Raw genomic sequence first — 110,843 nt, forward strand, 5'->3', positions numbered from 1 at the left:
ATATGGGTGGGTGGGTTTTGGGCGCAAGCGTCAGGCTGGGGACGAAGTCCTATCTGGTCCGGACACCGGTTCTGGAGTGCGAAGGCTGCGGCGGCACTGGACAGGTTTTCCAATGCCCGCGCTGGACGAGTTCCAGCGGCCTTTGCTGCCCCGCCGGCACGCATCGCCGCGGCTGTCCCGGCGCCAGCGCGCGCTGCGCCCAATGCAGCGACACCGACAGCACCGGCCCGACCTCTTCATCGGCCTAGGCTGAACTGGCGTTGCTCCGCGATGGAACCAGCATCGCCGATCCGTGTTATGTGTGACCGCGACATATAGGCGTCCGCGCGACCATGCGGCTTACAGAAAGTGAGGCCCGACATGCCTGACGACAAATCCAAGACCAAACAGGACCGCAAGCTGGTCTCGAGCGAGGAAACTTACGAGGTCGCGGCCTTCGCGCGCAAATACGGCATTCCGCAGAGCGAGGCCCAGACCATCATCAAGCGCTACGGACCCTCGCGCAAGAAGCTCGACAACCACATGGCCGCCCGCGGATAGAAGGAGCGGCCGCAAGGCGGCAACCAATTCGCCGGCATGGCGTTGAGGAATGCTGCGGGCCGCGTCAACCGGGCTCGGCGGTACGGTGAACAGGATGTCTTTTTCCCGGTTTCTCATCCTGGCCAACGAAATGGCAGACGAGCATCTGTCCCGCCCGGCCCGCGGCATGCCAAACTGACGGAGCCTGCCACGGATGGAGCAGCCCTATGGCAGGCAAAGCCAGGCTGGCGAAACGGAGGGCGCAACCATGTCCGACACAACACGCAGGACCGGCAGTTGCCTGTGCGGTGGCGTGCATTTCGTCGTCAACGGCCAGCCGTCGCGGGTTGGCCTTTGCCATTGCAAGGATTGCCGCAAGGCGGGTGGTTCGGTCTATTCGGCCTTTGCCATCTGGCCGCGCGATGCGTTCGAGACATCGGGCGAAGTCGCCAGCTACGGCACACGCAGCTTTTGCCCGACCTGCGGCAGCCGCGTCGCCTGGGTCGACGACAACGAGGCCGAGGTGATGCTCGGCAGCCTCGACGTCGCACCGACGGATCTGGCACCGCAATATGAATTGTGGACCGGCCGGCGCGAAACCTGGCTGCATGCCTTGCCCGACGCCGAGCAGTTCGAACATGATCGGCCGCAAGCACAGGATGTCGATCCGCCGGCGCCCAGGCCCTTGTCGGACGCCGTCGCGCGCGACTGAAAGCATGGTTAAAAATTGATTGTCCGGGCTCGGAACCCTCCCCTGACGCCGACGTTATCCGGCGCTTCCTCGGTGCATGTCGGCCGATGTGCATGATCCATGGAGACGACCGTTGAACGACAAGATGTTTCCCCGACCGATCCGCCTGAAATTCGCTCCCGAGCGGGAGCGCGTGGTGCGCAGCGCCTGGGAGGGGCTGGAATGCCTTGGCGACTGGCCGGCCGGACAAGGCCGTCGATACCGCGCGGCACTGCGCAGCTGCCGCGATGCGCTGGACGGCTGGACGCCGGCGGAAAAGGCGATGCGGGCGATGATCGACGCCGCGCGCGAGGCGCGCATCCTGCAATGAGGCCCTGGTAGCGGGCAATGAGGACCCAGTAGCGGGAGAAACCAATGGCCGGTTTGATGCTGTCGACACCGCTGCGGGTCAAGCCCCATGGCTCGGACACGATCCGCGAGGTGGCCACGCTTCAGGACGCCAGTGAAATCCTGATCGACTGGCCACAGGCCAGGCGCGGCCCCTTCTACCAGACCGCGCGCGAAAAGATCGAGTCGGCCCTGGCCAACAATGAGGGCGCGGCACAGGCGCAGGAAGCCTTCACCGCGCTCTGCGATCACGCGGGCCTTCTGGTCAGGTAAGCCAAGGCACCCTGCAAACGAAAAGCAGGCGAACTCGCCTGCTTTCTTGTGCGGAACCGCTTTCGGGTCATTCCACTGGCAGACCGCCGTCCACGATCGGGTGGGTGGCCTCGAAGCCGAAGCTCTTCGGCGCCATCAGCATCAGAACGATGACGATGGCAATAGAGGCAAGCAACGCGGCGGTACTAGCAACATCTCTCACGGCTCCATCCTTTCCAGATCCGGTTTTGCCAGAGAAACGTTTCCTGATCCGCGAAGTTCCTCCGCCGTCATGACAATGCTGCTGAACGATCTCTACTGCTTTGGCGGCTGGGGCGGCACTTCACCCGGCTTGATGACCGGCGTCTTGCCTTCGTCGGGCGCCGGCGCGGCCATGCCCTGATCGCCAGTAGGCGGCGGTTTCAGCACGCCACCGCAATCATTGAGCTTCTCGCTCAGGTCGCCGTTGCCGGGCTGCTGCTTGCCGCCCTGATCCGTTTGTGCCCGGCATTTGTCGGCCTGCTGGTTCGGCGACTGCTGGGCCGTCTGTGCCGCTGCCGGCAATGCCAGGGCCAGCATCGCGGCGCATGACGCAATGACGAGGGATTTCATCTCGGCCTCCTTCGTTGAAGCCGCCCCACGGCGGCCTTCCGTTCACGGGGACAACGTCCGCCGGCCCAAAAGGTTGGCCCAAGGGATTGGGGGAGAGCTTGCGCGGGATCGGCCCGTTGCGGCCGGCGCTTGCGAAGGCGCCGCAACCAATCCCGTTCTCCAGCCGTTGCCTGTGCCGGAGGCCAGCCATGTTCGAGCATTTCCAGCCTATCGACGTCGATATCGAGGACGCCGGCATCTTCGTGCGCCGCGCCGGTGCCGGACCGGCGGTGCTTTTGCTGCACGGCTTTCCGCAAACCCATCTGATGTGGCGCGATATTGCGCCGCTGCTTGCTGATCGTTTCACCGTCATCTGCGCCGACCTGCGTGGCTATGGGCGCAGCGCCTGCCCGGCCTCGAGCGCCGATCATGCTCCCTATGCCAAGCGGGCCATGGCATCGGAGATGGTGGCGATGATGGCCAGGCTCGGCTTTACCAGCTTCATGGTCGCCGGCCATGATCGCGGCGGGCGCGTCGCCTACCGCATGGCGCTCGACCATCCCGGCCGTATCGAAAAACTCGCCGTGCTCGACATCGTCCCCACGGCCGACGCCTGGGATCGGGCCGACGCCCGGCTGGCCCTCGGCTTCTGGCCGTGGTCCTTGCTGGCACAGCCCGAACCCTTGCCGGAAAAGATCCTGGCGGGCGCCGCCGACGCCATCGTCGACAATGCGTTGGGTGGCTGGGGGTCGTCGCCCGATGTCTTTCCGGCCGGCATCCGCCAGGCCTATGTCGAAGCCTTGCGCGACCCCGCCCACCTCCACGCGATCTGCGAGGAATACCGGGCCGCGGCAACGCTGGACCGCGATCACGACCGGGCGGACAAAGCCGCCGGCCGGCGCATCGCCTGCCCGGTGCTGGCCTTGTGGAGCGGGCAAGGCGCGCTCGCCGAATGGTATGCCGGCGAAGGTGGGCCGTTGGCGCTCTGGCGGAACTGGGCCGACGACGTGCGCGGCCGCGCGATCTCGGGCGGACATTTCTTCCCGGAGGAGGCGCCCGCGCAAACGGCAGGTGCGCTGATCGATTTCTTCGGCGGGCTCAAGTCGGATGCCGGTTAGCCACCCGCCACCGGGCACCTCGGATCAGCCGGCTGGTTCCTCCGCTATATCCTCGCCCTCGGGCTCGCCGGGCCGGAAAGGATCGGGCATTCGCGGACATTCCTCGAACCGATGGTCGCGGCCGCCGCAGAAGGAGCAGCACATCGCCTCGCGGCCCTCGTTTCCGGGCCGCCATTGCGGTGTTTCGTAAGGTTTCCTGCCGTCCATGCCCAGCAATGCGCGACGCCTGATTTGGTTGCGCGGCGCGCCAACGCGCGCCCGGCTAGGCCCGTCGCGGAACCAACGGACACGATAGGGGGTTATGTGTGACAATGCATGCGGCCATTCCCCGGCGAATCCGGGCCAGCCGCGTTCGCAATTCCGTCAAACCGAAGAGAACCATCATGTCCGCTGGCGTCCCAACCCTGTTGATGGCCATGGCCGTCGTGCTCGCGGCGACCGGTCTGGCCGATGCCCGGCCCGACAGCCGCTCCATGGGCTGCGCTCAGATCCGGGCCATGATCCAGAACCACCGCGCCGTGGTGCTGACCACTGGCCCCAACACCTACGATCGCTATGTCAGGCAGTTCGGCAACGAGTGCGACTGGCCTGAAGTGCCGATGTCGGCCTATGTCCCGTCCCGCGACGGGGACTGCCCGGTCTATCGTTGCGAAGAGCCGGTCAACAATTTCCCGAATTGACCGCAAGCTGCCTGGGCGCCATAACGTGCCGGCTTTCCCGCTTCGTCTAATGGTAGGACAGCGCCCTTTGAAGGCGTGAATCGTGGTTCGAGCCCATGAGCGGGAACCAGGCAGCTGCAAGCCAACGAGTAGCCGGAACCAGGTCTGGTAGCTCCCGATCCTCTCCGATCAATGATGCCGTGATCCGGGACAGGAACCGGCCGGTATCCGGGCAGGAGGAAGGTGGCTTCCTCCCTGGACCTCCGTCGCGATTGACGGCCAGGTAACGTCACGTTAACTTTAATTTAGCTTAAGCTAAACTAGGGGGATCTAATGAAGATGGTTTTCATTTGCCTGGCGCTTGTCCTCGCCGGCTCAAATGTCGCTGCGGCACACGAAAAGAAGGCGACCGTCACCGCCTCGAAGGCATGCGCTGGTCTGTCGATCAAGGCGGCGGTGGCAGCAAAATTGGACTGCACAGCAACCGGAACAGCAACGTCGACCCCGACCGACGCAGCGAATGCCAAGCCGCGGCTTGGGTACCAAAACCCCTGGACCATGTCCTCGTTTGGCCTTTGATGTTCCCGGAATTCTGGCTGCCCAGAGGCGCGGAGACCGAAGCCGCCGGGCTTTTGATAAGGCGTGAGTGCGCCGTCAGATCTCGCTCCTGGCCTGTTCCCGCACGTCCTGAGCTTCTCGACAATCGGACCAACCGATTGGGATCGCTGCCGTCAGCATGAAACCTTGCGGCGTGTTGGACGTTCATTGTCGGCCAACAGGAGAGTTTCATGGATCCGGCAACCGCGGCGGTGATGATCATGCTGTCGTGCGACGCATCGCTCTGTCAGCCCACGGAGTCGCGCCCGGTCGCCTATTCATCGATGGCGCAGTGCCAAGCGGCGCTTGAAATCAGATTGGCACCCTGGCCGAGCGGCGAAATGGTCGGCCGGTGCAAGCAGGTCGACCGGATGGCGACCGGCTCGATTGCCCCGGAAGGCTATGCCTCGGTTCAAGTCACGCGTGGAATCGGCGGCGATGCGGTCACCACCAACTATTTCGTTCCGAGAGCCGACGACTGAATCAGAGGCCGGACGCCGGGGCTACCGGGCGGTTGATGATTCGCCCGCGGACATCGGCAGGTGTTTGAAGCGAACCTCCTGAAACCATTTCATGGACCCCGCGTTGACGACCCGGGGCACCGCCAGACACTGGAGAGAGTCCATGACCGTCAATTGCCGCATATCCATCGACAACAGGCCTGACGCCACCAATGTTACTTTCCAGGCGGTGCCGCGCATTGGCGAGAGCGTGTCCCTGTCGGTCGACGGAAACCCACAGGATCTGCGGGTCTCGCGCGTCGTGCACGTTCCCAACGGTGGACTGGAAGGCGCCGCGATCATCGTCGAAGTGACGACCAGCATCCTCTAGGGATTGGTTCGCGCGGAGATGCCCGGAAAGCCTCACGCTACAGTGATCGGCGGCGATGAAACCTCATGCCGCCCAACGCGTTCCACGGGCTAAACATGGTCTAGGTTCCAATGCAAACTGCATGGTTCTCCAAGCCCGTCGTCGTTTCCGTAGGCGTTGCCGGAGGCATCCGCAACCTGTCCAACACACAACAGGCGATCGAACTCCTGACGACACATTGGCGCGATGCCGGGAGCCTGAAACATCAGTCCGCGCTGCGCGCCTGCCGCAGGGCAATGAGCAGGTGCAGCCCGACAGGGAATAGGGGCGGCGTCCAGACCGGCGGATCGCCCTAGATGCCGAAACCCGGCGAAACACCATCGGCCTCGCTGCCGGCCTGCGCCACGATGATGGAGGCCAGCGGCGCGCTCAGCTGCCATTTGAGATGGCCGGGCGACCGCTCCAGAATGGCGGAGCCACCGAGCGACTGCGGCGCCACACGCTGCAGCACGACAGTGCCGAACCCCTTGCGCGTGGTCTGATCGCGCCGGTCGCCGGGATGCGGTTCGCAGTTTTCCTCCCAGGTCAGCTGGAATTCCCATTCGCCAGCGGAGCCGGGAGCATGCGCTCCCGAGCCGATGGTCCAGGTAATCTCGACCCGGCCGCCTTCGCTGCCCAGCGCGCCATACTTTGATGAGTTGGTGCCCAGTTCGTGAAAGGCCATGCCGAGGTTCTGCACCGCGTTCGACTGCAGCGTCAGGACCGGGCCGGAGAGCAGGATCTGCTCCTCGAGGCCGAAGGGCTTGAGATGTTCCTGGATAAGGTCGAACAGGCTCGCCCCCGCCCACTCGGAGGTGACGAGCAGATCGTGCGACCGCGACAGTGCCATGATGCGGGCGCGGATCAATTCCTCGAACTCGCCTGGACCATTCGAACGCTTGCTGGTCTCCCTGACCATCGACAGGATGACCGCGAACTGGTTCTTGACCCGATGGTTGACCTCCCGCATCAGCAGCCTGATCCGGCGCTCGCTTTCCTTGGCGGCGGAGATATCGCGGGCGATTTTCGAGGCGCCGATGATTTCGCCATCGCCGTTCTTGATCGGCGAAATCGTCAGTGAGACCGAAATCAGCGCTCCGTCCTTGCGCTTGCGCGTCGTCTCATAGCTCGCCACGCGGTCGCCGCTGCGAATCTTGCTGATGATCTCGGTCTCCTCGCTCTTGAGGTGATCGGGAATGAGCATGAGGACGGATTGGCCGATCGCCTCCTCGGCGGTGTAGCCGAACATGCGTTCCGCCGCCTGGTTCCAGCTTTGGATGACGCTGTTCAGGTCCTTGCTGATGATGGCATCGAAGGAGGAATCGACAATTGCCGCGAGCCGGGCGTCGGCGGTCGCCCCCTGTCTGTCGCTGCCGTCGATGTCGTTCATCGCCACCCGCAATTGCATCTTTCCCGATCAGATAAGGCGCAAACGGATCAAGGCAATCGCCGGCGCGAGAATGGAAGGCTTACCGCGAAGTTTTACTCCGCCTGTTCCGGCGGGGCCTTGCCGTCGCCATTGGGCAGGAGCACGCCGAATTCCTGCGACTTGGCGCCCACCTCGGCCGTCAGGAAGCCATCGGAGGCAAGGCCGCGGCGCAGCAATTCGCGTACCGCCGCCGAGCGGCTGGGCATGCGTTTGTCGAAACGCCAGTTTTCCAGTGCGGCCAGTTCATCCTGGGTCAACATGATCTGCAGTCGTTCCGGGCGTTCCAGGTCAGCCATGTGCGCCTCCAAGCGCAAAGATCAGGCGAGTTAGTAACCGTCTCATTCTACTTACAGTTAGGAATTTCGGCATCCTGCGTCAAGCGCGGTCAGTGGGTGAATGCAGCGTCGTACCAAAGATGATCATCCAACGCAGGTTGCCCATTCGTGTAACTATGCTAACTAGCTGATTTTATTAATTCTTTTTTCACTTTTAACTTGCCATGCGCCGCCATGGGGCGCATCCTGCCAGCTTGAGGAAACCAACTCGCTTTGGGAGGTTTCAATGCGATACGATTATTCCACGCGGCTGCGTGAAGACGTCTATGCGAGCGTCCGCGCAGCGTTCAAGACCGCGGGCATCATCAACGTGTCGGTGGTGGCGGAAAGGATCAGGGTCAGGAACCTGGCCGAGAACGTCGCCCTCGAGGACATTGAACATCTGGTCCTGCAGGCTGCACAACTGGTTGGTGCTGCGATCGAATTCGACGCTTTGGGCAACGGATTGGCCCCGCCTGGAACCGGACTCGTCGAGAACCGTGATGAGAGCTCGATGATCCCTCTCGGTCTGCATCGATCAGGCTCGATGCAATAGCCAGAAGCGCCAGGTGCGACGGCTCCATGCGCCATGGAACCAGTCCGGCCTTCGGAGATTACCGCATCGTCCAGCAGAGGAGGATGTCGTGAAGGCCCTGCGCAGTCTGCTTGCCGAACTGTCGTCGAGCTGGCTCCAGCGCCGCAAGGCGCAAAAGTCATCCGCTGGAAATCCAGTCAAACCCGCGTCCCCCGCCAGGCCGCGACGGTGAGGCCGGTACACAAGCCAAGGTCGCCCTCCTCCCGCGATGTCGCTTCCAATATGTGAACGACCGAGATCGACCCAGTCTCGGAGATCAACCGGCACCCACGGCTAGGTCGAGGCCGCCGAGGCCTTTTGGGAGGTGGCGCGCTGTCGCCGCATCCGGCGTTTGGCGACGAGCTTGAGGGCAATTGGCGGCTCGTTCGACAGCGCGCCGACCACTGCGTCCACCATGCCATGCGCCACGAAATCCGCGTTGATGTCACGGGCGAGCTTCGCGGCCGCTTCCTTGTCCTCATTGGGGCCCTGCGACCAGAACACGATTCCCACCCTCAACGCCGCTTTCGCCCGCTTCAGCCGGCGAACCAGAAACCGGGCATGCTTGACGGAATCCCGGTTCAGGAAGCCGACTACCACGGTATCGATGCCTTCGAGCTCGAGACGGCGGATGTTGGCGGGTTCCATATCGGCAAAGCCGGCCTTCGACACCGTCGTGCCCTGGACTTCCAGCACCTGTGCCAGCATCGCGGCGGCGGCATCGTCCAGTTCACCGCGCCCGCCTGTGCAAAGCACCGACAGATCCGTGCCGTCGGGCAGTTCGGTCTCGTCTTCGCGGGAAGGATCCTTGTCATCCGGCTCCTCTTCGGCCGCCGGCGGGGCATCCTCTTCCTCTGCTTCCTCATGCGCGCTGTCGTCGAGGTTTGCCACCATCACCAGGGCGCTCTCGGCCACCTGACGCCTTTGCTGGTCGCCCATGACACCGCGCGCACGGTCCTGCTCGCCCAGCAGCAGGGCGGGAATGGCCACCTTGTCGTAGAACTCGACCAGATATTTCTCTTCCAGCATCTCCTCGGCGTGATCCGTGGCTTCGTCAGGGTCACCGGCCAGCAGACGCTGGTAGAGGCGTGCATGAGGTTCGAGCACGGGCTCGTTGCCAAACAGGACATCGAGGAACTCAAACTGCGGCACGTGCCTGCCCAGCACCACCAGGCACACGGTGAGCGGCGTTGACAAAACCAGCCCGAGCGGGCCCCACAGCCACGTCCAGAAGATGGCCGCAACGATGATGGCCAGGGACGACAGCCCGGTTCGCGAGCCATAAAGCCAGGGTTCCACGACATTGCCGGTGATCAGTTCCATCACCACGAACAGGGCGGCTGTCCACAGCACCAGCGACCAGCCCGGCGCCACGGCCAGCGCCAGGAACAGCGGCAGCAGCATGCCGATCGCCGGGCCGATATAGGGAACGAAACGCAGGCCAAGGGCCAGCAGCCCCCACAGCAAGGCATTCGGAATGCCCAGGATCCACAGGCCGGCCGCAATTGGTACGGCGTACACGATGTTGACGACCAATTGCATCAGCAGGTACCGGCCAACACGCTTGCCGGCATCCTGAAGCGCCTCGGTGGTACGGTGAAGGTCGCCATACCCGACAAGGCGGATAAAGCGGTCGCGCAAATCCTCCCGCTCCAGCAGCATGAAGATGACGACGACGATGATCAGCCCGGCCGATCCGAGCGGGCTGATCAGCGGCCCGACTATGTTCTGCAGAACCTCCAGGGGTCTTTCGCGCGAGACGATCTCGACCGGCACCGGTTCACGCGGCTTTTCCGGGGTGGCGGCCGGCGGCGACGTCTCCTGCCTGTCGATCTCCTGGCCGACACGTTCGACCACCTTGCTCAACTTGGCAATGATCCCTCCCCCAACGCCAGTCTCCTTGAGCGAGCGGACCTTGGTCAGGATGTTGGCCTGGTAGACCGGGATGTTTTGCGCCAGTTCGCTGACCTGCGTGGCGACGATGAAGCTGAAGAGGGCAAGTGCGGCGAAAGCCCCCAATACGCTGACGATGACGGCGGCAATCCGGGGAATGCCGGCCCGTTTGAGCGCGGACACAAGAGGGGCAAGCGCGAAAGTCAGCAACAGCGCGATCGCTATCGGTAGAAAAACCTCACGCCCGAAATACAGCGCCGCCACCGTGGTGACGATGGTGGCTACATTGGGCAACGCCGTTCGGGGGTGCGGGGCGGCGGGCGAAAGAATATCCTCCAAGCCATGCGCGGGCGACGCCATTCCGTTTCGACGATTGGCCGCCATTCCGTGCCTCCCCTGCCAGCCCCATGATCGGGCATATAGAGCCGGCCAGCAACATTAGCCAGAGGTGGAAAGACACGCCGTCCAAAGGGCGGTTTATCCGATGCGGCGGCCGCTGACTCGGATCAGCGCGCGCCGTGCCGCGCCAGCGCATGCTCGATCAAGATATCGATGACCTCGCTGTAGCCGATGCCGATCGCGGCCAGCGCCTTGGCGTACATCGAGATGTCGGTGAAACCGGGCAGCGTGTTGACCTCGTTGACCAGCAGGGAGCCGTCGGCGCGCAGGAAGAAGTCGACGCGCGCCATCGCCTCGCAGCCGAGCGCCTTGAAGGCTTGCCCAGCCATTTCCCTCGCCCGGTCGATCACTGCTGCCGGCACATCGGCGGGCACTTTGACCACCGCGCCGTCGGCGTCGAGATATTTGGCCTCATAGGTGTAGAAGCCGTGCTTGCCGGCCGGGATGATCTCGCCGGGCAGCGACACCGTGAGCGAGCCGTCGGCCCGTTGCAGCACCGAGCACTCGATCTCGCGGCCTTCGACGAATTCCTCGATCAACGCCTTGCCGTCATAGCGGAAAGCCGTTTCGACGGCCTGATCGAAACCATCCCTGTCGTTCACCTTGCTCACTCCGAACGACGAGCCCTGGCGCGCCGGCTTGGCGAAGAATGGCAGCCCCAGCGCCCCGGCGATCTCCTGGAAGGACCCGACGTCGTTACGATGGACGGTGACCGAGCGGGCGACGGCAAGCCCGGCTCCGTGCATGAGCCGCTTGGCGACATCCTTGTCCATGGCCGCGGCCGAGGCCAGGATGCCGCAGCCGACATAGGCGACGTCGGCAACCTCCGCATAGCCCTGCACCGAGCCGTCCTCCCCGAAAGGCCCATGCAGCACGGGGAAGACGACATCGACCGGCGCCAGGTCAGCCCGCGTTCCCATAGGCGACGCTGAGATCAGCCGGCCCTTGCCGCCGGGCAGCAGGGCTATCTCCACGCCATCCTGCGACACTGGAGCTCCCGCCCGTTCGCCGATGGCCTCGGACGCCGGCTGCAGCAGCCATCTGCCCTCCCTGGAAATGGCTATCGGCACCACCTCGTAGCGCGTCCGGTCGATGGCCTTCAGCATATTGGCGGCCGAAAGCCGCGACACGTCATGCTCGGCCGAGCGCCCGCCATAGAGGATCGCAACCCTGATCTTTCCGGTCATCGAAATCCCTAAACTGTCAAAATCAAATGGCGACGGCAATGCCGCGATTGGCAAAGAAGCGGTCGAAAGCGGCTGGCGCCAACACTGCGTTGGCCTGTGTGGCACTGGTATGGCCGGATGGGTTGTGAAAGCGGAACCCTTCATCCGAGGCGGCGGTGACCAGAACCAAATGTCCGCCCTTCGACGGCGGCTCGCGCTCGGGCCAGCGGATCGAACTGCTGACCGAAGCGATGAAGAACCGCGACCGGCCGAGGATCGACGGAATGTCAGCCGTCGCGACATCGGTCATCACCTCGGCATCGAGGCCGAATTCCGCCTTCACGAAGGTGACGAAGGGCGCATAGATCAGCCCCTTGATCGAGCCTTCATTGACGACATAGCCGCCAAACGGAGTGCATCGCCGGGCCAGTTCGATCGTCGGCACGATCTCGCCGCGCGTCGCCAGGACCATCTTGAGACATGCCATGCCGCAGACATTGGCGGCCCAGGCCGTGTATTCGTCGAGCGTGGCAGCGCCTGATGCCTGCCATAGCGGATCCCGCCGCAACGCGGCTTCGGCGCCGTCGGCGAGCACCGCCAACGTCATGTCAGGCGTCTCCCACTGACTGAAAAACGGCACGGTTTCAGGCAATGGACTCATGCGAACTCCCCGGGTCTTCAACTCGTATACGAGCATACAAGATTGGAGAAAAGCCGCTCGGACCTGTCGAGGCGCGCGGCGTCTACTCGACCTTCGTCCAGCCAAAAACCAGCCAGGCGTATTTCGATTTTTCGTCGGGTTCGGCGGTATAGGTCATCTGGATGTCGCCGCCCTTGGCGTAGATATCAAGCCGGGGTGCCGTGTCCAGCTCCAGCCATAGCGAACTCTTGTTGAAGAACCAGGTTCCGCACCAGATGCAGGAACCTGATGCCGGGTCACCGGGCTGATGGAAATTGTAGCGGCCGTCCGCCGTGATCTCCAGATAATCGAACGCGCCGTAAAACGCGGTCACCGTCTGCTGGAACTCATTGGCGGCCGCTTCCTGTTCCGGCGTTGCCGCATCCTTCATGTCGCGCGGCGGCCGGGTGGTCGCGCCGCTGAGTTGCCATTTGCCGACAAAGTCCTTCTGGGTCGGAAGATATTCCTCCTGAGCCCTTGCCGAAGATATATGAGAAATTGTTAATATGAATGGTGTGGCCATGCCCAAAATCGCAAGCAACGGCGCGGCGACACGGATCGCCCTGGCTGGTTTTTGCATAAAAATTGTTTCTCCACGGTGGGCAAGATATGGTCTGTTCGGGATGTTATTGGAAAGGCCGCGCGCATTGCTTTGAGGTCGATTCCCGTCCGCCGTTTCCCGGTTAGCACCGCAGCCAACAATCTGGCAACGCAAGGCACGGCTCAACAAGGCTGATTGGCGTCAGTCTCCACCGTCTCGTGCCGCTTGCGAATGTGCCGGCGCGAGAAAGCCCGCTTGCGGCTGGCAGCCCTGTCATTGACCGGATGTGCCGGTTGTTTCCCGCCTTCTTTCGAGAGCGAAGAGGTCGGTCGGCGCACCGTGCGGCGTCACCTCGCCTTCGAAGCGAAAAACGTGTTTTTCCAGGACGCGCCGCGAAGGCGGCATCGGCCGTGCGACCAGTCCGATAACCCGCTCGGCATGCAGGTCGAAGGCAAAAGCCAGGCCGCGCCTTTCCAGTCGTGCCGCCGGCTCACTTCGTATTGATCACCGAAGCGGCCCGATAGGTGTCCATGGTCGCGCCGTTGCGGTCCTCGTCGAACAGCGTATCGCTGCCGAAGCTGGCGCGCAGGCCGATGACGACCTTGTTGGCTCTGGTGTCCTGCGTAGACGTTTCGAACTTCCTCCGCTCGAATTCATAGCGTCCGAACACCGCCCATGGCGTTTCGTCGAACCGGTACATGGCCTGCACGGCGGCACCGACCACGTCTTCGTTGGTGCCGTTATAGTCGGTTCGGTTGAAGTCGAGCTCCGCATCGAGGCGAAGGTTCTTCCGGACGAAGTAGCGCGCCACCGCGCGTACGCCCCATTGGTCGCCATGAAAGTCGCTGATGGTGAGCTGGCCGAAACTGGCTTGGCCATAGAGGGTCAGATTGCCGAAATAGAGTTGTGCTTCCGGGCCGACCGCATAGTTGTTTACGGTCACGCCGCTTTCGCCGACAGATGTGTAGGCGGCGAAAATGCCGGCGGCGAAACGGTCGGGATCGCGGTAGAAGCCATGGACCGCACCGCGCGTGTCATCCAGGGGATCGTAATGGCCCCAGATGCGGTCGTAGGTCAGGTCGCCCTGCAAATTCCAGCGCTCGGCAAACGGAATGTTGATGCGCACGGCGCCGCCGCCGGCCCGGGTCGTGTAGTCGTCGCCGACGAAGCGAAGCCCGCCGAGATAGAGTTCGCCGTAGCCCGAAACATGCGGCGTCACCACCGTCTCCGCTGCCAGCGGCTGCTGCGTATCGGCGGCGTAAGCAGAGGTCGCGGCGACCAGCGACGACGCGGCGAAGATTGAAAAGCGATGCATTAGAGCCCTCGAATGCGAATTTCCGGACCAGCGTCCGGCCGTGGAGATCAGAATTTGTACGCCACGCCGATCCGCAGATCCTGTGTCGTCAGTTCGATGGCATCCCGATTGAGGGGAGCGCCATTGGAGAAGGCGTGGCGCACGGAGGTGTGGCGGCCGAAATCGGCGAACCTGTATTCGCCCCGAACCACCCAATTGTCGGTGACGGCGTATTCGCCGCCGGCACCCAGCGTATAACCCGCGACGGTATCTCGGACGTCGGCATAGGGACCGCCCGGAATGTTGGTGGTCGTGTGTTTGTAGCTTGCCACCGCCAGGCCGCCGGTGACGAAAGGAAGCCAGCGATCGATCGCATAACCGGCTCTGAGGCGCACGGTGCCTACCGCCTCAAGCTCGAGCTCGCCACCAAAGGCGGGGTCGTCGACGCCGAGCGCCCGGTAGAGCGTCGTGTCGTTCACGCTTGCAAAGCTGTAGTCTCCCTCGACGCCAACAACCAATCCGCTGTCGAACTGCTTGTTGTAGCCGGCAAACACACCGCCGAAACCGCCGGACGGGCTGTAACCCCAGCCGTAATTGTCGAAGCTGCCCGGCGCGAAAGTCTGTCCGACCCTGGCGTCGCTCCGGGTATATCCGGCCTGTGCTCCGAAATAGCCGCCGGACCAGTTGTAGCTGGCCGCGACCGGCAAGGTCTCGGTGGGGTCGGCGGCCAACGCCATGCCGGCGGGAACGAAAAGAAAGGCAGTGGCGAGAAGAATCGTTTTCATTGCTTGTCTGCTGTCCCCGGGATGCTGCACCACGACCGACATGGTCAGTGGCGGTCAGTCGAAGCTACGGTGTTGCATTGATCGCCGGCGGCGTCTTGGGCTGGACAGCATCGGAATTGTCTTGGAGCGCGCCGCCGCACCCCGCCCGGCCGGTGTGGCCGTTCAGCATCAGCCGCGGCGCAGGCAAAACCCCGGCGCGGACGCCAGGGTTTTGTTCGAACCGGCCTGTCAGAACTTATAGCTGAGGCCGACGCGTAAATCGTGCGTCTTGAGATCGATGTTCGAAACCGTGCCAAGACCAAAAATCGGCACCGAGAGATCCTCTTTGCCAAAGTCGGAATAGCGATATTCGACGCGGGCGATCCATTTGTCGGTGAAAGCGTGCTCGACGCCGGCCCCAACCGTCCAGCCAAGATGGGTTTCGTCGTGGATTGTTACTGTACCGAGGGGACCACTGCTGACCACACTCATTTCATACTTGGCCGCTGCCACGCCGGCACTGATATAAGGCAACGTCCGATCGAACGCATAGCCGGCCCGCAGCCGGGCCGAACCCGACCACTTGAGTTCGCTCGACAACAACGCGCCGGCACCGGCGAAGGTCCCCACCGCATCGACATTGCTGTAGGCAAGGTCAGCTTCGGCGCCGAGCACGAAACGGTTCGCCAATTCCTGATTGACGCCGATATGGATGCCACCAATAAAACCGTCCGGATCGAAGGCAGCATTGACGTCGGTGCCCCCAATGCCGGCGCCGCCGATGAAGAGATTGGATTTCCCGGCTACGTAACCGAAGTGAACGCCGGCATAGAGGCCGGACCAGTCATAGCCGGCAGCAACCGGCAAGGTTTCGTTGACGTCCGCCGCGGACGCCATGCCGGCTGGCGCAAGCACGAGGATGGTGGCGAGAAGAATCGTTTTCACTGTTTGCTACCCCAATGATGTTGCTTTCCCCGGCCGTGGAAAATACTCCGCGGCGACCCGGGTATCGTCGAGGTTTTGCATTGTTCGCGGGCGGCGTCTTGGGCTGAGCCGCATTGGAATTGTCGTGGAGAGCGCTGCGGCACTCGGGCCGATCAGTGTGGCCGTTCGGCATCAGTCGATCGGTTCGAAGACGACTGATCCGACTCGCTTCGAGTCCTTGTCTTTGATATCGCGCTTCCGCCCGGAATTGCGGAAAACAAGGAGTTAGAGCGGCCATCGATTCCGTGAAGCGACGATTCGTTCTAACGGGCGGCGTTCGGCGTTGAGCCGAAGCGGCGGCGGAAACAGCGATTGAAATAGGAGACGTCGGAAAAGCCGCTCAACAGCGCGATCTCGCTGACCCGCATGCGGTCGTTGCGCCGGTCGCGCAGCATGCGGTGGGCTCTCTGCAGACGCAGTTCGAGAATATGCTCGGCGAAACTCGAGCCCGTTTCCTGCAGGAGATCATGGACGTAGCGCGCGGAAAGCCGCAAACGCTGGGCGATATGCTGGGCCGAGATGCCGGGATCGGCGAAATTGTCCCGCATCGTCTGCAGGATGGCTTGCAGCCTTGCCGCGCGCAGGCCTCGCACGCCCGCCAGCTCGGCGATCTCGCCCTTGGCGCCCGTCGCCAATCCGATCAGGTCGACGATCGTTTCGGTGGCATGGGCGACAAGATCGGGCAAGAGCAATGCCGGCCCCGCTTCCAGGAAGCCGCAATAGCGCTTGAGCATGTCGAGCGCTTCATTGTCGACGCCGATGGTCAGCGCCAGGCGGTCCTCGACATGGGCGAAGGCATTTTCCATGATTTCGCGGGGCACCACGACATTGGTCCAGACATTGCGGTCGCCGCCGGTCATTTCCAGCGCTTCCGAAGCCGAGACCAGCGCGCCTTCGCCCCTGCCGATGCTGTAGTCGCGGCCGGTCTGCACACCGCTCAGCCTGGTGTCGCCATCGTTGACCAGCAGCAGATAGCCGTCGCGGCCGTCGTCGGCGATGTTGCGCGTCTTGCGGCTCGCATGCTTGATCGTCCCGGCCATCCGCCCGAGCACCAGCGGCCCGATGGCGGTGGCTTCGATATCCGCCTGAAACGGCACATTGCCGGAGATGGCATATTCGACCGACCAGATCTCGGCGACATGAATGTCCTGCCAGAGCGCGAAGCGCGCGCGGTCGTCGAGATGCGACGGCAGATCGAGCGAAGAGAAGACGTTCTTTTTCAACGAGCAACCGGCCTTTCCCGCGCACGCGTCTTCCCTGAAGCCGCACCGTATGGGACCGATTTGCCTCTTGTCCAGAGACGGCGCCATCCATGCTCCGCAGGACAATTTCAGTGCCGCCCAGGTCAAGAATCCGATCGGATTGGCCGGTGTGGCGTCCGAGTCTCCGAAATACCCCGGAAATGCGGCATCGGAATCACCTCGCCTCGACGCGGTCGATCGATTGCTCCTAGAACGTGATCTTCACCGACGCGGCGCTGCGGTTGGCCGGGCCGTGGTGGACGGCCTCGATGTTGTTGCCGTCCGGGTCGAGCAGGAAGGCGGCATAATAGCCGGGATGATAGGACCGCTCGCCCGGCGCGCCATTGTCCGTGCCGCCGGCTTCGAGCCCGGCCTTGTAGAAGGCATCGACCATGGCGTGATCCCTGGCCTGGAAGGCCAGATGATGACGTCCGGTCAGCTTTCCCAGCGCGGCCCGGCTGTCGGCGCTGGAAATGAACAATTCGTCGGCCCAGAAATAATCCTCGCCGGTGCCGCCGATCGGGACACCAAGGACTTGGAAAACCGCCTCGTAGAAACGCCGGCTGGCGGGGAGATCCCGGACCACGAGCTGGAGGTGGTCGATAAGCCGGCCGCGATGCAATTCCTGGGTGTCCATGAAAGCGCCTCCTCGCAAGGCCCGAATTTAGGCGCGGTCGGCAGGGCGTCAACGCGGGGCGCGTGCCTCTGCTGACAACCAGCGACAATTTTTCGAGGCCGAATGGAACTTTTGGGCCGATGGCAAGTTTGGTGGCGCGGCGGGAGAATGTCGGTTGGATTGTTTACAGAAGCTTGAAGCGCTGGTCGACGGCGCCAATGCCGATGCCATCGAGGAAGCGAACGCATTGCTGCGCCGGTTCAAGGACAGGTCTGAACAGACGACGCGGGCCATCGACGAGTTCATGCTGGACTTCAAGACATTGGTCTTCGTCGTCGAAGCCGGCGAAGAGGGTTTCGAAAAGCCGATCCGCAAGCTCGCCCGCGCCAGGCTTGCAAAGCTCAAGCAGCTGGTGAACGTGCCGGCTTAGGCGCATGCCGCTCTTGCTATTACGCAATTCCTAAGGAAAGCGCTGGGCGCTTTCCCGGGAAAACCATTTGAGACTTTCGTGGAATTTGCTCTAACCCTTGAGCAGCGCCGCCAGCCGGGGAATGCCCTCGCTCACCGCGCTGCGGGTGGCCAGCGTGAACGACAGCCGCAGCGTGTTGCGCCCGGTGCCGTCGGCGTAAAAGGCGTTGCCCGGCACGAAGGCGACCCGCGCCTCCTTCACCGACCGTGCCAGGAGGTCCGTGGCGTCGGTGCCTTCCGGCAGCGTCACCCAGACGAACATGCCGCCTTCCGGACGGCTCCAGGTCACCCCCTCTGGCATGTTGGCTTCAAGCGCGCCGAGCAGGCCGTCTCGGCGCTCGCGGTAGGCGCCGATGAGTTTTTCCACCTGGCCGTCGAACACGGCTTCGGCGACGCGGTGCATCACCATCTGGTTGACGGACGGGCTGTGCAGGTCCGAAGCCTGCTTCATCAGCACCAGCCTTTCCACCACGCGGCGCGGCGCACAAACCCAGCCGACACGCATGCCCGGCGACAGAATTTTCGAGAACGAGCCGCAATAGAGCGTGCGCGCCTTGTCGATGCCGCCGGACCTGATGCAGTCGAGCGCCAGGATCGGCGGCACACCCTCGCCGTCATAGCGCAGCGCCCGGTAGGCGGCATCCTCGATGACGGCGATGTCGAGCTCGCCGGCAAGGTCGAGCACCGCTTCGCGCTGCTTTCGGTCCAGCGTGTTGCCGGTCGGGTTGGCGAAATCGGGCACCAGATAGGCGAATTTCACCTTGCCGCCATTGGCGGCGGCGGCAGTGTGGTAGGCTTCGGGCGTCATGTTGCCGCCCTCGGGCCGCAGCCGGTCATAGCGGGGCTCGTAGGCGTTGAAGGCCTGCAGCGCGCCGAGATAGGTCGGCCATGTCACCAGCGCGGTATCGCCTGGCGACAGGAACAGCTTGCCGAGATAATCCAGCGCCTGCTGCGAGCCGGAGGTGATGAAGATGTTGGCCTCGTCGCAGGCCACGCCGAGCTTGCCCATTTGCCCGGCGAGCCAGCGCCGCAGCGGCAGATAGCCTTCCGAAACCTGGTATTGGAGTGCTGCCCCCGCTTCCGGCCCGCCGAGCACGTCGGCATAGGCATCGCGGATGGCGTCTGCCGGAAACAGCGACGGATCGGGAATGCCGCCGGCGAAAGAGATGATGTCGGGCTGGTCGAGCAGCTTCAACAGCTCGCGGATTTCGGAGGCCTTCATGCGCGATGAGCGCGAGGCCAGAAGGTTCAAAAGGGTCACGACACGCCTCCCCGGACGTTTTTACAATAGGTCAACCTGACTGACCTATATCCGCTTTGCCAGGCGATTTGAATAGTGCCTGAAGGGCTTCCGCTATACGCCAGTCACCGCCAGGCCCGAACCGGCGAGGGTTTCCGCTAAAGGCTCTTCTTGTAACCAATATGGCTGGCACTGAAGCCGAGCCCTTCATAGAAGCGGTGCGCATCCGCTCGTCCCTTGTCGGTGGTGAGCTGCACAAGGCCGCAGCCCCGCGCCCGGCACTCGTCGATCGCCCATTCGAACATCTTCTTGCCGACGCCGTCGGAGCGCCTGTCGCTGACAACGCGAACCGCCTCGATCTGCCCGCGCCAGCCGCCCTTGCGCGAAATACCGGCAAGGAAGCTGATCTGCAGGGTGCCGATTACCTCCGCGCCATCCACGGCCACGGCAAGCAGCTGATTGGGATCGGTATCGATGGCGTTGAAGGCATCGATATAACCCTGCGCCAACGGCGTCTTCGCGGGCGGCACCCAGCGGATCGTCGGCGAGCATGGCGACGATGGCTGGCAGGTCGGAGGCTTGCGCCTTGCGGAATTGGATGTCGGTCATGGACGTGAGATACGGCCGCCCGGCGCTGGCGGCAAGCCGCTGATGGAATGGATCAATGGGCGGCAGGACAATGAGGGGCGGCGCAACCTCTCGAGGTTCAATCCCCGTCGCCCGCGGGCTTCGCCTTGCCGCACTGCGCCAGCACCTTGCCGATTGCCCCACTGGAACCCTTCAGCGCAAAACTGATCGAACCATATTTGGCAGCGCTGACCGACACGTCCCCCTTGGACCGCAACAGGTCGAGCAGCGGGTCCCCCTTCTCCAGATCGACCACGAAATAATTGTACATCGCCTCCAGCTGCAGCGTCTTGGTCACCGTCTTGCCGTCGGCCTTGAAGTCGAACGCGCCGCTGATGCCCGGTTCCAGTTGTTGGCCGCTGGCGCCCAGATCGTAGCTCAGCACCGGTTTGTCGTAGCAATTGAGCATCAGATAGGCGTCGCCCCTGGGCCCGCCGCAGACCGAAGCGGTCAGCACGCTGCCACCCTCGTCTTCCTCCATCTTGGCGCTCCAGCCGCCGCAGGATGCCGCGAAGGCCGATTGCGAGCCAAGCACCGCCGCCAAGGCACCGGCGGCAACGAGATTTCTTCTCATGACGTCCCCCTCCGGGCCATTTGCAGCGCCCGCCGGCAGCATATAGGAAAAGCCGTTGAATAGCGTTGCCTGAATGGCAGGGCCGCGCGCCTCGGAGAGAGCAGTGTTGAGAGCCTGTGTTCGCCTGTATCTTCCGACCGCCGCCCTGGTGGCCTTCCCGCTTGCGGCGCATGCCGAGTGGAAGCCTGTCGAGAAGGTCGAGACCTACGCCATTTCAGGCCAGTCCGGGCTCGAGCTCTACCGGTCGATTGGCGAGAACGGGCCGAATGTCGGCATTACCCGCGCCATTGCTCACACCAATTTCAAGCTGACCTGGACCAGGGATTATCAGCCGCGTGCCGGAGCCTGCGTGCTGGTCTCGGCCAAGCCAAAGCTCATCATCACCTACACCTTGCCCAGCCCCTCCTCGCCGCTGCCGTCCGCCATCCAGAAGAACTGGGAGGTTTTCCTCGCAGGCGTCAGCGCCCACGAAAAGGTGCATGGCGCGACCATTGTCGACATGGCGCGCAAGATCGAGGCGGCGACGGTCGGCCTCACCGTTCCCGACGATCCCAAATGCAGCAAGATCCGGGTCGAGATGACCAAACGCCTGTCCGCCCTTTCGCAGGCGCAGCGGCAGGCAAGCCGCGATTTCGACCGCATCGAACTCGGCCAGGGCGGCAATCTGCAAAAGCTCATTCTTGCCCTGGTCAATGGCGGCTGAGCCACCGCGCCTCGCGGCGCGGTGGCATATTCGCGGTTCGCTCCGCCCTAGCGGCTGAGATTAAGCGCGGCTGACAAATCCCCCATCGGCGGCTCGCCATTGGCGGCCAGCGCCTTGTCGCGGGCGACGATGCCCGTCAGCACCGGCAGATCGTAGCGCGCGGTGATGAAGCGCAGGATCGACGTCGTATCGTATTGCGTGTGGTCGACCGTGCCCATCCTGGCATAGGGCGAGACGATGAAGGCCGGGATGCGGTTGCCCGGGCCCCAGCGGTCGGCCTTGGGCGGCGCGACGTGATCCCAGAAGCCGCCATTCTCGTCATAGGTGATGACGACCAGCATGTGGCTCCATTGCGGGCTCTTCTCCAGATGCGCGACGAGGTCGGCCAGATGCCGGTCGCCCGATGTCACGTCGGCATAGCCTGAGTGCTCGTTGAGATTGCCCTGCGGCTTGTAGAAGGCGACCTGCGGCAGCTTGCCGTCGTCGATCGCCTTGATGAACTCGGCGCCATCCAGGCCGCCATCCCTGAGATGCTCGGTGCGCGCTGCGGTGCCGGGCGTGTAGGCGGCGAAATAGTTGAACGGCTGGTGGTGGAACTGGAAGTTCGGCACCGGCGTGGCGTTCTTGCCGTCGAGCGCCGTCTGCCAGGCGCCGGCGTACCAGGCCCAGTCGACCCCCTTCAGCGACAGGAGATCGCCGATGGTGATGTCGTGCTGCGGCGGCAGTGTGGTGGGAGCGGCCGGATCGGCCAGCGCCTTGTCACCGCCCTCGGCAGGCTTGTTGGCGCTCGGCTGATAGGGCGGCTGCATGGTGTTGACGGCGTAAAAATCGGGCGTGATGGCGCCGTCATTGACGAATTTCGGCACGCCGCCCAGCGCCGACGGCGGCGAATTGTCGGCCACCTTCAAGGTCGTTCCGTCGGCCTCGACCACGGCGATCTGGCCCTTGATCGGACTCGTGTCGGCATGCGGATAGACCGGCGTACAGGCGCAGGCGAGCTGGAAATGGTTGAGGAAGGAGCCGCCAAAGGCGCCCTGGAAGAAATTGTCGGCCAGCACATATTTCTTCGCCACCTGCCACATCGGCAGGCTCGAGCCGTCATAATGGCCCATGACCAGCCCGCCGGAATCGGCCCAGGCGACGAATTTATCGTTCTTGCCGCCGTCGATCTGCATCTGCTCCTGGTAGAAACGGTGCCACAAATCGTGGGTGATGACATTGGTGCCTTCGTTGAAGCCTTTGGGATCGTCGATGGCGAAGGCCGCGTTGGCCAGATGCGCGGTCTGCGCCTCCGTCACCACGGGCGTGACGCCCTTTCCGGTCAGCCCACCCCAGGCCGGGGGCAGTTCGGTCAGCGGCTTGCCGTCGCGATCGAGCTGGCGCGCCTGGTCGGCCGAGACATTGGCCAGCCCATTGGCGCCGGGGAAGCCGCCATAAAGATTATCGAAGCTACGGTTCTCCGCATAGATGACGACGACGGTGTCGATCTTGTCGAAGCCGGGAGGGGCGGCATTGGCGGCCGCAAGGGGAAACAAGGCCGAACCGGCCAGACAAAAGGAAGTGAGGAACTTGGGCCTCGTCATGGAAAGACCTCGTGGCTTGACTGTGGCTATGGGGCTTATGCGGCTATGGCGCGGGAACCATGGGCAGCTAACGTGGATGCCTTGTCACCTTTGTGACATCCGCCGCCGCGGCGAACACGGTTTCCTGAGCACTGGGACCGGTCATCAATCCGTTGCACTGCGTTCTTATTTCCGGGCCAAAGCGGACCGTGCCCCATGATGACGAGACGATGGAGAAGCCTGGTGATCGCGAGTGCCGCGATCTCGGCATTTGGCTTTGCCGCGCCCGCGAATACGGCGGGGCCGGACGGCGTCCATCCCGGTCCGCTGTCGCGTGCGCAAGCCTTCGCACGGGCCGAGGCGCTGACTGCCTTGGGGCGAAAGATGTTCTTCGACCCGGCGCTCTCGGCTTCGGGAAAACAGGCCTGTTCCTCCTGCCACGATCCGCGCCATGCCTTCGGTCCGGCCTCGGCATCTCCCGTCGAGATGGGCGGCCCGAACCTCGACCAGTCCGGCGTGCGCGCGGTGCCGTCGCTGCGCTACCTCGAGGCGGCACCCGCCTTCACCGAGCATTTCCACGATTCCGAGGACGAGGGCGACGAGAGCGTTGACAATGGCCCGACCGGCGGTCTGACCTGGGACGGCCGCGCCGATCACGGTGTGGACCAGGCGAAAATCCCCCTGCTCTCGCCGTTCGAGATGGCAAACAAGGATGCCGTGGCGGTCACCGCCGCCTTGCGCAAGTCAGCCTATGCCGATGAGTTCAAGGCAACCTTCGGCAACGATGTCTTCGACCGCCCGGACGATGCCTTCGACGCCGCCGCCGAGGCGCTTGGCACGTTCGAGCAGAGCGCGGTCGACTTCTACCCCTATTCCAGCCGCTACGACGCCTTCCTCGCCGGCAAGGCGACGCTATCGGCGCGGGAACTGCATGGCCGCGCCCTGTTCGAGGACGAGGCGAAAGGCAATTGCGCCTCCTGCCACCTCAGCGAACCGGCCAATGACGGTGAGCCGCCGCAATTCACCGATTTCGGCCTCATCGCCATCGCCGTGCCGCGCAATCCGGCCATCCCGGCCAACGCCGACCCGGCCTATGTCGATCTCGGCCTGTGCGGTCCCCTGCGCACCGATTTCCGTGGCCGCACCGACTATTGCGGCCTGTTCAAGACACCGAGCCTGCGCAACGTGGCGCTGCGCAAGAGCTTCTTCCACAACGGATATTTCCACACGCTGCGCGAAGCGGTGGCCTTCTACGCCAGCCGCGACACCGACCCCGGCCGCTGGTACCCGAAAAACGCTTACGGTACGGTCGACAAATATGACGATTTACCAAAGGCTTACTGGCCGAACCTGAATCAAGACCCGCCCTTCGACGGCAAGAAACCCGGCGACAAGCCGGCGCTCGACGATGCCGAGATCGACGACATCGTGGCGTTTCTGCAGACGCTGACGGATGCGGATCAGGCGGCGAAGCGGTCGCAGTGAACTGGGAAGCCACGTCGTAAGGGTCGCTAGTTGACGTGGGGATTAGCCGAAGCCCTCCCTCGCTTCGTCATCCTAGGGCGGAGCAAGGAGCGAAGCGACGCGGCGCAGACCCTAGGATCCATGCCGCGACGCTTGCGACGGGTAAAACTGTGCCGAACCTGGCTCCAACCTCCGACGAAACGCCATCAAACCGCGACCAACCTGTTCCGCGAAACAGCTCGAACCATTCCGGATTGGTCTTCTCGATCAGTTCGATCTTCCATTGTCGCGACCAGCGCTTCAGCGATTTCTCGCGTTGAATGGCGTCACGAATGTCGAAATGTTCCTCGTACCAGACCAACCGCTGCACACCGTAGCGCCTGGTGAAGCGCGAACCTTCGCCGGATTTGTGCTCCGGCATGCGGCGACCGAGATCGTTGGTGACACCGATGTAGATGGTGCCGCCCTTCTGGCTCGCGGTCATGTAAACATAGCCGGTCATGCGTTGACGGTAACCGCCAACCCGTCCGGGGACTATCCTCGTTCGCCGTATTTTTTCGGCCCACGTCGCGGCATGGATCCTAGGGTCTGCGCGGCGTCGCTTCGCTCCTTGCTACGCCTAGGATGACGAAGGGAGGGAGGGCTTCGGCTAATCTGAGAGGTATGGGATCGCCGCCAGCCGCCTCTCACAGCGCCCGGATCACACCCCCATCCACGCGGATATTCTGCCCGGTAATATACCCTGCCCCGTCCGACGCCAAAAACGCGATCGTCGCGGCGATCTCCTCTGATGTGCCATAGCGCTGCATCGGCACGTTGTCGCGGCGCTCTTCGGTGGCGGGCAGGCTGTCGATCCAGCCGGGCAGCACGTTGTTCATGCGCACATTGTCGGCCGCGTAGGTGTTGGCGAAAATCTTGGTGTAGGCGGCAAGGCCGGCGCGGAACACGGCCGACGTCGGGAACATCGCGTTCGGTTCTGCTACCCAGGCCGTCGAGATGTTGATGATGGCGCCGCCCTTCTGCTTGACCATCTGCGGCGCCACGATGCGCACCGGCCGGATGACGTTCATCAGGTAGACGTCCATGCCGGTGTGCCACTGCTCGTCCGTGATCTCCAGGATCGGCGCGCGCGGTCCATGGCCGCCGCTGTTGACCAGCACGTCGATGCGGCCATAGCGCTCCAGGGTCAGGTCGGCGAGCCGCTGCAGATCGTCGTTCGACTGGTTGGAGCCGGTGACGCCGAGCCCGCCAAGCTCCTTGGCCAGCGCCTCGCCCTTGCCGGACGAGGACAGGATGGCGACCTTGAAACCATCCGCCGCCAGCCGTTTGGCCGCCGCCGCCCCCATGCCGCTGCCGCCGGCCACGATGACGGCTGTCTTTTCTACACTCATCGGATTTCCTTTTCAGATTGGCGGGAGCTACGGTTTCAGCGGTCCTATAGCCGGTTTCGCCGCGCAGTTCGAACGAGAAAGCCTGAATCGAGCTGCAGAAAACTTGCGCGGTGAGCTGCGCCCTATCCTTCAACCGTCTCCAGCTCGCTCAGCAGCGTGCCTTCCATGTCGGGCTCGTCGCCGGAGCAGACGCACAGCATCTCGGCGTCGCCCTCACCCACCGACAGATAGGCGTGGCCCATGGTGGAATCGATGTAGACGCTCTCGCCCGCTTTCAGCCGCACCGGCGCGTACTGGTCGGTATGCAGTTCGATCTCGCCCTTGAGCACGATCAGGAATTCCTCGCCGGCATGCCTGGTCAGCGGGCCGAATTCTTGCGGCGTGCGGGCGCGCGCATAGGCGTGGATCGGCACCATGCGCTTGCGCACCAGGTCGGTGGCGAGATACCGGTAGTCATAATTTCGGGTCAGCTGGCGCAGCGTGTTGGACTGCGAGGTGACCGAACGGCGGGTGCGCGCTGCCGGCTGCTTGCGGTCGCCGCTGAGCAGTTCCGTCACATGGATGCCGAGCCCCTCGCAGATCTGCAGCAGCTTGTCGTAGGTCAGCGACATCTGGTCGTTCTCGACCTTGGACAGCGTCGACACCGCGACGCCGGTGAGCGCGCTGACCTCCTGCAAGGTCCAGCCATGGGTTTTTCTCAAAGCCCGCAGACAATCACCGAGATTGGGTTGCTCCGACATTGCCAGCTCCAAGGCGCGGGATCGCGCCGCTCCACCCTAGGTAGTCGAACTCCCCGAAGCCATCAACAACACCGAAATTTTCTTATACGCTAAATATTGACTGGATACGAAAATATTTTTACGACTGATGAATGCAGTCAAAGTCCTTCCAAAAGATTGTCGTCATCGGCGGCGGCATTGCCGGCCTCTCACTTGCCGCCGAGGTGGCGGCCTGGGCCGACGTCACCGTCATCGAGCGCGAGCCGCATCTCGGCTACCACGCCAGCGGACGCTCCGCCGCTCTGTTCACCGAGACCTACGGCAACCGCCTCGTGCGCGGGCTGACGCTGGCCAGCCGGCAGGCAATCGTCGAGGGCGGTTTCGTCGCCCACCGGCGTGGCGCGCTGCATGTCGGATGGACCGGTGACGATGCCGCCATCGACAAGCTGGCTCGTGATTTGCAGGCGCTGGTGCCATCAGTGCGCCGCCTCTCGGCGGCCGAGCTCCACGCGCTGGTTCCGGTCATTGCCCAGCAAGCCACATGCGGCGGCGTCTATGAGCCGGACGCGGTGGATGTCGACACGGACAAGATGCTTGCGACCTGCGCGTCCAAGCTCAAAGCCGGCGGCGGCACCATCCGCACCGGCGAGGAGGTCCGCGCCATCTCACGCGACGGCAGCGCTTTTAGGGTTGAAACAAGCGCCGGCGTCTACTCGGCTGACATCATCGTCAACGCCGCCGGCGCCTGGGTCGATGTCGTCGCCGGCATGGTGAGACTCCCGGGCCTCGGCTTCCAGCCGAAACGGCGCACCGCCTTCCTGTTCGATCCGCCCGCCGGGTTGGACATCGCCGGCTGGCCGCTGGTGGTCGACCTGCACGAGCAGTTCTACTTCAAGCCCGATGCCGGCAGATTGATCGGTTCGCTCGCCGACGAGACGGATTCCGAGCCTTGCGATGCGTATCCCGAGGATATCGACGTCGCCATCGCCGTCGACCGCATCGAACAGGCGACGTCTATGCGCATCGGCCGCCCGTCGACGCCGTGGGCGGGCCTGCGTACCTTCGCTCCCGACCGCACGCCGGTCGCCGGCTTCGACCCGCGCCTGCCCGGCTTCTTCTGGCTCGGCGGCCAAGGTGGCTACGGTTTTCAGGTGTCGCTGACGCTGGCCAGGCTGAGCGCGGCGCTGATGCGCGGCGAGCCCCTGCCCGACGACGTCACCGCACTCGGCGTCACCGCTGGGGCGCTGGCGCCCGATCGCTTCCTTACCCCGGCGACGACGCCATGAAGTTCCTTCCCTCAACCCCGAAGTGTCATCAGGAGCGTTTGCGATGAAATCTCTGCGCGCGGTGCTTGCCCCGTCCCTTCTGGCCACGTCCCTCCTGGCCACGTCCGTTCTGGCCTCATCCGTCCTTCTCGGCGGACAGGCCTACGCCAAGACGCTGGTCTATTGCTCGGAAGCCAATCCCGAGACCTTCAACCCGGCGATCGGCATCGCCGATTCCACCATGGACGCCGCCGCCAAGACGATCTTCAACCGGCTGGTCGAGTTCAAGCCGGGCACCACCGAGGTCGGCCCGGCGCTCGCCGAAAGCTGGGATGTCTCGTCGGATGGCAAGGCCTACACTTTCCATCTCAGGCACGGCGTGAAGTTTCAGTCGAACGAGCATTTTTCGCCCACGCGCGACTTCGACGCGGACGACGTGCTCTACACCTTCAACCGCCAGCGCGACGCCAACAATCCCTATCACAAGCTTGGCGGCGGCTCTTACGAGTACTTCAACGCGCTGGGCATGGGCACGCTGATCGACAGAATAGACAAGGTCGACGACTACACCGTGCGCTTCACGCTGACGGCTCCCAACGTCACATTCCTGGCCGGGCTGGCACTCGACTATCTCTCCATCCTGTCGCTGGAGCAGACCGAAAAGATGGTCGCGGCCGGCACGCCGGAGCTGATCGACAGCATGCCGGTCGGCACCGGACCGTTCGTGCTTGAGGCCTATGTGCCCGACAGCCAGGTCCGTTATGCCGCAAACAAGGATTACTGGCGCGGCGCGCCGAAGATCGACACGCTGGTCTTCGCCGTCACGCCCGAGCCGACCACCCGCGTCGAGCGCATCAAGGCCAATGAATGCCAGGTCGCCGCGCCGCCGCCGCCAAGTGCTGTCGCCGACCTGCGCAGCGATCCCGACATCACGGTTCTCGATCTCAAGGGCCAGAACATCGGCATCCTCGGCTTCAATGTCGAGCACCAGCCGCTGGGCGACGTGCGCGTGCGCACGGCACTGGCCAAGGCCGTCGACCGCAAGGCGATCGTCGATGCGGTCTACGCCGGCGCCGGCACGGTGGCCGGCAGCGTCGTGCCGCCGGCGCAGCTCGGCGCCGTCACCGATGCCGGCATCGACTACGATCCCGATGGCGCCAAGAAACTGCTCAAGGACGCGGGCCACGAAAGCGGCCTCAAGATCAGCCTGTGGGCGATGCCGGTGTCGCGCCCCTACAACCCCAACGCCAAGCGCATGGCCGAGATGATCCAGGCCGACTGGGCGAAGATCGGCGTGCACACGGAGATCGTCAGCTTCGAATGGGGCGAATACCTCAAGCGCACCGCGGCGGGCGAACAGGACGCCTTCCTGCTCGGCGGCAGCAGCGACAATGGCGATCCCGACAACATGCTGAGCTATCTGCTCTCCTGCGACGGCGTGAAGGGCGGCTCCAACCGCTCGCGCTGGTGCGACAAGCATTTCGAGAAGCTGCTCGACGAGGGCCGCGTTGCCGCCGACCCGAAGGAGCGCGCCGCGATCTATGGAAAGGCGCAGGCCATCCTGAAGGCCGAGGTGCCTGTGGCGCCGATCGCCCATTCGATGGTGGCGATCCCGATCCGCAAGAGCGTGCTGAATTACGTGCTCGACCCCTTCGGCCGGCAGAATTTCGCCGCCGTCGATATTGCGGAGTGAGGCTTGTCACGCTGGGTGTCCCCCTCATCCGGCCCCGACGCGGCCGATTTTGCGAAGATCCCGCGATCCACAAAGCGAGACCACCATGCCAAAAGACCTGAACGCTCTTCTCGCCACCTACATCGCCGATGGCGCGGTGGGTGCGTCGCTCGCCTATGCCAGGGGTGACACCACACCAACCGCGCTCACATCAGGCCTCGCCGATCGCGCGCAGGGCACGCCCGTCACGTCGGACCAGCTGTTCAAGATCGGCAGCTGCACCAAGACCTTCGTCGCCGCGGCCCTGGTCAAGCTCGCCGAGACCGGCAAGCTCGACCTTGGCGCGCCGATCGCCTCCTGGTTCCCGGACCTGCCTGGCGCCAAAACCATTTCGGTACGCCAGCTGGTCAACCATCGCAGCGGCCTGCCGGAATTCGAATATTACATTCCAATGGACCCGAGCCGGCAATGGACGCCGCAACAGCTGGTCGACATCGCCTTCGCCTCCGACAAACAGAAGCCACCGGGCGGACCGGCCGTCTACAACAACACCGGCTATGTCCTGGCCGGCATGGTGATCGAGGCCGTCACCGGCCAGAAGCTGGGCGCCTATGTCAGAAGCGCGGTCCTTGAGCCACTCGGCCTGAACAACACCTGGTCGCCGGCGACCGAGGCCTTCCCCGATAAATCGATGGTGCGCGGCTATTACCACCGGCCGCCGCCAGCGCCGAACGCGCCCACCGATATCGCCTCGGGCGGCGAGATGTGGCGCATGGACGGCGTGCTGCCTTACTCCAATGAACTGCAGGATTCCTCCGACTCCTTCCCCTTCGGCGCCGCCTATGGTTGCGGCGACATGGTGTCGACGCCGTCAGACATGGTGGGCTTCATGCGCGGCCTGTTCTCCGGCGGACTGTTGTCACCGCCCTTCTTCGCCGAGATGTTCGAACACCGCGTGCCGGCGAGTTTCCCCGGCACCCGCATGCGCGAGACGGGCGCGGGCATGTTCCAGAGCACCTATGCGGACCGCGCCTTCTACGGGCACCAGGGCAGCATTCCGGGCTATGTCGCCGTCATGCTGCACGATCCCGAGACGGACCTCACCATCGCCATGACCAGCAATGTCGGCTCCGGCAATCGCCTCTCCTTCCAGGCGAGCGGCCTGCACCCGGTCGTCGATCGGGCGATCCGCATCATTCTCGACTGACCGCGTTCAGCCGCCCTGCCGCGACGATGGATCGGGCAGGCCCGGCAGCATCTGGCTCAGCACCCGGTCGCGAAGGAAGAAATGGTGGAAGATGGCGGCGGCCGCGTGCAGGCCGGCGATCCACATCATGACGTCGCCGAGCGTGCCATGAATCTCCGCCAGCGGCGCGCCCCAGTTGCCGGAAAACGGACCGATCGCTCCCAGCCCATAGACAGTGACCGGGTGGCCGCCGAACAAGGCGCCGACCATGGCTGTCGCCGGAACGGCGAACAGCAGCGCATAAAGCGCCCAATGCGTTGCCTTCGAGGCGATCTCCATCCAGGCCGGCATGGCCGGGGCATCGGGAATGCGGTCGAACCGGCGCCAGATCAGGCGAACGATCAGCAAGCAGAAAACGGTGAAGCCGAGCGACTCGTGCAGCAGCAGCGTCGACGCCCTGGCCGCTGAATAGACCCGCTCCGGCGGACCGCCCGCCGAGACCAGGAAGGCAATGAGCACCAGCAATGCCGTCAGCCAATGCAATGCCTGGGCGAGGCGCCCATAGCGGGTTGTCGTGCCGGACAGCGACATGCGAGAGCTCCGAAACGGTTGGACATCTCCCCTCGCCCGCAAATGTGGCCTTATTTCAGCTGTTCCTCAATCGCCTTGCCCGAGCGAATGGCATCGCCGAGTTCGCCGGCGCGCGGCCCGACAAGGTTCAGCTCATACTCGTGGAGTGAAATTCGCGGCAGTCGCGGCCACGATCTCGGCATTGTCCCTCGCCACCGTTCCATCGGCGAGTGTTTTGCCGTCCTCCAGCCCGACCCGTGTCGACCAGCGCTTTTGCCGCGCAAGGTCCACGAACGGCCAGACCGTGCCGTCGACGCCGTGCAGCAGGATCTGCCGCCGCACGCCTGCGCGTTCGAGAATGGCGGCGATGCCGTGCGCCTCGTCGAGGGCTGCAGGCAGGTCCGGTATGTCGATCTCGATCAGGATGCGCAGTACGCGGCCGTGATCGGCGAGCGCCACGAAGCGCTCGGCATCTTCCGTCGTGGCCAGCCCCGCCTCGATGCCGATGCCCTGCTTGCGCAACAACTCCATCACGGCGGGCGCGTCGGTTTCTGAAAGATTGACCGAGGCATAGTCGGGCAGTTCCCGCCAGGCGGCGATCGCCGCGCGGGTGCGCGCCACATCGTTCTCGATCCAGGCGCCGGTCGACACGCCGATCAATGTGCCCGGACAGGCCTGGCGCACGGCAAGGACCGTCGCATCCACCGCCGCCAGGCTTTCGCGCCCGCCGGCGCCGCGCGGATGGATGTGCAGTTCGGCGGCACCCGCGGCGACGCAGGAAGCCGCATCGCCGGCCATTGCCTGTGCCGTCAGCGGTAGCCTGGGATGGAAATCGCGCGAACGCGCGCCGTTGATGCAGGCTTGGACGATCATCGATTTCACCTCGGGCAAAAGAGCGCAGTCTAGACAAGCCGCCAAACCGCGCAAAGCCGGCAGGGCCGTCACACCTGACACGATGGCGCCGCCAGCAGCACGGCGTTCGCCGGCATTTGAATAAAAGGCGCCTGTGGATATTTACCCCACCTTGCGCCAGGCAGGCCAATATCCATCAGGGCGGGATCATGGAGGGAACCATTGACCAGCGATTTTTCAGCCGCCCGTCTCCATCTCGAACGCGCCTACCACTATCTGCGCGGCAATGACGAGACGAGCCGCGCCACATGCGAGGCCCTCGACCTGTTGATCGAGATGGTAGCGGAAGCACAACACAGGAAGCCGGAACCCGGGGTGCTGGAATTTCCGCGAGCATCGGTGCGCCGACTCGGCTGAACAGCACGCGTGGCGTTGTTCAGCCCGCGCGGATCAAATCTTCGTCTTGACGCATGTCGCTCCGGGCCGCTTTTGGAGCGACATGCATTTGATCTCTCAGGACGCCTTGCGTCTCGACGCGGCACCGGCCATTCGCGCCGATTGCGCCACGACCCGCTCCAGCGGTTCGGGCCGGTGCAGCAGAAAACCCTGACCGAACTCGACGCCCATATCGGCCAGCATGGCTACCGTGTCCTGCCGCTCGATCTTCTCGCCCACCACGGCGCAGCCGAGGCTGCGGGCAATGCTGGTGATGGCCAGCACGATCTCGCGGTCGAAGCGGCTTTCGGTGACGTGCTCGATGAAGGAGCCGTCGATCTTGATGGCGTCGACCGGAAAGCGCCTGAGATATTCGAACGAACTCATGCCGGCGCCGAAATCGTCGAGGCTGACCCGGCAGCGCCGCTCGCGCGCCTTGCGCACGAATGCCTCGGCGGCGTCGAAATTGGTGACGGCGGCGGTTTCGGTGATCTCGAAGCCGATGCCGGAATGCGGCGTCCCGGTTTCCTCGATGACCCGGTCGACAAAGTCCCATAGTCCCGGATCGCTCAGCGTCTGCGCCGACAGGTTGAAGCCGAGCGTGATCGCGCCGGACTTCATCGCCGCGCCGTGCCGAGACAGGGCGGTGCGGATGATCCAGCGGTCGAGCCGCGCGGCAACGCCGAAGCGCTCCGCCGCCGGAATGAACTCGCCGGGCGGGATCAACCGGCCGCCCTGTCCGGCAAGCCGCGCCAGCACCTCGACATGGCGGCTCTCTTCCCAGGGCCTGCCCAGCCGGTGAATCTGTTGGCCGAACAATTTCAGCCTGCCGTCATCCATGGCGTCGACCGTGTCGGCGGCGAGCCGCGCCGCGTTGAGGCCGGCCGAACCGGAGACGGCATCGGTCGAAAACAGCGCGAAGCGATCGCGCCCGGCGGCCTTGGCCGCGTAGCAGGCATCGTCGGCGCAGGCCAGCGCGTCGGCAACCGTGGTGGCACGGTCGCGGACGACGGTGATGCCGATGCTGGCCGCCAGCCGGCGCGACGTCGCGGCAAGGCCGAGATCGGCGTCGCGCACGGCCGCCAGGATGGCGCCGGCCAGACCTTCGGCTTGCACGGCGTCGCAATCGGGCACCATCAGGGCGAACTCGTCGCCGCCGAGCCGCGCCGCATGCGCCGATGGCGGCAGGCAGCGGCCGATACCCGCCGCGACGCTCTTCAGCGCCAGATCGCCCGCGGCATGGCCGGCGAAATCGTTGAGGGCCTTGAAGTAGTCGAGGTCGACATAGAACACCGCCAGCGGCACGGCCGTGGCGATATGGTGGGCGAGCAGACGGTCGAAGGCGGCGCGGTTCCAAAGGCCGGTCAGCGCGTCGTGGCGGGCGGCGAAGGCAAGCTCCTGTTCGCGCAGCTTGTCCTCGGTGATGTCGCGCACGGTCCCCAGCACCTGGCCGGTGGCACCGGCGGCGGCGATGAAGCGCAGCAGCGATTCGACATGGCGGATCTGGCCGTCGCGCTTGATAATGCGGTACTGCGCGGCGATGACGCCGTCGGTTCCCAATGGCACCCTGTGGGCGCGTTCGGCGGCGTCCTTATCGTCGGGATGCAGGTAGCTGTGCCAGAGATCGGCCGTCACCTCGTCGGTCACTGCGACGAGGCCGAATATCTCTCTTGTGCGCGCGTCCCAATAGCTCTTGTTGGTAGCGATGTCGTAGTGCCAGATGCCGGTGCCGCTGGCGGCGAGCGCCAGGCGAAAGCGGATATTGACCTGTTCGAGCGCGGCTTCGGCCGCCTTCTGCTTGGAGATGTCGGTCTGCACGCCCATCAGCCTGAGCGGCTTCCCGTCGGCGTCGCTCTCGACGATGCCGCCTCGGTCGAGCACCCAAACCCAGTGGCCCTGCTTGTGCTTGAGCCTGAGTTCGGTCTCGATGGCGTCGGTCAGCCCGGCAATGTGGCGGTCGCCGCTGGCCTGCGCCCGTTCCCGGTCGTCGGGATGGGTAAGCTGCAGCCACAGGTCACTGGTATTGGCGAGTTCGCCGTCCTCGTAACCCAGCATCCGGGCCCAGGTCGCCGAATAGAAGCAGTCCCCCGTGCTGAGATCCCAGTCCCAGACGCCAAGATGGGCGCGCTCCAAGGCCTTGGCCCAGAACGCTCCGCTGCGACTTTTCTTATCCTGACCCGCCATTCGTCCGTTTTGCCCGCTCCACCCGCGGCAATCTGCGGCAAAACCAGAAAAGAAACCGTTACCGGGCCGCGGAGGGGGGATGTCCACGCTCCTAGCGACAGTCTTGGCATCAGCCTTTCGATTGGCCGGCAAGAACCGGAGTTTGGCCCGGCTCGATTGGTCATAGGAATGGGCGTGTTCACCAGCCAGTCCGGTGATCACGAAGCAAGACAGGAAAAGGACCTCCCAATGACCAAGCAGGAAGACAACAAGGCCGTCGTCATCAGATGGTTCACCGACTTCTGGGGTGAAACCTGCGACCTCTCCGTCGTCGACGCCGTCGCGGCCCCCGATATGCTGCTCAAATACTCGCTGCACGAGCCGCGCCGCGGGCGCGACGACATCAAGGCCTTCATGACCGATTTTCGCGCAGCCTTCCCGGATCTCAACTTCTGGGCCACCGCCGATCTCATCGCCGAGGGCGACTATGTCGTCGGCCAATGGGAGGGCGGCGGCACGCATACCGGCCCGGCCTTCGGCGATTTTCTCATCGGTTCGCTGCCCGCCGCCACCGGCCGCACGATGCGCTTCACCGGCACCACGGTGCTCAAGGTGATCGACGGCAGGATCGTCGAGGAAATCGGTCTCGACGACGGCGTCACCGCCCTTACCCAGCTCGGCCTCATCAAGCCCGCCTGAGAAATCTCACGCAGAACCGAGGTGGGGGCCAGGCGGCATTGCCGCCGCCTGGCTATGCCGCTTACTGGCTCGGCGCCATCGCGTGTTCGCACGACACTTTCGGGTTCATGTCGGCGAACGTGCCGGTCGGGTTGCCTTTCCAGGCCCAGACATGCAGTTCGTAGAACTCACCCAGGCCATAGCGGTTGGGCGCGCTGTTGAAGTTGAACAGCTGTCCCTCGAGCGACGCCGGCCCCTTCGAGGTGATGTATTCGACCGCCACCAGCGTCAGGGTGCCGTCGGTCATCGGCTCGTACATCACCGCTTCGGGACGGGCGATGTCGATCTTGTCGTCCTTCAGGTACCCGCCATTGACATAGTGGATGCCCATGGCGCCGCCGGTGATGCCGCTGGCGCAGGGAATGGGCGCATAGCCTTCCGCCGTCGCGGCGTTGACATCGAGAAACCGGCTGTTGGCGGCCCGCACCTTTTCGGCCAGCGGATTGGCACCGGACGTGGTTTCAGCCGCCTCCTGATGCGCCTGGGCAAAGGTGGTGCAGGCGGCCAGAATGGCCCCTGCCACGAAAAGCCCGTTGCGAAAATCGCGTATCATGTTTGTTCCATTCTTCTTGAAAAAGCACAGCGGGCCGGCCGCCGAAAATACGGAGGCCCGGCAGGCAAGCGCCGTGGCTGTTGTTGCTTGGTGATCCCGGATACGGTGCAAGGAATGCCGGGAGAGATCATCCCTTCGGCAGATACGGGATCGTTCCGGCCAGATCGGTGTCGTCGATCAGCTGGAAACGGCTGTCGCTGCCGCCCTGGCGGGCCGAAACGAAGGGCGCGTAGGCCGGATCGGTGGTGAAGGCGCGCGCCGCTGCTTCCGACGGGAACGCCATCAGGGCGATCAGCGTGGTGTCGAGCGGCTTGCCTTCGAGCGTCTTCACATTGCCGCTGCGCGACAGATATTTGCCGCCATGCTTGTGGACGAGGTCGTGCACCGAGGCGGCATAGGCCGGCACCCATTTCGGGTCCTTCGTCTTGATGTCGGCGATAACGTAAGCAGTCATTGTCGTCTCCTGGTTGCGGCGCACAGGGATATCCCGTGCAACCGTCCAGAGGGCTCGCATGGCGGGACCCGAGCCGACCAGTCCGCGATCTGTACTAGGCCGGTACAGTTTCTGTACTCGCCGCTTCAATCACGAAGGACTAATGTTGCCCGCAGGTTCTAGGGAGAGGCACGGTCATGACCCAACACGGATACAAACAGTTCTGCCCGCTATCGATGGCCGCCGAGGTGCTGTGCACCCGCTGGACGATGGTGCTGATGCGTGAGCTTGTGGCCGGTTCGACCCGTTTCAACGACTTGCGCCGCGGCGTGCCCAAAATGTCGCCGACCCTTCTGTCGCAACGGCTTAAGGAGCTCGAGCTGGCGGGGATCGTCGAGCGCAAGGAGGTCCCGGGAGAAAAAGGAATTTTCGACTATCGGCTGACGGAAGCCGGCCGCGATTTGCGCCCGGTCGTCGAGGCGATGGGCTTCTGGGGGCAGAAATGGGTCGAGTCCCGCCTGTCCCTCAAGAACCTCGATCCGTCGCTGCTGATGTGGGACATGCGGCGCAATTTGAACCCCTCGCCGCTGCCGGAAGGACGAACGGTGATACAATTTCTGTATCAGGAACTCCCCGCCTCCAAACGCTCCTGGTGGCTGATCGTCGAAAAGCACGGCGAAGTCGATCTGTGCTGGTATGATCCGGGCTTCGACGTCGACCTCTATGTCTCGACCGACCTGCACACGATGACGGCGATCTGGATGGGAGTGCTCACCGTCGAGAAGGCCGGCCCGAAGGTCGTCCTGACCGGCGACCAGGCCATCGGCAGGAAGATGCAGGCCTGGCTGGGGCTCAGCCCGTTCGCGGTGGAACCCAAACGCGCGGCGTAGCAGCCGGTCCCGTCTGTGCAGGCGTCTCGGCTGCGCTCACATGCAACATCCCGGTTCCAATCACGCGTGCGCCTCCTGACAGTTGGCAGGAAACGGGTGGCGGGGCTGGCTTCTGGCGGCTTCAATGCCAGCCATGTTCATCGCTCTGGCCAAACATCTGCAACCCGCGCCGCTGCTGGCCGACGATCCACGCTGGGCGCGCATTGTCGCCCGCGACAAGTCGGCCGACGGCGCATTCTGGTATTCGGTGGCGACGACGGGGGTTTATTGCCGGCCCTCCTGTCCGTCGCGGCGCGCCAACCCAGCCAATGTCCAGTTGCACGACACTTTACAGGCGGCGAGGGCGACAGGCTTTCGCCCATGCCGGCGCTGCAATCCGGAAGGCCCTTCGCTCGAGGCCGCCAACGCCGCGATGATCGCCGACGCCTGCCGCAGGATTGAGCAGAGCGAGGTTGAACCGTCGCTGATCGAACTGGCCGATGCCGCCGGCCGCAGCCCCGGCTATTTCCACCGCGTTTTCAAGGCGGTCACCGGGCTGACGCCGAAGGATTATGCAGCGGCCCGGCGTGCCGCCCGGGTCCGCCAGGGCCTGGAAGACGGCGTCAGCGTGACATCGGCGATCTACGATGCGGGCTTCAATTCGAGCGGGCGCTTCTACGAGAAATCGACCGGCATGCTCGGCATGACGCCGACGCGCTATCGCGCCGGCGGCGCCAACGAAGAGATCCGCTTCGCCGTCGGCGAAACCTCGCTCGGCACCATCCTGGTCGCATCGAGCCGGAAAGGCGTCGCCTCGATCCTGCTCGGCCAGGACCCCGACGCGCTGGTGCGCGACCTGCAGGACCGTTTCCCCAAGGCGCGGCTGGTCGGTGGCGACAGCGACTACGAGGCGCTGGTGGCCCGCGTCGTTGGCCTCGTCGAGGCGCCGGCGCTCGGTCTCGACCTGCCGCTCGACGTGCGCGGCACCGCGTTCCAGCAGCGCGTCTGGCAGGCCTTGCGGGACATCCCGGCTGGCCGCACGGTTTCCTATGCCGAGATCGCCGGCCGTATCGGCGCGCCGAACGCAACCCGCGCCGTCGCCGCCGCCTGTGCCGCCAACGCCCTTGCGGTCGCCATCCCTTGCCACCGTGTGATCAGGAAGGATGGCGCCCTGTCGGGCTATGCCTGGGGCGCCCAGCGCAAACGCGCGCTGCTCGACCGCGAGGCCGGCGATGCTGCGGAGAAGGCCTCGCGGTCCTCGCGGGCCTGACGGCAATGCGCGCGATGGCCAGTTCTTCCACCACCGGTGCGAACGGTCAGGTCGCCAACGGCGCCGCCGTCAGCCTGGAGGACGCGAAGGCGCTGGTGTTGGCCGTCATCGGCACGCTTGTCGAGGATGGCAAGGCCGAGTGGAGCCGCACGACGACCGGCGAGTTCGAGCTGCGGCTGATATCAGGCGAAGTTTTTTTGCTGGACGAGGTCGGCGTCACCCGTGTCGCTTGAGGCGGTCCAAACCGCACTTGCTTTCGCCGTTCAGCCTCCTGGATTGAATTTGAAAGCAAGCATCGGAGTGAGCGGCACCGGCCAGTTCGTTAGGGTTAAGGCATAGACAGGAGTGAAGGCAATGAACCACATTCAAACCGATATGCAGGCGACAACCACCAGCGTCCTTGACACCATCAGCTACGCCATCGGCCAGTCCGCGCTTGGAAACACCCTGGCGGCGCGCGGCCCCATCGGCGTCTGCGCCATCCTCATCGGCTCCGACGCCGGCACGTTGCGGCAGGACCTCGCCAACCGCTTCCCCGGCAGGGTGCTGCTCGAAGACGCGGCCGGCCTGCGCGATGATCTCGCGGCGATAGCGCGCTTCATCGAAACGCCCGGCGCCGGTCTCGACCTGCCGCTCGACATGCGCAACGGCACGCCCTTCCAGCAGCGCGTGTGGGAGGCGCTGCGCGCCATCCCATGCGGTGCCACCGTCACTTACACCGCCCTAGCCCGGCGCCTCGGCATGCCGGACGGCGCCCGCGCCGTGGCGACGGCCTGTGCCGCCAACGTCATCGCGCTCGGCATTCCTTGCCACCGGGTGTTGCGCGCCGACGGCTCGCTGTCCGGCTACCGCTGGGGCATCGAGCGCAAGCGCGCCTTGCTGGAAAGGGAGGCCGCGATATGAACGCCGACGCCAGGGTCGCGCCATCGCTGGTCGCAGCCGCCGAGACACGCATCGCCGCCTATGACTGGCCGGCGCTCGCCACCGAGCTCGACAGCTTCGGCTGCGCGGTGATGGAAAAGCTGCTCTCGGCCGATGAGTGCCGGCAACTCGCCGGCCTCTATCCCCAGGAGCAACATTTCCGCAGCCACATCCACATGGCCAGGCACGGTTTCGGCAAGGGCGAATACCGTTATTTCCGCTATCCCTTGCCCGATCTGGTCGGCGGCCTGCGCGGCGCGCTCTATCCCAGGCTGGCCGCGGTCGCCAACCGCTGGAACGAGCGCATGGGGATCGCCATGCGCTACCCCGCGACGCATAGCGCGTTTCTCGACCAGTGCCATGCCGCCGGTCAGGTCAGGCCGACGCCGCTTTTGCTGCAGTATGTGCCCGGCGACTTCAACTGCCTGCACCAGGACCTCTATGGCGACCTCGCCTTCCCGCTGCAGGTGGCGATCCTGCTTTCCGAGCCGGGCGAAGATTTCACCGGCGGCGAATTCGCGCTGACCGAACAGCGGCCGCGCATGCAGAGCCGGGTCGAGGTGGTGCCCTTGCGCCAGGGCGATGCGGTGGCTTTCGCGGTTCACAACCGGCCGGTGCAGGGCACGAAGGGCAATTACCGCGTCAACCTGCGCCACGGCGTCAGCCGCCTGCGCTCCGGCATGCGCCACACGGTCGGCATCATTTTTCACGATGCGAAGTGAGCGCCGGCCCATGCTCCCAATAGGGCGGATCGCCGAAAGCGTTGCGCAGCCATGCGGTAAGTGCGCGCAGTTTGGCGGATCCGCGCCGATCCTCGGGACAAGCGATATAGATGGTGGCTCCTTCAGGCTCCGCACCCACATCGACTACCGTCAATCGCTTGTCGGCGATCTCGGTGCGGATGAAGTAGGCGGGGAGCAGCGCCAGGCCCAGGCCGGCAAGCGCGGCGTCGCGCATCAAAATCCCATTGTTGACGCGCAGCGCGGTTTCCGGGCGGATCGTCACCAGCCGCCGCGAAATTTTGAACCGCCAGTCGGCGGCACCTCGGATGGAATAGATGATGCCCTTATGGCGCTTCAGGTCATCGGTGGTCACGGGCAACCCGAATTGCTCGGTATAATCCGGCGAGGCCACCAGGAAGCGACGGCTGGAAGCTAGCTTCTTGACGATGACAGGTCCATCTTCGACGACCGGCCCATGACGCACAATGGCATCGTAGCCATCGGCCACCATGCTGGCGAAACGATCCTCAAGATCGAGCGTCAGTTCAATTCCCGGGTGCTTGGCCAGGAAGCCATATAGCGCCGGGCCGAGATGGAGGATGCCGAAACTGGTCGGCGCCGATATCCTGAGCGGCCCGGCGAGTTCGCCGCGGCGCTCGGCGATTTCGGCGCGGGCATCGGCCACCTCCTGCATGATGCGCTTGGCGCGCTCGTAAAAACCTCGTCCCGCCTCGGTGATGGAGAGTTTGCGGGTAGTGCGGTCCAGCAGCTTTGTGCCGAGGCCGCGCTCCAGTTCCGACAGTCGCTCGCTGATGACGGATTTCGACAGGCTCATGCGCCTGGCCGCTTCGCTGATCGAACCGGATTCCGCTACGGCGACAAACGCGGCGGCCGATTCGAGCTTCAGCATTGTTCGGCTTTCCCGAATTCACCGTCAGGCGACAGCCACCTAACGAAATCAAGGACATGGTGCCATAATTGTGCAGGTCGCGATACCGCGATCACAGAACAAAAGCTCGGAGAGTGCAGCATGTTTCGTCCGTTGGTTGTCGTCCTTGGTCTGCTGGCCATGAGTGTTCCGGCCTCTGCGCGCGTTGTCGCGTTTCCGGCCGGCTTCAAGACGCAGACGATCGAGACCAACGGCACCAGCCTGAACGTCCGTGTCGGCGGGCAAGGGCCGGCGGTCGTGCTGCTGCATGGTTTCGCCGACACCGGCGACATGTGGGCGCCGGCTGCGATAGCGTTGATGATGGACCACACCGTGATCGTGCCGGACCTGCGCGGCATGGGCCTTTCGGCGCATCCCGACGGCGGCTACACGAAGAAGAACCAAGCCGTCGACATCGCCGGCGTGATGGACGCGCTGAAGATCGACAAGGCCGACCTGGTCACCCATGACATCGGCAACATGGTCGGCTATGCGCTGGCCGCGCAGTATCCGAAGCGCATCACCAAATGGGTTGTCATCGACGCGCCGCTGCCGGGCATAGGCGACTGGGACAAGATCAAGCAGAGCCCGCTGCTATGGCATTTCAACTTCCGCGGCCCCGACATGGAACGGCTGGTGGCGGGCCGCGAGCGCATCTACCTCGATCGCTTCTACAACGAACTGTCGGCCGACCCCAAGAAGATCGACGAGGCGACGCGCGTCCACTACGCCAAGCTTTACGCCCGGCCACATGCCATGCACGACGCCTTCGAGCAGTTCAAGGCATTCGACCAGGATGCGATCGACAATCAGGCGATGCTCACCACGGGCGGCAAGCTGACCATGCCAGTGCTCGCGGCGGGTGCGGAAAAATCGGCCGGCACGACGCAGGCCGACATCTTGCGGTTGGTCGCCAGTGACGTGACCGGAGCCATCGTGCCTGCATCGGGCCATTGGATCATGGAGGAAAACCCGGACGCCACCGTCACGCTGATTACAGATTTCCTCGCCAAGTAACAGCACGGCTTCAGCGACCACCGCGGGCTCTGCCAGGGCCGACCTTTGTAACGATGAAGCCGAACGGGATCGCGCCCAGCAATGGTGCGGCCCGTCGCGACAATGGGAGACATTCTATGCCGTTAACGCATTTCCTGACTCTGGGAACCGCCGTTCTCCTGACGGCGACAGCACCGGCGTCAGCCGCCGATGTCCCGAAGAAAACGGTCGTCCTGGTGCACGGCGCGTTCGCCGACGGATCGAGCTGGAGCAAGGTCATTCCCTTGCTGCAGGCCAAGGGGCTCAATGTGGTGGCCGTGCAAAATCCTTTGAGCTCGCTTGCCGCCGATGTCGACGCAACCATGCGCGTCATTGATGCCCAGCCGGGTCCGGTCATTCTCGTCGGTCACTCCTGGGCCGGCGTCGTCATCAGCCAGGCCGGCGTGAACGACAAGGTCAAGGCGCTGGTCTACGTCGCCGCATTCGCGCCGCCAAAGGGCGTGTCGATCAACGAGCTTGGCAAGGGTCAGCCGCCGCCGCCCTGGGCAAGCGCGCTGCAACCCGACAGCGGCGGCTATCTCAGGTTGAGCGCCGAGGGTGTCGCCAAATATTTCGCGCAAGACCTGCCGCCGGCGGAAATCGGGGTGATCGCCGCCACCCAGGGACCAGCCTTCTCCGGTATCTTCGACGAAAAGCTCACCGCGGCCGCGTATGAGACAAAGCCGAGCTGGTACATCGTCGCCAGGCACGACGGAATGATCCCGCCGGCGGCCGAGGCCGCGATGGCGAAGGCGATCGGCGCCAAGGTCACCGAGTTGCCGACCAGCCACGTCGCCATGCTCGCCAAGCCCCGCGAAGTCGCCGATGTTATCCTGGCGGCGGTGGACTCGGTGAAGTAGGCAGGGAAACGATACCGGCGAGGAGGCCAGGATAGATCCCCTCCACGTTTGCCATCTCCAGGATCCACGGGCAGGCATAATAGTCGCTGATGCTGTCGATCACCCCGCCCGTGGCGCCGATCCGGACCAGATATGCCTGCCGCCAGACCTCGCCATATTGCCTGTCGACGACCAGCACCATCTCCCCTTCGAACGCGCCTGGCCGCACGCGCCAGGGCAGTTCGCTGCGCTCATATTCGACGAAGTAGGGCGAACCCGACAGCAAGCCGCTGTAGCAGTCCGACACCTGGAGGCGTGCATCGGCGCTGGTCAGTGCCCGCACGCCGTCCCAGTCCCTGGCGTTGAAGAGCGCGACATAGCGATCAAGCAGCCGCTTCAGTTCGGGATCGTGTGGCGGCGCCGCGGCCGGTTGCGCGGGTAGAGCGGCGAGCTTGGCGCGGCCGCGATTGAGCGCCGATTTGACGCCGCCCGGTGTCGAGCCGACCAGCTCGGCGATCTCCTCCAGCGAATGGTCGAAGACATCCTTGAGCAGCACGCAGGCGCGCTCCTTCGGTGGCAGATGCACCACCAACCGCTCGATGGCGCGGCCGGCGCCCGGACCGGCCGGCTCGACCGGCTGCACCACGTCGTCGTCGGCATAGAAGGCCTCTGCCGCGTGCCGCGTGCGGCGATTGCGGATGAAATCGATGCACCTGTTATGCGCGATGCGGAAAAGCCACGGCCGCAGCGCCTGCGCATCGTCGAGCAGCTCGATCTTGCGATAGGCCTCGAACAGTGCCTCCTGCATGATGTCCTCGCCATCCAGCGCCGAGCCGGTCATGCGGGCGCAATAGCGATGCAGCCTGGCGCGCAGATGCGAAACCGTCTCCAGGAACGCGGCATAGCGCAGGTCGAACACGCGGTCGGGCTCAGGCCAGGCCCGCATGCCTCGTGCCGTGTCGGGGGATTTGCGGATCTGCTGGTTCATCGCGGCACATAGGTCAGGGTCACCACGCCATTGGCAAAACGGTTGATGTCGACCAGTTCGAGATCGATCGGCCCGACGTCGTCGAAGGCGCGCTTGCCCTGCCCGACCCATGTCGGCACGATCGACAGATGATACTCGTCCACCAGCCCAGTGGAAAGCAAGGTGCGGTCGAGCTGCGACACGCCATATTTCAGGATGTCGCCCCCCGGCTGGCGTTTCAGCGCCGCGAGCGCCTCGGCGACGTCGCCCTCGATCAGCGCGGCATTCCACGACACCGTCTTCAGCGTCGTCGAGGCGACCAGCTTCTTCAGGCCGTTGATGCGGTCCATGTACGGACCCTTGGTCCCGAGCCAGCGCGCGAAGAACATCTCGTAGGTGGCGCGGCCAAGCAGGAAGAACTCGACGTTCGAAAGCGCCAGCAAGGCATGGTCCACATTCTCTCCGACGAAAAATGGCGACGCCCACGTCATCGGCGCCTCGATGACGCCATCCAGCGAGACGAAACTCGACACGATCAGCCGCCGCATGCTCACGCCGCCTTTTCGCTGGTCTTCTCACCGGGAGCCGGCAGCCCCAGTCTCGGCCGCACCCAGGCGGCGAAGCGGGCAATGGCGTCATCGGCCTCCGGCGCCCGCCCTGCCATCATCTGGAAGGAGTGGAGCATGCCGTCAAAGACGTCGAGCCGCGTCTCGACCCCCGCCTGCCTCGCCCGCTCGGCGAACATGCGGCTTTCGTCGACCAGCGTCTCGTCGGCGCCGGCCTGCAGGAAGACGGGTGGAAAGCCGGAGAGGTCGGCGTAGAGCGGGCTGACTTCGGGATCGCGCCGATCGGCATCGCCGATGAAATTGGCCGCCAGCCAGTCGACGGCTTCCCTGGCGAAGGCCGGGTCCTTGTCGCGGTTGGTCTCGTAGCTGGCGCCGGTCAACGCCATGTCGAACCAGCCGGAGATGATCAGCGTGGCGACCGGCAGTGGCCGCCTTTGCGCGCGCAGCCGCTGCAGGACGCCATAGGTCGGCACCGCGCCGCAGGAGTCGCCGGCGATCACGATCCGCTTGGGGTCGAAGCCTTGGTCGACGAGCCAGTCCCAGCCCGATGTCGCGGCCTCGATCTGGGCCGGATGCTTCGCTTGGTGCGCCAGCGGATAGTCGTAGAGCAGCGCCCGGCAGCCGATGGCCTTGGCGAGATGACCGACCAGCTTGCGGTGCGTGTAGATCGAGCCGCCGATGAAGCCGCCGCCATGCGCGTAAAACAGCACCCGCTGCTCGTCGGCGCCCTTCGGCACGATCCACATCGCCGGCACGCTGCCGGCATCGACCTCGATATAATCGACGCCGCCCGGTTCGCCGGTCAGCGCCGTCCAATTGACGTCGTTGTAGTCGATGACCGCCTGAGGGCTGGTCAACTTGCCCGCATTGGCCGCGAGCGCGGCGTAGTGGTTCCTGTTTGCCTGACTTTGCATGCTCGCCATGACCGTTTCTCCGTGGTGGCCGATCGCGGTCCGGCGCGACCTTCAGGTAAGAGACGGACGGGCAGGCAAAAAGGATACGTGCCGGCCCGCGTTTTTTCGGCGGCCTACGCCCCGCCCCGCAACATTGCCGCGTGGCGTTGGGCGAATTCGACGAACGGCGTTGCGCGCACGCCGAACATCTCGTGGGTGGCCAGATGCACCCGCGATTTCGGCCGCCGCAGGCGCTCGGCCAACTGCTCGTCCAGCGCATCGGCGAAGTCGGCGGGGACGCCGGCGGCCAGCAGCTTGCGCCGCCGCTCTTGCGGGCTGATGTTGACGTAGCGGACCGGCTTGCCGATCGCCTGCGAAATCCGCGCCGCGATGTCGCTCATCGTCAGCGCCTCCGGTCCGGTCATGTCGAGGCTCTCGCCTTCATGGCCGCCATCGCGCAGCAGACGGACGGCGACCTTGGCGATGTCCTCGACATCGACCGGCGACAGTTCGGTGCCGCCAAGCGCCAGATAGAAGGCGCCCTCGGCGGCAATGGTCGGCGCGTCGCGCAGATAGACCTGCATGAACTGGCTGGGGCGCAGATGCGTCCACGCCATGCCGGCTCCTTCGAGATAGCGCTCGACCTCCTCATGCATGCGCGTGAAGCGGAACTTCGTCGCGTCATAGCCGATGTTGGATTCGGCACCGGAAAACTTCACCACATGCGCGACGCCGGCCTGCTTGCAGGCGTCGATAAAACGGCACTGCGTCTCGACCATGTCTTGCGCGGCGGTCGAAATCATCAGCACGCGATCGACACCATCGAGAGCCGCGCCAAGCGTCTCCGCCCGGCGCATGTCGCCGTCGACCAGCTCGACGCCGGCAAGTCCGCCGAGCCCTGCCGCGGATGCCCGGTTAAGATCGCGAACCAGCGCCCTCACTTGATGCTTCTGCCGCGCGAACTCGCGCACGATTGCCTTGCCGTTCAGGCCGGTGGCGCCTGTCACCAGGATCATCTGTCTCTCCATTCAGCGTTGATGCGGCCGCCCTTCCGGCGACCCACCTTGAAGACGAAGAGAAGCGGGCAAAGGATTCCGGCCAAACGTCTTTTTACCGGCGTGCGGCCTGCGCGCCGGCGATCAGCCCGCCGGCGCGTAGCGGCTGACCACCATGCCGCAGGCATAAGCCTTCGAACCAAGCAGAAGCAGGTTTCGGAACCCGCCCTCATCGAAGATCCGGCGGCCGGCGCCCAGCACGGCCGGATTGACGAACAGCTGGAACTCGTCGACCAACCCGGCCGCGATCAGCGCCGACGCAAAGCCCGCCCCGCCAAAGACGGCCATGTCGCCGCCCTCACCCGCCTTCAATGCGTTGACCTCGCGCGGCAGGTCGCCGCTCACCACCGTCGTGCGCTCCCATCGCGAGGTCTCGAGCCTGTCGCTCGGCACCACCTTGCGCGCTTCGACGATACGCTGGGCGAAGGCATAGAACGGATCGGCCGGATATTTCCGCGCCGCGTTGCCCCAATGGGTGAGGTAACCTTCCTCAGCCATCTTGCGGCTGAGCAGGATGGTGTCGATGCCGGCAAACACCGCGTTGAAATCACGCTTCAGCTCCTCGTCCCAGCCGATGTCGTCGCCCCATCCCCAGAGTTGCCAGGGATGGTCGGCATCGCCGCCGACGAAACCGTCGACCGACATCTGCATCTGAAGGATCAGCTTTTTCATGGGGTTCTCCTCGTTTCCGGATTCCAGGCAGGAAGGATCACGCCGCGCTTTGCGCACGGGCAAAGGCTTGTGCCCAGCTCTCGAAAGTGGTCGGCGTGGCGTTGCGGATTGACGGTGCCTCAAGCGCCCAGCGTTCACCCTTGTTGAAACTCGCCGCCGTTTCGCCGAGCGCATCGGCAAAGCTCGGTGACAGGCCGTTGGCGATCATCCCGGCGCGCGCCTCAGTGAATGGAGCCGCCTTGTAAGTGACCTGCCTCCCCATCGCGCTGCCCAGGATCGCGGTGGCCTGCTCGAAGGTATAATAGCCTCCGCCATGCAATTCGATAACCCGCTCGCTTGGAAAGCGCGTGGCGTCCAGCAGGGCGGCGGCGCGCTGGCCGACATCGCTGGCAGCAATCAAAGGCATCGGCAGATCGCCACGGAACGGCGTCATGAAGATGCCGGAAGCGGCCTGCTGGACAAAGCCCATGCCCTTGGCGAAGTTCTCCATGAAGAATGAGGCGCGCAAAAACACCAGCTCGTCGAGGCCGAGCGCCGCCAGCCGGTCCTCCATCAAGGCGGCGCCAAGCGAAGTTCCCATCCTGAGATGGGCGTTGAGGCCGCTGAGCAGCACGACGCGGCGCACGCCTGACTTCGCGATCGCCGCCGCCAGCCGCGCGCCGACTTCATCTTCGAAGCGATGAACATCCGGCGCCGTGACGTCGAACGGAATCATTACATAGGCGCTGTCGGCACCGAAAAAGGCGGAGGCGAGCGCGTCGCTATCGTCAAGCGCGACACCCAGGCTGCGCGCCACGCCGCGCACAATATGCCCCCGCCCGGTCAGGACCTGGGCGACTGCCTTGCCAACCTCGTTGGTGGCCCCGATGACCACGACGGTTCTCGGTGTGCTGATTCCCCCGACGGCCTGGCTCATGACGTCCTCCTGCTGGCCAAGTTGCGATCTAACGATTTACTTTTGGAAGCACTTGACTGATGGAAAGAACGATGTCAATAGTAAAGTGATTTAAAAATGGAACCATAGAGATGTCAACGCGTGAAAGATCCGGCTGCCCGATCAGCCTGTCGCTGGAACTGCTCGGCGATCGCTGGACGCTGCTCATCATCCGCGACCTGGTCTTCGCCGGCAAAAAGCATTTTCGCGAGTTCCTGCAATCCGATGAAGGCATCTCCTCGCGCACATTGGCCGAGCGGCTGCAGACGCTGCAGGACGAAGGCATCCTCACCCGCAGCGACGACCCTAGCCACGGGCTGAAGGCGATCTACCGGCTGACCGAAGCCGGGATCGATCTCCTGCCTGTGCTGGCCACGCTCGGCGCCTGGGGCAGCAAGCACCGCAAGTCCGACGACAAGCTCGCCCGTATCGCCGACGAACTGTCGGCCGGCGGCGAGCCGGCGCTGGAACGGATGAAGGCGGCACTGCGGGCGGAGCATGTCGTCTAGGAAGTGGCGCTGCCTCCTTCTCCCCCGTGGGAAAAGGAGGCACTTTACGCGCCTCGGTTACGCCCAACGGACACCGATGCACCAAGGACCCAATTGACAACGATCTCTGTTTGTTCACTATAGGTTCCTGTCTATCAGCAATCGCGGATGAGCGGAACAGGATGGAAACGACGGCCACCATCCTGCATGCCGATCTCGACGCCTTCTATGCCTCGGTCGAGCAACTGCTCGACCCGTCGCTGCGCGGCAAGCCGATCGCGGTTGGCGGCGGCGTGGTACTCGCCGCCTCTTACGAAGCGCGCGCCTTTGGCGTGCGCGGCGGCATGCCTGGACGCAAGGCGCGCGAGCTTTGCCCGCAATTGATCTTCGTCGGCGGCAATTTCAGCCACTACCAGCGGCTGGGCGACGCGGCGATCAAGGTGCTCGACGATTTCACGCCGGTGGTCGAACGCATCTCCATCGACGAGGCCTTCGCCGATGTCGCCGGCTGCACACATCTGTTCGGCTCCCCGCGGGAAATCGCGACGGCGATCCGCGGCCGTGTGCGGGCCGAACTAGGCCTGCCGATCTCGATCGGCGTGGCTCGCACCAAGCATCTGGCCAAGATCGCCTCGCAAGTCGCCAAGCCAGACGGGCTGGTGGTGGTCGAGCCCGGCACCGAGCTTGCCTTTCTGCACGATTTGCCGGTCTCGCTGATGTGGGGCGTCGGCCCGGCAACCAGGGCGCGCTTGGCCGAGATCGGCGTCGAGACCATCGGCGAGCTGGCCCGGACCCACAGCGGCGCCCTGACCCGGCTGCTAGGCCCCGCGGCCGGCGAAAAGCTCGCGGCGCTGTCGTGGAACCGCGATCCGCGCAAGCTGGAGACGAAGCGCCGGGCGCACTCGGCCGGCGCGCAATCGGCGCTCGGGCAAAAGCCGGCCGTGGCGCGAGTGATCGTGCCCACACTGCTGCATCTGGCCGATCGCGTCGCCAGCCGGCTGCGCGCCAAGAACCGCCCCGGCCGCACGGTGACCGTGCGCGTGCGCTTTGCCGATCTCAGCGCCGTTACGCGCTCGATCACGCTGGAACAGCCGATCTCGGCGACCGCCATGCTGGCCGAGATCGCAGGGGATTTGGTGCGCGGCGTGCTCGCCGAGCATCCCCGGGAGAAAACGATCTCGCTGCTGGCGATCTCGGTCTCGCACCTGGAGGAGAGCGCCGAACTGCAGCTCGACCTGCCGCTCGGCCTCGCCGACGAGAAGCGCCGCCCGGGCAGCCAAAAAGGCCTCGCGCGCTTCGGCGCCGACCGCGCCATCGACAAGATCCGCCAGCGTTTCGGCAAACAGGCGGTCGGCTACGGTACGGTGGCCCTGGAAGCGGCCCGCTCGGTGCCCGACGCATTCAGGGAACTGGCGGAAAAGGAGCTTTGAATGGAAAAAGGGACTGTCCCCGACGGCGCGCCAACCGACACCATGGCGCGCTTCGCTACTGTCGGGCCGACGCTGCACCGACCCCATAGAGTTGCCCGCCTCCCGGCACGGCGCCTGTTTCCGTCCCGCCGCGCTCTGTAAACACAAGGCCGGAGCCCGGCACGAGATCGCGGATTGTGCGCGACGTAACGATCTCGCCCGGCAAGGCTTGGTCGAGCATCAGCACTGTTTGGTCGATGGCGGTGCCGGTTAAATCACCGTCTTGCTTTTCGCACTCGCCAATATGCACCGCGGCACGGACGCCGAGGCCAGATGGCTTCAAACCGTCGCGGATCGCCATGACGCATTGGATCGCCCGCGTCGGACGCTGGAAGGCAGCGAGGAGGCCATTCGCGTTGCGCCGTATCTCCCTGCCCTGGGCCAGTTGCACTTGATCGCAGATCGCGTCGACATATCCCCGCCTCAAATCCCGGCCATCGGGGGACGCAGATGGCGAGGTGATGTCCACGCAGAGAATGGTGACCAGCACACGCTCGCCGGGTGCCGCCGGCAAGGTGCCGCTGACAAACGACTGGATCTCATCGATCAGGCGATCGGAGCCTTCCCCCCAGATGACATGGTCGTTGCCCGCGAGCTCGATGTAGCTCGCTCCCGGTATGTGTCTCGCCAGGTAGCGCCCCTCCTCGGCCTTGACCCAGCGATCGCCCGTTCTCTGAACGATTAGCGTTGGAACGTGGATGGCTCCCAGTATCTCCCGAACGTCGATTTCGGTGCTCCAGTACCACAGCGAGATCGCATCGGCGGGCGAAGCTGAATTGCGCAGGAAGGCCGCGAACCATTCGCGCTCGAATGCATCGTTCATCAGGCTGGGCGCGGCATTGCTGAGGTCGGCCGGCTCTCCCCATTCGCGCTCGATGGCGACGAGTTCTCTTTCCACCTGCGCCTTGGTTTTGGCCCAGGGGTAGTCCGGCGCCCATACACCTCGGGCATAGGTCCCGTTCAAGATGAGGGCTGCCGTGCGTTCAGGATAGGTCGCGGCAAACAGCATGCACATGCTGCCGCCCTCGGAGCTGCCGAACAGGACGGTACGCTTCGAACCGACCGCGTCCAGGACCGCGCGCACGTCTTCCATACGCTCTTCGAGCGTCGGCAGGCCGACATTGCGATCCGACAGTCCGGTGCCACGCTTGTCCATCCGGATCAGCCGGCAAAAAGAGCCGAGACGGTGCAGGACATGCGCCAGCCTGGGCGATGCCCAGGCAAGGTCGAGATTGGAAACCCAGCCTGGCACATAAATGAGGTCTACGGGGCCGTTGCCCGTTACCTGATACGCGATGTTGCTGCCAGCCGATTTGACATAGTGGGTCGGCGGCGATGCAGCCTGAGCACCGGGCGCAACCGGCCCGGCGGCTGCTGGAGCAGCCGACGCCGTGCGTCGGGCCCGAAGCTGTTCATAGAGCTGCCTCGTTTCCGGTTCCGGCTGAACACGTAGCTGGCGCTGCAAGGCGTCGCGGCAGAGCTCATATTGTTTCAGCGCCAAATTGACGCGGCCCTGGGCCGCACAGGCCCGCATCAAGGCCCGGTGGACGTCTTCACGCAGCGGCTCCCAGGCTAGCAAGCGTGTCGCCGCCTGCACGCAGGACGCCAGATCGTTCTGCGCGAAGTAATGCGCGACGAGCTTTTCCAGCACCAAGACGGCCGTGGCCCGCAGCCGTGCGCGTTCGATCCGCAGCCAGTCCTCGAAGGGTTCCTCCTTCAGGCTGAAGCCATCGAGGAGATCGCCTCGATAGAGGCTGATGGCCTGCTCAAGCTGCTCGGGTGCCGCCTCGGCGGCCAGCACCTCGAACCGGGCGACGTCGAAATCGAGATCATCCAGCGCCAGCATGATGCTGTCGCCATCGGTCAGGAAGCGAACGCCATGGGCCGAGGGCATAGCCTTCCTCACGACAGAAAGAGCCTGCCGAAGGTTCATGCGTGCCTGCGGCTCGCCGGTGTCGCCCCACAGCAGGGCGGCAAGCTTTTCGCGCGAGAGGGAATGCCCCGAATGGATCGCAAGATAGGCGACCATGGCGCGCGCCTTGCGGGTGAAGGACGGGGCCACGGCACCGCCAGTGAAATCGAACCCACCCAACAGTGAGAGGCGCGCCATCGGATCCACCACAGCTTCAGCGGCAATCCTTTACCGGTGCCGATACTAATTCAACCGGCTTTCTGCGTCGCGCGACGCTTTTCACGATTTCGTCACGCTGGCGCGAACGCGATTCCGACGGGTGTGACGCACGGTGCTGCTGACAACTGTCATGGAGAATACCATGTTGCTCCCGCACCCAACAGACTGGCCGCTCCTGTTCTACGGCGATCCCTGGCTTACGTCGCGGTCTCCGGACCGGGTCGCGCCGCAGCGCCACGACCTGGCGCTGGCGGGGTACCTGGAGAAACAGGCGGCCAACCGGGAGGCGATGAATCGCCGGCCAGGCCTCCTCGGCCGCCTTATCGACAAGATCCGTCAGCGTTTCGGCAAACAGGCGGTCGGCTACGGTACGGTGGCCCTGGAAGCGGCCCGCTCGCTGCCCGACGCATTCAGGAACTAGCGGAGAAGGAATTGTGAGCGGAGGAGCCCTCCCCGTCGCTCACGCTTTGCGGATCGACGTCCCGAACCAGGCGGCGCGGTGGTCGTCACCAGCGCCGGCTTTCAATAGGTCTTCTTCACGGCACGCCCGTTGGGCGGCGGAGTCAGTTTGCGGATCGTCGACATCGCTGCAATGATCGAGGGAAAGAGCGGAGGCGCCCGATGTTCGGGGCCTTCTAAAGAGAGTTGCCGGGTGACTGTCCTCGACAAGGCAAAGCAATGGGCGAGAGCCATCAAGCGCGATGTGATGGCCCTATGGCTGGCCGCCCGCGATCCTCGCGTTCCCTGGTACGCCAAACTTGCCGCCGGCATCGTCGCCGCCTACGCGCTCAGTCCCATCGATCTGATACCCGATTTCATTCCCGTACTCGGATATCTGGACGATCTGATCATCGTACCGCTTGGCATCCTGCTCGCGGTGAAGTTGATCCCCGCCGATCTGATGGCGGAGTTTCGCGCGGAGGCCATTCGCCGATCGAGGCCGACCAGCCGCGGCGGTCTCGCATTCATTGTCGGACTTTGGGTTTTGATGGCCGCCGCGCTCATCTGGCTATTCTGGCCAGATCGCTCGGCCTGATATGGATTTCAGGCTGGGCGTTCACCCGGCAGACCACGAATGAAGTTGGTCGCCTGGTCGAAAGGTTCCCCTGTCAAAGCCTAGCGGTGCCGAAAATCCGGTCCCAGAATATCGAGGTCACGCCGAAATTGGCGTTGTCGTCGATATGGTGGTGCACCGCGTGGCGGCGCTTGAGCGTGTAGAGATAGCTCGGATGGGGCGGATGCCAGTGATGGATCATGTGGTGGACGCTGATGTACCAGAGATAGCCCAGCATCAACCCGCAACTCACCGCGCTGGCGGTCGCGAAGTCGGAGACCATCCAGACGGGCAGGAACGCCACCAGCGCATGCACGCCCAGGCTGAGCCAGGTGGGCGTGCCCACCGGACTGCGCTCCTCGACATGGTGACGGTCGTGCAGGTCTCGGATCCAGGGGACGTGGTGCAGCACGAAACGGTGCAGCACATATTCGATCAGCGTCCACAGGCCAAGGCAGATCAGCATCGTGCCGACCCAGTCCGGCGCGCTTTCTTCTCCGGCCTCGATCAGTCCGGCCACCCCCAATATCGCGATCACCAGGGGATAGACCACGAAGTCGCTGTAGTAGCCGATCAGACCCAGCTGCATTCGGACGCCTCACCTGATTTTCGACGCCGCCCCAGAAACGATGCTATCAGTTTGCCGGACTCGCGTATGAGGTGCAATGCGGATGCATCTGACATAGCGTCGCAATTTCCAGGTGCAAGATCGGCAGCCATGATCGCTCAGAATCGGCCGGCTTCGCACCGGTGCCGCAAACGGACATGCAAACATGGCAAAACGCAGCGCGGGTCTGCTGATCTATCGCCGGAGTGATGACGGTATCGAGGTGCTTCTGGTTCATCCCGGCGGCCCGTTCTGGGCAAAGAAGGACGATGGCGCCTGGTCGATCCCGAAGGGCCTCGTCGACGAGGATGAGGACGAATTGGCGGCGGCACGACGCGAAACCGAGGAAGAGCTCGGCATCAAGGTCGGCGGCCCTTTCGCGCGCCTCGGCGACTACAGGCAGCCGGGCGGCAAGATCGTCATCGCCTGGTCCGTCGAGGCCGACATCGATGTGGCCGCCATCAAGAGCAACACCTTCACCATGGAATGGCCGCCGCGGTCGGGATCGATGAAGGAATTCCCGGAGGTCGACAGGGCCGGCTGGTTCACCTTGGCCGAAGCCGGGGTCAAGATTCTGCAGGGTCAGCGCCCTATGCTGTCGGATTTGGCGGAACAGTTGGGTATCGAATAATTACCGACGGCAAAAGCTGCCGATCTCCCCCCCGGAGGTCGGCTGTTCATCCCGCAAACCTGGCCGCGGTCCAAGCCCCGCCAGCCGCGTTCGACTCCACCGCGGCGGCGACGAACTTCACGCCGCGCGCGCCGTCGATCACGTCGGGCACCCGCGCCGCGCGAGCCGGGTCGACCGCGCCGCCCGAGCGGTGGGCTCGGATGATGTCGGCGGCGTCGCGGTAGAAATTGGCGAAGGCCTCGATATGGCCTTCGGGATGCGCCGCCGGCATGCGCGACACGCGGCGGGATTCCTCCGTCGAGCCATGGCCGCCGCGCACCAGCGTGCGGGTTTCCTCGCCATATCTGGAAAAGCGCAGTTCCTCCGGCCGGCCGCCCGACCATTCGAGCCCGGCCCTGTCGCCATAGATGCACACGGAGAGGTCGTTGTAGTGGCCGGGCGACGTCTGGCTGGCCAGGATCGTGCCGCGTGCGCCATCGGTCCAGCGCACCAGCACATGGGCATTGTCGTCGAGCCGGCGTCCGGGCACCGCGGTGAACAGATCGGCCGACACCCTCTCGGCCTCGCGGCCCGAAATGAAGCCTGCCAGGTTGAAGGCATGCACGCCGATATCGGCCAGCACCGCCGACTGCCCCGCCCTCGCCGGATCGGTGCGCCATTCCGCCTGCTTCTGGCCGTCGGCGTCGATCGGCTTGGTCAGCCAGTCCTGGATGTAGGCGCCATGCACAGACACGATCCGGCCAAGCTCGCCCGCCATCACCATCTCGCGCGCCTGGCGCACCATGGCGTAGCCGGTGTTGTTGAGCGTGACGACGAAGCGGCGGTTTTTCGCCCTCGCGAGTGCAACCAGTGCCTCGGCGTCGGCCAGCGTCGTCGACAGCGGCTTGTCGCAGATCACGTCGATGCCGGCCTCGAGGAAGGCGGTGGCGATCGGCGCGTGCAGATGGTTGGGCGTGACGATGACGACCGCCTCGATGCCATCCGGCCGCGCGGCCTCCGCTTTGGCCATGGCGCGGTAATCGGCATAGCTGCGCTCCGGCGCGATACCGATCTCGGCGGCCGAGGCAGCGGCATTGTCCGGGTCGGACGACAGCGCGCCGGCAACCAGCGCGATCTGGTCGTCGAGGCGCATGGCCAGCCGATGCACGGCGCCGATGAAGGCATTGCGGCCGCCGCCGACCATGCCGACCCGCAGACGCTGGCGCGTCGATCCATCCGATGTTGCGTAGACCATGTTTTCTCCTCGGGCTGATCACTAGCGGGGTCGTCATCCCAGGGCATAGCAAGGAGCGAAGCGGCGTTGCGGAGACCCCAGGATCCATGCCGGGACTCCGGTGCGTTGCCACGGTCAAGAATTCTGCTCCGCTGCACTCTACAACCAAGGTCGCGGCATGGACCCCAGGGTCTCCGCAACGCCGCTGCTTCGCCCTGCGATGACGAAATCGCCGAGCCCTCGCCTATGCCCATCGAACACCATTTCCAAAATCCATATTGTAAAACGATCGTATCGCGCTAGCCTGAATTCATGAGCGGGGCGAGAAAACCATCCGGACGATCCAGTGCCGACGAGGCAGCGACGCGCAAACGCGGCCGTTCGCTGGCGGCACTTGGCTATATACAGCCGCGAACCTATGAGGAGCTGCGCGCGGTGCTGTCTTCCGGCACCGTGCATTTCCCCAAGCGCCTGCGCCAGGTAGCGATCTTCCTATGGCAGCACCCGAGCGAGGTGGCGCTCGGCACTATTGCCCAGGTGGCGGCACAGGCCGGCGTGCAGCCCTCGACGCTGGTGCGCTTCGCCCAGATCTTCGGCTATTCCGGCTTTTCCGACTTCCAGGGCCTGTTCAAGGACCACGTCAAGGGATCTTGGCCGGAAGGCCGCGGCGAGCAGCGCGCCGAGGCCGAGCCCAATGCCGCCACGCATTTCCTGCGCGGCATGGTCGGCGCCTCGCAGGCCTCGCTCGGCCGCATCGAAAGCGGCTTCGATATCGAAAGCTTCGAGAAGATGGTGGCGACGCTGGCCAAGGCGGACCTGATCTACGTCATCGGCTCCAAGCGCGCCTTCCCCGTCACCACCTATCTTTCGCTGACGCTTTCGCAGCAAGGCGTGCGCAATGTGCTGGTCGACAATGTCGGCTCGACCGCGCTCGATCAGGTCGGCTGCATTGGCGCACGCGACGCCGTGCTGGCGGTGTCCTTCAGCCCCTACAATTCGATCACGCCAGACCTGGTGGCCGTCGCGCATGAGCGCAAGGCGCGCATCGTCACCATCACCGACAGCACCTTCTCGCCGCTGATCCGGCTGTCGGACAGCTGGCTGGAAGTGGTGGAATCCGACTTCGCCGGCTTCCGCTCGCTGGCGGCGTCGCTGGCGGTGGGCATGGCGCTGGTCCAAGGCGTCGCGGCGCGCCGCGGCACATGAGGCGCCGCTGGTACAATTGACTATCGGGAATCAACATTCCATATTTCAATAAATAGAAACTTTGTTCCGGGAGGAGGAATGGAGATCAGGCTCGAAGGCAAGGTGGCGCTGGTCACCGGGTCGACGCAAGGCATCGGCCGTGCCATTGCCGAGACGCTGGCGCGCTCCGGCGCTGCCGGCCTGCTGATCACCGGGCGCGACAGCAAGCGCGGCGAGGCCGTGGCTGCGGAACTGTCGGCCCTGGGTACGCCGACGCTCTTCGTCGCCGCCGACCTTGGAGACACGGAAACTCCCGCCCTCTTGGCGCAGGCCTGCATCGACCGCTTCGGCCGCATCGACGGCCTCGTCAACGCCGCCGGCCTGACCGACCGCGCCTCCTTCCTCGACGCCACGCCGGACGACTGGTCGGCGCTGTTTGCCGTCAACGCCCGTGCGCCCTTCTTCCTGATGCAGGCCGTGATCGCCGACATGAAGAAGCGTGGCCACGGCGGCGCCATCGTCAACATCCTCTCGATAAACGCCCATTGCGGCTCGCCGGAACTCGCCGTCTATTCCGCCACCAAGGGCGCGCTGGCGACGCTGACCAAGAATGCCGCCAACGCCCACCGCTTCGACCGCATCCGCGTCAACGGCATCAATGTCGGCTGGACCGACACGCCGGCCGAACGCATCATGCAGGCGCAGACGCTGGGCAATGGCCCGGGATGGCTCGACGCCGCCAATGCCGCGCAGCCCTTCGGTCGGCTGCTCAAGCCGGACGATATCGCCAATCTCGCCGTGTTCCTGCTTTCCGACGCAGCCGGGCCGATGACCGGCGCGGTGATCGACCAGGAGCAGGCGGTGATCGGGGCGAACCGGTGAACTCCATCGAAAGGCTCGGGCCCAGACTGCTGGAGCGGCTGCCCGCAGCCGTGCAAAAGCCGTCATACGACCGCGCGGCGCTCTCACCAGGCATGGCGCATCTGGGCGTCGGCGCCTTCCATCGCTGTCACCAGGCCGAATACACCGACGACCTGCTTTCGCGCCGGTTCGACCGCTGGGGCATCGTCGGCATCAACATTCGCCCGCCCGCCCTGACCAAGACGCTTGGCCGGCAAGACGGCCTCTACACGAGGCTGATCCGCGAGAACGATCATGTCGAGGCACGCGTCATCGGCAGCATCGTGAAGGTGGTCGACAGCCAGGACAGCGCCGCACCGGCGCTCGAGGTGCTCGTCTCCGCCGACATCGAGCTGGTGACGATGACGGTGACCGAAAAAGGCTATTGCCATGTGCCCTCGACTGGCGCGCTCGACCTCGATCATCCCGACATCGTCCACGACCTCGCCAACCCAGAAGCGCCCCGCAGCGTGCCCGGCATCCTCACGCGGGCGCTGGAGCGACGCAGGGCCACGCATGGCCGGAAGCTGACGCTGCTCTCCTGCGACAACATTCCGACCAACGGCGTCATCCTGGAAAATGTCGTGCGGAGCTTTGCCGAACGGCGCGGCAATGGCCTGGCCGACTGGATCGCGGCCAATGCCGCCTTCCCCTCGGCCATGGTCGACCGCATCGCTCCGGCGGTGACACAGGACGATCTCGACAGCGTCGAGCGACGGTTCGGCTATCGCGACGCCGCCGTCGCCGTCGGCGAACCCTTCCGGCAATGGGTGATCGAGAAAAAGTTCGCCGGCCGCATGCCGCGCTGGGACCTGGCCGGCGCGACCTTTGTCGACGACGTCACCCCGTTCGAGCATCTCAAGATGCGGGTGCTCAACGGCGCCCAGACGACACTCGCCACGCTCGGCGTACTGGCCGGCCTCGAACACACGTCGGATGCCATCGCCGACCCGCTGCTTTCGGTCTTTGTCAGGCGCATGCTGGTCGAGCAAACCCTGCCGACACTGATGCCGGTGGCTGGCATGAATCCATCTGCTTATGTCGAGCAGAGCCTTGGCCGGTTGAAGAACACCGCGATCCGCCATCGCAACCACCAGATCGCCACCGACGGCTCGCAAAAAATCGTGCAGCGCCTGCTCAACCCGATCCGCGACCGCCTGAACCTGGGGGCCAGCATCGGCCTGCTGTCGGTGCCGGTCGCCGGCTGGATGGCTTATCTGATCCTGGCCTCGGCGCGCTTCGGCAAGCGCTGGCCGGTGTCGGATCCCTATGCCGGCAAGGTCGCCGCGATTGCGGACGAAACCGGCCACGATGCGCGGGCGCTGGCTTCCGCCATCCTGGCCATCGACACGATATTCGACCCGGGCCTTGCCGCGGACGAGACGTTCCGGCGGGCCGTCACGTCAGCGCTTGGCGAACTGCTTTCGGGCGATCCGATGGCGGCAGTCCGTCACAGTCTCGAACAAGATGAGGTCGCGAGGTTGAAGCGATCCAAACAATCGGCATTATAGGCATCGATCGCGGGTTCGCGGTCAGGGGAGGCATGATGAAACTTGGACTGCTCACCGCACCGTTCGCGGACACGCCGCTTGGCGAGGTCGCCGGCTGGGCAAGCTCTGTCGGCTTCGAAGCACTGGAAATCGCCTGCTGGCCGAAAACCTCCGGCGCGACCCGCCGCTATGCCGGCACCAACCATATCGATGCTGATGGCACTTCGGCCTCGCGGGCGAAAGAAATCGTTGCATCGCTGGCGGAAAAGAACCTCACGGTCTCCGGTCTCGGTTATTACCCCAACCCGCTGCACCCGGATGCCGCCCATCGCGAGGCGGTCATCGGCCACCTGAAGAAGGTCATCGTGCTTGCCGCCAACATGGGCGTTCCTCTGGTCAACACCTTCTGCGGCGGCGATGCCTCCAAGACAGTCGACGTCAACTGGCAGGACGCGCTGAAAGTCTGGCCGGAAATCGTTGCCCATGCGCGCGACCATGGGGTAAAACTCGCCTTCGAAAACTGCCCGATGATCTTCAGCCATGACGAATGGCCGGGCGGGCACAACATCGCCTATTCGCCGCAGGTCTGGCGTCGCATTCTCGAAGCCTGGGGCGGCGAGGTCGGCATGAATTTCGACCCCTCGCATCTGGTCTGGCAGATGATCGACCAGACCCGCTTCATCCGGGAATTCGGCCCCTATATGCTGCATGTCCACGCCAAGGACCTGATGATTGATCATGATGGTTTGTACGAGCGCGGAATTCTATCGGCGGGCATAGGCTGGCAGGTGCCGCGCATGCCGGGGCTGGGCGATGTCGACTGGAGCGGCTTCTTCTCGGGCCTCTACCGCGCCGGCTATGACGGATCGGTCATCATCGAACACGAGGACAGGCGATTTGAAGGCAGCGACGAGCAGGTGAAGCGGGGTTTTCTGCTCGCCCGCGACGTGCTGCGTCCCTTCGTCAAGTAACGGCAAAGCGAGCCACTTGACTCTGATTGTGAGTGGCGCGGCCCAACAGGTTAAAACTGAACTGAAAAACAATGTGGAGGAAGACTGAAATGAAGAACTATCTGACCATGGTCCCGCTGCTTGCCAGCGCGGCGCTGCTGGCCTCGGTGGGCGTGTCGTCCGCCGCCGGCAAATACACGATCGGCATTTCCAACACCGTGCAGGGCAATGGCTGGCGCGAGGAAATGGTTTGCGCCATGAAGGCGCAGGCGCTCGCCTCCGGCGAAGTGACCAAGCTCAACATCGCCCACCGCAACACCGATGCCGCCGGCCAGTTGGAAGACATCCGCAACCTGATCAGCGCCAAGGTCGACGCCATCGTCGTCAACCCCGCCGACCCGGCCGGCATCAAGGCCGGCCTGGAAGAAGCCACCAAGGCCGGCATCGTCGTCGTCGCCGTCGACCAGGCGGTCACCGAGCCGTCGGCCTACATCATTTCCAACAACCAGGAGCAGTATGCGTATCTCGGTGCCAAATGGCTGTTCCAGCAGATGGGCGGCAAGGGCGAGGTGTTTTACATGCGCGGCGCGGCGGGCGCTTCGGCCGATAGCGATCGCGACAAAGGCTTCAAGAAGGCACTGGCCGAATTCCCCGACGTGAAGGTGGCGCAGGAGGTCTTCACCGGCTGGCAGCAGGACCAGGCCAAGCAGCAGATGCTGTCCTTCCTGGCCACCGGCACGCCGTTCAACGGCGTGTGGACGTCGGGCATCGATAACGTCATCGTCGACGCGCTGGTCGAATCGCAGGCGCCGCTGGTGCCCGTGGTCGGCGCCGACAATGCCGGCTTCGTCGGCCAGCTGAGCTCGGTCAAGGGCCTCGTGGGTGCCGCCGTCACCAACCCCGGCTCGATCGGTGGTGCCGGCGTGACGCTGGCGCTGCAGATCCTCGACGGCAAGAAGCCGGCCCAGCAGACCGTGCTGGTCGACCCGCAGCTGTGGGAGAATGCCACCGAGGAAGGCAAGGCCAAGCTGAAAGCCGCCGCCGACCCGTCGCTGAGCCCTGAATGGCCGGTCTCGATCATGATCCCCGACTGGACGACGTATACCAAGGACCAGATCGTGGCCTGCAAGGGCCCGGGCGAGTAAGCAGCGGCTTTGCTGACCATGGTCGGCGCCGCCCCTCACTGTCCTGCCGGACATCTCTCCCGGTAAAACGGGGCGAGAGAAGCTGGCCGCAACGCCGGAGGCAAGCCCTCTCCCCGTCTCTATACGGGGAGAGGATGCCGGCAGGCAGGTGAGGGGCGGCGCTGACATTCGCGGTTATTAGGCACATAAATCGAGACCCAAATCATTTGACCACCAGTCCCCTCCTCGACGCGTCAGGCGTCGCCAAGAACTACGGCGCGGTCGCGGCTCTCCGCGATGCGTCGCTCTCCGTGCTGCCGGGCGAGGTGCATGCGCTGATGGGTGCCAATGGCGCCGGCAAGTCGACGCTGGTGAAGATCCTGACCGGCGCGATATCAGCCAATGCCGGACGCATCCTGATCCGTGGCGAGGCGCGCGACATACGCTCGCCGGCCGCCGCGCGCCGGGCCGGGCTGCTGCCCGTCTATCAGGAGCCGTCGCTGATCCCCGATCTCGATGTGCTGTCCAATCTGCGGCTGACCGGCACGCCGGTCGAGCCGTTCCGCGCCTGGGTACGCGAACTCGGCATACCTGACCTCGACCTGCGCGACACCGCGCGCGACATCCCGCTCGCCATCCTGCGCGTGCTCGACCTGGCCCGCGCGCTGGCCGTCGAGCCCGACGTGCTGCTGCTCGACGAGATGACGGCCGCACTCCCCGCCAACCTTGCCGAAAAGGTGCTGGAAGTGGTGCGCCGGCAGGGCGACGCCGGCCGCGCCGTGATCTTCATCTCCCACCGCTTCGTCGAAATCTCGGCCCTTTGCGACCGCGCCACGGTGCTGCGCGACGGCGCGACCGTCGGCGTCGTCGACATCGTGCCGGGCGTCGAGGAAAAGATCGTCGAGCTGATGCTCGGCACTCGCATCGTCAAGACCCATGTCGCCGCCCGCGGCGCCAGCGAAGAGGCCCGCCCCCCTGCCCGCCCGCGCATCGCCGTGCGAAACCTGCGCGTCGGGACCAAGCTCAGCGACGTCTCCTTCGATCTCCGCGATGGCGAGGTGGCCGGCGTCGTGGCGCTGGAAGGCCAGGGCCAGGACGAACTGTTCGCCGCCCTTGCCGGCTCGATCAAACCATCGGGCGGCACGATCGAAGTCGACGGCAGCCCGGTGAAATTCGCCCACCCGATCGACGCCATCCGATCGGGGATCGCCTATGTGCCGGGCGACCGTTCCGAGGCGCTCGCCATGCAGCGCTCGGTGCGCGAGAACATTGCGCTCCCCTTCAGTGCCGCCTTGCGCAACTGGGGGCCTATTCGTATGCGCAAGGAGCGCGCCACCGTGGCGAGCGCCATCCAGCGCCTGCAGATCGACACCCGCGCTCAAGGCGAGGTGCAGCGCCTGTCCGGCGGCAACCAGCAAAAGGTCACCATCGCTCGCTGGATCGCGGCCGACGCGCGCACCATCCTGTGTTTCGACCCGACGCGCGGCATCGATGTCGGCACCAAGCAGGAGATCTATCGTCTGCTGCGCGAGCTCGCCGGCAACGGCAAGTCGGTTCTTTTCTACACCTCCGAACTGGAAGAAGTGCAGCGCGTCTGCGACCGCGTCATCGTCATCTTCGGCGGCCGCCTGGTCGATATTTTCCCTGTCGAGGAGGCCGACGAGCCGACGCTGATGCGCGCCGCCTACGGCCTGCCGCGCGGCGTCAAGGCGGATATCGGTATTTTGGCCGCACCCACGGCGAATGCTTCCGATGCGCCGGAGGCAACGCCATGAGCCATTTCCTGCGCCGGCAAGGCTGGGTAACAGGCCTGTTCGCCCTCCTCGTCATCCTGTTCATCGCCACCAAGATCATCCAGCCCGGCTATGGCAGCGGCGATTTCGGCTCGCTGGCGCGGGCCGTGCTGCCCTACGCCTTTGCCGTCGCCGCGCAGACGGTCGTCGTCATCGCCGGCGGCATCGATCTCTCGGTCGCCGCCATGATGGCGTTGACCAGCGTCACCGCCGCCTCGATGATGGCGGGCGCGAGCGAGGAATACGCGCTGTTCGTGGTGCCTTTCGTGCTCGCCATGGGGTTCGTGCTGGGCGCCGTCAACGGGATGCTGATCGTCGTCACCCGCGTGCCGGACATCGTCGTCACGCTGGCCATGCTGTTCGTGCTGCAGGGCGCGGCCCTTCTGGTGCTCGGCGCCCCGGGCGGCGCGGCGGCCGAATGGCTGAAGGCGCTGATCTCGGGCACCGTGCCGATCCCGGGCCTGCCCGACGCCGTCGACGCGTGGCTGCCCAAGGCGCTGCTGGTGCTGATTGTCTGCCTCTGCATCGTCTGGATACCGCTTCGGCGGTCGCGCCTCGGCCTTTCCATCTACGCCATCGGCTCCAGCGAACTGGCGGCGTTCCGCAGCGGCGTGCCTGTCGCCCGCACCAGGGTCATCGCCTACGCGCTCTCGGGCCTGTTCGCGGCCATGGGCGGGTTGGCGCTGACCATGAGCACAGGCATCGGCGCGCCGATCCCCGGCCCCTATCTCCTGGCCAGCGTCGCCGCGGTCGTGCTGGGCGGCGTGGCGCTCGGCGGCGGCAAGGGCGGCCTGCTCGGCCCCATCGTCGCGGTCTTCGTGCTGCGGCTGGTGCGCACGGATCTCACCTTGCTCGCCATCGACCCCAACGTCACCGCCATCATCGAAGGCCTGATCATGGTCGCCGTGGTGATGTTCGGCGCCTTCATCACGATGCGAGGGCGGCAATCATGAAATTCACCCGCAGCGCTGTACGGCGCCGTAGAGCACCATCCCTCCAGAACACCACCACCAAGCCCCCCTCCTCGCGAACGGGAGCCACCCCATGAGCACCACCGCGATCACGCCCGCGCCGGTCTCCTTCGGCCGCCGCATAAAACGCTTCATGGCCGACCGTCCCCTCATCCCGCTGATCATCCTGCTGGTCATCCTGGTGGTGATCCTGCAGATCCTGCGCCCCGGCATCGTCAACGAGCGCTGGATCGCCAACACCATCAAATTCGCCATTCCGCTGGCGATCCTCGCCGGCTGCCAGACCATGACCATGCTGACCGGCGGCATCGACCTTTCGGTCGGCACGGTGGCGACGATGAGCGCCTTCATCATGGCAACGCAGATCGTCAGCCAGAACCCGGCTGTGGCCTTCCTCCTGGCGATGATGCCGGCGGTGCTGATCGGCCTCGTGAACGGCATCGGCGTCGGTGTCTTCCGCGTCCATCCGCTGATCATGACGCTGGGCACCAGCCTGATCGGCACCGGCTGCCTGCAGGTCTACCAGCGCACGGTGATCGCGTCCGGCGCCAAGATCCCCGACTTTCTTGCCTGGCTGGGTACCGGCGTCACCCCCGTACTCGGCTTTGCCTTCCCCAACGCCCTGCTGCTGTTCGTGCCGCTGGCGGCCCTCATCGTCTTCACGCTTGCCCGCACCGGCTTCGGCCGCCTGCTCTACGCCGTCGGCGACAATGAGCGCGCGACGCGCCTGTCGGGCGTGCAATACTGGCAGGTCATCACGGCGCTCTACGTCACCTCCAGCGTGCTCGCCGGCGTCACCGGCCTGCTCTATATCGGCTTGATCAAGGCGCCATCGCTGTCGCTCGCCGAACCGCTGGTGCTGCCCTCGGTGGCGGCGGCCGTCATCGGCGGCACCTCCATCTTCGGCGGCCGCGGCGGCTACACCGGCACCATCATCGGCGCGCTGATCCTGACGGTGCTGACGACGCTACTGACGATTTTGCAGATGCCGGAGGGAGCAAGGCGCATCCTGTTCGGGTTGATCGTCCTGTTCGTGACCGCGGCCTATCTGCGCATTGTCGAGGACAAGTAGGCGCGGGCCGGGACTATTGGCACGGGGCAGCCGCCCCGCCGACAAGGGAGACGAAGTCATGGAAAAGATCATCCTGGACTGCGATCCGGGGCACGACGACGCCATCGCCATCCTGCTTGCGGCGGGAAACCCGAATATCGACCTTCTCGGCATCACGACGGTTTCGGGAAACCACAATGTCGAGAACACCACGCGCAATGCTCTGGCCGTATGCACGGCCTACGGCATCAAGGTGCCGGTGGCGAAGGGCTCACCCGGCCCGCTCATCGGCGAGCAGGTGCTGGCCGTCGAAATCCATGGCGATACCGGGCTCGACGGCCCCGTCCTGCCGCCCGCCTCGTTCGAACTCGACAAGCGGCATGCCGTCGACTTCATCATCGACACGGTCATGGCACACGAGCCGAAAACCATCACGATGGTGCCGGTCGGTCCCTACACCAACATCGCGCTCGCCATCCGCAAGGACCCACGCATCATCGATCGGGTGAAGGGCGTCGTCGCGATGGGCGGAGCCTACACGCGCGGCAACATCACGCCAGCGGCGGAGTTCAATGTCTATGGCGACCCGGAGGCCGCCGACGTCGTGTTCCGCGCCGATTGGGATGTCACCATGGTCGGCCTCGACCTCACGCACCAGGCGCTGGCCACTCCGGACCTGCAAAACAGGGTGCGCGCCGTCGGCGGCCCGATCGCCAAGTTCATCCTCGATATCTGGGAGTTCATAGCGACCACGCATGGCGGCCTCCTGCAGATCGAGTATCCAGCCGTCCACGACGCGTGCTGCGTCGCGGCCATGATCGACCCGACCGTCTTCACCACCGAGAAGGCCGATATCCGCGTCGAAATCGCCGGGCGGTGGACCAAGGGCATGACGGTCTGCAATTTCGAGAAGATGGGCGGGATGCACCATTTTGGCGGCACGGCGAGCGAGCAGGTCGACTTCCGCCATACCGTGGCGATGAAACTCGACCATCCGAAATTCTGCGGCCTGATCGTCGATGCGCTGGAGCGGTTAACCCACGCCAAGGCCTGACGGGTGAAGGTTTCGGCGATGTTCACAGGGATTAAGTGGCTCCGTATAGAAAGCCCGCCGCGCCATTTTTGCGGCACGGCGGGCCGCCCCCGTTGGCCAGGGACGAACTACCGGCATCACTCGATGATCTGCACGACCCTGCGTGTATCGGGGTCAACCAGAACCGCATGATCGCCGACAACAGTGTATTTGTATCTGACGTCGGGGACGTCGATTGTATGAAGCTCGACTGTGTCAGGGAGAGCGGAGCCGACGTTGAGTTCGACGCCGAGCAGGCTGACTGACGCGAGTTTTTGCTTGTGGATGTATTCGCGGACGACCGTCTGCTGCTCGGGCTTGAGAATTACGACGTCTCCCGCGAAGGAAGCACCAATTCCAGCCATAAGCGCGAGGGCCGCGACAGCGCCGACAAGATATCTTTTCATGACAAGTCCTTTTGTGAACTAAGAAACATTTTCAGAGGCCAGAATTATTCTGGCCTCTGCCGCAGCCAATCAGCCACCATTGGCAGGTGCCGCGGGCTTCGCGGGCGCTGAAGTGGCCGGAGCTTCCACCTTTGGCGCCTCAACCTTCACGTTGATGTCCTTCCCGCCGCCGCCACCAATGTTGATGACACCGGTAAATATCAGCAGGACAACGATGGCGATTATCGCAAGAACAATAGCGACCGCAGTGCCGCCACCACCTCCAGAATTAACAACAGTTGGACCGTCAGCCATGACTTTCTCCTCTCCTATTCTTTGAGTTGTCACCGGTCACCAACGGCTCCCGCTGCATTGCGTTCCCGGGCAAGGCTTAGGTCTAAGAATTGGCAAGACTGAAGTCGTATGCGGCAACCCATGTCTTGCCGATACGTTGGGTTCGCGCCGGAGCAACGCAGCCAATCACCCATCATCGCGGAATCCAGCTCGACCGCCGGATATTCTGAGAGCGAGGCAAGCAGTGACATCAGCCCAGAGACCGAGCACCCAGGACGACAATCGCCCCGCAAATGACAATGATGTTCAGGCCCCGGAAATCCCGTCGGGCCCGCCCGTCTGTCTGAGTGAGGACGCCAACATGGTCGATCTTGTCAGGCGAACCGAGCGCTTGGCTATCGCCGTTGTCGTGGGAATGGCGATCTGCCTGACGCTTATCCCGGCGATCTATGTTGCCCTCACCTACGGAATGTAGACGGTATATCAGCCGTCTGTCCGCTCCGAGGCAGGCGCAATCTCTTCACCACCTGCTCTCTCCAGGCTTTGCTCCCATTGCGCCTGGCATGCCGGACATGTTCCCGCGCGCCATCAATCCCGAGAATCTCAGACAAAAAGGAACCCGCCCCGGCGTCAACCGAAGGCGGGCTCTCTCCGTTTTCCAGTCCGTTGATAAAGCATTCGACGGCTATCAACCTCCAATGCCCGAGAGCGTTCCACCGGAGTGATGAACTATGCTTCGATCTGTCCGTCGATCGTTCCGAGGCAGGGCTTGCGCCGGCAAGCTTTGCTCTCTTTCGCCTTCGGCGAACTCAATCTTTCTCCCACGCCGCCAGCAGCGGGCCCTTGCTTCCATAGACGGGGTCCTTGCGCGGACGGCCGACCTTGGGGATCGTCACCACCGCCTTGGCGTGATCGGCGGTGGTCGTGCATTCGTCATAGGTGCCGGACGGCGGATAGGCGCCAACGACGAGAAAGTCGTCCGAAGCGGAGATGCGCTGGTGCCCCGTGCCGGCCGGAAGAACCGCGACATCGCCGGCCTTCAGCGCCAGCGTTCGGCCCTTCTTGCCGCCAAACCGGACCTTCGTCGTGCCACGCGCCACGCCGAGCACTTCGTGGATGCGCGAATGGTAGTGAACATAATCGTAGATGCCGTTGCGCCAGCTGTCTCCCCAGCCATTGGCCGAGAAAAGCGCCTCTAACACGGCCGCGGGATCGAAGTCTTCCGGCAATCTCACTGCGCCGTGATAGACGACCAGCGGCCAGGACGGATGATTGGGCACCAGGCCATCATCGCCAAACCTGAACTCGTTCGCTTTGCGCGGCCTGACAAGGTCGGCCGCCTGACGGCTGTCCGGTCTTGCGGCACCGGTCACCTGTTCGGCCACTTTCTTGATGCTTTGCAGGATGCTCATTACGTCGCCTCGCCTCGGGGAACCAACACTGATTCAACCCGATGGCCATCGCTTGGTTCCCCGCGGGCTCGCGCCCGCCACCGCCGCGAGGCGGACCGCTGAAGATCAGACGGACCTGCCGCCTCGCCCCGCCTGCAGCGCATTGTCCATCGCAGCGGCCGGCGAAACCATATCCGGCAGCAATATGTCGTTGCGACGTGCGAAGGTGACCAGCGTCGCGCGCACCGTCTCCGGGTCGATCTCACCGGCGATGCCCGCCTTGCAGGCATTGAGGGCGACGGCATGAGCGCCGTTGCGGCTGGCGGCCGGCCAGTCCTGCAACAGCGCGTAGGCTTCCATCACGCTTTCGATCTTCCTCGGAAAGCCCATTCCGACCAGAATGGTCACCGGTTCTTCAAACTGCCAGCGATTCATGGCTTGTGCCTCCTCTCGATTGTGCGGACCCGCGGCGGGCCGAACACCGGAAGGCGCGGCCCGCCGCGTAAGGTTCATGGGACTGCCCGTAAGGTTCATGGGACTGCCCGTAAGTTTATGGGACTGAATGTCAGCGCTCAGCCGCCGGCCGAGGCCTCGGACGCCTCCGACACCTGTTGCGCGGCCAGGAACATCAGCGTCGCGGCAACGGTCCGCCGCTTCCAGCCGGCGGCTTCGGCCCTGTCGAGCAGTTCCGCCAGCAGCGGCTTCAACGCACCGCGGCATTCGCTTTCATAGGCCAGGAACTCCTTTGCCTGATGTGTCGGCGCGGGCACGGGCCCAAGGTCAGCAAGCGCATCCATATCTCTCTCCCTTCAACCGATGCCCGCTCCCTATCGAGGGAGCGGGCGGACTGGTCGGACCTCAGAAGTCCATGCCGGCGCCGGCCGGCATTGCCGGGCTGGCGGCTTCCTTCTTCGGCTTCTCGGCCACCATTGCCTCGGTGGTCACCAGCAGGCCGGCGACCGACGCCGCATCCTGCAGCGCGGTGCGCACCACCTTGGCCGGGTCGATCACGCCCTGGCCATAGAGATCGCCGAACTCGTTGGTCTGAGCGTTCCAGCCCCAGCCGAATTCGCCCTTCTCGCGCAGCTTGCCTACGATGATCGAGCCTTCAGCACCGGCATTTTCCGCGATCTGGCGGACCGGCGTCTCGATGGCGCGGCGCACGATCTCGACACCGGTCTTCTGGTCGGCATTGTCCGTCTGGACAGCATCGAGCGCCTTGGCGGCCCGAAGCAGCGCGACGCCGCCGCCGGGCAGCACGCCTTCCTCGACAGCCGCGCGGGTCGCGTGCAAGGCATCGTCGACGCGGTCCTTGCGCTCCTTGACCTCAACCTCGGTCGAGCCGCCGACGCGGATCACCGCGACACCTCCGGCAAGCTTGGCCAGCCGCTCCTGCAGCTTCTCGCGGTCATAGTCGGAGGTGGTCTCCTCGATCTGGGCCTTGATCTGCGCGACGCGGCCCTGGATTTCTTCCTTGCGCCCGACGCCGTCGACGATGGTGGTGTTTTCCTTTTCGATCACCACCTTCTTGGCGCGGCCCAGCATCTCCAGCGTCACATTCTCGAGCTTGATGCCGAGATCCTCGGAGATCGCGGTGCCGCCGGTGAGGATCGCGATGTCTTCCAGCATGGCCTTGCGGCGGTCGCCGAAGCCCGGCGCCTTGACGGCCGCGACCTTGAGGCCGCCGCGCAGCTTGTTGACGACCAGCGTCGCCAGCGCCTCGCCCTCGACATCCTCGGCGATGATCAGCAGCGGCTTGCCCGACTGGACCACCGCTTCCAGCACCGGAAGCAGCGCCTGCAGGTTGGCGAGCTTCTTTTCGTGGATCAGCACGTAGGGCTCGTCAAGTTCGACGCGCATCTTGTCCTGGTTGGTGACGAAATAGGGCGAGAGATAGCCACGGTCGAACTGCATGCCTTCGACGACTTCCAACTCGGTCTCGGCGGTCTTGGCTTCCTCCACCGTAATGACGCCTTCATTGCCGACCTTCTCCATCGCTTCGGCGAGGAAGCGGCCGATCTCGGCGTCGCCATTGGCAGAGATGGTGCCGACCTGCGCGATCTCGTCGTTGCGGGTCACCTTGCGGGCGTTGGCCTTCAGCTCGGCGACGACGGCGTCCACCGCCTTGTCGATGCCGCGCTTCAGGTCCATCGGGTTCATGCCCGAGGCAACGGCCTTGGCGCCCTCCTTGACGATGGCCTGGGCCAGCACGGTCGCGGTGGTGGTGCCGTCGCCGGCAAGGTCATTGGTCTTGGAGGCGACTTCGCGCACCATCTGCGCGCCCATGTTCTCGAACTTGTCCTCAAGCTCGATTTCCTTGGCGACGGTGACGCCATCCTTGGTAATGCGCGGCGCACCGAACGACTTTTCAATGACGACATTGCGCCCCTTGGGGCCGAGCGTCACCTTCACCGCATTGGCCAGGATATCGACGCCGCGCAGCATCTTCTCGCGCGCTTCGGTATGGAATTTTACCTCTTTGGCAGCCATTGGATCACTCCTCTATATCTAGGCAGCATTCGTTGACTGGTGGATTTTCTAAGAAGCCGTCAGGCGGCCTTCTTCACTTGCGCGGTCTGTTCGATCACGCCCATCACGTCACTTTCCTTCATGATGAGCAGGTCCTCGCCATTGAGCTTGATCTCGGTGCCGGACCATTTGCCGAAAAGGATACGGTCACCCACCCTGACATCCAGCTCGGTCAGTTTGCCGCTGTCGTCGCGCGCGCCGGGACCGACGGCGATGACTTCGCCTTCCTGCGGTTTTTCCTTGGCGGTATCGGGAATGATGATGCCGCCGGAGGTCTTTTCCTCGGCCTCGATGCGGCGGACCAGGATACGGTCATGCAATGGACGGAACGCCATGTCGTTCTCCTCTTGGGACAAACAGGTTTTCAGCTTCCTCCACACCGGACCGGCAATTCGGGCCGATGCGGAATGCGGCGACCCTTTGTCAGGCATCGCGCGCGCATATCGAGCTAGTTTTCCCTTTTTCGGTTTCAAGAGGCCGGCCAGAAAATTTTAGCACTCACGCCGTCGGAGTGCCAACTCACTGTTATAGCGGTCTTATTCGCTCTGCGTCGGGAGCCGCCCCTTGAATTTACGCCTAGATCCGGCAAAATTATCCGAGCCGGTACCATCGCCGGCGCCGGAACCGCTCACCCTCTGAAGGAGTTGTTTACCGACGGCGCACATTGATGGGCCGAGAGACTTTTTCGCCGTTGCGGCCACCGCTGCCGCCGAAAGGAGACACGAATGATCGCAAGCGTCAGCAAGGAGTTCCGCCTCCAGATGGAAGGCTATGGCCTGACCACCGCACAAATCCATTACCGTCTGCCTGACCATCGGAGCCTGCTGCAGCTTTATGTCTGGCAGGACTACGACCTGGCGCCGGAGTTCCCCGAACTCAAGGGCTTTCTCTCCTATTGGGAGCGCGAATTGGACGGGCCGCTTCACTCCGTCCACATCGCCCACCACCGGCTCATCACCCCATCGGAATGGCGGGCGGTCGACGGTGTCATCACGGTCCAGTAAGGGCGGCGTCATCGCGCGGTGCTGACCTTACCAGAAGCCGACCAGCGACCTCACCATCGCCTTCGCACCCGCCGTCTGCAAGCAAGCTTCAGATACGATGATTGACCAGCGCCACGCCGAGCCCGGCAAGGATCGAGCCGCAGGTTCCCGGCACCAGCCACCTTGCGCCGCTTGCCGGGGACCGCGCAAGGGCCAGCGAGGCGATGCCGGCCGCCGCCAGGTCCGCCATCGAGAACCAGCGGATCAGCGTTCGTCGATGAGCTCGCAGTGCCGCCACGGCCACGTTGGATGCCCTCACAAAGCCAGGCTTCCCTGCTCCGCCCCCTCGGCATTGGGATCGCCGGGCGCCGTTGCCCAGGCGAGTTCGACCAGCGTCACGGTGCGCTTCCCCGTGCCGTCGACCTGGCAGACGATGAGGCCCTGCTCCTCGATATAGGTGAGCAGCCGCCGGGCGCGGCGCATGGAATGCGAGCCGTAGGCGCGGGCGATCGCGCCATCGCTCGGGCACGGCCAGCCCTCCTTCGCCGCGCGCGCGATCATCATGAACACGCCTTGCATGTCCTCCGGCAGCAGCGAAGCGCGCACCGAGACGTCGCGCCACACATCGTCCTCGCTGGCTTCGGCCCCCAGTCCGGCACGGGCGCGCGTCAACATGCGGCGGAAGGTGGGCAGGTCAGGCACGACCGAGGCGAGGCCCTCGATGCGGCAGCGCACGACAAACTCCTGGTAGAGCACCCCGATCACGCGGAAGCCCGCGTCAGGTTGTGCAAGAATGGCGCGCAGCACGCGGTCCACCCGCTCGCGCCGCTCCGCCAGATCCTCGGCGCTGACTTGCGGCTCCGCCGGTTCGGGGCGGATTTCCAGCGCAGCCGACTTCGCCGCCATCAACTGGTCGAGCAGGTCCGGCGACGCCACCCGGCGCGGCGCACGCATCGTCTCGGGCGGCGGGGCGGCCAGGATGATGGCGCGGGCATCCTCGAGCGCCGCCTCCGGCAGCGGCATCAGCTTGGGCGTGCCGTTGCGCGGGCTGGTGTCGGTCGGGCCGATGCGCAGGCCGAGCGGCCGGCGCGACAGTGCCGGCCCCAGCGCCATGAACTGGCCGCGCTCCAGATCGCGGAACGCCTCCGCCTGCCGCCGCTCCATGCCTAGGAGATCGGCCGCGCGCGCCATGTCGATATCGAGGAAGGTGCGGCCCATCAGGAAATTGGAGGCTTCCGCCGCGACGTTCTTGGCGAGCTTGGCCAGCCGCTGCGTGGCGATGATGCCGGCAAGCCCGCGCTTGCGGCCCCGGCACATCAGGTTGGTCATGGCGCCGAGCGAAAGCTTGCGCGCCTCGTCCGACACCTCGCCGGCCACCGCCGGCGCGAAAAGCTGAGCTTCGTCGACCACCACCAGCATCGGGTACCAGTGGTCGCGCGCGACCTCGAACAGCCCGCCGAGAAAAGCGGCGGCGCGCCGCATCTGGTTCTCGGCATCGAGGCCTTCGAGGTTGAGCACGGTCGAGACCCGGTGGATGCGCGCCCGCTCGCCGGCCGCCTGCAGGCCGCGCTCGGTGTGCTCCTCGGCATCGATCACCAGATGGCCGTAGCGTTCGCCCAGGGATACGAAGTCGCCTTCCGGATCAATGATGGTCTGCTGCACCCAAGGCGCGCTCTGTTCCAGGAGACGCCGCAAGAGGTGCGACTTGCCGGAGCCCGAATTGCCCTGCACCAGAAGGCGGGTCGCCAGCAACTCCTCGAGATCGAGTTTCGCCGGCGCGCCCGCTGTCGTGTGTCCCATCTCGATCGCAACGGTCATGCCAGACTCATCAGCTCCTTCGCGGACGGGCTTAGCAATCCGATCGCGGCCCGTCGAGCAGGGCATGGCTGCCGATTCGCGTTGCGCACAGCCGAGACAATGACGATCTGGCCGCGATGGACGGCCGCAATCCGGCGGGCCTGCCGTTTACGGCCCTGACCTGTGGATAGTAACCACCTGTTCACCATGGGCCGGCGTTTCGATTGCGGCGGCCGGCCATCCGCTTAGCCTGGCCTCTGCATCGCCCCCCAAAGCGATGCACCCCAACGCCCCCAAATGGCGGCCGGCGTTTTCAAGTTTCTCTCCAAACGTATACGCCGGTCGCCACCCCTTTCGACTACAGCCTCGGCGCCTCATGCGGCTCGACCTGTCCTGGGACTGGCGGCAATCGGGGCGCGTCCAGACCCTCGAAGGGATCACGCCAGGCGTTGATCGCTTCAAGCCGCCGATACCAGCGATCGACCAGTCGATAGTCGCCGAGCGGCAGGCCCGCGACATCGTTGAAAGGCAGGAAGGTCGCCATGCGGAAGTCGGCATAAGAAACTTCGTCTCCGACCAGCCATTGCCGGCCCGCAAGCGCGGTCTCCAGGATCGCCGCCGTCGTGTGAAACAGTTTCAGCCCATCCTCGACCAGTTGGTGATCGATTGGCCCGATGTGATAACGCTGCTTGGTGCCGCGCTCGAAATGCACCATGTCGCAGGCCCGCATGAAATTCTCCTTGCCCCAACTCAGCCAGCGGATCATCTCGGGCTCATCGTCGCCGCTGCGCCAGAAATCGGACCCCATGTCGCGCGACAACCGGCAGGCTATGGCGTCGGCCTCCCACAGGCTTCCCCCGGGCCAGGCCAGTATGGGCAGGGAAAGGTTGGGATTGAGCGGCCGGAATCGCTCCGCTTGCCCCGGCGCGAACGGCGACGCGAATTCGAAGGTCACCCTCGCCCCGAGATGACGCGCCACCGCGACCCCCAGGCGCGGATTGGGGTTGCGGCTGAAGTACAGTTTTGTTTCCACCCCAGCCGGCATCGGCTCGACTTCGTCACTCATGAATGCCACTCCTTGTCTCGGCGACCGTCGCCAGATCAAGGACGGATGCGGCTGGTGCAATCCGACAAATCATCCACTCCCCGCGCGCCGGGCGGAACGAGCAGCCTATCGAAACAGGATGGGTTGCGCAAAGTTTGGGTTGACCGTCTCCGACGACGAGGCGACACTTCATCCCACAGCAAGGCAGGAGGAAATGCGATGGACGAGCCCGACCGCTGGCGCCACATGTCGAGCGCGCCAAAAGACGGCAGCCGGATCCTCGTGACGGTCCGCCCATCCGAGCAGGGGCCGGCGGAAGTCGACCTCGCCTACTGGTCACGCGCCGATCAGTTCGGTGACGAGGGCTGGCGCGCCTCCGATTCCTCGCCCGGCCGCGTCGTCGAATATGCCGAGCCGGAGCTGAAGTGCTGGATGCCGATGCCCTCGGCCAATCTCAGCCGGGGCGCCTCGATGCCGGCGCCGTGGGAAGGCGACGACGCGCAACAGCTGGACGGCTCGGGGATTTAGCGCGCCGACCGCTTCGTCCTGTCAGAACAGAAACGCCGCCGTCACCGGATTCGGACCGTTACGGCCGTCAGCCGAATCCATGCCGGCGATCGTCTCCAGGTCCTGTGCGTCCAGTTCGAAATCGAAGACATCGAAATTGGCCGCGATGCGGTCCTGGCGCACCGACTTCGGGATGACGATCAGCCCTTGCTGGAGATGCCAGCGGATCATTGTCTGCGCGGTGGACTTGCCGTGTTTGCGGGCAATGCCTGATATGGTCGGGTCGCTCAGCAACCGGCCGCTGCCCAGCGGACTCCAGCTTTCCGTATGGATGTCGTGCCGGGCGTGAAATTCCCTCAGATCGCGCTGCTGGAAGCGCGGGTGCAGCTCGATCTGGTTGACGACGGGCGTCACGCCCGTCTCGCCGATGATGCGCTCCAGATGATCCCTGTTGAAATTCGAAACGCCGATCGACTTGATGCGGCCGGCCTGCTGCAGCTCGACGAGCGTCTTCCACGCCTCGACATATTTGTCCTGGCTGGGCACCGGCCAATGGATCAGGAACAGGTCGAGCTGCTCGACGCCGAGCTTCTTCATCGTGTCGTCGAAGGCCCGAAGCGCCGCATCGCGCTGGTGCGCGCCGTTGCGCAGCTTCGAGGTGATGAACAGCTCTGCCGCCGGCACGCCGGCGGCGCGGATCGCCTCGCCGACCCCTTCCTCGTTCCGGTAGCCCTCGGCGGTGTCGATCAGCCGGTAACCGGCCTGGATCGCCCAGCCCACCACCTGCGCCGTGATGTCGTGATCGACCTGCCAGACGCCAAGGCCAAGCTGGGGAATGGCGGTGCCGTCGTTCAACGTGATCTGTTCGCGCATGGGAGAATCCTTTTGTGGGGGGATGGTCCAGCCTATCTAGGTTTGGCATCGCACAACGGCCAGTCGATTGGGGAAAATTCGCGGACCCTTATTTCGGCCGGCGCACCGCCCTCACCACGCCGGCGTTTCCGCTGCCGCAGAACAGTCGGTCGGCGCCATCGGATTCCAGCCCCGAGACGCCCATGCCGGCAGGCATGTCGAGCTTCTCCAGAACCTTGCCCGTCCGCGGGTCGACGCGGCGCAGATCGCTTTCGTCGCCCTCCCAGGTGGCGTGCCACAATTCGCCGTCGACCCAGGTCACCCCCGTGACGAACCGGTTGGATTCGATGGTGCGCAGGATCGCGCCGGTCTCGGGGTCGATCTGGTGGATCTTGCGCTCCCGGTGCTGGCCGACCCATAGCGTGCCTTCGGCCCAGGTCAGCCCGGAATCGCCGCCATTGCCGGGGGCTGGAATGGTGGAAAGCACCTCGCCCGTGTCGGGATCGATCTTCTGGATGCGGTCCTTGGCGAGTTGGAAGAAATGCCGGCCGTCATAGGCGGTGCCGGCATGTGCCGCGACATCGATCGAGCGCAGGGCCTGCCCGCTCTCCGGATCGAAGGCGTTCAGCCTGTCGCCCGAGGCGAACCAGACATTCTTGCCGTCAAAGCTTACCCCGGCCACCGTATTGGCCCCGGGAAAGGGCCCGTATTCCCTCAAGATTTCGGCTGCCGAATGTTTCATGTCCTGTCCCTCGATGGTGGTCGTCGTCACTTTCTAGCCATTGGGAAGCGGCGCGGGGAGTAACAAGGTGGTCGTGAAACCCGCCACCGGCGGCGTCATCCAGCGGCGCGCCCGGCCATGGCCGAAGGATTGTACCTTGCCGGCCTCGGCAAGCGGCTCAAGCGCCCGCTGCACGCTGCGCTGGCCGGTTCCAAGTGCCAGCGCCAGGGCCGAGCTCGACCAGGCCTCGCCGTCGGCCAGCAAGGCAAGCACGGCCGCGTGCCGTTCCTCGATCGGCCGCGCCAGCACCACCACCGCATGGGCCTGGCGCGGCACCAGCGTGAAGCCATGCCTGGTGGCGCTGATGCCGGCCAATGCGCGAAGCTCGGCACGCAGCCGCCCGATCTCGACGCGCAGGCGCGCGCGATGCGATTCATCGGCATGCTTGCCGCCGAAGGCCCGCGCCACGAGTTCCCCCCGCGAAACATCACCGGGCCAGGCTTCGGCGAGCGTCCGCGCCAAGGCGAACAGCACAGGCCGGCTCGCCAGCGAAACCGTGGTCCGCCCAACGCGCACGGCGTAGCGGAAAGCATCGACGACCAGCGCCGGCGATCCCTGCAATGCCTCGACCTCTTCGAGCAGCAGCGGCTGCTCCCTGCCCTGCGCGATCAGCCGCGCCGCGGGTGTCTCCAGTGCCAGCCACGCGCTGTCGACCTCCGCGATGAGGCCGGGAATGCCGGCCTTGCGAGCGGCATGGCGCGCCCACTCCAGCGCCGCGCGCGCCGGCCTGGTCCGCAGGCGCCGCATGGCGATGCCGGCGACGGCGAGTTCGTGCGCGGCTCTTGCCGCCGGCGGCAGCGGCGCCGGGTCGAGCCCGGCGAGCACCTGCTCGGCCTCGTCGAGGCGGCCGATCAAGAGCAGGCGCCGTACCTTGAGGTGACCGGCATGCGCTGCGTTCAACCGGTCGCCATGCTTTTCCAGCGCCGTGCGGGCCGCGTCGAGCGCCTTGGCCGGCCAGCCCAAATCGCGCGAAACCAGCGCGATCTCGGCCTCGGCGACGACGCATCTGGCGCGCGCCACCGCCTCTTTCGGACTGAAGGCACGCGCGGCCCGCCGCAACAAGAGCTTGGCGCGATCGAAGTCGCCGAGCTGCGCCATGGCAATGCCGCGAAGCGCCAGCGCCGGCGCATCCTCGCGCAGGGCAACGCGGTCGAGCGCGCCGAGCGGATCGCCGGCCGCCAGCGCCAGCGCTGCCGCGGTGATCAGCGAGTCCATTCAAATCCCGTCACACTTGTAACTCCCACCTCGGCGCAGCGCCGCCTAACTTACGTCAGTACCGTCAACCAGCAAGACGTGCCGGCAATGACGGCAGCAAGGGAGAACCAGAAATGCCTGCCTCCACCGACCTCGACCTCGACGCGGCCAATGATACGGCCAAGCACGCCGCACGCCACCCCTGCTGCGCCGGGCCGGATCTTTCGGATTTCGCCGCGCCTGCGGCTCCCCCACACGCCCAGGCAACACCACATCGCAACGACGCCACGACTGGCAAAGGAGAAGACCAATGACCATGACCATGAACACCCCACCGATCGTCTCACAGCAGGATTGGAACGCCGCGCACGAAAAGATGCTGGTGAAGGAGAAGGCGACGATGCGCGCCAGGGACGCGCTGTCGGCCGAACGCCGGCGCATGCCGTGGACGGAAGTGGACAAGGCCTATGTCTTCGAGGGCCCTGACGGCAAGGTGAGCCTGCTGGACCTGTTCGAAGGCCGCCGCCAGCTCATCGTCTACCGCGCCTTCTTCGAGCCCGGCGTCTATGGCTGGCCCGATCATGCCTGCCGCGGCTGCTCGCTCGGCGCCGACCAGGTCGGCCACCTCGCCCATCTCAACGCCCGCGACACCACCCTCGCCTACGCCTCTCGCGCCCCGCAGGAAGACATCGAGCGGCTGAAGACACGGATGGGTTGGGAGATGCCCTGGTATACGATCACCGATAGCTTCGACAAGGACTTCGGCGTCGACGAATGGCACGGCCACAACGTGTTCATCCATGATGGCGACCGCATCTTCCGCACCTATTTCATCAACAACCGCGGCGACGAGGCTTTGGGCACCGTCTGGAGCTATCTCGACATCACGCCGCTCGGCCGCCAGGAAGTGTGGGAAGACTCGCCCGAAGGCTACCCGCAGACGCCACTCTACAGCTGGTGGAACTGGCACGACAATTACGATGCCGGGGCCGACAAGAAATGGGCCGAAGTGTCAGCTGCCGGCGAGGCTGCGTTCCGCGACAAGGGCAACCAGTAAGCTGGCGCAAGCCCGTCCAGCCCGGGTTCCTCTCCCCGCCTCCGGCAGGGCCGAGGACCCCAGGTCATGACGGGCCGCAACCATCAAGGGAATAAGATCATGAGCGATATCCCTTCCGGCATTGGCAGCGTGACCCCCGAAAATGTCGTCCCCCATGGCATAGCCGACTGGCTATGCCTCGCCGCGGCGCCGACCTTCGCGGTGATGGCGCTGCTTTCCCGTCTTCACGGCGGCGACGGGACCATGCTGTGCATGGGCGCCTCGCCGCTGGCCGGCTCGATCCTGACCGGCATGCCGGCCATGTATCTGCTGATGAGCGCTTTCCATCTGGCGCCGTGGCTGAGGGTGATGTCCCGCCGCTAGGCGCTGAGAAGGCATGGCTCTGCCCGACTCCGGCGCCCGACCTCACGTCGCGATGTCATTGACCGGCAGCAATGGCTTGGGAAGATCGCTCTCGCCGAGCCCGGCGCGCATCTCGATCTCGATGTCGCGGCAGATTTGCGAGATCGGCACGTCGTTGGCGTTGCCCTCGAAAGGGTTGGCGCTGCTCTCGCCGACCTGGTCGAGGGACATGTAGGCCCAGCCCAGCAGCGTGCTGAACGGGATCGTCAGCCAGATGCCGATCGAGCCGAGCATTCCCCCCAGCTTGCCCATGTCGGCGAACACCGGAACCACGCCGAACGGCAGCAGCGTGCAGAAGATCATGACGAACATGGAACTGACGATGGCGTATTGCCGGGGATAGGGATTGTTCTTGATGCGGTCGCAGCGCGCCTGCTGGTCGTGGAAGTCGCGGATCAGCTTCGTCAGTTCGCCATGGATCTGCGGCGGGACCTTGGCGTCCTTGAACAGTGCATTGACCTGGACGGACTGCAATTCGAGCAGGGCTATCGCCGGACGAGGCGATTTCAGGACATCCGCGGTCTGGTCGCCCAGCAGCGGGCGTAATTCGTCGGCGATCGAACCCTTGTCCTCCTGAATGTGGTAACGCCGTCGGTATTCGATATTGGCGGCCTTCCCCATGGATTCCCACGGCATCGGCCGCCGCAGCGCGTATCGCAGCGCCGTCATCCAGGCGATATGCCGGTAGATGAGCTGCCTGGCCGTCGGCGCATCGAGGAAATCCCGACAGAAATTCGACCATACGCGGCTGCTGGCCGTGATCTGCGTGAAGGCCTGCAGCGCCTCACTGCTGCGGGTGAACACCTGCGAGTTCTTGAAGCCGGCGACCAGCGACACCGTGGTGCCGAGCACCAGCACCACCGACCATGGCACGGAGAACCCGGCAATGCCCGGAAAGCGGTAGGCAGCCACGGCCAGCCCACTCACCACCACCATGTAGAGGACGCTGCGCCGTGACCACAGTGCGAAATCGACCACCTTGTAGGAACGGCCTACATACATTGAAATGCCCCTCAATCACGAACGGGCGGCAATCGGACCACCGGTAGCCTGACGCCTATCATATCGTTTGCACAGGGCGAAGAGCCGTCGACCGCGGTGTGCGCAGGACGCCGCCATGGACACGGGATCTCGCCCGCGCCCGTGATCGTTCCCCCTATCTCAATTGCACTTCGGCTTGGCGAGTTGCAGGCGTCCGCCAGCTCCGCCCGGCGAGTGGTTGTGGAAGACCGTCTTGAAGGATTCCAGCAGCACCGGACTGCACCGCGGCAAGGCCTGGACTCCGATCGACGCCGGCGTGGGTTCGCCAATAAGCGCCTTCATCATGGCAAGCGCCTCGGCGACGCCCTTGTCATCGGGACGCCACGAGCCGGTAGCCTTTGGCGATCTCGATTGCCGAGCGCAGGCCGAGATCGACCGTGGTGATCGGAATGTCGATGCCTTGCGCGCGCATCGAGGACAGCGTGTCGAGCGCCAGCTGGTCTCATGCCACCGTCTCGTAGCGGGCGCGGCTCAGGCTGACCAGGCAGGCGATGGCCGCGCAGACGCCGGCCAGGACCAGCGCGAGGCTGGGTGCGCCTGTCAGCGGCACGGTCGCGAAGATGATCGACATCGAAATGGCGCCAAGCGTTTGTCCCAACAGCCGTGCCGTGCCCTGCATGGCTCCCGCCGCACCGCTGCGCGCCTTGGGTGCGGAGAGAAGCAGGATGCGGTTGTTCGGCGTCTGGAAAAGACCAAAACCCGTGCCCGCGACGACGGTTCCGACCAGGAAGGCAATCGCCCTTGGACCGGGCGGTGTCAGGCCCGCGATCAAAAGGCCGATCGCCAGCAACCCGCCGCCGGCGGCGCACAGCCACGCCGTCTTGAAACGATCGGCCAGCCGCCCCGAAATCGGCGCGATGATGATCGTCGCGATGGGCCATGGCATCATGTAGAGGCCCGCCTGGACTGGGCTCATGTGCAAGGTGTGCTGCAGGTAGAATGGCAGCGCCACGTAGCTGAGCATCTGCCCGGTGAAGCACGAGATCGAAGCGATGACGGCTACCCGGAAGGCTGGATCGGCCAAGAGGTCGGTCGGCACGATCGGTGCGGCACTCCTGCGTTCGAGAGACAACAAGATGACGAGGCACAGGACGGAACAGCCGATCAGGATCGACCCGCTGACCGGCGCACCGGCGATGCGGTCGGCGCCCGTGAAGAACAGGATGAACATCAGTGTGTTGGCCAGCAATGCCACGAGGTTGAGGTGACGCTTCACGCCATCCAGATGCGCAAGCAACCCGCCAGACAACAGGACGATGATGCCGATCGGGATGTTGACGGCGAAAAGCCACGGCCAGCTGGAAACGGAGAGGATCGCGCCGGCGACACCAGGGCCGGCGGCCGCGGAAATCGCAATCGTCATCGCGTTGAAGCCGATCACTGTTCCGAGCAGCCGCTGCGGCACCGAAACGCGCAGGTTCATCGGCCCGGTCGCCATGATGGCGCCCGCCCCCAGCCCCTGGATGGACCGGGCAGCCACAAGAACAGGCAGGCTGCCGGCGAAGGCACAGGCCGCCGAAGCCACCGTGAACAGCGCGACACCCAGAAGAAAGACACGCCGGGGGCCGTGGATCTCGCCCAGCGCGCCGCAAGGCAAAAGAGCCACAAGGACCGCAAGCTGGTAGCTCGACACCACCCACACGGTGCTGCTGGCACTGGCATTGAGCGAGGCCGCGATGGATGGCAGCGCGACATTGGCGATGGCGCCGTCCAGCACGACGAGCACCAGCGTCATCAGCAGGACGGCGATGGCCAGGTAGCGGCGTGGCGACGGCAGGCCGTCATGGGCGGGATTGATCGTTGCGGCTATGGACATCGGAGGCTCCGCTTCGTTGGTTGTCGCCGCATCGATACCGCTCACCCCATAATTGCACCAGACGCAACGGAGTAAATTGACCGTTGCGTCAAACGCCTCACCTCGTTAGGCTCTCTCATGCTCGATCTCGACCTGAACCTTCTGGTGGCGCTTGACGCCTTGCTGCGGGAGCGCAGCGTCTCGGGCGCCGCCAAGAAACTTGGCCTCAGCACGTCCGCGATGAGCCGCACACTGTCGAGATTGCGGCTGGCGCTGGGCGATCCCATCCTGGTGTCGGCGGGACGCGCCATGGTGGCGACGCCTCATGCCGAAGCGATTGCCGAACAGGTGCACACGCTGACGTCGGAGGTCCGGTCCGTGCTCAGCCCCTCGCCGGAGATCGACATCAGCCAGGTGCGGCGCGATTTCACCATCCGGGCCAATGAAGCCTTCGTGCTGCTCTACGCCGCGCGTCTCCATGCCCTTGTCACCAGTGCCGCGCCCGGCATAAGGCTGCGCTTCGCGCCCCGGCCGGACAAGCGCATCGAACTGCTGAGAGAAGCCACGATCGACCTCGATATTGGCGTGCTTTCGGGTGATGGTGCCGAATTGCGTGGTCAGGCGTTGTTCGATGACCGTTTTGTCGGTGTGGCGAGAACGGGGCATCCGCTTCTGGAGACCGAAATAACCGCTGAGCGTTACGCCGCGTGCCGGCACGTGGTCTCATCCCGGCGAGGCCATTTCATCGAACCGATCGATGAAGCACTCGCCGAACTCGGCCTTTCGCGAAATGTCGATCTGGTGGTGCCGAGCTATCCGGCGGTCGTCGCGGTCGCAGCCGCATCCGATCTCGTTGGACTGGTGCCGCGCTCGTACCATCTGGGTGCGACAGGCCGTACCCAGATGTTTGATCTGCCGGTGGCAATCCCAGGCTTCACCATCACCCAGGCATGGCACCCCCGCATGGATGCCGATCCCGTGCATCGCTGGCTGCGATCGTTGATCTTCAAGGAGTTTCCGAGCGCGGTTCGCCGGCTCGAGCAGCCGGCGACGGCAGGAAGTCTGGTGGCCGATCGACGGCGGGCCGACTGATCCTGTTCCTGGACCCGGAGCAGTCGCCGAGCTGCCATGCCGGAGCCAAATTCAGCCGCCCCCAAACACGATCGCACGATCAGCGTTTGTCATCGCTCGCCTCATGCCGGGGCAAGCGGCGTTCGCCCTCTCATCCAGCCTTCCTCGCCCCGAACCGCAACCCGTCCATCAGGAGCTTGACCAGGCGGCGCGAGCGGTCGCGCCACTCGGGCGTATCTGGTGCCGAGTAGATGCCGCCCAGCGCATGCAGCACGTCGGAGGCATCGACATCGCCGCGGATGGTGCCGTCGGCCACCGCCGCCTCGACCAGCTGCCGCAGCGCTTGCGACACCCGTCCCGACGTGTCGGAAAACAGCGTCGAATTGGTGGTGAACAGGATGCGCAGGCTGGTCGCCAGGCCGCGCTTGGTGGCGATGTAGTCGACGAAGCGGCGCATCCATTCTTCCAGCGCCACATCGGAGGGATATCTTGCAGCGAGCTCGCCGGCCGCCGCGCACAACCCCTCCGCTTCGCGGCGGTAGACCACCTCGACCAAGTGCTCGCGTGTCGGAAAATGCCGGTAGAGCGTGCCGATGCCGACGCCGGCGCGCCGAGCGATCTCCTCCAGCGAGCCGTCGATGCCGCGCTCGGCAAAGACCGCAGCCGCCACCTCGACCAGCCGGTCGCGATTGCGCCGTGCATCGGCACGCAACGGCTTGTCGGCGGCGGCGGTTTTTTGGTCAGCGGTCGTGACGGGCGCAAAAGCCAATTTTTTTCTCCACCAGGGATATGGGGGCTTGAACCACGCCTGGCCAGCCCCCACGTAAATAAACGGAGGCACCTCCGCTTTTAGTGGAGAACCCTCATCATATAATCAGGGGAACCGGTATGTCACGTCTTTCCAAGCCGCAACCCGCCACTTTCCCAACCCGCGGGAGATTGGCCGTTGCCTGACCTTGCCCTTCCCCGCCCCTACCCCAATTCATTCCCCTCAGCGTCAAGCAACTGGAGCCAGACGCCCATGACCAGCCTTCCCATCTCGCTTACCGTCAACGGACATCGACACGAACTGAAGGTCGACCCACGCGTCACCTTGCTTGACCTGCTGCGCGAGCGGCTTGAGTTCACCGGCACGAAAAAGGGCTGCGACCGCGGCCAGTGTGGCGCCTGCACGGTGCTGGTCGACGGCAAGCGCATAAACTCCTGCCTGGCGCTGGCGGTCAGCCATGACGGCGCCGAAGTGCTGACCATCGAAGGTATCGCTCACGGTGAAGAACTGCACCCTGTGCAGGCCGCCTTCATCGCCCATGACGGTTTCCAGTGCGGTTTCTGCACGCCCGGCCAGATCATGAGCACGCTCGGCCTGATCGCCGAAGGACAGGCTGGCGACGATCCCGAGCGCATCCGCGAGGGGCTGAGCGGCAACATCTGCCGCTGCGCGGCCTATGGCGGCATCGTCGAGGCCGTCCTGGAAGCCCAAAAAAACATGGAAGCCCAGAAAAACATGGCAGACACCGCCGCCACCGAGGCACGCAGGAGGACCGCGGCATGAGAGACTTCGATTTTATCAGGCCGGCCACCGTCTCCGACGCCATAGCGGCGGCGGCCGAACCGGGTTCGGCCTATCTCGCCGGCGGCACCAATTTGCTCGATCTGATGAAGGGCGGCATCACCAGCCCCGAACGGATCGTCGACATTACCCGCCTGCCGGAACTCAATCGCATCGAAACGCTCGATGATGGCGGCCTGCGCATCGGCGCGCTGGTCCGCAATGCCGATCTCGCACATGATCCGGCCTTCGCCAGAGCCTATCCGGCGGTGGCCGAAGCGCTGCTTTCGGGCGCCTCTGCGCAGCTTCGCAACGCCGCCACTGTCGGCGGCAATCTGTTGCAGCGCACGCGGTGCAGTTACTTCTACGACACCGCCAGCGCCTGCAACAGGCGCGAACCCGGTTCCGGCTGCTCGGCGCTTGGCGGCGAGAACCGCCTGCATGCGGTGCTTGGCTGGAGCGACGCCTGCATCGCCACCCATCCCTCCGATTTCTGTGTGCCGCTGGTGGCGCTGGACGCCGTCGTCGAGATCGAGGGCAAGGGAGGCCGGCGCCACGTGACCTTGGAGGAATTCCACCGGCTTCCAGGCGACACGCCGCAGCGCGAAACCGTGCTGCAGCCAGGCGACCTGATCGTTGCGGTGCGCCTGCCGGCGGAAGCAGCGTCCTTCGCCGCCCACGCCCGCTACCTGAAGCTACGCGAACGCACCTCCTATGCCTTCGCCGTCGTTTCGGCTGCCGCGGCCCTGACCGTTGCCGACGGCAAGATCCGCGCCGCGCGGCTGGCGCTCGGCGGTGTCGCGGCCAAGCCATGGCGGGCGCGCTCGGCGGAAGCGGTGCTGCTCGGCGCCGATGCCAATGAAGCGAGCTTCGTTCGGGCCGCGGATGCGGCTCTGGTCGACGCCAGCCCCTCCGGCGACAATGCGTTCAAGATCGAGCTTGCCCGCCGCATTGTCGTCAGGGCGCTGATGTCCGCACAGGCGGGAACGCCCGCTCTGATGCCCGCTTTGCCTGCTTCCCCTTTTTCCTCCCTTCCCGGAGTGCGTCATGACGCTTAAACTCGGCCTCAACCAACAGCCTGCCCATACGCGCCAGGGCTCCAGCATCGGCCAGCCGCTGACACGTCGCGACGGATTTTTGAAAGTCACCGGGGCCGCGCGCTTTGCCGCCGATAACAATCCGCCCGGCATGCTCTATGCCGTGCTTGCCGTCTCCAGCATCGCACGCGGCCGGGTTGTCTCGCTGGATGTCGAGGCGGCCAAGGCGCATGCGGGCGTGGTCGAGGTGATGACGCCACTGAACCGGCCGGCGCTCGCCGTCGATCCGGATGCCAAGGACCATCCCTTCATGTTCCGGCTCGACCTGCTGCAGAACGATGGGGTTCGCTACCCCAACCAGAGCATTGCCGTGGTGATCGCGCGGACGCTGGAAGCGGCGACCGAAGGGGCGGCGCTGTTGTCGCCGCGCTATGAGGAGTTGCCGGCGCGCGTTGGTCTGGACGGCGCCAAAAGCTTCGTGCCGCGCGGCGTTGGCGTCGGCAATCCGGCTGTGCAGGAGAAGGGCGATGTCGAGGCCGGCCTCAAATCGGCAAGGACGCGGATCGAGGCGACCTACGAGACGCCGGCCCAGTACCACAACGCCATGGAGCCCCACGCGATCGTCGCTGCCTGGGATGGCGACCGGCTGTCGATCGACACGCCGAGCCAGGGCCTGGCCATGGCGCAGGGCCGCATCGCCGGCCTGTTCGGCATCGCGCCGCAAAACGTCCATATCCGCAGCCCTTTCCTGGGCGGCGGCTTCGGCTCCAAGGGCATGATTTCCGGACCGCAAGTGCTCGGCATCCTGGCGGCGCGTCTCGTCGGCCGCCCGGTCAAGCTGGTGCTCCGGCGCGAGCAGATGTACGGCCCGGTCGGTCACCGCGCCCCGACCCGCCAGACATTGCGCATGGGCATGGATGGCGAAGGGCTGCTGACCGCGATCTCCCATCACGCCAGGACCACGTCGAGCACGTTCGACGATTTCTTCGAACCGGCGGCGGACGCCTCGCACACGCTCTATGCCAGTCCGGCCATCGCCACCTCGCACGATGCCGTGCGGCTCGACACCGGCACGCCGCTGTTCATGCGGGCGCCAGGCGAGGCCACCGGATCGATCGCGCTTGAGAGCACCATCGACGAGGCGGCCCATGCCTGCGGCATGGACCCGCTGGAATTCCGGCTCAGGAATTACGCCGAGGTCGAACCGATGACCGGCAAGCCGTTCTCCTCCAAGGCGCTGCGCGAATGTTACGAACAGGCCGCCGAGGCGTTCGGCTGGGCGAGCCGCCCGCTGCAGCCGCGGCGGATGCGCGACGCCGACGGTTTCCTCACCGGCTGGGGCATGGGCACGGCGACGTTCCCTGCACTCATGTTCCAGGCAGAGGCACGCGCGGTGCTGAGGGCCGACGGCACCGGCTTGATGGAGACCGGCGCCCAGGACATGGGCCAAGGCGCCTGGACGGCTTTTGCCCAGATCGCAGCAGACGGGCTGGGGCTCGACATCGACCAGGTCGATTTCAGGGCCGGCAGTTCCGACCTGCCCAATGCGGGTATCGCCGGCGGTTCGGGTCACACGGCGACGGCCGGCATGGCCATCCACAATGCGGGTGCGGCCGTCATCGCCAACCTTGCCGATCTCGCCACCGGCGACGAAGCCTCGCCGCTGTTCGGCGCCGGCAATGAAGGCGTTGTTGCACGCGGCGGACGCCTTTACCGGCGCGATGACGAAAGCCGCGGCGAAAGCTATGCCGAGATCCTCGTCCGCGCGGGCCTGACCGAAATCGAGGGCCGGGGCAAAGGCGCTCCGGACCCGGCCTCCCAGGAGACTTACGCCAAGCACGCGCATGGGGCCGTCTTCGCCGAGGTGAAGGTCGACCCGGATCTCGGCCAGATCCGCGTCACCCGGCTGGTCGGCGCATTCGCCGCCGGACGGGTCATCAATCCGCGGCTGGTGCGAAGCCAGTATTATGGCGGGATGATCTGGGGCGTTTCCTTCGCGCTGCATGAGGAAGCCGTCACCGACCGGCGTTCCGGCCGCATCCAGAATGCCAACCTGGCGGACTATCATGTCCCGGTGAATGCCGACGTGCCCTCGGTCGAGGCGCTGCTGGTTCACGAGGACGACCCTTACGTGAACGCCCTCGGCATCAAGGGCGTTGGCGAAATCGGCATCACCGGGACTGCCGGCGCCGTCGCGAATGCGGTCTGGCACGCGACCGGCGTGCGCCCGCGGCGCTTTCCGATCCGGATCGAGGACCTGATGGGATGACGAGCGGTCCGCCTGAAACGACAGGCCTGCGCCAGAGCATGATGCCGAAAAGTGGGAACCGGTTTTCGGACGACATCATGCTCTATCTATTTTGATTTAGAGGCGGATTCAGATTTCAGGTCGATTCGACCTGAAATCATCCGGCTCTAGGGCAGGCAAACAGTCGGTTGGACCGCCCTGCCCCATTCCAATTCATTCCCCCAGCGTCAAGCAACTGGAGCCAGACGCCCATGACGAGCAAGACCACAATTCCCGTCCATCTCGATATCAACGGCCAGCATCACACGCTGGAACTCGAGCCGCGTGTCACGCTGCTCGACGCCTTACGTGACAGGCTCGGCCTGACCGGCACCAAGAAGGGCTGCGACCACGGCCAGTGCGGCGCCTGCACCGTGCATGTCGACGGCGAGCGCGTGCTGGCCTGCCTGACGCTGGCCGTGCAAGCCGAGGGCCGCGCCATCACCACCATAGAGGGACTTGCACGGGAGGGCGAACTGCATCCCGTGCAGGCTGCCTTCCTCGAACAGGACGCCTTCCAGTGCGGCTATTGCACGCCAGGCCAGATCATGTCGGCGGTGGCCTGCATCCGCGAGGGCCACGCCGGATCGGACGAGGAAATCCGCGAATACATGGCCGGCAATCTCTGCCGCTGCGGCGCCTATCCGCACATTGTCGCCGCCGTGCGCCAGGCAGCGCTGGAGGCCGCGTCATGAGGGACTTTTCCTATTTTCGCGCCACCTCGGCTGACGCCGCCCGCCAGGCGGCCACGCTCCCCGGCGCCATGCTTCTGGCAGGCGGCACCACGCTGATCGACCTCGCCAAATGCGGTGTCGCCGAGCCTGACACGCTGGTCGATATCACCCATCTCGAGGGGTTCGACCAGATCGAGATCGACGAGCGCGGCGCCGTCATCGGCGCGCTCGCCAGGATGGGCCATGTCGCCGACCATGACGACATCAAGAGCCGCTTCCCCGCCATCTCCGAAGCGCTCTGGCAGGCAGCCTCGGCGCAGATCCGCAACATGGCGACGATCGGCGGCAATCTGATGCAACGCACGCGCTGCCCCTATTTCCGCGATCCCTCGAACTTTGCCGCCTGCAACAAGCGCGAACCAGGCAGCGGCTGTTCGGCGATCGGCGGCGTTACCAGGGGCCATGCCGTGCTTGGCACCAGCGAGGCCTGCATCGCCATGTATCCCGGAGACCTCGCCACCGCGCTCGTCGCCTTCGACGCAACGGTCCATCTCGGCGAACGGCGCGTGCCGGTGGAGGACTTTTTCCTGCTGCCAGGCACGACGCCCGACAGGGAACACGCGATCGAGCCGGGCGAGATCATCACCGCCATCGAAATCCCTTCTTCCGCCGTCGCCCGCCGTTCGACCTATCTGAAGATCCGCGACCGGCAGTCCTATGAGTTCGCCGCGGCCAGTGCCGCTGTCGGGCTCGAACTGGAGGCCGACGGGCGCACCATCCGCGACCTGCGCGTGGCGCTCGGTGGCGTCGCGACCAAACCCTGGCGGGCGCGAGCCGTGGAAGCCGCGCTGAAAGGCAAGGTGCTGGAGCCGGACGCTGTTCGCACGGCCAGCCTGCTCGCCGTCGAAGGCGCCGTCGACCACGGCGCCAACCGCTACAAGATCGAACTCGCGCCGCGCGTCGTCGCACGCGCCATCCTCAAATTGGGAGAAGCGGCATGACTGTTCACATCGCAAGCACTGTTTACGTCGGAAGACATGGCGACGCGTCCGACGGCGCGCAGGTGGAGGCCGTCGGCGGCCGGCTGTCGCGCGTCGACGGCCCGGCCAAGATCACGGGTGCGGCGAAATACGCCGTCGAGCAGCAGCTCGAAGGGCTCGCCTATGCCGTGCTGGTCGAAAGCACCATCGCATCCGGCAAGGTGCGCGCCATCGAGACGGCGGAGGCCGAGACTGCGCCGGGCGTCCTCAAGGTGTTGACACCAGACACGATCATCAGCCTGAAAACCGCCTCGGACTGGTTCGGCACGCCACCGCCGGACAAACCCTATTGTCCGCTGGCGCGCGACGTCACCTTCTCGGGCCAGCACGTCGCCGCCGTGGTCGCCGAGACCTTCGAGCAGGCCGTGGCCGCCGCGACGATGGTCAAGGTCAGCTATGATGAGGCTCCGGCCATCGTCGACCTCAGCGACGGCAAGGCCGGTGACGGCGTCCCGGTCGACGCCATGACCAAGGAATGGGGCGACGCGGCCGCCGCCTTCGCCTCCGCCCCGGTGCGCGTCTGCGCCGCCTACAACACGCCGCGCGAATACCAGGCGCCGATGGAGCCGCATGGCCTGATCGCCCGCTGGGAGGGCGACCGTCTCACCGTGTGGGAGCCGAGCCAATGGCTGGACGGCATGGCGCGCACCTATGCCGAATGGTTCGGCGTGCCGTTCGAGAATGTGCGGCTGGTATCGCCCTATGTCGGCGGCGGCTTTGGCTCCAAGGCGCTGGCGCTCAGCCATGGCGCGATTGCCGCAAGTGCGGCAAAAATGCTCGGCCGGCCGGTGCGGCTGGTCATGACGCGGCCGCAGACCTTCACCGGCTATGGCGGTCGCGCCGCGACGCGGCAGACGGTGACGATCGGCGCCGACCATGACGGAAGAATCCAGTCGATCGTGCATCGCGGCGTCAACGAAACCTCCATCGACGGCATGTGGGTCGAGCCGCTGGGCTCGGTCACCTCGATCATGTACGCGACGCCGAACTTCTCTTCGAAACAGAATGTCGTGCGGGTGAATTCGGTGGTACCGGGCGCCATGCGCGCACCGGGTGAAAACCCGTCCGCCTTCGGCATCGAAAGCGCCATCGACGAGCTCGCCTACGAGGTCGGCATCGATCCGCTGGAAATCCGGCTGCGCAACTACGCCGAACAGGATCCGCACGCGAAAAAAGCCTGGTCGACCAGGCAGTTGCGCGAGGCTTTTGCAGCGGGTGCCGAACGCTTCGGCTGGGCCAGGCGCACGCCTGAGCCACGCTCGATGCGCGACGGCAACCATCTGGTCGGCTGGGGCGTGGCCGCCGGCACCTATCCGGTGCGGCGCGCCTATGGCGAGGCGATCGTGCGCATCCTGGCCGACGGCTCGGTCGAGGTCGAAAGCTCCTCCATCGACATGGGCCAGGGCACCTACACCATCCTGGCGCAGACGGCCGCCGAAACGGTCGGCGTTGCGGCCGACGACGTGGTGGTGAAGCTCGGCGATTCGCGCTTCCCCCGCGCCGGCGTCGCCGGCGGCTCGCGGCTGGCCGGCGTGATGACGGGCGCCGTCCACAAGGCCGCGACCTCGGCGCTCGACCAGCTGGTCGGCCTGGCGATCAGCGATCCGCGCTCGCCCTTCCATGCGCTGCAGGCCAACACGCTGGTCGTCGTCAATGGCCGCATCACCGCGCCGCGGGGCGACGGCCCCGACGTCTCGATCGCCGAACTGCTCAAAAGCGTTGGCCGCGACCGCATCGAGGCGACGGGCGACACCATGCCGGCCAATTCGAGCGTCGAGGATCGCTACAAGAACTACACCACCATCGCCATGGCGCTGCCACACACGGAGGGTGACTATTCGCGCCATTCCTGGTGCGCGCATTTCGTCGAGGTGCGCGTCGACGAGGATTTCGGCACGGTGCGTGTGTCGCGCGTCGTGTCGGCGCTGGATTCGGGCCGCCTCTACAATCCGAAACTCGCCGAGAGCCAGTGGAAGGGCGGCATCATCATGGGCATCGGCCAGGCGCTGCTCGAAGAAGGCATCGTCGATCGCCGCCACGGCCGCATCGTCAACAACAACCTCGCCGACTATCTCATCCCGACCAATGCCGACATCCCCGACATCGAGGTGATCTCGGTGGGGATTCCCGACCCGCACTCCTCGGTGCTCGGCGGCAAGGGCGTCGGCGAGCTGGCGATCGTCGGCATGGCGCCGGCCATTGCCAACGCGGTGTTCCATGCCACAGGCAAGCGCGTGCGGGATCTGCCGATCACGCTGGAGAAGCTGATCTGACGGTGAGGCTGCCAATCTTCCCCCTCGTGGGGGAGATTGGATGTCGCGGCGGTTCCGCCAATTTTCAACATTGAAGAAAAAGCGCCTGCTCACCACTCCAGCCCGAACACCAGCTTGCCGAAGTGCAGGCCGCCGGCGGCCATGTGGGCGTAGGCTTCGGCCGCTTCGTCGGGCGAAAACACCTTGTCGACCACCGGCTCGATCCGGGCCGCGCCGACGGCGCGGGCGGCGTCGCTGAGATCGGACACCGATCCGGTGTTGTTGCCGACCACTTTCAGCGCCTTGATGATGATCGGCAGCAGATTGATCGTGGCTTCGGCACCGGTGACGAAGCCGATGGTGAACAGCGTACCGCCGGGCGCGGTGGCGTTGACGGCGCGGGCGAAGGTGGCGCTGCCTCCGGTCTCGACGACAAGGTCGGCGCCGAGGCCGCCGGTCAGCTCCAGCACCTTGCCATCCCACTCGGGCGTCGCGCGGTAGTTGATGAGATGATCGGCGCCGAGCGCCTTCGCCCGCTCCAGCTTTTCGTCCGACGACGAGGTGATGATGACGGTCGCGCCGGCGGCTTTGGCGAGCTGCAGGGTGAAGATGGAGACGCCGCCAGTGCCAAGCAGCACGACGACCGAGCCCGGCCCGACATCGGCGGCGCGGATGGCGTTCCAGGCGGTGGTGCCGGCGATGGGCAGCGTCGACGCCGCCTCGGAGGAAAGATGCGCCGGCACCGGCACCAGCGAATTGGCCGGCAACGCGACATATTCGGCCAGTGACCCCGGCAGCGAAATGCCGCGCATCTGCGTCATTTCGTAAGGCCGCGGCGGCCCACCGATCCAGCGCGGCTTGGCATGGGCGATGACGCGATCGCCGATGGCGAATCTCGCAACGTCCTCGCCCAGCGCGACGATCTCGCCGGCGCCGTCGGCTACGGGGATGAGCGGAAAGCTCGGTCCGGGATAATTGCCGCTTGCCACCGCCACATCGACGAAATTGAGGCTCGCCGCACGCTGGCGGATCAGCACCTCTCCGCGCTGCGGTTCGGGGGTTGCAACGGTGGCGGCGCGGAAGGCGTCCAGCCTGGGCTGGCTGAGTTCGATGGCTTTCATGGTTTCACTCCGGTGGACGATTGGTGGTTGAGTGAACCTATTTGCTGCGTTATCTCTGGATAATCCTCGTTTCGCGAAATTGAGAACTGTGAATGATGCAGCAATCTCACGAACCCGCTGCCCTTGCCGAGATGGCTGCGTTCGCGGCCATCGCCGAGGCGCGCTCCTTCACCAAAGCGGCGGCGCGGGTCGGGCGCGACGCGACCATTCTGTCGCGGCGCCTGCAATCGCTGGAAACGCGGCTGGGGGTGAGATTGCTCTCGCGCACGACGCGCAGCGTCTCGCTGACCGAAGCGGGCGCCGAATTCCTGATGCGCGTGCGCGCCATCCTTGCATCCGTCGACGAGGCCGAGGCCGTCGCGTCCGCGCATGCCGGAGGCCGCCCGCGCGGCGTGCTCAGGCTGGCGCTGCCCGGCACGTTCGGGCGCATGTGGATCGGGCAGCTGCTGCCTCAATTCCTTGCCGAATTTCCCGATGTCCGCATCGAGGCCGAATTCTCCAACCGCTTCACCGATCTGGTCGCCGAGAATTTCGACGTCGCCGTGCGGCTGGGCAGCCTGGAGGATTCGCGCCTGGTGGCACGCAAGGTGGCGACGCGACGCAGGCTGCTCTGCGCGGCTCCCTCCTATCTCGCCCGCAGGGGCACGCCGGAGACGCCGCAGGCGCTGCTCGATCATTCCTGCCTGGGCTTCTCGGGCTTCCAGACCTTTCCGGCCTGGGAGATGACCGACCGCGAGGGCCGGCGCGCGCGCGTCGAGGTTTCCGGGCCGTTGGTCAGCGACGATGCCGAGGTGCTGGTCGAGGCCGCCGTGCAGGGGCTCGGCCTGATGATGAGCACCGACTGGCTGGTCGGGCGCGAGCTTGCCGATGGACGGCTGGTGCCTGTGCTGGAGGAGTGGACCTTGGCGGATGAAGGCGCCGTCTATGTCGTCACGCCCTCGGCCAAGGGAAAAGCCGCCAAGACCCGCGCCTTCACCGACTGGATCGGCAAGCGCTTCGCGCCGGAACCGCCCTGGCGGTAAAGCCGCTGACCCGCTCGCGGTAGAGACTGCGCGCTTCAGGGCCCATGAGCCGCCAGCGGCATGCCGATGTCCGACACGAGTTTGACGAGGTCGGCTTGGCGTCTCGTGCCGGTTTTGGCAAAGATTCGGTTGAGGTGGGTCTTCAAGGTGTTTTCGCCAATGCCGAGCGCCAACGCGCTCTTGGACGCTGACAATCCGCTGCCGATCCGCAGCAGCACCCGCGCCTCCGAGGGCGTAAGATCGAACAGCGTGGTCAGAACGGCCTCCGGGAGGGGAGAAGCCGATGTCGTCGTCGATATGAACACAGCCGCGCATGCCGGCCGGAAAACCGCGCGCGCCGTTCCTTCAGTCAACGGCAACACATAGGCAACGGCGGGCGGCTGGCCTTGGGCCGAAACCGGCAGCCCTATGCCGCGCGCGCCAAGCGAGGCATCCGCGCTCGCCGTGCTGGCGATCGCGTCGAGCAGGGCGCGGGCCACGACCCGATTCTGTGCCTGGAGCAGGCCGTTCCTGGAGAGAATGGGCCCCTGCACCGAAAACATCTGTTCGGCGGCCGCATTCGCATGGAGGATTGCTCCATTGGCGTGGGTAAGCACGACAGGCACAGCCAAATGATCGAGCGCCTGACGATAAAGATCGATGGTGATGCGGCCCTGGTCGAGCAGATCGCCGATCAGCGAAGCACGGCGCAGATGCGGCGAGAGCAATGCCAGGAAATGCTGCTCTTCGATCGAGATGCCTCCCCTGCTGGCTCGCGTGGTGCAGCCCAGAAGCCCGATTCGGTCCGGCGTATGAACGAATTTGGTGATGCAAGCCTCGCGCAGTCCCTGCGGTTTGGCCCAGTTCTGAAAAAACGGCGTCAGTTGGAGTTCGCTTTCGCTCATGAGCGACAGCGTCGCAACGGGCCGGTCGACATCGCCGACGACCGCTGCCTTCAGCCCGGGAATTCCATCAAAGTCATAGTCTTCTTCGAGGGCCCGCATCCGTACGGGATCCAAGGGCGACTGAGCCGCGAAACGGCCACTATTATGGGCGGTGCCGGCAAGCGCGATGGTGGTATAGGCCGCGTCGACAGCTTTCGTGACGCGGGTCATGACTCCGGCCCAGCCTTCCGGGTTCAAAACGCAATCGTAGATATCGCCGATAATTGAACTCAGGACTTCGCTGCTCAGCCTTTCCATCACACCTCCAGGCACGCCCCGATCTCGCCTCGGAGGAATTTGTGACATCATACTTTTGGATGACGCAAGTCGCGGCCGCTCTCGACTATGGGTTGAACTTGGTCGCTTGAACGCCGGGCCGCCACTGTTGCCGGTTATTGTCGCAATGGAAAGCATCGCGTTCGATATTTTTTAAGCCGTGGACAGTTGTCGAGGTTCCCCATTGTCGCGAAAGACGGTGCTTTCATCGGCTCGGTTGCCACCGCATCTTGATGAACGAGAACGATTTTCCCCGTGGCAAGACATCCCTGTCGCGGAAATACGGTCGGCCGAATACGACAGTCCGGCAAACCTGCACTTCGAAGCCATCGAAGCCACGGCCGTCGGTTCAGCGGTTCTCGGCCAGATGTCCGGACCCGTCAAGCATGCCACACGCAAAGCGAGCAACATCGCCAATGACGACAAGGACGGCTATCTGCTGATGATCAACAAGGCCGACACCATGCTGTCAGGGGTACATGCCGGCCGCGAATATGCCGTCGGCCGGGGAGAGGCCGTGCTTGTCACCGCATCGGAAGCTCTGAAAATGAACGGTGCCGACAGCAATGTCTGGACGAATGTGGTGGTCCCACGCGCGATCCTCCTGCGCGCCTTCCCGCAGATCGATGACAGGCTGGGGCTGAAGATCGGCGCCGACAGCCAAGCCCTCGAGCTTCTCAAACGCTATTGCCTGCTTCTTGAAAGCGGCAGCCCGCTTGCCTCCGCGGATCTGATCACGCACGCGACGGACACGATCGTGGATCTGATCGGCCTGGCGACCGGCGCAAAAGGTCGGGCTGCCGAACTGGCCGGGCTTCGGGGCCTGCGCGCTGCCAGGCTGGAGGCCGTCCTCGCAAGGATCGCCGAGGATTTTATCGACCCCGGCATCTCCGCCCAAAGTGTCGCTCTACAACTCGGCCTGTCGGTGCGCTACGTCCACGACCTCCTTCAGGAGACGGGAATGAGCTTCTCCGAACGCGTTCTCGAACTGCGTCTGCAGAGCTCCCACAGGATGCTCTCGCACAAACACAGCGACATGCGGGTCAGTGACATCGCCCTGACAAGCGGATTCAGCGACGTATCGTACTTCAACCGCTGCTTTCGTCGCCGTTTCGGCTATACGCCGACAAGCGCCAGATAAGTTTGCAGCCTTCGCCAGCAGTCCGGTACCGCCCGTGCGAGGCCGTTCCGCAGCGGCTTGCGCCACCGATGACGCCGAACTGCCACAATGCGCGCAAAACACGCTGCTTTTCACTCCAGTCCAATTCCGGTGCGGCCCTGCCCAAGACAAGGCCGGGCTCCAATGACATGTCAGCCTCAGGGTGAAACGACTGTCATGTCAGGGGATCGAATGCCGCGGAATGCATTTGGAGGCCGCAAGGCCAACGCATTGAAAAACCTGGCGCTGGCGTCGACGGCACTGGTCTGCCTTGGCCTGCCGATCCCCGCATCGGCAGCCGAGATCTGGACCGGCGCCGCCTCCACGGATTGGTTTACCGCCGGAAACTGGAACCCCGCCGCTGTTCCGAAATCGAGCGACGATGTTATGCTCGATCCGGTGTTCCCGCACCCGACCGTGGTCAATGCGGCGAATGCGGCCGCTCATTATCTGTTTGTCGGCACCATTTCGAGTTACTCGGGCTCGCTGACGATCACCAATGGCGGCACCCTCTCCGACACTGCCGGCTATCTCGGCTACGCTTCGGACGCGAGCGGCACCGTGAGCGTCACTGGAGCAGGCTCCGTCTGGAGCAACAGTTCGGACCTTTTCCTTGCCTTGGGTACGAACAGCAACGGCACCTTGACGATCTCCAGCGGCGGCGCTGTGAGCGACAAAGTGGGTCATGTCGGCTACGGCCCGGGCACCGGCACCGTAACGGTGGACGGCCCGGGCTCGACATGGACCAACAGCGGAGATCTTTATATCGCCGAATTTGGCACAGGCACGCTGGACATCACCAATGGCGGCGTGGTCAGCAATGCCATGGGCACCATCGGTTGGCATGTAGGCTCCACCGGCACGGTGACGGTCGACGGAGCGGGTTCGACCTGGACAAACTCCTCCCACCTATACGTCGGCGATCAGGGCACCGGTGCGCTGAAAATCTCGAACGGCGGCAAGGTCAGCAATCTGAGCGGTATCCTGGGCAACCTGGCGGGCTCCAGTGGCACGGCAACTGTCGACGGTGCTGGCTCGACCTGGGTGAACGCGGCCCTTGCGGTTGGGAACGCGGGCTTCGGCGCGCTGACGGTCACGAATGGCGGCGCGGTCACCAGTTCGGTGGGCTATGCCGGCTATGCCGCGGGCTCCAAGGGCCTGGTGGCGGTCGACGGCGTCGGCTCGGCCTGGACCAACACTTCGGACCTCTTCATCGGCTTCCAGGGCCAGGGTACGCTGACGGTCTCGAATAGCGGCGCGGTCAGCAACACCATCGGTATGATCGGCGCGCAGACGGGCTCGACCGGCATCGCGTTCGTCGATGGCGCCGGCTCGATCTGGACAAACAGCTCCAACCTGATTGTGGGCAATTTGGGTAACGGCGCACTGGGGATCACTCACGGCGGCGTGGTCAGCAACACCTGGGCCGCTGTCGGCGCGAAGACGGGCTCCATCGGCATGGCGTTCGTCGACGGCACCGGCTCGACCTGGACCAACAGCGGAAACCTGAGTATTGGCGATTTCGGCGCCGGCACTTTGGCGATAAGCAATGGCGGCGCCGTCACCAACGCCTGGGGCTTTGTCGGCAACTCGGCGGGCTCGGCTGGCGAAGTGTTCGTCGACGGCGCGGGATCAAAGTGGACAAATAGCGGGAATCTCTACCTCGGGGGTCTCAGCACGGGCACGCTGACGATCTCGAACGGCGGCGCGGTCAGCGACACTGTAGGCGCTGTGGGCACCATGGCGGGCTCGACGGGCTTTGCCACTATCACCGGTGCGGGCTCGACCTGGACAAGCAGTTCCGACTTCTATGTCGGCGATGGAGGCACTGGCACGCTGAAAATCCTGAACGGTGGCGCAGTCAGCAATGCCATGGGCTACGTTGGCTTCGAGGCGGCCTCGACGGGCACGGCAATGGTCGACGGTGCAGGCTCGACCTGGACCAACAGCGGAAACCTCAAGGTTGGGGTTGCGGGCACGGGCACGCTAGTTGTCACGAACGGTGGCGGCGTGAGCAACCTTGCTGGCTATCTCGGATATGCCGCGGGCTCGACCGGGACGGCGACGGTGGACGGCACCGGCTCAACCTGGGCGAATACGGGCGAACTCATTGTTGGCCAATCAGGAACCGGCACGCTCGACATCACCAATGGCGGCGCCGTTAGCAACCAGACTGGCTCTGCGGGCTACGACGTCGGGTCCATGGGCACCGTCACGGTCGATGGACCGGGTTCGAGCTGGACGAATTCCGGCGACCTGTTCCTCGGTTTCAAGGGCGCCGGCACGCTCCAGGTGGCAGATGGCGGCCATGTCCTCAACCAGGCCGCGCTCCTCGCAGTGTTTGAAACCGCAACCGCCACCGTGACGGTGGACGGGGCGGGATCCTCCTGGAGCACCGATGACAATCTTATCCTGGGAAGCGCCGGTCACGCGGCACTTTCCATCTCCAGCGGCGGTTCAGCGGATGCAGATTCCGTCTTTGTCGGCCAGGCGGCGACAGCCACCGGTGCGGTTACCGTCGACGGCGTGGGCTCGAAATGGACCAACAAGAACGGCATGTACCTTGGCGGTCTGGGAATCGGCACTCTTGCCGTCACCAATGGCGGCGTCGCATCCGGCGGCGGCACCTACATGGCGTTCGCCGCCGGTGCCACCGGCCAGGCAACCGTTGATGGCCCGGCCTCACTGTGGGAGATGCACGGCGACCTGGATATCGGGTTCGGCGGCACTGCTTCGGTGACGCTCTCCAACGGCGGCACCGCTCTGGTGGACGGCTCTACCGTGATCGCCAGCCAGGCCGGCTCTGTCGGCGCGCTTAACATCGGCGGCGCGGCGGGCTCCGCGGCGGCGGGCGCCGGCGTCCTCGATTCGGCAACGTTGCAGTTCGGCTCCGGCACCGGCACGCTCAATTTCAACCATACCAGCGCGAACAATGGCTTCGCTTCGGCGATCAGCGGACTGGGGACGATCAACCAGATCGCCGGCAACACCAAGTTGACCAGTAATTCCTCCGGCTTCACCGGGACGACGAACGTTCTCGGCGGCGGCCTCTATGTCAACGGCTCGCTCGGCGGCGCGATAAATGTCACCGGCGGCCTGCTTGGCGGGTCGGGCACGGTAGGCATTGTGACCATTGCTTCGGGCGGCACCTTTGCACCGGGCAATTCGATCGGCACGATCAATGTTAGCAACACAGCCTTCTCGGCCGGTTCGACTTACGCAGTTGAAGTCGAAATCGGCGGCACATCCGATCGGATCAGCGCCACCGGTACGGTGACGATCGGCGGCGGCACGGTCGACGTCATCCCCTATCCGGATTATGCGACCGGCACGACCTATACGATCGTCACGGCGGCGGGCGGTGTCACCGGCACCTTCGACAAGGCCAGTCTCGAAGGCGGCTCGATCTTCATTGCGCCGACGCTCACCTATGACGCGAACAATGTCTATCTCAACCTGGCCAAGGCAAGCTTTGCCAGTGTAGGCCTGACGCCGAACCAGATCGCCACCGGCGGCGGCGCCGAAAGCCTTGGCGCCGGCAATCCGCTCTTCGATGCCATCTTTGCCTTGCCGAGCGAGGCAGCCGCCCAGGACGCTTTCGACCAGCTTTCCGGCGAAATCCATGCCTCGGCCAAGGGCCTGCTGATCGAGGACTCCCGCTTCATCCGCGACGCCGCCAACAGCCGCATCGCCGCCTTCGGCGATGCCGGCGCGGCGGCGGCACTTCCGGTCATGGCCTATGGTGAGGGCGGCCCCGAAATGGTCGCCGCCGATACCGATCGCTTCGCCGTCTGGGGCCAGGCGTTCGGTTCCAGGGGCAGTAGCGACAGCGACGGCAACGCCGCCACCTTCGACCGCTCGACCGGCGGCCTACTGGCCGGCGCCGACACTTTGGTCGGCGGCTGGCGCGTCGGTGTTCTCGGCGGCTACAGCCATTCCTCCTTCAACGCCGCCGATCGCAATTCCTCCGGCAAGAGCGACAGCTACCATCTCGGCCTCTATGGCGGCACCAATTGGGGCGCCATCGCCTTCCGCACCGGTGCTGCCTACAGCTGGAGCAGCCTCTCGACCAAGCGCTCCGTCGCCTTCACCGGTTTTGCCGATCAGCTCTCGGCCGACTACGATGCGGGCACCGCGCAGATGTTCGGCGAACTCGCCTACAAGGCCGAGACCGGCGGGAGCTTCAAGTTCGAACCCTTCGCTAACCTCGCTTATGTCAGCCTGCACACTGACGGCTTCAGCGAAACCGGCGGTGCGGCGGCCTTGACCAGCGCCGGCGCGAGCAGCAACGTCACCTTCGCCACGCTCGGCTTGCGCGGCTCGACCGATTTTGGGCTTGGCGGCGTCAATGCCACCGCGCGCGGCATGCTTGGCTGGCGCCACGCTTTCGGCGACGTCACGCCGACCTCAAGTTTCGCCTTCGCCGGCGGCGACGCCTTCACCATCGCCGGCGTGCCGATCGCCAGGGACGCGGCGGTTATCGAAGCTGGCATCGACATGAAAGTGTCGCCCAATGCCACGCTCGGCCTGTCCTATTCCGGGCAGTTCGGTGGTGGCGCCTTCGACAACGGCGCCAAGGCAAACCTCAGCGTCAAGTTCTGACGACAACAGGCCGCCGGCTCGCGCCAAATTGACGTCGCCGGGCGGTCCTGGCGTCCGCCCCCTACTCCGGCGACGGCACCGGCGGCTTCGAGGTCAGCGCGGTGCCGGCAGCGGCCACGATCACGGCGGCGATGCCGGCCAATTGCGGCGTGGTCAGGCTTTCCCGCAGGAACAGGAACCCGGCCAGCGCGCCAAGCCCCGGCTCGAGGCAGGTCAGCGTGCCATAGATGCGCGCCGGCATGCGGGTCAGCGCCACCATCTCCAGGAAGAACGGCAGCGCGCTCGAGAACAGGCCGACGAGCAGCGCGCTGACCAGGATCGACGGCGCGAGCAGGCCGCTTCCCGCCTCGGCAATGCCAAAGGGCAGCACCAGCACAGCGGCGATCGCCATGCCATAGGCGGTGATGCGGGTGCCGAGTTCCGCGCCCGCCTTCTGCGCCAGAACGATATAGAGTGCCCAGAACCCGCCGGCCGCCAGCGCCAGCATCACGCCAATCGGGTCGAGCGGCTTTAGCGAGTGGATGAAGGGCGACAACAGCACGATGCCGGCGACCGCAAGTGCGATCCAGGCAAAGTCGCTGGCCCGCCGAGAGGTCAGTGTCGCCACCAGCAGCGGACCGGAAAACTCCAGCGCCACCGCGACGCCAAGCGGGATCCTGGCAAGTGCCGCGTAGAACAGAAGGTTGAGCGCGCACAGCGTCACCCCATAGGCGATGAGCCACGGCATGGTGGCGCGCGAGGGCCGTACCTGCCAGGGCCGCAGCACCGCGATCAGCATCAGCGCGCCGATGACCAGCCTGAGCGTCGTCGTGCCTTGCGCGCCGATCACCGGAAACAGCGTCTTGGCGAAGGTGGCGCCGATCTGGATCGACACCATGGCCCCCATCAGCGCCGCGACCGGCAAGGGTGCGGCTTCGCGGCTGGCAAGCGGCATTGATGTCACTTGTGCTTCATCCTCCATGCCGCGAGGCGAAAACCTGCCCGGCAGCATGCAATAGGATGAACCGGCCCGGCTGTCGTGAGACAGCGCGGATGCCTCAATAGGGGCACGGCCAGAGGCGGCCGATGCCGTAGGGCGATTCCGCCACCGACAGGGCATCGGGCACCGGCGCGACACCGATGGCCGCCGGCCCACGGACGCGTCGCTGGCGGCGGCCTGGTTGAGTTCGACGACGGTCCCTGCCCTGAGCAGATGCGCCGTAGTCGGTCAGCGTGGTGGGCGAAAGCGCCGTGCGCCGCGCCAGTTCGGCACGACTGCGGACCGTCGTCGCGCAGCATGCGCAGGATCGCCGCTCCAGACTGGATTTGGCAGAACGCCGAACCCGCCCTAACCAGTTGGTTTCCTGGAATTGCCCTAGGCCGCGGCGGCGGAGCGCTTGAACACGATCGTGACCCGCGTGCCTTCGTCGGCGCTGGAAGTCACGTCGAACTCAGCCTTGGCGTTCTCTGTCAGCGATTGTGCGATGAGCGCGCCGAGCTTGCCTTGCTTGGGCCAGCTCTCGCCTTCCGGCAACCCGATCCCGTCATCGGCGACGACGACGCGGCAGCCATCCCCGTTCACGACGCTGTGCAACGTGATCGTGCCGCTGTCACGCCCGCGAAATGCATGCTTGAGCGCATTGGTCAGCAATTCGTTGACCACCAGGCCGGTGGGCATGGCAACGTTGATCGAAACCGGGTAGGTGTCCACCTTCATGTCGAGGCGAATGCCCTCGACAGCATGCGAACTCATCACGGCTGACGCGATCTGGCTCAGATAGACGCCGAGATCGACCTCCTCCTTGTGCTCCTCGCCCGATAGCGTTTGATAGAGGATGGCCAAGGCGTCGACGCGGCCGGCCAGTCTTTCGAAGCGTTTCCGGTCCGGCTCGGTCGCATTGCGCGTTTCGAGGCGGATCAGGGCGGTGATCATCTGCAGATTGTTCTTCACCCGGTGCTGCAACTCCCGCAGCAGCGTGTCTTTCTCGCGGACGCGCTCCTCGATCGAGCGCGCATCTTCGGTCTCGCCATGGGCCGAGACGTCGACCAGTGCCACCAGCCGGAAGCAGGCCTTGCCGTTGTCATCCTCGATGACGTTGGAATAGACGTCGACGATCGCAGGCTTGTCCTCGGCCCGCTCGAGCCGGAACGTGCCGACGAAATCGGTCCCGTCGACCACCGCATCAGACAGCGCGCTGTCCTTCTGCTGGTGCAGGCCAATGCCGGAAAGTGCCGCCCAATGCTTCTGGGCGAGGCTGGCCGCCTTCAGGCCCGACAGTTTCTCGAACTCCGGATTGGCATAGACGACACGTTCCTGCCCGCCGAGGTCCGAAACGGCGATGGCAATCGGCACCTGGTCGAGGAACTTCTTGAACTGTTCGCTTTCCAGCGCGCTGGCAAGGTCGGGCGTTTCCAGCAACTGCTCGACCGTTTCCGCCTTATCTGAATTCGATATCATCTCTTGCATCCAGGAATTTTCTGGACGCCACCAATATCAGCGAAGCGATGCGCGAGCTATCGCCAAAAGTGCCACTTTCACCGGCATCAGGACTAGGCCCGCGCCGGCCTGGTCCCGCGCAACGGCAGCGCCATGGTGAAATCCAGGCCGTCGCCAAGATAATTCACCTTGATGATGGCATCGCATTGCAAGCGTTCCCCAGCCTGGAACCCCTGCAGGAACCCGAACCGGTCAACTCTGGCCGGCCACCTTCGCCAGCCGCGGACCGGTCTTGCCGTCGACGATTTCGGGCCTGGCGCTGTCGACCGCGCCGTCCCAGCCGCCGCAGAGCGCCTTGTTGAGGGCGATGTAGTCGGTCGCCAGAAGGACGCGGCTCTGCAACAGCGAATCCTCGGCCGAGTAGAGCGAGCGCTGGGCCTCGCGGCCACCGAGCCACGTTCAAAACCTCTCATGTGAAGAACCCTTACTGCTGGTTGGCCGTCACCGGCGTTTCGCCCTTATCCTGCCCGGGATCTGGTTTGGCCACCCTGCCCTTGAAGATGCGCCGCACCGTGACGAACAGCAGCGGCACCAGGAACACACCGATCACGGTCGCGGCGATCATGCCGCCCATCACGCCGATGCCGACGGAGTTCTGCGCGCCCGAGCCGGCGCCGCTGGCGATCGCAAGCGGCGTGACGCCGAGGATGAAGGCCAGCGACGTCATCAGGATCGGCCGCAACCGCTGTCGCGCCGCCTCGAGCGTTGCCTCCACCAGCCCCATGCCGGCCGCCTGCCGTTCAATGGCGAACTCGACGATCAGGATGGCGTTCTTGGCGGCGAGGCCGATCGTGGTCAGCAGGCCGACCTTGAAATAGACGTCGTTGGTCTGGCCGAACAGGCTTGCCGCCAGCAGCGCGCCGAAGATGCCGATCGGTACCGACAGCATCACCGCGAACGGGATCGACCAGCTCTCATAGAGCGCGGCCAGGCACAGGAACACGACCAAGGCCGAGATCGCATAGAGCGACATCGCCTGGTTGCCCGAAAGCCGCTCCTGATGCGACAGCCCGGTCCATTCATGCGAATAGCCGGCCGGCAGTTGCGCGACGAGTTTGTCGATCTCGTCCATCGCCGCACCCGAGCTCACGCCCGCTGCCGCCGCGCCCTGGATCTCGACCGCGGCCGAACCATTATAGCGTTCGAGCCGGGGCGAACCGAATGTCCAGTGGCTGGAGGCAAAGGCCGAGAACGGCACCATGGCGCCGCTTGAATTGCGGACCTGCCATTTGTCGAGATCCTCCGGCTGCATGCGGAAATTCGCGTCCGATTGCATGTAGACCGGCTTCACCCGTCCGCGATCGATGAAGTCGTTGACGTAATCGCTGCCCCAGGCGCTGGACAACGTGTTGTTGATGTCGGCAAGGCTGACGCCCAGCGCGCTCGCCTTCTCCTGGTCGATGTCGACCGAGAATTGCGGCTGGTCCTCCTGGCCGTTGGGACGCGTGTTTGCGAGCACCTTGCTCTGCCCAGCCAAGGCCAGAAGCTGGTTGCGCGTCTGGATCAGCGCGTCATGGCCGGCGCCGTTGACGTCCTGCAGGTAGAAATCGAAGCCGTTGGTGTTGCCGAAGCCCTGGATGGCCGGGGGCGCCAGCGCGAAGACCTGCGCATCCCTGATCTTGGAGAACGCGCCCATGGCGCGGCCGGCGATCGCCTGCGCGGCCATTGCGGGCGACTTGCGCTGGGCGAAATCCTTCAGCCGCACGAAGCCGATGCCGACATTCTGCCCGGCTCCGCCGAAGCCGAAGCCCGACGCGGTGAAGACCCCGTCGACGGCGTCCTTTTCGTCGTTGAGATAGTGGTCGGTGACTTGCTTCAGCACGCGCTCCGTGCGGTCCTGTGTGGCGCCGACCGGCAATTGCACGCTGGTGATCAGGATGCCCTGGTCCTCTTCCGGCAGGAACGAGCTCGGCAACCGCGCAAACATCCAGCCCATGGCGACGACAATGGCGAGGAAGATGGCAAGAAATCGCCACGACCGGTTGATGATGCCGTGCGAGCCGTCGCGATAGGCCGTCGTGCCGCGATCGAACATCCTGTTGAACCAGCCGAACGGACCGGTCTGCGTGGCATGGTCCTTCGGCCGCCGCAGGATCGTGGCGCACAGTGCCGGCGTCAGCACCAGCGCCACCAGCACGGACAGCACCATGGCCGAGACGATGGTCACCGAGAACTGCCGGTAGATGATGCCGGTCGAGCCGCCGAAGAAGGCCATCGGCACGAACACCGCCGACAGCACGGTGGCGATGCCGACCAGCGCGCCGGTGATCTCGTTCATCGATTTTCGCGTCGCTTCTTTCGGCGACAGATCTTCCTCCTGCATGACGCGTTCGACATTCTCGACCACGACGATGGCGTCGTCGACGAGCAGGCCGATGGCCAGCACCATGGCGAACATGGTCAGCGTGTTGACCGAATAGCCGAACAGCGACAGCACGCCGAACGTGCCCAGCAGCACCACCGGCACCGCGATTGTCGGGATGATCGTCGCCCGCAAATTCTGCAGGAAGATGAACATCACCAGGAACACCAGCACGATCGCCTCGGCCAGCGTCTTGACCACCTCCTCGATCGACAGCCGCACGAAGGGCGAGGTGTCGTAGGGATAGACGACCTCGACGCCTTGCGGGAAGGTCGAGCTCAGCCGGTTTATCGTCGAGCGCACCGCTTCGGCGGTGCTGATCGCGTTGGCACCGGTCGCCAGGTTGACGGCGACGCCCGCCGCCGGCTTGCCGTTGTAGTTGGCTTGCGTTGTATAGCTTTCGGCGCCGAGTTCGACGGTGGCGACGTCGTTGAGGCGGACCAGCGAGCCGTCCGTCTGGCTCTTCAGGATGATATTGCGGAACTGTTCGGCGGTTTGCAGCCGGCTCTTGGCGGTCACCGTGGCGTTGAGCTGCTGGCCCTTGCGCGCCGGCAGACCACCGAGCTGGCCGGCCGAAACCTGCGTGTTCTGCGCCTCGATGGCACTCGCCACGTCGCTTGGCATCAGCGCGTATTTGGCCAGCTTGTCGGGGTCGAGCCAGATCCGCATCGCATAGCCCGAGCCGAAGAGCTGCGTCGAGCCCACGCCTTCGACGCGCTTCAGCGTGTCGTTGACGGTGGCGTCGACATAGTCGGCGAGGTCGGTCGAGTTCATCTTGCCGTCGCTGGAGACGAAGCCGATGACCATCAGGAAGCCGGTCGAGGATTTGGAGACGGTGATGCCGTTGCTCTGCACTACCTGCGGCAGTTGCGACTGCACCAGCTGCAGCTTGTTCTGCGTCTGCACCTGGGCGGTGTCGGGGTCGGCCGAACTGGTGAAGGTCAGCGTGATCGACGCAGAACCGGTCGAGGTCGACGTCGCCGTCATGTAATCGAGGTTGTCGATGCCGGTCATGCCTTGCTCGATGACCTTGGTCACCGAGTTCTCGACCGTCTGGGCGTCCGCGCCCGGATAGGTGGCGCTGATATTGACCGTGGTCGGCGCGATCTGCGGATATTGCGAGATCGGCAGCGTGGTGAGTGCGAGCAGACCGCCCAGCATGATCACGATGGCGATCACCCAGGCGAAGATCGGCCGGTTGATGAAAAATGCTGACATCGTCTCAGTTCCCGGTCGACGCGGCGGGTTGCTGGCCGGTGCTGGCCACCTTGGATGGGGCCGGCAAGGCGGAGGTCTGGCCGCGATCCTTGATCTCACCGGTCGCCTCGTCGATCGTCACTTCGACGCCGGTCGCATCGCCGCCGGGGCGCACGAGCTGCAGGCCCTCGACGATGACACGGTCACCATCGCCCACGCCGCTGTCGACCAGCCAGCTGTTGCCGACGGTGTTGCGCACGGCGAGCACGCGCGTCTCGACCTTGCCCTGCGCATTGATGACCATGGCCGTCGCCTCACCCTTCGTATTGCGGGTGACGGCGCGCTGCGGCACGAGAAAACTGTTCTGGGCAACGCCCTCCTCGACCAGCGCCCGCACATACATGCCCGGCAGAAGCAGGCGGTCGGGATTGGGAAACTCGGCCCTGAGCGCGAACGTGCCGGTGGTCTGGTCGACATTGGCGCCGGCGAATTCCAGCTTGCCGGTCTGCGCGTAGATGGTGCCGTTCTCGAGCTTCAGCTTAACGCTGACATTGGGGCCGCTGAACTTCAGCCGCCCTTCCGAGATCGCCTGGCGCAGGTTGAGCAAATTGGTGCTCGACTGCGTGACGTCGACATTGATCGGATCGAGCGAGCGGATCGTGGTCAGCACCGTCTCCTGGTTGGCGGTCACCAGCGCGCCCGGTGTCAGCGTGGACTTGTCGATGCGGCCTGCGATCGGCGCGGTGATCGAGGTGCGGTCGAGGCTGATGCGCGCGGTTTCGGCGCTCGCCTTGGCGGAAGCCACATCCGCCTGGGCCTGCGCAAGCGTGGCGGCGGCGTCATCATAATCCTGTTTGGAAACAACGTTCTGCTTCAACAGGCCGGCGTATCTGTCGAACTTGGCCTGCGCGGTAGGCACCGCCGCCGCCGCCTTCTGCTGCGCCGCGACCGCGCTGTCATAAGCCGCCTTGTAGCTCGCCGGGTCGATGAGGTAGAGCGGCTGTCCCGCCGCCACCTCGCTGCCTTCCTTGAACAGTCGTTGCTGGATGATGCCGTTCACTTGTGGACGCACCTCGGCGATCAGCGAGGCCGCCGTGCGCCCCGACAGTTCGGCTGTGATCGCCACCGATTGCGGATGCAGCGTGACGACGCCGACTTCCGGTTTGCCGACGCCGCCCATGCCTGCGGGAGCCTTGCCGCCCTCTTGTGAGCAGGCCGCCAGGAGAAGAGCCGCGGCAAGCGCCGTCCAGGACGCGAGCCGGCGAACTGGCGGGGAGGACTGCCTAGACTGCATGGACATGGCTGAATGATCTTTCGCTGGAGGTGCGGTGACCGCCTGGGCTTTGGCCAGGCGGTGACCGCCTGGGCTTTGGCCAATGCAAAGCGAGGCCGAACGCCGGCGGTCGCAGGTGAGGCTTGAGGCGGACGATGTCGTGACGAGGGGTCGCGCCCACTTGCGGGCGGCGTCGAGCGGTGCTTCGAAGCGGCTCATGTCGCGCTCCTTCTTCCTGGCTGGAGCGCACCCGAGGATCGGATGGCTGGCCGCGATGCCCTCCGCGCCATTATGCCGATCAGCACCGACATGCCAAGCGCCTTGCCAGGTCTCACGCGATCTTGCGGTCATGATTTCCGTGGCCATCGGCGTGCCGCGAGATCGGCAGCGACAGGCGCCAGGCGGCGAATTCCAGCCGGATCGCGCCTTGCAGCGTGTCGACCGGCAAGGCCGGCGGCGTTGCGGCATGATCGATGCGCCGGCCGAACGAATATTTCGGGCTGGCCGATGCGATCAGCCGCAGCAGCATCAGGGCTTCCCACATTGTCGTGCCTTGTTGCATGGGGTGAATCCGGGAAGGCGCGATCCGCCATCCCGGAGAAGGAAACCCGGCCGGCCCGGGAACGGGTTGGGTACCGGGGCCGGCCGGCGCAGCCGGTCGGTTGTCAGCCGTTCCCGGGCGGGGGCGGCGGCATCGGGCCATCATTGGGCGGGCCTGCCGGACCGACTGCGTCATTCGGCGGGCCGCCCCATGGACCGGGGGGTGGTCCATGGGGGCGTTCCGCCGAAACGAGGATTTCGAGCTGTTCAGGCGTGAGCTTGGCGCGCAGCTCGGCGATCGCGTCCTTCAGCTTGGCGGCCGAAGCCGCACGCGCCGTGACGTCGTCTGCCATCCTTTCCTGGAAGGCGAACGGATCGGGCTTGCCGGCCGGCCCTGCATCGGGGCCTTTCGCCTGCGGCCCGCCATCCGGCCCTCCAGGCCCGCCAGTGCCACCCGGACCACGGTCCGGCCGCGGTGGCGAAAGCACCGCCTGCAGCGCGCTGGTGTAGTCGCGCCAGGCGTCGAGCTGTTCGCTGCGGATGCCGACGCGTGTTTCGAGCGCGGCGAGCCGGGCGGCCAGCATGAATTCCGGCGGCGGCCCCACGCGGCGGGGGCCGAAGCCTTGCGGGCCGAAACTGTGCGGGCCAAAACCTTGCGGACCCCATCCTTGCGAAGGATGCGGCATCGAGCCATGGTCCGTTCCATCCTGCATTGCCATGGCAGGCGGCGGCCCGCCTGGCGCCGCGCCCGGGTCGGGCTGCGCCGCCAGCGCGGGGTGGATGGCGGCGGCGGAAAACAGGCCGAGCGCAAGAAGTCTGCTTCGCATACGGTATTCCTTTCCATGCTTTGGACGTCAGGAGGATAGGAAGCGTGTTTGTCTGCTTCGCGTCGGCATGTTGCCGAAGGTTTCCGCAAAAGGGCAATTTGTTTCCGAATGTTGCCATCCCCCGGCCAGAAACATTGGGTTGCAATTTTCCATGCCGCTTGCACGCGCGCTCCCTATAATCAGGACAAGCCCGGGATCATGGGCAAGGGCACGATAATGCAGTCACAACCCCATATCCTCGTCGTCGACGACGACCGCGAAATCCGCACACTGCTCGGACGCTATCTCGATGGCCAGGGTTTTCGCGTCTCGGTGGCGGCCGACAGGCGCGAATGCGAGCAGAAGCTGGCCACTGGCCAGTTCGACCTGGCCGTGCTCGACGTCATGCTGCCGGATGGTTCGGGGCTCGACATCTGCCGGGCCTTGCGCGACCGCAAGCCGCATATTCCCGTCATCCTGCTGACGGCGCTGAAGGAGGATGTCGACCGCATCATCGGGCTGGAACTCGGCGCCGACGACTATCTCGGCAAGCCGTTCAACCCGCGCGAGCTCATCGCCCGCATCCGCGCCGTGCTCAGGCGCTCGACGCCGGAAGAAGCGGCGCCCGCGCCTCCGCCCCGCGCCTACCGCTTCGCCAGCTACAGGCTGGAGCCAGACACCCGCAAGGTGACGGATGCGCAGGGCGCGGCCGTCGATCTCACCGGCGCCGAATTCGACCTGTTGCAGGTGTTCCTCGACCGCCCCGGCCGGCTGCTGTCGCGCGACCAGCTGCTTGATCTCACACAAGGCCGCGAACGCGACCCGCTCGAACGCTCGGTCGACGTGCTGATGAGCCGGCTGCGCCGCAAATTCACCGACACCGGCGACGGGCCGCTGTTCAAGACGGTGCGCAATGGCGGCTACCAGCTAACCGCGCGCGTCGAGACGGTGGAGGCGCAGGCGTGAACTCGCTGCGCCGCCGCCTCATCCTTTTGCTGGTCGCCTCCATCGTCGGTGTCGTCGGCCTGGCGACGGCGGCGGTCCTCAGCGTGCGCGGCGGCGGGCCGCCGCCGGAACTCGTCGTGCCATGGGTTGCCCAGCAGATGGAACTCGTGGTGCGGCTGCTGCCGGGGCCGATACCGGATGTGCT

Annotated in this window: 115 protein-coding genes, 1 tRNA gene and 3 pseudogenes (1 of these 119 running past the window's edge); 58 read left to right on the forward strand and 61 right to left on the reverse strand. The window is 65.0% G+C overall.

Features of this window, described 5'->3' with window-relative positions:
• Positions 1-360: 360 nt before the first annotated feature.
• From LB554_RS06640 to LB554_RS06655, 4 genes are all read left to right on the forward strand, one after another.
• Positions 361-540 (forward strand): DUF3606 domain-containing protein, encoded by a 180-nt coding sequence (locus LB554_RS06640; protein ID WP_015317039.1) that lies wholly within the window; start codon positions 361-363, stop codon positions 538-540.
• Positions 541-787: 247 nt separating this feature from the next.
• On the forward strand, positions 788-1,231 hold the full coding sequence (locus tag LB554_RS06645) for a GFA family protein (protein WP_015317038.1): 444 nt from the start codon (positions 788-790) through the stop codon (positions 1,229-1,231).
• Between the two features lie 112 nt (positions 1,232-1,343).
• Positions 1,344-1,580 (forward strand): DUF982 domain-containing protein, encoded by a 237-nt coding sequence (locus LB554_RS06650; RefSeq protein WP_023782817.1) that lies wholly within the window; start codon positions 1,344-1,346, stop codon positions 1,578-1,580.
• A 44-nt stretch (positions 1,581-1,624) separates the two neighbouring features.
• Positions 1,625-1,870, forward strand: a complete 246-nt coding sequence (locus LB554_RS06655; protein WP_015317036.1) for a DUF982 domain-containing protein — start codon at positions 1,625-1,627, stop codon at positions 1,868-1,870.
• 67 nt (positions 1,871-1,937) lie between these two features.
• On the opposite strand, the gene LB554_RS29415 is transcribed toward LB554_RS06655, so the two are convergent.
• Positions 1,938-2,072, reverse strand: coding sequence for a hypothetical protein (locus LB554_RS29415; RefSeq protein ID WP_263485764.1), 135 nt, complete (start codon positions 2,070-2,072; stop codon positions 1,938-1,940).
• A gap of 92 nt (positions 2,073-2,164) precedes the next feature.
• Positions 2,165-2,461 carry a hypothetical protein gene (locus tag LB554_RS06660; RefSeq protein WP_015317034.1) on the reverse strand — a complete coding sequence of 99 codons (297 nt, stop codon included), beginning with the start codon at positions 2,459-2,461 and terminating at the stop codon, positions 2,165-2,167.
• A 188-nt stretch (positions 2,462-2,649) separates the two neighbouring features.
• Here LB554_RS06660 and LB554_RS06665 point away from each other — a divergent pair, with 188 nt between their 5' ends.
• The 7 genes from LB554_RS06665 (at position 2,650) to LB554_RS06695 (ending at position 5,980) form a co-directional block, all read left to right on the forward strand.
• Positions 2,650-3,558 (forward strand): alpha/beta fold hydrolase, encoded by a 909-nt coding sequence (locus tag LB554_RS06665; RefSeq protein WP_140618061.1) that lies wholly within the window; start codon positions 2,650-2,652, stop codon positions 3,556-3,558.
• A gap of 383 nt (positions 3,559-3,941) precedes the next feature.
• Entirely contained in the window at positions 3,942-4,238 is a 297-nt protein-coding gene (locus LB554_RS06670) for a hypothetical protein (RefSeq protein WP_224583691.1), read from the forward strand.
• 35 nt (positions 4,239-4,273) lie between these two features.
• Positions 4,274-4,347: transfer RNA gene (locus tag LB554_RS06675), tRNA-Gln, on the forward strand.
• 203 nt (positions 4,348-4,550) lie between these two features.
• Positions 4,551-4,796 (forward strand): hypothetical protein, encoded by a 246-nt coding sequence (locus LB554_RS06680; RefSeq protein ID WP_140716216.1) that lies wholly within the window; start codon positions 4,551-4,553, stop codon positions 4,794-4,796.
• Between the two features lie 209 nt (positions 4,797-5,005).
• Positions 5,006-5,296, forward strand: coding sequence for a hypothetical protein (locus tag LB554_RS06685; RefSeq protein ID WP_224583693.1), 291 nt, complete (start codon positions 5,006-5,008; stop codon positions 5,294-5,296).
• Between the two features lie 142 nt (positions 5,297-5,438).
• On the forward strand, positions 5,439-5,645 hold the full coding sequence (locus tag LB554_RS06690; RefSeq protein ID WP_015317029.1) for a hypothetical protein: 207 nt from the start codon (positions 5,439-5,441) through the stop codon (positions 5,643-5,645).
• Positions 5,646-5,755: 110 nt separating this feature from the next.
• Entirely contained in the window at positions 5,756-5,980 is a 225-nt protein-coding gene (locus tag LB554_RS06695) for a DUF982 domain-containing protein (protein ID WP_224583695.1), read from the forward strand.
• Here the strand turns inward: LB554_RS06695 and LB554_RS06700 are convergent.
• On the reverse strand, positions 5,977-7,053 hold the full coding sequence (locus LB554_RS06700) for a sensor histidine kinase (RefSeq protein WP_224583697.1): 1,077 nt from the start codon (positions 7,051-7,053) through the stop codon (positions 5,977-5,979). The genes LB554_RS06695 and LB554_RS06700 overlap by 4 nt on opposite strands.
• Before the next feature lie 92 nt (positions 7,054-7,145).
• On the reverse strand, positions 7,146-7,388 hold the full coding sequence (locus LB554_RS06705; protein WP_015317026.1) for a hypothetical protein: 243 nt from the start codon (positions 7,386-7,388) through the stop codon (positions 7,146-7,148).
• Positions 7,389-7,653: 265 nt separating this feature from the next.
• On the opposite strand from LB554_RS06705, the gene LB554_RS06710 reads away from it, so the two are divergent.
• Complete coding sequence (locus tag LB554_RS06710) at positions 7,654-7,962, forward strand: hypothetical protein (protein WP_140791360.1); 309 nt, start codon at positions 7,654-7,656, stop codon at positions 7,960-7,962.
• Between the two features lie 312 nt (positions 7,963-8,274).
• On the opposite strand, the gene LB554_RS06715 is transcribed toward LB554_RS06710, so the two are convergent.
• The 4 genes from LB554_RS06715 to LB554_RS06730 all read right to left on the reverse strand — a co-directional run bounded on the left by LB554_RS06715 (position 8,275) and on the right by LB554_RS06730 (position 12,697).
• Positions 8,275-10,257 (reverse strand): AI-2E family transporter, encoded by a 1,983-nt coding sequence (locus tag LB554_RS06715; RefSeq protein WP_224583699.1) that lies wholly within the window; start codon positions 10,255-10,257, stop codon positions 8,275-8,277.
• A gap of 122 nt (positions 10,258-10,379) precedes the next feature.
• The gene (locus LB554_RS06720; RefSeq protein WP_224583701.1) at positions 10,380-11,459 is read right to left on the reverse strand and encodes a D-alanine--D-alanine ligase family protein; all 1,080 of its coding nucleotides are present in this window, start codon (positions 11,457-11,459) and stop codon (positions 10,380-10,382) included.
• 22 nt (positions 11,460-11,481) lie between these two features.
• Positions 11,482-12,099 carry a C39 family peptidase gene (locus LB554_RS06725; protein ID WP_224583703.1) on the reverse strand — a complete coding sequence of 206 codons (618 nt, stop codon included), beginning with the start codon at positions 12,097-12,099 and terminating at the stop codon, positions 11,482-11,484.
• Positions 12,100-12,181: 82 nt separating this feature from the next.
• Positions 12,182-12,697, reverse strand: a complete 516-nt coding sequence (locus tag LB554_RS06730) for a hypothetical protein (protein ID WP_224584033.1) — start codon at positions 12,695-12,697, stop codon at positions 12,182-12,184.
• Between the two features lie 216 nt (positions 12,698-12,913).
• Here LB554_RS06730 and LB554_RS06735 point away from each other — a divergent pair, with 216 nt between their 5' ends.
• Entirely contained in the window at positions 12,914-13,162 is a 249-nt protein-coding gene (locus LB554_RS06735; protein WP_224583705.1) for a hypothetical protein, read from the forward strand.
• Here the strand turns inward: LB554_RS06735 and LB554_RS06740 are convergent.
• The 5 genes from LB554_RS06740 to LB554_RS06760 all read right to left on the reverse strand — a co-directional run bounded on the left by LB554_RS06740 (position 13,149) and on the right by LB554_RS06760 (position 17,578).
• The gene (locus tag LB554_RS06740; RefSeq protein WP_224583707.1) at positions 13,149-13,973 is read right to left on the reverse strand and encodes an outer membrane beta-barrel protein; all 825 of its coding nucleotides are present in this window, start codon (positions 13,971-13,973) and stop codon (positions 13,149-13,151) included. The two genes, LB554_RS06735 and LB554_RS06740, sit on opposite strands and share 14 nt — an antisense overlap.
• 47 nt (positions 13,974-14,020) lie before the next feature.
• Complete coding sequence (locus LB554_RS06745; protein WP_224583709.1) at positions 14,021-14,737, reverse strand: outer membrane protein; 717 nt, start codon at positions 14,735-14,737, stop codon at positions 14,021-14,023.
• Positions 14,738-14,965: 228 nt separating this feature from the next.
• Positions 14,966-15,613 (reverse strand): outer membrane protein, encoded by a 648-nt coding sequence (locus tag LB554_RS06750; protein ID WP_224583711.1) that lies wholly within the window; start codon positions 15,611-15,613, stop codon positions 14,966-14,968.
• A 350-nt stretch (positions 15,614-15,963) separates the two neighbouring features.
• A complete protein-coding gene (locus LB554_RS06755) occupies positions 15,964-16,923 on the reverse strand; it encodes an AraC family transcriptional regulator (protein ID WP_041163409.1) in 960 nt (319 codons plus the stop codon).
• A 226-nt stretch (positions 16,924-17,149) separates the two neighbouring features.
• On the reverse strand, positions 17,150-17,578 hold the full coding sequence (locus tag LB554_RS06760; protein WP_140716239.1) for a VOC family protein: 429 nt from the start codon (positions 17,576-17,578) through the stop codon (positions 17,150-17,152).
• 154 nt (positions 17,579-17,732) lie between these two features.
• Between LB554_RS06760 and LB554_RS06765 the strand changes: the two genes are divergently transcribed.
• On the forward strand, positions 17,733-17,987 hold the full coding sequence (locus LB554_RS06765) for a hypothetical protein (protein WP_224583713.1): 255 nt from the start codon (positions 17,733-17,735) through the stop codon (positions 17,985-17,987).
• Between the two features lie 90 nt (positions 17,988-18,077).
• Here the strand turns inward: LB554_RS06765 and LB554_RS06770 are convergent, their stop codons facing one another.
• From LB554_RS06770 to LB554_RS06780, 3 genes and pseudogenes are all read right to left on the reverse strand, one after another.
• Positions 18,078-19,247 carry a PLP-dependent aminotransferase family protein gene (locus LB554_RS06770; RefSeq protein ID WP_224584034.1) on the reverse strand — a complete coding sequence of 390 codons (1,170 nt, stop codon included), beginning with the start codon at positions 19,245-19,247 and terminating at the stop codon, positions 18,078-18,080.
• Positions 19,248-19,423: 176 nt separating this feature from the next.
• Positions 19,424-19,874 (reverse strand): annotated as a pseudogene (locus LB554_RS06775) (N-acetyltransferase family protein).
• Between the two features lie 97 nt (positions 19,875-19,971).
• On the reverse strand, positions 19,972-20,466 hold the full coding sequence (locus LB554_RS06780; protein ID WP_224583715.1) for a hypothetical protein: 495 nt from the start codon (positions 20,464-20,466) through the stop codon (positions 19,972-19,974).
• 106 nt (positions 20,467-20,572) lie between these two features.
• Here LB554_RS06780 and LB554_RS06785 point away from each other — a divergent pair, with 106 nt between their 5' ends.
• Positions 20,573-21,169, forward strand: coding sequence for a DUF922 domain-containing Zn-dependent protease (locus LB554_RS06785; protein WP_041163408.1), 597 nt, complete (start codon positions 20,573-20,575; stop codon positions 21,167-21,169).
• A 47-nt stretch (positions 21,170-21,216) separates the two neighbouring features.
• Here the strand turns inward: LB554_RS06785 and LB554_RS06790 are convergent, their stop codons facing one another.
• Complete coding sequence (locus LB554_RS06790) at positions 21,217-22,752, reverse strand: acid phosphatase (protein WP_224583717.1); 1,536 nt, start codon at positions 22,750-22,752, stop codon at positions 21,217-21,219.
• A 195-nt stretch (positions 22,753-22,947) separates the two neighbouring features.
• Here LB554_RS06790 and LB554_RS06795 point away from each other — a divergent pair, with 195 nt between their 5' ends.
• Complete coding sequence (locus LB554_RS06795; RefSeq protein ID WP_224583719.1) at positions 22,948-24,216, forward strand: cytochrome-c peroxidase; 1,269 nt, start codon at positions 22,948-22,950, stop codon at positions 24,214-24,216.
• A gap of 196 nt (positions 24,217-24,412) precedes the next feature.
• On the opposite strand, the pseudogene LB554_RS06800 reads toward LB554_RS06795, so the two are convergent.
• The 3 genes and pseudogenes from LB554_RS06800 to LB554_RS06810 all read right to left on the reverse strand — a co-directional run.
• Positions 24,413-24,697, reverse strand: a pseudogene (locus LB554_RS06800) (GIY-YIG nuclease family protein); the annotation flags it as partial.
• Between the two features lie 184 nt (positions 24,698-24,881).
• Positions 24,882-25,586, reverse strand: coding sequence for an SDR family oxidoreductase (locus LB554_RS06805; protein WP_141906984.1), 705 nt, complete (start codon positions 25,584-25,586; stop codon positions 24,882-24,884).
• 122 nt (positions 25,587-25,708) lie between these two features.
• Entirely contained in the window at positions 25,709-26,326 is a 618-nt protein-coding gene (locus tag LB554_RS06810) for a helix-turn-helix domain-containing protein (RefSeq protein ID WP_015317007.1), read from the reverse strand.
• A 131-nt stretch (positions 26,327-26,457) separates the two neighbouring features.
• Between LB554_RS06810 and LB554_RS06815 the strand changes: the two genes are divergently transcribed.
• The 3 genes from LB554_RS06815 to LB554_RS06825 all read left to right on the forward strand — a co-directional run bounded on the left by LB554_RS06815 (position 26,458) and on the right by LB554_RS06825 (position 30,449).
• On the forward strand, positions 26,458-27,591 hold the full coding sequence (locus tag LB554_RS06815) for an NAD(P)/FAD-dependent oxidoreductase (RefSeq protein WP_224583721.1): 1,134 nt from the start codon (positions 26,458-26,460) through the stop codon (positions 27,589-27,591).
• Between the two features lie 43 nt (positions 27,592-27,634).
• Positions 27,635-29,263, forward strand: coding sequence for an ABC transporter substrate-binding protein (locus LB554_RS06820; protein ID WP_224583723.1), 1,629 nt, complete (start codon positions 27,635-27,637; stop codon positions 29,261-29,263).
• An 85-nt stretch (positions 29,264-29,348) separates the two neighbouring features.
• Positions 29,349-30,449: a serine hydrolase domain-containing protein gene (locus LB554_RS06825; protein ID WP_224583725.1), complete on the forward strand. Its 1,101-nt coding sequence runs from the start codon at positions 29,349-29,351 to the stop codon at positions 30,447-30,449.
• 6 nt (positions 30,450-30,455) lie between these two features.
• On the opposite strand, the gene LB554_RS06830 is transcribed toward LB554_RS06825, so the two are convergent.
• Positions 30,456-31,019: a cytochrome b gene (locus LB554_RS06830; RefSeq protein ID WP_224583726.1), complete on the reverse strand. Its 564-nt coding sequence runs from the start codon at positions 31,017-31,019 to the stop codon at positions 30,456-30,458.
• Between the two features lie 132 nt (positions 31,020-31,151).
• A complete protein-coding gene (locus LB554_RS06835) occupies positions 31,152-31,871 on the reverse strand; it encodes a 3-keto-5-aminohexanoate cleavage protein (RefSeq protein WP_224583728.1) in 720 nt (239 codons plus the stop codon).
• A 201-nt stretch (positions 31,872-32,072) separates the two neighbouring features.
• Between LB554_RS06835 and LB554_RS06840 the strand changes: the two genes are divergently transcribed.
• Positions 32,073-32,267: a hypothetical protein gene (locus LB554_RS06840; RefSeq protein WP_181173006.1), complete on the forward strand. Its 195-nt coding sequence runs from the start codon at positions 32,073-32,075 to the stop codon at positions 32,265-32,267.
• 96 nt (positions 32,268-32,363) lie between these two features.
• On the opposite strand, the gene LB554_RS06845 is transcribed toward LB554_RS06840, so the two are convergent.
• On the reverse strand, positions 32,364-34,469 hold the full coding sequence (locus LB554_RS06845; RefSeq protein ID WP_224583737.1) for an EAL domain-containing protein: 2,106 nt from the start codon (positions 34,467-34,469) through the stop codon (positions 32,364-32,366).
• Positions 34,470-34,697: 228 nt separating this feature from the next.
• Here LB554_RS06845 and LB554_RS06850 point away from each other — a divergent pair, with 228 nt between their 5' ends.
• The gene (locus tag LB554_RS06850) at positions 34,698-35,147 is read left to right on the forward strand and encodes an ester cyclase (RefSeq protein ID WP_140618033.1); all 450 of its coding nucleotides are present in this window, start codon (positions 34,698-34,700) and stop codon (positions 35,145-35,147) included.
• A 61-nt stretch (positions 35,148-35,208) separates the two neighbouring features.
• Here LB554_RS06850 and LB554_RS06855 read toward each other — a convergent pair whose 3' ends face one another.
• Together LB554_RS06855 and LB554_RS06860 are read right to left on the reverse strand one after the other, a co-directional pair.
• Positions 35,209-35,739 carry a hypothetical protein gene (locus LB554_RS06855; RefSeq protein ID WP_015316998.1) on the reverse strand — a complete coding sequence of 177 codons (531 nt, stop codon included), beginning with the start codon at positions 35,737-35,739 and terminating at the stop codon, positions 35,209-35,211.
• A 127-nt stretch (positions 35,740-35,866) separates the two neighbouring features.
• Positions 35,867-36,193 (reverse strand): DUF1330 domain-containing protein, encoded by a 327-nt coding sequence (locus tag LB554_RS06860; RefSeq protein ID WP_224583739.1) that lies wholly within the window; start codon positions 36,191-36,193, stop codon positions 35,867-35,869.
• A gap of 176 nt (positions 36,194-36,369) precedes the next feature.
• Here LB554_RS06860 and LB554_RS06865 point away from each other — a divergent pair, with 176 nt between their 5' ends.
• The 5 genes from LB554_RS06865 to LB554_RS06885 all read left to right on the forward strand — a co-directional run bounded on the left by LB554_RS06865 (position 36,370) and on the right by LB554_RS06885 (position 39,954).
• Positions 36,370-37,062, forward strand: a complete 693-nt coding sequence (locus LB554_RS06865) for a winged helix-turn-helix transcriptional regulator (RefSeq protein WP_224583741.1) — start codon at positions 36,370-36,372, stop codon at positions 37,060-37,062.
• A 133-nt stretch (positions 37,063-37,195) separates the two neighbouring features.
• Positions 37,196-38,311, forward strand: coding sequence for a bifunctional DNA-binding transcriptional regulator/O6-methylguanine-DNA methyltransferase Ada (gene ada, locus LB554_RS06870; RefSeq protein ID WP_224584036.1), 1,116 nt, complete (start codon positions 37,196-37,198; stop codon positions 38,309-38,311).
• Positions 38,312-38,325: 14 nt separating this feature from the next.
• Positions 38,326-38,544 (forward strand): hypothetical protein, encoded by a 219-nt coding sequence (locus tag LB554_RS06875; protein WP_224526894.1) that lies wholly within the window; start codon positions 38,326-38,328, stop codon positions 38,542-38,544.
• Between the two features lie 121 nt (positions 38,545-38,665).
• On the forward strand, positions 38,666-39,214 hold the full coding sequence (locus LB554_RS06880; protein ID WP_224583742.1) for a methylated-DNA--[protein]-cysteine S-methyltransferase: 549 nt from the start codon (positions 38,666-38,668) through the stop codon (positions 39,212-39,214).
• On the forward strand, positions 39,211-39,954 hold the full coding sequence (locus tag LB554_RS06885; RefSeq protein WP_224526900.1) for a 2OG-Fe(II) oxygenase: 744 nt from the start codon (positions 39,211-39,213) through the stop codon (positions 39,952-39,954). The genes LB554_RS06880 and LB554_RS06885 overlap by 4 nt, the downstream gene beginning before the upstream one ends.
• Here the strand turns inward: LB554_RS06885 and LB554_RS06890 are convergent.
• A complete protein-coding gene (locus LB554_RS06890; protein WP_224583744.1) occupies positions 39,932-40,864 on the reverse strand; it encodes a LysR family transcriptional regulator in 933 nt (310 codons plus the stop codon). The two genes, LB554_RS06885 and LB554_RS06890, sit on opposite strands and share 23 nt — an antisense overlap.
• A gap of 120 nt (positions 40,865-40,984) precedes the next feature.
• On the opposite strand from LB554_RS06890, the gene LB554_RS06895 reads away from it, so the two are divergent.
• The gene (locus tag LB554_RS06895; RefSeq protein ID WP_141906980.1) at positions 40,985-41,899 is read left to right on the forward strand and encodes an alpha/beta fold hydrolase; all 915 of its coding nucleotides are present in this window, start codon (positions 40,985-40,987) and stop codon (positions 41,897-41,899) included.
• Between the two features lie 116 nt (positions 41,900-42,015).
• Positions 42,016-42,777 (forward strand): alpha/beta fold hydrolase, encoded by a 762-nt coding sequence (locus LB554_RS06900; protein ID WP_140791318.1) that lies wholly within the window; start codon positions 42,016-42,018, stop codon positions 42,775-42,777.
• Here LB554_RS06900 and LB554_RS06905 read toward each other — a convergent pair.
• The 6 genes from LB554_RS06905 to LB554_RS06930 form a co-directional block, all read right to left on the reverse strand.
• Positions 42,746-43,744: a sigma-70 family RNA polymerase sigma factor gene (locus LB554_RS06905; protein WP_140791316.1), complete on the reverse strand. Its 999-nt coding sequence runs from the start codon at positions 43,742-43,744 to the stop codon at positions 42,746-42,748. The two genes, LB554_RS06900 and LB554_RS06905, sit on opposite strands and share 32 nt — an antisense overlap.
• On the reverse strand, positions 43,741-44,271 hold the full coding sequence (locus LB554_RS06910) for a dihydrofolate reductase family protein (RefSeq protein WP_224583746.1): 531 nt from the start codon (positions 44,269-44,271) through the stop codon (positions 43,741-43,743). Before LB554_RS06910 ends, LB554_RS06905 begins: the two co-directional genes overlap by 4 nt.
• Positions 44,272-44,273: 2 nt before the next feature.
• Positions 44,274-45,212, reverse strand: coding sequence for an alpha/beta hydrolase (locus tag LB554_RS06915; RefSeq protein WP_224583747.1), 939 nt, complete (start codon positions 45,210-45,212; stop codon positions 44,274-44,276).
• A 104-nt stretch (positions 45,213-45,316) separates the two neighbouring features.
• Complete coding sequence (locus LB554_RS06920; protein WP_224583749.1) at positions 45,317-46,198, reverse strand: SDR family oxidoreductase; 882 nt, start codon at positions 46,196-46,198, stop codon at positions 45,317-45,319.
• Positions 46,199-46,321: 123 nt separating this feature from the next.
• Positions 46,322-46,909 (reverse strand): dihydrofolate reductase family protein, encoded by a 588-nt coding sequence (locus tag LB554_RS06925; protein WP_140618023.1) that lies wholly within the window; start codon positions 46,907-46,909, stop codon positions 46,322-46,324.
• Positions 46,910-46,946: 37 nt separating this feature from the next.
• The gene (locus tag LB554_RS06930; protein WP_224583774.1) at positions 46,947-47,825 is read right to left on the reverse strand and encodes an NmrA family NAD(P)-binding protein; all 879 of its coding nucleotides are present in this window, start codon (positions 47,823-47,825) and stop codon (positions 46,947-46,949) included.
• Between the two features lie 110 nt (positions 47,826-47,935).
• On the opposite strand from LB554_RS06930, the gene LB554_RS06935 reads away from it, so the two are divergent.
• On the forward strand, positions 47,936-48,352 hold the full coding sequence (locus tag LB554_RS06935; protein ID WP_023782851.1) for a winged helix-turn-helix transcriptional regulator: 417 nt from the start codon (positions 47,936-47,938) through the stop codon (positions 48,350-48,352).
• Positions 48,353-48,513: 161 nt separating this feature from the next.
• Positions 48,514-49,761: a DNA polymerase IV gene (gene dinB / locus LB554_RS06940; protein ID WP_224526936.1), complete on the forward strand. Its 1,248-nt coding sequence runs from the start codon at positions 48,514-48,516 to the stop codon at positions 49,759-49,761.
• A gap of 55 nt (positions 49,762-49,816) precedes the next feature.
• Here dinB and LB554_RS06945 read toward each other — a convergent pair whose 3' ends face one another.
• A complete protein-coding gene (locus LB554_RS06945; protein ID WP_224583777.1) occupies positions 49,817-51,646 on the reverse strand; it encodes an alpha/beta fold hydrolase in 1,830 nt (609 codons plus the stop codon).
• Positions 51,647-52,073: 427 nt separating this feature from the next.
• Between LB554_RS06945 and LB554_RS06950 the strand changes: the two genes are divergently transcribed.
• Both LB554_RS06950 and LB554_RS06955 read left to right on the forward strand, forming a co-directional pair.
• Positions 52,074-52,352, forward strand: coding sequence for a hypothetical protein (locus tag LB554_RS06950; protein ID WP_140824089.1), 279 nt, complete (start codon positions 52,074-52,076; stop codon positions 52,350-52,352).
• A 231-nt stretch (positions 52,353-52,583) separates the two neighbouring features.
• Positions 52,584-52,967 carry a YkvA family protein gene (locus tag LB554_RS06955; protein WP_140824154.1) on the forward strand — a complete coding sequence of 128 codons (384 nt, stop codon included), beginning with the start codon at positions 52,584-52,586 and terminating at the stop codon, positions 52,965-52,967.
• Positions 52,968-53,040: 73 nt separating this feature from the next.
• Here LB554_RS06955 and LB554_RS06960 read toward each other — a convergent pair whose 3' ends face one another.
• On the reverse strand, positions 53,041-53,574 hold the full coding sequence (locus tag LB554_RS06960; RefSeq protein ID WP_140824088.1) for a sterol desaturase family protein: 534 nt from the start codon (positions 53,572-53,574) through the stop codon (positions 53,041-53,043).
• A 184-nt stretch (positions 53,575-53,758) separates the two neighbouring features.
• On the opposite strand from LB554_RS06960, the gene LB554_RS06965 reads away from it, so the two are divergent.
• Positions 53,759-54,223, forward strand: coding sequence for an NUDIX domain-containing protein (locus LB554_RS06965; RefSeq protein ID WP_224583780.1), 465 nt, complete (start codon positions 53,759-53,761; stop codon positions 54,221-54,223).
• A 46-nt stretch (positions 54,224-54,269) separates the two neighbouring features.
• Here the strand turns inward: LB554_RS06965 and LB554_RS06970 are convergent, their stop codons facing one another.
• The gene (locus LB554_RS06970; RefSeq protein WP_224583782.1) at positions 54,270-55,457 is read right to left on the reverse strand and encodes a Gfo/Idh/MocA family protein; all 1,188 of its coding nucleotides are present in this window, start codon (positions 55,455-55,457) and stop codon (positions 54,270-54,272) included.
• A 291-nt stretch (positions 55,458-55,748) separates the two neighbouring features.
• Between LB554_RS06970 and LB554_RS06975 the strand changes: the two genes are divergently transcribed.
• The 9 genes from LB554_RS06975 to LB554_RS07015 all read left to right on the forward strand — a co-directional run bounded on the left by LB554_RS06975 (position 55,749) and on the right by LB554_RS07015 (position 65,954).
• Positions 55,749-56,642: a MurR/RpiR family transcriptional regulator gene (locus LB554_RS06975; protein WP_224526967.1), complete on the forward strand. Its 894-nt coding sequence runs from the start codon at positions 55,749-55,751 to the stop codon at positions 56,640-56,642.
• A 78-nt stretch (positions 56,643-56,720) separates the two neighbouring features.
• The gene (locus tag LB554_RS06980) at positions 56,721-57,503 is read left to right on the forward strand and encodes an SDR family oxidoreductase (protein ID WP_140618016.1); all 783 of its coding nucleotides are present in this window, start codon (positions 56,721-56,723) and stop codon (positions 57,501-57,503) included.
• Positions 57,500-59,032 carry a mannitol dehydrogenase family protein gene (locus tag LB554_RS06985; protein WP_224583784.1) on the forward strand — a complete coding sequence of 511 codons (1,533 nt, stop codon included), beginning with the start codon at positions 57,500-57,502 and terminating at the stop codon, positions 59,030-59,032. The genes LB554_RS06980 and LB554_RS06985 overlap by 4 nt, the downstream gene beginning before the upstream one ends.
• 35 nt (positions 59,033-59,067) lie before the next feature.
• Positions 59,068-59,982, forward strand: a complete 915-nt coding sequence (locus LB554_RS06990; RefSeq protein WP_224583788.1) for a sugar phosphate isomerase/epimerase family protein — start codon at positions 59,068-59,070, stop codon at positions 59,980-59,982.
• Positions 59,983-60,071: 89 nt separating this feature from the next.
• Positions 60,072-61,106, forward strand: coding sequence for an ABC transporter substrate-binding protein (locus tag LB554_RS06995; protein WP_015316972.1), 1,035 nt, complete (start codon positions 60,072-60,074; stop codon positions 61,104-61,106).
• A gap of 206 nt (positions 61,107-61,312) precedes the next feature.
• The gene (locus LB554_RS07000; protein WP_015316971.1) at positions 61,313-62,860 is read left to right on the forward strand and encodes a sugar ABC transporter ATP-binding protein; all 1,548 of its coding nucleotides are present in this window, start codon (positions 61,313-61,315) and stop codon (positions 62,858-62,860) included.
• Positions 62,857-63,831 (forward strand): ABC transporter permease, encoded by a 975-nt coding sequence (locus LB554_RS07005; protein ID WP_015316970.1) that lies wholly within the window; start codon positions 62,857-62,859, stop codon positions 63,829-63,831. The genes LB554_RS07000 and LB554_RS07005 overlap by 4 nt, the downstream gene beginning before the upstream one ends.
• 91 nt (positions 63,832-63,922) lie before the next feature.
• Positions 63,923-64,921, forward strand: a complete 999-nt coding sequence (locus tag LB554_RS07010; protein ID WP_224583789.1) for an ABC transporter permease — start codon at positions 63,923-63,925, stop codon at positions 64,919-64,921.
• Positions 64,922-64,979: 58 nt separating this feature from the next.
• Positions 64,980-65,954, forward strand: coding sequence for a nucleoside hydrolase (locus tag LB554_RS07015; protein ID WP_224583792.1), 975 nt, complete (start codon positions 64,980-64,982; stop codon positions 65,952-65,954).
• 116 nt (positions 65,955-66,070) lie between these two features.
• Here the strand turns inward: LB554_RS07015 and LB554_RS07020 are convergent, their stop codons facing one another.
• The 7 genes from LB554_RS07020 to LB554_RS07050 form a co-directional block, all read right to left on the reverse strand.
• Positions 66,071-66,379 (reverse strand): DUF1236 domain-containing protein, encoded by a 309-nt coding sequence (locus LB554_RS07020; RefSeq protein ID WP_015316968.1) that lies wholly within the window; start codon positions 66,377-66,379, stop codon positions 66,071-66,073.
• 69 nt (positions 66,380-66,448) lie between these two features.
• Positions 66,449-66,673 (reverse strand): hypothetical protein, encoded by a 225-nt coding sequence (locus LB554_RS07025; RefSeq protein ID WP_023782864.1) that lies wholly within the window; start codon positions 66,671-66,673, stop codon positions 66,449-66,451.
• 788 nt (positions 66,674-67,461) lie between these two features.
• On the reverse strand, positions 67,462-68,064 hold the full coding sequence (locus LB554_RS07030) for a cupin (protein WP_224583794.1): 603 nt from the start codon (positions 68,062-68,064) through the stop codon (positions 67,462-67,464).
• A 105-nt stretch (positions 68,065-68,169) separates the two neighbouring features.
• Positions 68,170-68,478, reverse strand: coding sequence for a DUF982 domain-containing protein (locus LB554_RS07035; protein WP_140663343.1), 309 nt, complete (start codon positions 68,476-68,478; stop codon positions 68,170-68,172).
• 137 nt (positions 68,479-68,615) lie between these two features.
• Complete coding sequence (locus LB554_RS07040; RefSeq protein WP_015316964.1) at positions 68,616-68,840, reverse strand: hypothetical protein; 225 nt, start codon at positions 68,838-68,840, stop codon at positions 68,616-68,618.
• Positions 68,841-68,901: 61 nt separating this feature from the next.
• Positions 68,902-70,533 carry a chaperonin GroEL gene (gene groL, locus LB554_RS07045; protein ID WP_140791289.1) on the reverse strand — a complete coding sequence of 544 codons (1,632 nt, stop codon included), beginning with the start codon at positions 70,531-70,533 and terminating at the stop codon, positions 68,902-68,904.
• Positions 70,534-70,592: 59 nt separating this feature from the next.
• Positions 70,593-70,907 carry a co-chaperone GroES gene (locus LB554_RS07050; protein ID WP_015316962.1) on the reverse strand — a complete coding sequence of 105 codons (315 nt, stop codon included), beginning with the start codon at positions 70,905-70,907 and terminating at the stop codon, positions 70,593-70,595.
• 390 nt (positions 70,908-71,297) lie between these two features.
• Here LB554_RS07050 and LB554_RS07055 point away from each other — a divergent pair, with 390 nt between their 5' ends.
• Positions 71,298-71,576, forward strand: coding sequence for an usg protein (locus LB554_RS07055; protein ID WP_015316961.1), 279 nt, complete (start codon positions 71,298-71,300; stop codon positions 71,574-71,576).
• Between the two features lie 88 nt (positions 71,577-71,664).
• Here the strand turns inward: LB554_RS07055 and LB554_RS07060 are convergent, their stop codons facing one another.
• The 3 genes from LB554_RS07060 to LB554_RS07070 form a co-directional block, all read right to left on the reverse strand.
• Positions 71,665-71,874, reverse strand: a complete 210-nt coding sequence (locus LB554_RS07060; protein ID WP_181166453.1) for a hypothetical protein — start codon at positions 71,872-71,874, stop codon at positions 71,665-71,667.
• Positions 71,871-73,373: an ATP-binding protein gene (locus LB554_RS07065; RefSeq protein WP_140791283.1), complete on the reverse strand. Its 1,503-nt coding sequence runs from the start codon at positions 73,371-73,373 to the stop codon at positions 71,871-71,873. The genes LB554_RS07060 and LB554_RS07065 overlap by 4 nt, the downstream gene beginning before the upstream one ends.
• 337 nt (positions 73,374-73,710) lie before the next feature.
• Entirely contained in the window at positions 73,711-74,418 is a 708-nt protein-coding gene (locus LB554_RS07070) for a glutathione S-transferase family protein (RefSeq protein WP_224583796.1), read from the reverse strand.
• A gap of 198 nt (positions 74,419-74,616) precedes the next feature.
• Here LB554_RS07070 and LB554_RS07075 point away from each other — a divergent pair, with 198 nt between their 5' ends.
• Positions 74,617-74,925, forward strand: a complete 309-nt coding sequence (locus tag LB554_RS07075; protein ID WP_015316958.1) for a hypothetical protein — start codon at positions 74,617-74,619, stop codon at positions 74,923-74,925.
• Positions 74,926-74,946: 21 nt separating this feature from the next.
• Here LB554_RS07075 and LB554_RS07080 read toward each other — a convergent pair whose 3' ends face one another.
• From LB554_RS07080 to LB554_RS07090, 3 genes are all read right to left on the reverse strand, one after another.
• Positions 74,947-75,777 (reverse strand): aldo/keto reductase, encoded by an 831-nt coding sequence (locus tag LB554_RS07080; protein ID WP_140791280.1) that lies wholly within the window; start codon positions 75,775-75,777, stop codon positions 74,947-74,949.
• Positions 75,778-75,865: 88 nt separating this feature from the next.
• Positions 75,866-76,498, reverse strand: coding sequence for a DUF5074 domain-containing protein (locus LB554_RS07085; protein WP_023775517.1), 633 nt, complete (start codon positions 76,496-76,498; stop codon positions 75,866-75,868).
• A gap of 33 nt (positions 76,499-76,531) precedes the next feature.
• Entirely contained in the window at positions 76,532-77,752 is a 1,221-nt protein-coding gene (locus LB554_RS07090; protein ID WP_140791276.1) for a helix-turn-helix domain-containing protein, read from the reverse strand.
• Positions 77,753-78,041: 289 nt separating this feature from the next.
• Here LB554_RS07090 and LB554_RS07095 point away from each other — a divergent pair, with 289 nt between their 5' ends.
• Both LB554_RS07095 and LB554_RS07100 read left to right on the forward strand, forming a co-directional pair.
• Positions 78,042-78,788: a DUF899 domain-containing protein gene (locus tag LB554_RS07095; RefSeq protein WP_224583799.1), complete on the forward strand. Its 747-nt coding sequence runs from the start codon at positions 78,042-78,044 to the stop codon at positions 78,786-78,788.
• A gap of 99 nt (positions 78,789-78,887) precedes the next feature.
• The gene (locus LB554_RS07100; protein WP_140663353.1) at positions 78,888-79,151 is read left to right on the forward strand and encodes a hypothetical protein; all 264 of its coding nucleotides are present in this window, start codon (positions 78,888-78,890) and stop codon (positions 79,149-79,151) included.
• A gap of 42 nt (positions 79,152-79,193) precedes the next feature.
• Here LB554_RS07100 and LB554_RS07105 read toward each other — a convergent pair whose 3' ends face one another.
• The 3 genes from LB554_RS07105 to LB554_RS07115 all read right to left on the reverse strand — a co-directional run bounded on the left by LB554_RS07105 (position 79,194) and on the right by LB554_RS07115 (position 81,966).
• A complete protein-coding gene (locus LB554_RS07105; protein WP_140663355.1) occupies positions 79,194-80,192 on the reverse strand; it encodes a bestrophin family protein in 999 nt (332 codons plus the stop codon).
• 159 nt (positions 80,193-80,351) lie between these two features.
• The gene (locus LB554_RS07110) at positions 80,352-80,516 is read right to left on the reverse strand and encodes a hypothetical protein (RefSeq protein WP_224583801.1); all 165 of its coding nucleotides are present in this window, start codon (positions 80,514-80,516) and stop codon (positions 80,352-80,354) included.
• 157 nt (positions 80,517-80,673) lie between these two features.
• On the reverse strand, positions 80,674-81,966 hold the full coding sequence (locus LB554_RS07115; protein WP_411962616.1) for an MFS transporter: 1,293 nt from the start codon (positions 81,964-81,966) through the stop codon (positions 80,674-80,676).
• A 198-nt stretch (positions 81,967-82,164) separates the two neighbouring features.
• On the opposite strand from LB554_RS07115, the gene LB554_RS07120 reads away from it, so the two are divergent.
• Positions 82,165-83,118 (forward strand): LysR family transcriptional regulator, encoded by a 954-nt coding sequence (locus tag LB554_RS07120; protein WP_140876354.1) that lies wholly within the window; start codon positions 82,165-82,167, stop codon positions 83,116-83,118.
• A 130-nt stretch (positions 83,119-83,248) separates the two neighbouring features.
• Here the strand turns inward: LB554_RS07120 and LB554_RS07125 are convergent, their stop codons facing one another.
• A complete protein-coding gene (locus LB554_RS07125) occupies positions 83,249-83,866 on the reverse strand; it encodes a TetR/AcrR family transcriptional regulator (RefSeq protein ID WP_140716329.1) in 618 nt (205 codons plus the stop codon).
• 252 nt (positions 83,867-84,118) lie between these two features.
• Here LB554_RS07125 and LB554_RS07130 point away from each other — a divergent pair, with 252 nt between their 5' ends.
• From LB554_RS07130 to LB554_RS07155, 6 genes are all read left to right on the forward strand, one after another.
• Positions 84,119-84,649, forward strand: a complete 531-nt coding sequence (locus LB554_RS07130; protein ID WP_224583804.1) for a (2Fe-2S)-binding protein — start codon at positions 84,119-84,121, stop codon at positions 84,647-84,649.
• Positions 84,646-85,704 carry an FAD binding domain-containing protein gene (locus tag LB554_RS07135; RefSeq protein ID WP_015316946.1) on the forward strand — a complete coding sequence of 353 codons (1,059 nt, stop codon included), beginning with the start codon at positions 84,646-84,648 and terminating at the stop codon, positions 85,702-85,704. The genes LB554_RS07130 and LB554_RS07135 overlap by 4 nt, the downstream gene beginning before the upstream one ends.
• Complete coding sequence (locus LB554_RS07140; protein ID WP_224583806.1) at positions 85,694-87,952, forward strand: xanthine dehydrogenase family protein molybdopterin-binding subunit; 2,259 nt, start codon at positions 85,694-85,696, stop codon at positions 87,950-87,952. The genes LB554_RS07135 and LB554_RS07140 overlap by 11 nt, the downstream gene beginning before the upstream one ends.
• A 230-nt stretch (positions 87,953-88,182) precedes the next feature.
• A complete protein-coding gene (locus LB554_RS07145) occupies positions 88,183-88,665 on the forward strand; it encodes a (2Fe-2S)-binding protein (RefSeq protein WP_140716335.1) in 483 nt (160 codons plus the stop codon).
• Positions 88,662-89,645: an FAD binding domain-containing protein gene (locus tag LB554_RS07150; RefSeq protein WP_224583808.1), complete on the forward strand. Its 984-nt coding sequence runs from the start codon at positions 88,662-88,664 to the stop codon at positions 89,643-89,645. Before LB554_RS07145 ends, LB554_RS07150 begins: the two co-directional genes overlap by 4 nt.
• Complete coding sequence (locus LB554_RS07155; RefSeq protein ID WP_224583809.1) at positions 89,642-91,957, forward strand: xanthine dehydrogenase family protein molybdopterin-binding subunit; 2,316 nt, start codon at positions 89,642-89,644, stop codon at positions 91,955-91,957. Before LB554_RS07150 ends, LB554_RS07155 begins: the two co-directional genes overlap by 4 nt.
• An 89-nt stretch (positions 91,958-92,046) precedes the next feature.
• On the opposite strand, the gene LB554_RS07160 is transcribed toward LB554_RS07155, so the two are convergent.
• Positions 92,047-93,057, reverse strand: coding sequence for a zinc-dependent alcohol dehydrogenase family protein (locus LB554_RS07160; RefSeq protein WP_140617994.1), 1,011 nt, complete (start codon positions 93,055-93,057; stop codon positions 92,047-92,049).
• 95 nt (positions 93,058-93,152) lie between these two features.
• Between LB554_RS07160 and LB554_RS07165 the strand changes: the two genes are divergently transcribed.
• Positions 93,153-94,079 carry a LysR family transcriptional regulator gene (locus LB554_RS07165; RefSeq protein WP_224584039.1) on the forward strand — a complete coding sequence of 309 codons (927 nt, stop codon included), beginning with the start codon at positions 93,153-93,155 and terminating at the stop codon, positions 94,077-94,079.
• Between the two features lie 35 nt (positions 94,080-94,114).
• On the opposite strand, the gene LB554_RS07170 is transcribed toward LB554_RS07165, so the two are convergent.
• Positions 94,115-95,200, reverse strand: a complete 1,086-nt coding sequence (locus LB554_RS07170; RefSeq protein ID WP_224583811.1) for a helix-turn-helix transcriptional regulator — start codon at positions 95,198-95,200, stop codon at positions 94,115-94,117.
• 262 nt (positions 95,201-95,462) lie between these two features.
• Here LB554_RS07170 and LB554_RS07175 point away from each other — a divergent pair, with 262 nt between their 5' ends.
• Both LB554_RS07175 and LB554_RS07180 read left to right on the forward strand, forming a co-directional pair.
• Entirely contained in the window at positions 95,463-96,419 is a 957-nt protein-coding gene (locus tag LB554_RS07175) for an AraC family transcriptional regulator (protein WP_224583813.1), read from the forward strand.
• 210 nt (positions 96,420-96,629) lie between these two features.
• Positions 96,630-101,039, forward strand: coding sequence for an autotransporter domain-containing protein (locus tag LB554_RS07180; RefSeq protein ID WP_224583815.1), 4,410 nt, complete (start codon positions 96,630-96,632; stop codon positions 101,037-101,039).
• A 61-nt stretch (positions 101,040-101,100) separates the two neighbouring features.
• Here LB554_RS07180 and LB554_RS07185 read toward each other — a convergent pair whose 3' ends face one another.
• From LB554_RS07185 to LB554_RS07215, 7 genes and pseudogenes are all read right to left on the reverse strand, one after another.
• Complete coding sequence (locus LB554_RS07185; RefSeq protein ID WP_224583817.1) at positions 101,101-101,982, reverse strand: EamA family transporter; 882 nt, start codon at positions 101,980-101,982, stop codon at positions 101,101-101,103.
• A gap of 411 nt (positions 101,983-102,393) precedes the next feature.
• The gene (locus LB554_RS07190; RefSeq protein ID WP_140663379.1) at positions 102,394-103,476 is read right to left on the reverse strand and encodes a sensor histidine kinase; all 1,083 of its coding nucleotides are present in this window, start codon (positions 103,474-103,476) and stop codon (positions 102,394-102,396) included.
• Positions 103,477-103,707: 231 nt separating this feature from the next.
• Positions 103,708-103,896 (reverse strand): annotated as a pseudogene (locus tag LB554_RS07195) (RND transporter); the annotation flags it as partial.
• Positions 103,897-103,939: 43 nt separating this feature from the next.
• Entirely contained in the window at positions 103,940-107,095 is a 3,156-nt protein-coding gene (locus tag LB554_RS07200) for an efflux RND transporter permease subunit (protein ID WP_224583819.1), read from the reverse strand.
• 4 nt (positions 107,096-107,099) lie between these two features.
• Positions 107,100-108,374, reverse strand: coding sequence for an efflux RND transporter periplasmic adaptor subunit (locus LB554_RS07205; protein WP_224584041.1), 1,275 nt, complete (start codon positions 108,372-108,374; stop codon positions 107,100-107,102).
• Between the two features lie 304 nt (positions 108,375-108,678).
• Positions 108,679-108,909 (reverse strand): hypothetical protein, encoded by a 231-nt coding sequence (locus tag LB554_RS07210; protein WP_224527071.1) that lies wholly within the window; start codon positions 108,907-108,909, stop codon positions 108,679-108,681.
• Between the two features lie 103 nt (positions 108,910-109,012).
• Positions 109,013-109,714 (reverse strand): hypothetical protein, encoded by a 702-nt coding sequence (locus LB554_RS07215; RefSeq protein ID WP_224583821.1) that lies wholly within the window; start codon positions 109,712-109,714, stop codon positions 109,013-109,015.
• A 216-nt stretch (positions 109,715-109,930) separates the two neighbouring features.
• Between LB554_RS07215 and LB554_RS07220 the strand changes: the two genes are divergently transcribed.
• Positions 109,931-110,659 carry a response regulator gene (locus tag LB554_RS07220; protein ID WP_224583824.1) on the forward strand — a complete coding sequence of 243 codons (729 nt, stop codon included), beginning with the start codon at positions 109,931-109,933 and terminating at the stop codon, positions 110,657-110,659.
• On the forward strand, positions 110,656-110,843 hold the start of the coding sequence (locus LB554_RS07225) for an ATP-binding protein (protein ID WP_224583826.1). Its footprint extends 1,054 nt past the window's final position; the window shows 188 of its 1,242 coding nt (coding positions 1-188); it begins with the start codon at positions 110,656-110,658; its stop codon lies off the right edge, out of view. The genes LB554_RS07220 and LB554_RS07225 overlap by 4 nt, the downstream gene beginning before the upstream one ends.

The sequence above is a fragment of the Mesorhizobium sp. CO1-1-11 genome (genome assembly GCF_020164995.1).
In the GTDB taxonomy this organism is placed as follows: Bacteria; Pseudomonadota; Alphaproteobacteria; order Rhizobiales; family Rhizobiaceae; genus Mesorhizobium; species Mesorhizobium australicum.

Excerpts from the sequence above, each read along its gene's own strand:
- LB554_RS07075 (WP_015316958.1), top strand. The coding sequence starts at position 74,617 with ATGGACGAGCCCGACCGCTGGCGCCACATGTCGAGCGCGCCAAAAGAC.
- LB554_RS07210 (WP_224527071.1), bottom strand. The coding sequence starts at position 108,909 with ATGCAACAAGGCACGACAATGTGGGAAGCCCTGATGCTGCTGCGGCTG.
- LB554_RS06925 (WP_140618023.1), bottom strand. The coding sequence starts at position 46,909 with ATGAAAAAGCTGATCCTTCAGATGCAGATGTCGGTCGACGGTTTCGTC.
- LB554_RS06660 (WP_015317034.1), bottom strand. The coding sequence starts at position 2,461 with ATGAAATCCCTCGTCATTGCGTCATGCGCCGCGATGCTGGCCCTGGCA.
- LB554_RS07140 (WP_224583806.1), top strand. The coding sequence starts at position 85,694 with ATGACGCTTAAACTCGGCCTCAACCAACAGCCTGCCCATACGCGCCAG.
- LB554_RS06995 (WP_015316972.1), top strand. The coding sequence starts at position 60,072 with ATGAAGAACTATCTGACCATGGTCCCGCTGCTTGCCAGCGCGGCGCTG.
- groL (WP_140791289.1), bottom strand. The coding sequence starts at position 70,533 with ATGGCTGCCAAAGAGGTAAAATTCCATACCGAAGCGCGCGAGAAGATG.
- LB554_RS06900 (WP_140791318.1), top strand. The coding sequence starts at position 42,016 with ATGCCGTTAACGCATTTCCTGACTCTGGGAACCGCCGTTCTCCTGACG.
- LB554_RS07040 (WP_015316964.1), bottom strand. The coding sequence starts at position 68,840 with ATGGATGCGCTTGCTGACCTTGGGCCCGTGCCCGCGCCGACACATCAG.
- LB554_RS06645 (WP_015317038.1), top strand. The coding sequence starts at position 788 with ATGTCCGACACAACACGCAGGACCGGCAGTTGCCTGTGCGGTGGCGTG.
- LB554_RS07030 (WP_224583794.1), bottom strand. The coding sequence starts at position 68,064 with ATGAGCATCCTGCAAAGCATCAAGAAAGTGGCCGAACAGGTGACCGGT.
- LB554_RS07095 (WP_224583799.1), top strand. The coding sequence starts at position 78,042 with ATGACCATGACCATGAACACCCCACCGATCGTCTCACAGCAGGATTGG.
- LB554_RS07105 (WP_140663355.1), bottom strand. The coding sequence starts at position 80,192 with ATGTATGTAGGCCGTTCCTACAAGGTGGTCGATTTCGCACTGTGGTCA.
- LB554_RS07005 (WP_015316970.1), top strand. The coding sequence starts at position 62,857 with ATGAGCCATTTCCTGCGCCGGCAAGGCTGGGTAACAGGCCTGTTCGCC.
- LB554_RS06845 (WP_224583737.1), bottom strand. The coding sequence starts at position 34,469 with ATGGCGGGTCAGGATAAGAAAAGTCGCAGCGGAGCGTTCTGGGCCAAG.
- dinB (WP_224526936.1), top strand. The coding sequence starts at position 48,514 with ATGGAAACGACGGCCACCATCCTGCATGCCGATCTCGACGCCTTCTAT.
- LB554_RS06980 (WP_140618016.1), top strand. The coding sequence starts at position 56,721 with ATGGAGATCAGGCTCGAAGGCAAGGTGGCGCTGGTCACCGGGTCGACG.
- LB554_RS07035 (WP_140663343.1), bottom strand. The coding sequence starts at position 68,478 with ATGAATCGCTGGCAGTTTGAAGAACCGGTGACCATTCTGGTCGGAATG.
- LB554_RS07015 (WP_224583792.1), top strand. The coding sequence starts at position 64,980 with ATGGAAAAGATCATCCTGGACTGCGATCCGGGGCACGACGACGCCATC.
- LB554_RS06885 (WP_224526900.1), top strand. The coding sequence starts at position 39,211 with ATGAACGCCGACGCCAGGGTCGCGCCATCGCTGGTCGCAGCCGCCGAG.
- LB554_RS07110 (WP_224583801.1), bottom strand. The coding sequence starts at position 80,516 with ATGATGAAGGCGCTTATTGGCGAACCCACGCCGGCGTCGATCGGAGTC.
- LB554_RS06825 (WP_224583725.1), top strand. The coding sequence starts at position 29,349 with ATGCCAAAAGACCTGAACGCTCTTCTCGCCACCTACATCGCCGATGGC.
- LB554_RS06815 (WP_224583721.1), top strand. The coding sequence starts at position 26,458 with ATGCAGTCAAAGTCCTTCCAAAAGATTGTCGTCATCGGCGGCGGCATT.
- LB554_RS07145 (WP_140716335.1), top strand. The coding sequence starts at position 88,183 with ATGACGAGCAAGACCACAATTCCCGTCCATCTCGATATCAACGGCCAG.
- LB554_RS06965 (WP_224583780.1), top strand. The coding sequence starts at position 53,759 with ATGGCAAAACGCAGCGCGGGTCTGCTGATCTATCGCCGGAGTGATGAC.
- LB554_RS07090 (WP_140791276.1), bottom strand. The coding sequence starts at position 77,752 with ATGGACTCGCTGATCACCGCGGCAGCGCTGGCGCTGGCGGCCGGCGAT.
- LB554_RS07180 (WP_224583815.1), top strand. The coding sequence starts at position 96,630 with ATGCCGCGGAATGCATTTGGAGGCCGCAAGGCCAACGCATTGAAAAAC.
- LB554_RS06705 (WP_015317026.1), bottom strand. The coding sequence starts at position 7,388 with ATGGCTGACCTGGAACGCCCGGAACGACTGCAGATCATGTTGACCCAG.
- LB554_RS06865 (WP_224583741.1), top strand. The coding sequence starts at position 36,370 with ATGACCCAACACGGATACAAACAGTTCTGCCCGCTATCGATGGCCGCC.
- LB554_RS07050 (WP_015316962.1), bottom strand. The coding sequence starts at position 70,907 with ATGGCGTTCCGTCCATTGCATGACCGTATCCTGGTCCGCCGCATCGAG.
- LB554_RS06860 (WP_224583739.1), bottom strand. The coding sequence starts at position 36,193 with ATGACTGCTTACGTTATCGCCGACATCAAGACGAAGGACCCGAAATGG.
- LB554_RS06970 (WP_224583782.1), bottom strand. The coding sequence starts at position 55,457 with ATGGTCTACGCAACATCGGATGGATCGACGCGCCAGCGTCTGCGGGTC.
- LB554_RS07020 (WP_015316968.1), bottom strand. The coding sequence starts at position 66,379 with ATGAAAAGATATCTTGTCGGCGCTGTCGCGGCCCTCGCGCTTATGGCT.
- LB554_RS06830 (WP_224583726.1), bottom strand. The coding sequence starts at position 31,019 with ATGTCGCTGTCCGGCACGACAACCCGCTATGGGCGCCTCGCCCAGGCA.
- LB554_RS06695 (WP_224583695.1), top strand. The coding sequence starts at position 5,756 with ATGCAAACTGCATGGTTCTCCAAGCCCGTCGTCGTTTCCGTAGGCGTT.
- LB554_RS07220 (WP_224583824.1), top strand. The coding sequence starts at position 109,931 with ATGCAGTCACAACCCCATATCCTCGTCGTCGACGACGACCGCGAAATC.
- LB554_RS06855 (WP_015316998.1), bottom strand. The coding sequence starts at position 35,739 with ATGATACGCGATTTTCGCAACGGGCTTTTCGTGGCAGGGGCCATTCTG.
- LB554_RS06920 (WP_224583749.1), bottom strand. The coding sequence starts at position 46,198 with ATGATCCTGGTGACAGGCGCCACCGGCCTGAACGGCAAGGCAATCGTG.
- LB554_RS06770 (WP_224584034.1), bottom strand. The coding sequence starts at position 19,247 with ATGAAGGCCTCCGAAATCCGCGAGCTGTTGAAGCTGCTCGACCAGCCC.
- LB554_RS07070 (WP_224583796.1), bottom strand. The coding sequence starts at position 74,418 with ATGAGTGACGAAGTCGAGCCGATGCCGGCTGGGGTGGAAACAAAACTG.
- LB554_RS07135 (WP_015316946.1), top strand. The coding sequence starts at position 84,646 with ATGAGAGACTTCGATTTTATCAGGCCGGCCACCGTCTCCGACGCCATA.
- LB554_RS06750 (WP_224583711.1), bottom strand. The coding sequence starts at position 15,613 with ATGGCGTCCGCGGCGGACGTCAACGAAACCTTGCCGGTTGCTGCCGGC.
- LB554_RS07025 (WP_023782864.1), bottom strand. The coding sequence starts at position 66,673 with ATGGCTGACGGTCCAACTGTTGTTAATTCTGGAGGTGGTGGCGGCACT.
- LB554_RS07215 (WP_224583821.1), bottom strand. The coding sequence starts at position 109,714 with ATGCGAAGCAGACTTCTTGCGCTCGGCCTGTTTTCCGCCGCCGCCATC.
- LB554_RS07190 (WP_140663379.1), bottom strand. The coding sequence starts at position 103,476 with ATGATATCGAATTCAGATAAGGCGGAAACGGTCGAGCAGTTGCTGGAA.
- LB554_RS06810 (WP_015317007.1), bottom strand. The coding sequence starts at position 26,326 with ATGTCGGAGCAACCCAATCTCGGTGATTGTCTGCGGGCTTTGAGAAAA.
- LB554_RS06805 (WP_141906984.1), bottom strand. The coding sequence starts at position 25,586 with ATGAGTGTAGAAAAGACAGCCGTCATCGTGGCCGGCGGCAGCGGCATG.
- LB554_RS07155 (WP_224583809.1), top strand. The coding sequence starts at position 89,642 with ATGACTGTTCACATCGCAAGCACTGTTTACGTCGGAAGACATGGCGAC.
- LB554_RS06700 (WP_224583697.1), bottom strand. The coding sequence starts at position 7,053 with ATGAACGACATCGACGGCAGCGACAGACAGGGGGCGACCGCCGACGCC.
- LB554_RS06690 (WP_015317029.1), top strand. The coding sequence starts at position 5,439 with ATGACCGTCAATTGCCGCATATCCATCGACAACAGGCCTGACGCCACC.
- LB554_RS06850 (WP_140618033.1), top strand. The coding sequence starts at position 34,698 with ATGACCAAGCAGGAAGACAACAAGGCCGTCGTCATCAGATGGTTCACC.
- LB554_RS06895 (WP_141906980.1), top strand. The coding sequence starts at position 40,985 with ATGTTTCGTCCGTTGGTTGTCGTCCTTGGTCTGCTGGCCATGAGTGTT.
- LB554_RS06890 (WP_224583744.1), bottom strand. The coding sequence starts at position 40,864 with ATGCTGAAGCTCGAATCGGCCGCCGCGTTTGTCGCCGTAGCGGAATCC.
- LB554_RS06875 (WP_224526894.1), top strand. The coding sequence starts at position 38,326 with ATGGCCAGTTCTTCCACCACCGGTGCGAACGGTCAGGTCGCCAACGGC.
- LB554_RS07115 (WP_411962616.1), bottom strand. The coding sequence starts at position 81,966 with ATGACGCTGGTGCTCGTCGTGCTGGACGGCGCCATCGCCAATGTCGCG.
- LB554_RS06795 (WP_224583719.1), top strand. The coding sequence starts at position 22,948 with ATGATGACGAGACGATGGAGAAGCCTGGTGATCGCGAGTGCCGCGATC.
- LB554_RS06910 (WP_224583746.1), bottom strand. The coding sequence starts at position 44,271 with ATGCGGCGGCTGATCGTGTCGAGTTTCGTCTCGCTGGATGGCGTCATC.
- LB554_RS06820 (WP_224583723.1), top strand. The coding sequence starts at position 27,635 with ATGAAATCTCTGCGCGCGGTGCTTGCCCCGTCCCTTCTGGCCACGTCC.
- LB554_RS07130 (WP_224583804.1), top strand. The coding sequence starts at position 84,119 with ATGACCAGCCTTCCCATCTCGCTTACCGTCAACGGACATCGACACGAA.
- LB554_RS06975 (WP_224526967.1), top strand. The coding sequence starts at position 55,749 with ATGAGCGGGGCGAGAAAACCATCCGGACGATCCAGTGCCGACGAGGCA.
- LB554_RS06680 (WP_140716216.1), top strand. The coding sequence starts at position 4,551 with ATGAAGATGGTTTTCATTTGCCTGGCGCTTGTCCTCGCCGGCTCAAAT.
- LB554_RS07120 (WP_140876354.1), top strand. The coding sequence starts at position 82,165 with ATGCTCGATCTCGACCTGAACCTTCTGGTGGCGCTTGACGCCTTGCTG.
- LB554_RS06640 (WP_015317039.1), top strand. The coding sequence starts at position 361 with ATGCCTGACGACAAATCCAAGACCAAACAGGACCGCAAGCTGGTCTCG.
- LB554_RS07165 (WP_224584039.1), top strand. The coding sequence starts at position 93,153 with ATGCAGCAATCTCACGAACCCGCTGCCCTTGCCGAGATGGCTGCGTTC.
- LB554_RS06740 (WP_224583707.1), bottom strand. The coding sequence starts at position 13,973 with ATGCATCGCTTTTCAATCTTCGCCGCGTCGTCGCTGGTCGCCGCGACC.
- LB554_RS06930 (WP_224583774.1), bottom strand. The coding sequence starts at position 47,825 with ATGAGCCAGGCCGTCGGGGGAATCAGCACACCGAGAACCGTCGTGGTC.
- ada (WP_224584036.1), top strand. The coding sequence starts at position 37,196 with ATGTTCATCGCTCTGGCCAAACATCTGCAACCCGCGCCGCTGCTGGCC.
- LB554_RS07200 (WP_224583819.1), bottom strand. The coding sequence starts at position 107,095 with ATGTCAGCATTTTTCATCAACCGGCCGATCTTCGCCTGGGTGATCGCC.
- LB554_RS06760 (WP_140716239.1), bottom strand. The coding sequence starts at position 17,578 with ATGGACACCCAGGAATTGCATCGCGGCCGGCTTATCGACCACCTCCAG.
- LB554_RS06725 (WP_224583703.1), bottom strand. The coding sequence starts at position 12,099 with ATGAGTCCATTGCCTGAAACCGTGCCGTTTTTCAGTCAGTGGGAGACG.
- LB554_RS06655 (WP_015317036.1), top strand. The coding sequence starts at position 1,625 with ATGGCCGGTTTGATGCTGTCGACACCGCTGCGGGTCAAGCCCCATGGC.
- LB554_RS06685 (WP_224583693.1), top strand. The coding sequence starts at position 5,006 with ATGGATCCGGCAACCGCGGCGGTGATGATCATGCTGTCGTGCGACGCA.
- LB554_RS07100 (WP_140663353.1), top strand. The coding sequence starts at position 78,888 with ATGAGCGATATCCCTTCCGGCATTGGCAGCGTGACCCCCGAAAATGTC.
- LB554_RS06665 (WP_140618061.1), top strand. The coding sequence starts at position 2,650 with ATGTTCGAGCATTTCCAGCCTATCGACGTCGATATCGAGGACGCCGGC.
- LB554_RS06915 (WP_224583747.1), bottom strand. The coding sequence starts at position 45,212 with ATGGCGAGCATGCAAAGTCAGGCAAACAGGAACCACTACGCCGCGCTC.
- LB554_RS06720 (WP_224583701.1), bottom strand. The coding sequence starts at position 11,459 with ATGACCGGAAAGATCAGGGTTGCGATCCTCTATGGCGGGCGCTCGGCC.
- LB554_RS06990 (WP_224583788.1), top strand. The coding sequence starts at position 59,068 with ATGAAACTTGGACTGCTCACCGCACCGTTCGCGGACACGCCGCTTGGC.
- LB554_RS07205 (WP_224584041.1), bottom strand. The coding sequence starts at position 108,374 with ATGTCCATGCAGTCTAGGCAGTCCTCCCCGCCAGTTCGCCGGCTCGCG.
- LB554_RS07055 (WP_015316961.1), top strand. The coding sequence starts at position 71,298 with ATGATCGCAAGCGTCAGCAAGGAGTTCCGCCTCCAGATGGAAGGCTAT.
- LB554_RS06710 (WP_140791360.1), top strand. The coding sequence starts at position 7,654 with ATGCGATACGATTATTCCACGCGGCTGCGTGAAGACGTCTATGCGAGC.
- LB554_RS07160 (WP_140617994.1), bottom strand. The coding sequence starts at position 93,057 with ATGAAAGCCATCGAACTCAGCCAGCCCAGGCTGGACGCCTTCCGCGCC.
- LB554_RS06950 (WP_140824089.1), top strand. The coding sequence starts at position 52,074 with ATGTTGCTCCCGCACCCAACAGACTGGCCGCTCCTGTTCTACGGCGAT.
- LB554_RS06670 (WP_224583691.1), top strand. The coding sequence starts at position 3,942 with ATGTCCGCTGGCGTCCCAACCCTGTTGATGGCCATGGCCGTCGTGCTC.
- LB554_RS06730 (WP_224584033.1), bottom strand. The coding sequence starts at position 12,697 with ATGCAAAAACCAGCCAGGGCGATCCGTGTCGCCGCGCCGTTGCTTGCG.
- LB554_RS06715 (WP_224583699.1), bottom strand. The coding sequence starts at position 10,257 with ATGGCGGCCAATCGTCGAAACGGAATGGCGTCGCCCGCGCATGGCTTG.
- LB554_RS06745 (WP_224583709.1), bottom strand. The coding sequence starts at position 14,737 with ATGAAAACGATTCTTCTCGCCACTGCCTTTCTTTTCGTTCCCGCCGGC.
- LB554_RS06905 (WP_140791316.1), bottom strand. The coding sequence starts at position 43,744 with ATGAACCAGCAGATCCGCAAATCCCCCGACACGGCACGAGGCATGCGG.
- LB554_RS06880 (WP_224583742.1), top strand. The coding sequence starts at position 38,666 with ATGAACCACATTCAAACCGATATGCAGGCGACAACCACCAGCGTCCTT.
- LB554_RS07065 (WP_140791283.1), bottom strand. The coding sequence starts at position 73,373 with ATGACCGTTGCGATCGAGATGGGACACACGACAGCGGGCGCGCCGGCG.
- LB554_RS06780 (WP_224583715.1), bottom strand. The coding sequence starts at position 20,466 with ATGAGAAGAAATCTCGTTGCCGCCGGTGCCTTGGCGGCGGTGCTTGGC.
- LB554_RS06835 (WP_224583728.1), bottom strand. The coding sequence starts at position 31,871 with ATGATCGTCCAAGCCTGCATCAACGGCGCGCGTTCGCGCGATTTCCAT.
- LB554_RS07010 (WP_224583789.1), top strand. The coding sequence starts at position 63,923 with ATGAGCACCACCGCGATCACGCCCGCGCCGGTCTCCTTCGGCCGCCGC.
- LB554_RS06960 (WP_140824088.1), bottom strand. The coding sequence starts at position 53,574 with ATGCAGCTGGGTCTGATCGGCTACTACAGCGACTTCGTGGTCTATCCC.
- LB554_RS07080 (WP_140791280.1), bottom strand. The coding sequence starts at position 75,777 with ATGCGCGAACAGATCACGTTGAACGACGGCACCGCCATTCCCCAGCTT.
- LB554_RS06790 (WP_224583717.1), bottom strand. The coding sequence starts at position 22,752 with ATGACGAGGCCCAAGTTCCTCACTTCCTTTTGTCTGGCCGGTTCGGCC.
- LB554_RS07150 (WP_224583808.1), top strand. The coding sequence starts at position 88,662 with ATGAGGGACTTTTCCTATTTTCGCGCCACCTCGGCTGACGCCGCCCGC.
- LB554_RS07085 (WP_023775517.1), bottom strand. The coding sequence starts at position 76,498 with ATGAAACATTCGGCAGCCGAAATCTTGAGGGAATACGGGCCCTTTCCC.
- LB554_RS06945 (WP_224583777.1), bottom strand. The coding sequence starts at position 51,646 with ATGCTGGCGCTGGATGATCTCGATTTCGACGTCGCCCGGTTCGAGGTG.
- LB554_RS06935 (WP_023782851.1), top strand. The coding sequence starts at position 47,936 with ATGTCAACGCGTGAAAGATCCGGCTGCCCGATCAGCCTGTCGCTGGAA.